This is a genomic window from uncultured Desulfovibrio sp. (assembly GCF_902477725.1).
Lineage (GTDB): Bacteria > Desulfobacterota > Desulfovibrionia > Desulfovibrionales > Desulfovibrionaceae > Desulfovibrio.
Genome location: NZ_CABSIF010000014.1, coordinates 1 through 91,490, shown reverse-complemented (window position 1 = coordinate 91,490; position 91,490 = coordinate 1). Strand labels below are relative to the sequence as shown.

The following is a 91,490-nucleotide window of genomic DNA, read 5'->3' as shown; positions in this document are numbered from 1 at the left end:
ACACTGCCCTCATACTGATTGCAAATGGCAAAAGGAGACGTAGATAATTTTATAACACTTTAAAATAATTATATATTTTAATCAGGAATAAGAATTATTTATCATTCTTCTCCACACGCACCCACCTGTTGCAAAATTGCAACAAATCAAAAAACAATATTTTATCATTAAAAATAAGTATGTTATATAAAAGCAGAGCAACCAACCTGTGCAAAAAAACACACACCCAATAGCTGGCTGTGCATTTTTACACAACCACCAATATTCATCCCCAAAAAAAGAACGCCAGGGCCTTGTGGTCCTGGCGCTTGATTCCATAAAAATACAACAAATTCAGCACTAAGAAGCAATTTTTCTCAAGTGCTCCATCTTTGCTTCATCAAGCTTTGCGCCTTCCAGTTCATACTGGCGGCCAAGGTAGCCATACTTGGGCTGCCCCATACGGTGGTAGCCTAACAGTTCGTACTGGATATTGGGACGCCGGGGAATTGATTCGCGGATAGCCAGGATATCGTCTTCAATGTCATTGAATCCGGGTATCACCGGGGTACGTGCAAGTATGGGCAACTGGGGAAAGTCCTCGCACACTCGTGCAAAATTGCGCAAAATCAGCATATTATCCACGCCCGTATGCTTTTTGTGCTGCACAGGGTCAAGGCTCTTTATGTCAAAAATCAGCTTGTTCAGGTGCTTGCAGGCCTCATGCAGATGCTCGTAGGGATAGCAGCCGCAGGTTTCGATGGTGGTATTGATGTGATGTTTGCGGGCCTCGCGCAGCAGAGCATTGGCAAATTCGTGCTGCATGAGGGCCTCGCCGCCGGAGAGTGTCATGCCGCCGCCGGAACGGTGATAAAAAACGCCGTCCTCTTCAACTTTATCAAGCACCTGCCGCACAGACATGGTTTCGCCATATACGCTCTGCGCGCCCGAGGGGCAGGCGCGCACACAGGCAAAGCATTCGCTGCACTTGCTGCGGTCATGCGCGATCAGGCCATCCACAAGGCTGAGCGCGCCCGAAGTACAGGCATTGAGGCAGCGCCCGCAAACCTGGGCAGTAAGGCAGCGCGAAGGATTGAAGGCATGCTCGGGATGGAGATTCTGCGATTCGGGGTTACTGCACCAGCGGCAACGCAGAGGACAGCCCTTAAGAAAAACCAGGGTACGGATACCTTCGCCATCGTGCACGCTGAACTTCTGTATATTAAAAACAACACCTTGTACTTGTGCGTCAGTCATGGGGTCATCCTTGGTGTGCGGCCAGCCCTGGCGCGCCGTTTGAGTAAATTCAAAAGGGGAAGGGATTGCTCCCCTCCCCCCGGAGCGTTGGCAAGGTCAACGCGGTCAGAAATCAGGAACAGATGGCGGGCTTGCACTCTGTTAAACGGCTGATGTCTGCGCTGAAAATTTGCGGGAGGGGACTTGCCCCCTCCCCTGACGGTCTGTTTGTTTGAGGGTTTTGGAGAGTATCGCTGCGAGGGGCCTTTGGTATCCGGCAAGAAACTTGACGCAGTCCGGCAAAAGCCCCTCGCGGCGATATATTTAGAACTGGGCGTGCTCGGTGCGGTCGATGATGTCGTTCTGCAGATCGCGGGAAAGATCGCAGAAATACGCGCTGTACCCTGCAATGCGCACCAGCAGGCTGCGGTAGTTGTCGGGTTCTTTCTGGGCGTTGAGCAGGGTCTGCCTGTTCACGATGTTGAACTGCAGGTGCCACAGCTTGAGGTCGCACCAGGTGCGGATAAGGTTCACGATCTTCTCGGTGCCTTCATCGCCGGAAACGCACTTGGGCGACAGCTTGATGTTCAGCAGGCGGGAAGCGCGGTTGGTCATGCCGTAGTTCTTGGAATGGTAGTTGGAAAGCAGAACCGCGGTGGGGCCGTTCTTGTCCGCGCCGTGCGAAGCGGAAGAACCGTCGGAAAGCGCAGTCCAGGCATGGCGACCGTTGGGCGTGGCGGAAACCACCTTGCCAAAGGGCACATGCGAGGTGATGGGCACGTAGCGTACGTCCACATGCACGCCGCGATCGCGGGAGCTCTTTTCGGCTTCCACCTGGGTCACGCGGTCAACGTCCTTGGCAATGCTGTCCACATAGGGATCGTTGTTGCCGTAGCAGGGGGCGTTGCGCAGCATTTCGCGCACGGGTTCGGCGCCCTTGAAGTCGGCCTTGCAGGCTTCCACCACTTCTTTCATGGTCAGGCGTTTTTCTTCAAACACCAGCTTTTTGATGGCGGCAAGGGAGTCCACCACGGTGCCGTAGCCCAGGAATTCAAAGTAGGAGTAATCCACGCCGCCGGGGATCTTTTCGCAGTGCAGATCCATGAGGTTTTCCATGCACAGGTTGTGCAACACGGAAGAAAGCGGCGCGGCAAAGTGCTGCGGGCGCAGCTTGTCCACCACATGCTGCTGCTGGAAGGCCTTGCGCAGCAGGTTGAGGTGCTGGGCCTTGTAGGCTTCGTAAAAGTCTTCCCAGCTCTTGAAGGTGGTCGCTTCGCCCGTTTCAAGGCCCACGACCTCATCGCCGTAGTGCTGCATGCGGCCATTGTACATGGTCATTTCAAGGGCGGTGGCAAAGTTCACGTACACGCAACCGGAGGTATAGGTATCGCGGTTGGGCATGCGGGTTTCGGTGCAGCCGGAAACGGCGTAGTCCAGAGCTTCGTTGACCGGGCAGCCCTTGATGGTGTTGAGGAACACCACTTCTTCATCGTTGATGAGCTTGGGGAAGCCGGAGCCGTCCTTGATGGTCAGGGCCACTTCGCGCAGGAAGCGTTCGGGCGAACGGGAGTGGATGCGCGCGGCAAGGTCGGGGTAGTTGAGCGGGAATTCGCGCTTGGATTCAAGGAACAGGTAGGTCAGATCGTTGGTGGCGTCTTCGCCATCGGGGGTCTGGCCGCCGATGGTCACGGCTTCCCAGTGAGCATAGCCTTCCTGAAATTCAACGCCCGTGGGGTTGATGTACAGGTCGATGAACTGGGCCATGTCCACCCACATGCATTCGAGCAGTTCCTTGGCTTCTTCGCGGCTGATGATGCCTTCTTCAATGTCCTTTTTGTACAGGGGGTACAGGTACTGGTCCATACGGCCATTGGAGATGATGGCGCTGGCCTTCTGCTCAATGCGCGAGAACATCTGCACAAACCACTGGCACTGCATGGCTTCGCGGAAGCTGCGGGCAGGGTGTGCGGGCACGTGATCGCAGGTTTCGGCGATCTGGAGCAGCTCGGCCTTGCGCTTGGGGTCACCTTCCTTGGCGGCAAGTTCGCGGGCCAGATCGGCGTGGCGCTTGGCCCAGATCATGATGGAGTCGCACACGATGATCATGGCTTCGAGGAAGGGCTTCTTGTCCCACAGATCAACGGAGTTGGTCAGATCAAGGGTGGCAAGCTTTTCGCGGGCTTCTTTCTGAATATCGAGGAAGCCGCGCTTGATGACCTTTTCGTAGTCCGGCACCCACTGAAGGGCCGAGCGGTAGGACGAGGTTTCGCTTACCACGAACTTGGACTTGAGGCCGCGTTCGTCCACATAGGTGACGTTGCGGATTTCGGCAGGCAGGGTCTTGTTGAGGTGTTCATGGTAGGTCTTGCCTTCCCAGTAGGGGGCGATCTCTTCCATAACAACCTTGATGTCTTCCTGCGAAATCTGGAAGGGGCTCTTGTCGCGGTGCTCAAGGTCGGCCAGCACTTCGCGGTAAAAGTCGCCGTCGATTTCAGGATACAGAATGCCGTAACGGCCAAACTTGCCCACGCGGCCAGCAATAAGCTGGTTGGGGGTAATGTATACGGTGATTTTTTCGGCCACGTTTTTCAGGGCCTTGGCCCAGCGCAGGGTCAGCAGTTCACCTTCGGTTTCGCGCATGGATTCGGTGAAATACTTGGCGCGCTCAACGTCCACATGGGGAAGGCTGAACTGGTTCTGTTCCAGAATGCCGTAAACGCGCTCGCGCCCTTTACGGTCAACGCTTTTATTGACAACGCGTTCTTCCTGGGGGGACATGCAGCAACCGCACTGACTCATGATGAAACTCCTGAATGGTGATTATGTTCAAGCGAGATGCTTGTGATATTCATCTCAATGACCACATAAGAGCATCATCCGTGCCATTATATTTAACTATATGTAATATTTATATTTTTTAAAAATATCTCCAAAATTCCAGAAACCATCATCAATTCTCATTGTTGCAAATTTACAACATATTTTTTATAACATACTTAATTTACAATATAATTTAAAAAAGTGTTTTTTTGCAACAGTGCAAAAAAACACTTTTTCACAATCTCACCTTTTTGCCATCGCTTGTACTGCGCATACCGCCCGTTCACCCACTACAGGCATATCCCTCCCAGACAAAAAATGTAACTGCGTGGTTACTTATGCGAGCTGACAATGACTTCAACCACACTTTCGATATTAATATTTGCAGATTAAATTAACTTATATTTACGCGACCAATTTGACTCATAAAATTTTTTACTTCAATATCCTGTTTATTATAAGATAATTATTTCAAAAAGTTGAGAAGCTTGATATCAAATATAGTTTATTGTAGCGTATAAATTGAGAAGCCATCATCGCATTCATTTCAAGGGAATCTGATATGCTCAAGAAGTACTATACAGAATCAACGGACAGAAACAAATTTGATAAAACCTTCTCACGCGCAGAGTTAAAATTACTCTCTCTCGTTGTTATTTCCATAATAATAACTGCGGCGTTGATAACTTCAATTTTCTATTATTACAGAAATCTTGATTTAAAACTCATAACAACCATGAGGTCAGACGCCATTTTTTCTCTCTTGCTTGACCGCATACCGCCAGAAAACTTCACTGCAATTTATGATGATAAAGATGAGGATTCGCACCTTTACAATGAGGTGCAGCAAGAGCTTGACGATGTTCGTAAAATAACCGCCGTCAGGTATCTCTACACGGCAAAGCGCAATTCTGAAGGCAATGCCATATATGTTGTTGATGGCCTGCCACGGGATTCAGAAGATTTTCGTGCCTGCGGTTCGCCCATAGAAGCCGAAATTCTCCCCGCTGTGAACAGATGTCTGGATGGTGATGTTTTTCATGGAACAGAAATCCTTAATACATCATGGGGCATGATTATTCCGTCTTGCGAACCGATCAAGAACAACGGAGTCACGGTTGGCGCTCTTGTTATCGAATTTGACGGAGAATATTTTGCTGAAAATACCGCAAGCTCCCAGCGGTATTACATCATTGCTTCCATTTGCGTTGCCATTGGCGTTGGCTTTGTGGCCATTGTGCTGATTCGCAGCTTTTCCATTCCGCTCTATCAATGGCTCGCATATACAGATTTGCTCACAGGCGCAATGAACCGCAACGCCTTTGAACTGGCTACCCACAAGCTGCACGGTACAGAGCAACAAAAAAACATAACCGTGGTGTCGTGCGACCTGAACAAACTTAAAGCCATCAACGACCAGTTTGGTCACTCGGCTGGCGATGAACACATCAGGGCCCTTGCCCAGCTTCTTATGAAAAATTTCAGGACTCAGGGCTCAACATACCGCATTGGCGGTGATGAATTTGTTACATTACTGTTCAACGCCAGCCTGGACGCAACAGAAAAAAAGGTTGCTGAAATTTGCGTGGAGGCACGACAAGTTACCATTGGAAACTTCTGCCTGTGCTTTTCGTACGGCATTGCGCAATTTGACCCGGAGCAGGATGACAGCATTGACGACACCATTTCGCGGGCAGACGTTAGGATGTACCATTACAAGTGCGCAAAAAGAGAAGCTGAGTCTGCCAAGACCATAATCTGAGACCCCAAGCGCATGCGCACCCGCAAAAGAAATCAGGCGGCCTACCCTGCCCCGTAATTACATTCGGGAGCAGCGCGGCCGCCTGACGCTGGCGAGAGTAGCCGCAGCTTCTACAGCATTTCAATAAACGCTTCTATGCGAACCTTGAGCTGTTCCGTATCCGTTTCAGAGTAGTCTGTTTCGATTTGCAGGAAGGGCAACTGCAAGGAATCCTGAACAAATTTCTTGAGAGAGGACGATTCCACCGCATAAGTCTGGCAGCCCTGCCATGTCAGATCAAGCACAGCATCCACCGCGAAATCTGCCGCCAGTTCACGGATGGCCTCGTAGCGGCGCGGATTGGGCGACATGACGGCACAGGGCACATCCAGATAACGGCGGGCCATCTCGGTCAGCGGGTCGCCCTGCTCATCCATCATCACGCGGGTTTTCTTGTAGCCGGAGCAGTTATCAAGGCAGACCACGCTGCCGCCACATTCTTCAATCAGGCGCACAACCTTGTGCGACCCCATGCCCACAGGAACGCCCGTCAGCAGTATGCGCGGCGCGCTCGCGGCAACGCCTGTCTGCCCCGCATCGGCCATTTTGCCCAGATCGTCCGCCAGTTCCAGCATCATGGAGATGCCTTTTTCCTTGTCGGGGAAGAAGGACGTTTTGAACCCGATTTCCAGCAGCTCCATGCCCGTAATGGGCGAGGGTTTGCGCTTTGCCAGATCCATAACTGCCTTGAGGGCCATGCGTTCGCGGTTCATGAGCTTGATGGCGTCGCGCAGTTTCTGCTCTGTGATGGATACGCCAAATTCTTTTTCCAGATAGGCGATGAGCAGCTCAAACTGATGCCGCCAGTATGCAAGGGCGTCATCATTCTGCACCTGGGGCAGTTGCAGCAGAAAAACGGGTTTGTAGGCTGCAAGCAGCTCGTACATTTTCTTTTTGCCGTCACAGGTGGTGTCGGCCACAACCACATCTGCCGCGCTCAGGTAGGGGCAACTGTCTTTAAGCGCAAAGCCGAAGCTGCTCTTGATGAGCGGACAAAGGGCGCGGGGCAGCATTTCTTCTGCCGCAGGGATGGAATCGTTGCGGGTGCCGCACAAGGAAACCGGAATGGCCCCTGCGGCCACCGCTATTTCAGAAGGGCTGTACAGGCAGTACTGGCCCACAACTTTTTTACCTTCCCTCTTGGCCTCCTGCACTGCCAGAGCGTTTTTTTCAAAAGCGGTAATAATGCGGTCAAAGCTGGCACACTTCATGATGCTTTCCTTCCTTGCGAGGTTATTGAGGTTATCGCTGTGTATTGAGAGCGCGGTCTTTTTTCGCGCACAAATCTGCGGCAATCAGGGCCGCCCCCAGCGCACCCACAGTCTGCGGGTCGTGCGGCACCTGAACGGGCAGGCCGAATTCGTCTGAAAGTATGGCGGCAAAGGCGGGGCTGGTTGCCAGACCGCCAGTAAATACGCATTCCCCCTGCATGGGGATGCGCCGGGCAAGGGCGCACATTCTGCGGGCAATGGCGCGGAACACCCCTGCTGCTATATCTTGCGGCGGCGTGCTGCGGGCCAGCAGGCCCACAATCTCTGTTTCTGCAAACACAGCGCACATGCTTGAGATGGCCACAGGCTTGCCAGTGGCGGCTGCCTTGCCCAGCTCGTCCAACGGCATGTTCAAAATACCCGAGAGCACCTGCAAAAAACGTCCGGTGCCTGCCGCGCACTTGTCGTTCATCAAAAAATCGCGCACTGCGCCCGGCTTGCTGGCGGATTTGAGCACGCCCAAACTGGCCGTGCCGCCAGCTGCATCCAGACTGCCCGCATCCAGATTGGCCGCTTCCGATTCACGCGGGATATCCAGGCTTATTACCTTGCTATCCTGCCCGCCGATATCGAGCACAAGCCCCACGCGGGGAAAAAGATGCGCAGCGCCCCGTGCGTGGCAACTGATCTCCGTAACCGTTTTGTCTGCAAAAGGCAGGGCAATGCGCCCGTAACCCGTGGCAGTGACATGCCTCAGGTCGTTGCGCGCCATTGCGGCAGCCTCGCAGGCATTGTTGAGCGCAAATTCGCCCGCCTCGGCGGTATTCCAGCCTGTGGGCAGCACTGCCCGCCCGGCAATCTGCGAGCCGCCGTTGGGCAGCAGCTCAAGCACAACGGCCTTTGCAGCCACAGAACCCACATCAATTCCAGCTACATACATAGCGCATACTCCTGATCGTACCCATTGCTGCGGTACAAAAACGCAAAACAAAACCCGCCGCACAGCGCAAGGCTGTGGAGCGGGCAATATGACAAAAGCGCCAGCAGCGCAGTGCTGCAAGACGGTCAATACAATGGAAAGCTTCGGCAACTAAACTGCTACATGGGGAAACGTGGGGAGATATGGAACAAGAGCAGGAGTACGGCAGGCAATAAAAAAGCCCCCGCTTCCTGCCTAGGCTATGGGAAGGGGAAACAGGCGGGCGCGGACACGCCACCTCGAATGAGGGCCTCCAACCTGAAGGCGCTGATGCTGTCATGACCCGCCGCCCTTAAAGACAGGCAGGACACGACAAGCGCTATAAAAAAACACAGGATACCTTGCTGTTGCAGATGCCGCCGACATGATTCGGCCTAAAGTTGTATATCAAGTTAGCGTAAGGGCATCAGCTTGTCGATAGGGATGCACACGGCATTGAGTAATTGCACCACTGTCTGCTTTAGAATGCTGCAATCAAGGTATTCAGTGGGGTCTCAGGCCGTAACGGTAGCACCGCGCTGATGAAAAATTCGATTCGTGCACAAGAAGAATTATCTGAAGTTTTTTACACCACACATGTGGGCAAAACGCATCAGCAGAGGGCAAGACAACTCCAGTATTATCTTTATATTTTGACATGTTAAACTATTGGCTCAAACTTTGCTTTAAGCTAACATGCTGCGAGATTTTTAGCTATTGATACCAGATCAACTCGCTCATGAACGTGTCTTTTTGCCGACCGGCGTCGGCTTGACGTACACGCGGGAATATCCCCGCACCAAGGAACAGGGCTTAATTTCACCTGAATTATCAAACAATTGAGTGCCGTTATGAAAGAACTTCTCCCCTTTGTGGCAATGGTAACGTGCTTTAACGAACAGGAAGAAATCGACTACGCGGCTGTACGCCGCCAGGTGCGCAGGCAGATTGACGCGGGCAACAACCTCCTCGTCAACGGCACCAACGGCGACTTCACCAGCCTGACCTTTCCTGAAAAAATCAAGCTGTGTGCGGAAGTTCTTGACGAAGTGCAGGGCAAGGTAAAGGTATTTGTCAACGCTGGCTGCCCTTCTACCTACGAAACCATCCTTCTGGGCAAGGAATTTGTCTCTCTGGGCGTGGACGCCCTGGCTATCATCACGCCCTACTTCATCGGCTGCACCCAGGATGGTCTTTTCGGCCATTTCTCGCGCGTTGCGGACGCCATGCAAAAGCCCACCTACCTTTACGACATCCCTGCGAGAACGCAGAACCATATTGAGCCGGAAACCGCCGCTAAGCTTGCGGATCACCCCAACATTCACGGCATCAAGGACAGCGGCGGCAGCCAGAAAACCCTTGATGAATACCTCGCCATCGCCCGTGGCCGCGATGATTTTGACGTGTTCACCGGGCCGGATTCCCTCATCCACTACGGCCTCACCCAAGGCGCCAAGGGCTGCATTTCCGGCCTCGGCAACGTGATGCCCCATGTGGTCAACGGCATTTGCAAAGAATACGAAAAGGGCGACATCGCCGCCTCCGTGGCACAGCAGGAAATCTTCACCGCTTTCCGCACCGATCTTTACGCTCTGGGTTACGCCCCGGCCATGGTCAAGCGCTCGCTCTACCTTATGGACAAGAGCGTTGGCGCAAGCCGCCAGCCCGCGCTCATTCCTACGCCTGAGCTGGACGCTAAAATCAAAGCCCTGCTTATCAAACACAATATCATCGGGTAAGGGCGCATATGAGCACTGTTATCGTCACGACTTCTCCCGGTTTTGCCACAGTGGGCAAGGTTCCTTCCTTTATTGAAGAAAAAGGCTGGAAGCTGCACCGCTGCGTGGACACGAGCCGCCCGCTCGGCGGGGTACTGGATTTTGCAGCAGACGCGGACTTTCTGGTGGTGGGCCTTATTCCCGCCACTGCCGAGCTCATGGACAAATTGCCCAAGCTCAAGGCCATTCTCAAGCACGGCGTCGGCGTGGACAATATCGACATCCCCGCCGCCACCACGCGCAAAATTCCCGTGCTGAACGCTCCCGGAGCCAATTCCAACGCTGTGGCAGAGCTTGCCATTGGCGGTATGCTCAGTTTTGCCCGCCGCATCCCCATGATGCACAGAACCATGGTTGAAGGCGGCTGGCAGCGCATTGTGGGCACAGAAATTGATGAAAAAACCCTTGGCGTGGTGGGGCTTGGCAACATTGGCAAGGTGCTGGCACGCAAGGCCAGAGCCCTGGGCATGCGAGTGCTGGCTTCCGACCTCTACCCCGACACGGCTTTTGCGCAGGAACACGGCATTGAACTTACCGATATGGACACCCTGCTGGCCGAGGCGGACTATATTTCCCTGCACGTGTTTGGCGGCAAGGACAACGCCCACCTCATCGGCGCGCAGCAGATAGCGATGATGAAACAAAGCGCCTGCGTCATGAACTATGCGCGCGGCGAGATTCTGGACATGGACGCGCTGGCCGCAGCCATTGAAAATGGAAAAATTGCCGGTGCGGTCATTGACGCCTACACCAGCGAGCCGCCGGACAGATCACACCCCATTTTCAAAAGCGACAGGGTTGTGTTCACCCCCCACTCCGGTGCGGACACCAAAGAATCCGTGGCCCGTGTGGGCATGATGAACGTTACGGACATTGCGTCCCTTCTGGCAGGGGAACACCCCTCCAGAGTGCTGAACCCGGAAGTATTTGCATAATCAGGAAAACCTATGCGCCCCAAGTATGCCAAGCTCGTTGAACATGTGGAAATCCCGCGCATGGCTCTTGCTCGTCAGACGTTCAGCGCTGTTGACGTGGACGATCCTGCCCATGCCGTGCACGAAGCGCTGGCTGCGTCGCCCCATCTTTCCGGCCTGAAAAAAGGCATGCGCGTGGCGCTCACGGTTGGCAGCCGTGGCATTGCCAGCCTGCCACAACTGGTGCGGGCCATTGTGGACGAATTGCACGAGAGGGGCGTTCAACCGTTTATTGTCCCCGCCATGGGAAGCCATGGCGGGGCCACGGCAGAAGGCCAGATTGCCGTGTTGCGCCACCTTGGCGTGACAGAAGAAACCGCAGGCTGCCCTATTTGCTCCAGCATGGAAACCGTGGAAGTGGGCGTGCTTGAAAACGGCATGTCCGTACGCATAGACAAACTGGCTTACGAAGCCGACGGCATAGTGCTGTTTAACCGCATCAAGCCGCACAGCGCCTTTCGCGCTCCCAACGAAAGCGGCCTGATAAAAATGCTCGCCATTGGCCTTGGCAAACAATCTGGCGCGGACAACTGCCACGCCTGGGGCTTCTGCTACATGGGCCGTTTTATTGTTGAAATGGCGCGCGTAAAGTTGGCTACCTGCAAGGTTCTGTTCGGTATTGGCGTTCTTGAAAACGCATATGACCGCCTTTCAAAGGTTGTGGTTCTGCCCTGCGAAGGCATGGTCGAAAAAGAACGCGAATACCTTGCCGAGGCCATGCGCAACATGCCCCGGCTTCCGCTCGGTCCTCAGGATGCGCCCCTTGCTTCCGGCCCTCTTGATGTGCTGATTGTGGACTACGTGGGCAAGGAATTTTCGGGCAGCGGCATGGATCCCAACATTACAGGCCGTCCGTCAACCAAGGCTATCAGCGGCGGCCCGGACGTTTCGCGCATTGTGGTTCTGGATGTGACGGACAAAAGCGAAGGCAACGCAACAGGCGTTGCGCGGGCGGATGTTATCACCGACCGCCTCTTCAACCGCTTCAGCCGTGAGGCCGTGTATACCAACTCCCTCACATCCGGGGTGCTTATTGCGGCATCCCTGCCCCTTGCCATGCCGGACGACAAAAGCGCCATTCAAGCTGCGGTGAAAACGTGCGAATCGCACCACCCGGATGCGCTCAAGATCATCCGCATCCCCAATACGCTGCATCTGGAATATCTCTATGTTTCAGAGGCCATGCTGCCCGAGCTGCAAAACAGGCCGGGTATAAACATTCTTACGGAACCGGCCCCCATGCGCTTTGACGCGCAGGGAACCTTGCTGGATCAGTGGCCCCAAAAGCCGCAATCAGGCCACGCGCAGTAGTTTGTTGAGGTTTTTTCTTCCCCCTTTGTCTTCATTCAGGAGAACGTATGCATAACTACATGAAAGTGTTAGGAATTAGCGTCATTTGTCTCCTCCTTGGATTTGGTCAGGCTTTCGCCAAGGGCGACACCCTCACCGTGGGCGTAACCCAGACCCCCAAGACCCTTGATCCGCAGGCCACATCAGACGCTGGCTCGCAAAACATCGACATGCAGATTTATGAAACGCTGGTCACCATGGACAAGGACAACAACCTTGTTCCCATGCTGGCTGAAAAATGGGAGGCCTTGCCGGACAAGGTTTCCTACAAGTTCCACTTAAAGAAAGGTGTTAAATTCCACAATGGTGAAACCATGACCGCAGACGACGTGGTGTTCACCTTTAAACGCGCTTTAAGCCCTGCTGGCGTGGCGGTCAAAGCTCTGTCCATGTATGTGGCCGACGTGGAAAAAGTGGACGACAACACAGTTATCATGAAGGCTTCCCAGCCCATGGGCGATACCTTTGTTGTGTCGCTCTGCCATCCCTGGGCTTCCATCATGAACAAAAAGGCTGTGGAAAGCGCAGGCAAGGACTACGGGCAAAACCCCGTGGGTACAGGCCGCTTTGCTTTCAAAAACTGGGTTATCGGCGACCGGGTTCAGCTTGAACGCTTTGACGCCTATCATGGTGAAAAAGCAAAGCTCAAGAACCTTGTGTACCGCACCATCGTTGAAGCTTCGAGCCGCACCATCGAGCTGGAAAGCGGCGCAGTGGATATGATCATGGACCCCGCGCCCAACGACATCAGCCGCATCAAGGACAACGCCAAGCTTGAGGTTGTTTCCGTTCCTTCCTGCCGCCTGTACTACATCGGCCTTGATGTCACCCATCCCCCTTACGACAACCTCAAGGTTCGTCAGGCCATGAATCTGGCCGTTGACCGCGCGGGCATCGTCAAGATCGTGTTCCGCGGCAATGCGGAACCTGCGCGCGGCCCCGTCACCAGCGCCATCAAGTACAACAAATACAACGAAACCGCCCCCATCAAAAAAGATCCCGCCAAGGCCAAGGAATTACTGAAGGAAGCCGGTTTCCCCAATGGCTTCAAGGGCAAACTGCTTATTTCCGACCGCACGGACTACACGAATATCGCCACCATTCTTCAGGCCAACTTCAAGGAAGTCGGCATTGATATGTCCATTGAAGTGTTTGAATGGGGCACCTTCCTCGATGTTATCCGCAAGCAGGGCCATGAGCCCTTCCTGAACAACTGGTGGGGCGGCGCGCCCGCCATGGATCCTTTTTTCCTCATGACGCCTCCGTTCCACTCCTCTGCCATCGGGCAGACCAACCGCCACTATTTCAAGGACGCCGTTGTTGACGCCTCCCTTGACGCGGGTGCTTCCCTGCCTGACGGCCCGGAACGCGCCGCCGTCTACCAGAAGGCCTGGGACCGCATCAACGAGGAACTGCCCTGGATTTCCATGGTGCAGCCGCTGAACCTTTACGCGCAGACCAAGGGACTTAAAGGTATTGACCATTCGCCGAGCATCCTGAACTACCTGGGCAAAGCCTATTTTGAATAATGCATTCCCCGTGTCCCCTCCGCCTCTTGCAGGCGGAGGGGAGGAGGATCGATCATGATAAGATATCTGTGCAAAAGACTGCTGGCCATCATTCCTGTGGGGCTGGGCGTTACGTTCATCATCTTTTCGCTGCTCTACATCACCCCAGGCGACCCGGCACGGCTGGCGCTGGGCGAAGACGCCACAGAAGAAGCCCTCATGGAATGGCGGCACGAATACGGTCTTGATCGCCCCTTCATCACCCGGTACGGCCTCTTTGTGTACAATGCCGTGGTTCATCAGGACATGGGCAGGTCATACATGACCCGCCGCCCTGTGACCGGCGAACTGAACAATGCCTTTCCCATCACCATCGACCTTTCCATCGGCGCCATCATCATCGCCACGGCCCTTGGCCTTGGCTTTGGCATCATCTGCGCCATAAAACAATATTCCATTTTTGATAACGTCTGCATGATTTTTGCCATGCTGGGCATTTCCGTACCGCTCTTCTACCTTGGCATTCTGCTCATACTCTGGTTTTCTGTACGGTTACGATGGCTGCCTTCATCCGGTTTCACCACGTTCAGTGAAAAAATACTCCCGTGGATTACGCTTGCGGCCAATTCCATGGCCATCATCACACGCATGACGCGTTCAAGCATGCTTGAGGTCATCCATTCGGATTACGTGCGCACAGCCCGCGCCAAGGGACAGAAAGAAAGCATTGTTATTCTGCGGCATGCGCTGAAAAACGCCCTTATCCCCATTATTACTATTGTGGGCATTCAGTTCGGCTTTTTGCTGGGCGGTTCCATCCTCACGGAATCGGTGTTTTCCATTCCGGGTGTGGGGCGTCTGGCGGTGGATGCCATCAAGGCGCGCGACTACCCCATTGTGCAGGGCGCTGTGGTCTACATTGCCATTTCATACGTATTCATCAACCTGCTGGTTGATATGCTTTACGCATGGGTTGATCCGCGCCTGCGCACGCGATACCGCTGACGCACGCCGGGCGGATGTTCATTTTCAACGACAGATCAATCACAAGGAACGCCCATGGCTCTGATCCGCAAAAACAGCAATCTGTACCTCACGCTTGTGCGGCTGTGCCGCAACCGGCTGGCCGTTTTCGGGCTTGTTATCATGCTGCTGCTTGTCATTGTGGCCGCATTCGCCCCCTGGATCGCCCCCTATGACTACGCGGCGCAAAACCTCTCTGATGCCTTTGAACCGCCCTGCGCCAAATACTGGCTGGGCACGGACGACTTTGGCCGCGACATACTCAGCCGCCTGATATACGGCGCGCGCATTTCCCTTCAGGTGGGTCTGTTTGCCGTGTGGCTCTCCATGTGCGTGGGCGGCGTGCTTGGGGCCATTGCAGGCTACTACGGCGGCAAGGTGGACGACATCATCATGCGCTTTATGGACATCCTGCTGTCCATTCCGCAGATTCTGCTGGCCGTGACCATTGCCGCGGCGCTTGGACCTGGCCTCCTGAACCTGACCATAGCCGTGGGCATTGCCAACATCCCCAGTTTTGCCCGTGTGGTGCGCGGGGCGGTACTTTCCATCGTGGGGCAGGAATTTATTGAGGCGGCACATTGCATGGGCGCTTCCGACGCATGGATCATCGCCCGGCATATCCTGCCCAATTGCAGCGCCCCCATTATCGTTCAGGCCACCCTGCGCGTTGCCGGGGCCATATTGGCCGCTGCCGCGCTGAGCTTTCTGGGCCTGGGCATTCAGCCGCCCACGCCCGAATGGGGCGGCATGCTCTCCGCCGCGCGTGGCTATGTGCGCGACTACGCCTACATGACCATTTCGCCCGGTCTGGCCATCATGATCACCATTCTGGCGCTCAACTTCCTTGGCGACGGCCTGCGCGACGCCATGGACCCGAAGATGAAGCGCTGACGGCTCACCCCTCGGCAATTGCGGCTGTCTGACACTGTAGGGTTTCACGCGGAAAAGGATTTTCATGAAAACACAGCACGAACCACTCTTGGATATCAGAAACCTGCGGGTTCGCTTCCATACAGATACAGGGCTGGTCAAGGCCGTGGAAGGCCTGAACCTTTCGCTGACAAAGGGCGAAGCCCTGGGCCTTGTGGGAGAAACCGGCGCGGGAAAAACCACCAGCGCGCTGGCCGTAATGCAGCTTATCGACATGCCGCCAGGCGAAATAACCGATGGTGAAATTCTTTTTGAAGGCAACAACATTCTTGCCATGTCGGAAGAAGAAAAAAGGCACGTCAGGGGCGGCAAAATTGCCATGATTTTTCAAGATCCCATGACTTCGCTCAATCCTGTCATGACCGTGCAGGATCAGATTGCCGAAATGGTGCTGCTGCACCAGGATGTTTCGGAAAAAGAGGCCATTGAGCGCGCCAGGGAAATGCTTGCGCTGGTGGGCATCCGCCCAGAACGCGGCCCGGATTATCCGCACCAGTTCAGCGGCGGCATGAAGCAGCGCGTGGTCATTGCCATTGCGCTGGCCTGCAACCCTGCCCTGCTCATTGCCGATGAACCCACAACAGCCCTTGACGTAACCATCCAGGCCCAGGTGCTGGAACTCATGCGCGACCTCAAGCAGAAGTTTGAATCCGCCATGATTCTTATCAGCCACGACATCGGCGTTGTAGCCGAAATCTGCGACAGCGTTGCCATCATGTACGCGGGGCGCATTGTGGAAAAGGCCGATGCGGCGGCACTGTACGACTGCCCGCTGCACCCGTATACGCAGGGCCTGTTCAGTTCCATTCCCGACCTGACCAAGGAAATGAAGCGCCTGCATACCATCCCCGGCCTGCCCCCGGATCCCACGAATCTTCCCGAGGGATGCTGCTTTGCCCCCAGATGCTGTCTTGCGGATGACGCCTGCCGTGCGCAAAGCCCAGAAATGCGCGAATTCACGCCAGGGCATTTTGTGGCCTGCTTCAAGGCTGGCAGCAAAATTATTCAGGACGATGCAGGGACAGAGGCGGTGCAGCCATGAGCCAGATGTTTTTGGAAACGCGAAACCTGAAAAAATACTTCAAGACGGCCAAGGGCTTTCTGCACGCCGTTGATGATGTAAACCTTACAATCGCCAAGGGCGAAACCCTCGGCCTTGTGGGCGAATCCGGTTGCGGCAAATCCACGCTCGGGCGTGTGATCATTCGCCTGCTTGAAGCCACGGAAGGCCAGGTGCTTTTCAACGGCGAAGACATCACGACCTTTGACAAAAAGGGCCTGCGCGGCTTTCGCCGCCGTGCCCAGATGGTGTTTCAGGATCCCTATTCTTCACTGAACCCTCGCCTTTCGATCGAGCAGCTTATTTCTGAACCCCTGCGGATTCACAAGGTGTATTCCAGCGAGCGTGAAACCGCGGCCCATGTAAAAAAACTCATGGATACGGTGGGCCTTGCCCAGCGCCTTGCCACATCATTTCCCCACGAGCTGGACGGCGGCCGCCGCCAGCGTATCGGCATGGCCCGCGCTCTTGCGCTTAATCCGGAATTTATCGTCATGGACGAGCCGGTTTCCGCGCTGGATGTCTGCATTCAGGCGCAGATTCTGAACTTGATGCAGGATCTCAAAGAAGAGTACCAGTACACCTACCTTTTCATCACCCACGACCTCAGCGTTGTGCGCCACATTTCAAACCGTATTGCCGTCATGTATCTTGGCAAGATCATTGAACTCGCAGACAGGATTGAAATGTTTTCCAACCCGCAGCACCCGTATACGCAGGCCTTGCTGTCGGCCATCCCCATTCCCAAGGTGAATATTTCGCGTAAGGGCCGCATCATTCTTGAAGGCGATGTACCTAGCCCCATCAATCCGCCCGCGGGCTGCCGCTTTTACGGACGCTGCCCTTCCCGGCAGGATCACTGCAAGACAGAAGAGCCGGAACTGAAAGAATACAGCCCCGGGCATTTTCTGGCATGCCATCATCCCGGCCCAATCAGCCGGTAAACGAACTCTGCGGTCCATTAACTCCGCCGGCAGAGACCATGGCCTGCCCGCATTGCCCGCGCAGCATCCAGCCTGTTGCGCGGGCAATGCCTTGTCTGTACAGTCCCATAATGAATACGCCATACGTGCAGGAGAATGCCCAGTGAGTACGCAAGGCCTCAGTTCCGTGCTGACGCAAAGGGATGCAACCGGCACATTGCGATGGGAGAGCGTTGTCCCCATGGCAACCAACCCCTTTCTGCTGACAGAACTCTTTCAGTTTGCCTGTTTTGGCGCATTTATTGCCATTTTCAGCCTGTGCTCCGGCGCGTGGCTCTCTGACGGCTTCATCACCATGCATGAGGTGGCCGCCGCCTTTAACATCGGCGGCATGCTGCTGGTTGGCATCATGCTTGGCTTTGTCCTGCTGTCCTTTGTATTCTTCGGCAACCGCTACTATGCTGTTTACCGCATGGATGCTGCTGGCATTTATCACGAAGGCAGCCGGGGGCATGACGAAGGCAAACGCGGCGTTTCGCTGCGCTGCAAGCCTTTTCCTGTTACTGGCGCGGTTACTCGCGTGCGCACCAAGAGCAAGCTGCTGCCCTGGCACAACGTTGACCGTTTTCAGGAAATTCCGTCCATGCGCGTGATTATTCTGCGGCGCTCATTCTGGCACATGCTGCGCCTGCACATGCCGGACGCCGAAACGTATGACGCCGTGGCAGCCTTTCTGGCCCAACGCCTCAAACAGGTTTAAGCCCATACCAATATCCCAAAAGCATATTTGAAACGCAGCAGGGGCCGCCTCTGAAAGAAGCAGCCCCTGCTATTGTTTGGCGTTCATGCAACGCCCATGCAATAAGATAAATTCAGACCAGATCAGGCCTTGGCAAGCCAGGCGGCAAGCTCAATGGAATCCAGCATGGAATCGGGGTTTGCCTTGCCCTGCCCCGCGATCTCAAAGGCGGTGCCGTGGTCGACGCTCACGCGCACAATGGGCAGGCCAAGGGTAATGTTTACCCCAGCCACTGCGCCCCACTGCCCGTTTTTTTCATCATACGTAAAGCCTTTCAGCTTGATGGGGATGTGCCCCTGATCGTGGTACATGACCACCACCAGATCAAACATGCCGCCCGCCATTTTTGAAAATACGGTATCTGGCGGCACAGGCCCGGTAACGTTCATGCCCTTTGCAACGGCATCGGCAATGGCAGGCTTGATTTCGCGCTCATCCTCAGTGCCAAAAAGCCCCCCTTCGCCGCAGTGGGGGTTAAGCCCCGCCACGCCAATACGCGGGCTGGCAATGCCCAGCTTGAGCAAGGCATCGTACGAAAGCTCGGTAACCCGCAGTACACGCTCGCGCTTTACCCTGTCGCAGGCTTCCCGCAAAGAAACATGCGTGGACACATGCGCAACGCGAAAATTCCCTTCAGCGAGCATCATGGCGTAGTCGCGCGTGCCTGTCATTTCCGCATAAATTTCCGTGTGCCCGGCATAGTGATAGCCCGCCTCATTGATGGCGGCCTTGTTGATTGGCCCGGTTACTGTGGCATCTATGTGACAGGTCATGGCAAGTTCAATGTTCTTTGCTATGTATTCAAAAGAAGCCTTGCCCTGCTGTGGGGTAACCACGCCGTAACGCACCTGATCAATGGGCATGTTGCCCATGTCCAGCACATCCACAACGCCGGGCTTGTAGATTCCCTGCTCTGGCGAAGCAACCGCGTTGACGGAAAGATTCAGGCCAGTAAAGCGCAGGGCGTCACGCACCACAGAAGCATCGCCAATGACCAGGGGGCGGCACTGCTCAAACACCTTGGGCGAGGCCAGGGCCTTCACCGTTACTTCCGGCCCGATGCCGCCGGGGTCGCCCACACTGATGCCCACGATGGGACGCGCGTTGTTCATGATGCATTCCTCTCTTAAGAACATGTCACTTTAAAATGCGGTGCGTTGCAGGCATGCAACAGCGCAATCCCACCCCTGAAAGAACATAGGTCGGCACTGTGCGGCTATCGGCAGTTTTTTGGCCGGAACAGGCGCAGAATATCCACAAGGGTCTGATCTTCACCAAAGCCTCCAGCCTTGGTAACCACCTGAAAACCATCGCAATACCCACCAACGATCGTTCCCAGAGCAACACCGGGCGATATCTCGCGTGAAAGGGCAAGCCCTGAACAAATTTTTTGCAGCACGGCAAAGGCCGTTTCCCCGCCGGTCATTACCAGCGCCGTTGTCTGCGGAGATTCCGCCAGTTTTTCAAGCACAGTCACAGCCGCCAGCCCCACGGCATTGCTCAGTTGGATGCCGCTTGCCGCAGTGGAATCTGCTCCCCCGGCTTTTTTTTCAGGTGTGCTGAGAACGGCATTGCCGCTTTCAAGGGCCAGAAGGGTATCCGCAACCGCGATTTCCACGGCTTCTGTTCCGGCATCGACAAGACGGATCAATTGCACGCCGTTGCCAACAAGATGCGTGATCTGTTTTCTGGTTGCCTCATGCGCGCTGCCGCAGATGAAAAACACGCGGTCAACCGGTTCCACAACCGGTGCGTGTGTATCTGCCGGGGACTGGCTGCTGGATGATGCGCCGGGCTCAATGCCCGTTTGGGCATCAGTAAGGGCGCTGGTCAGGGCGTTTGCCAGGGCGCTGGCCAGCCCGGCAGAGCCGATGTACAGCGGAGGAAACTCAAGCTTTTGCCCCGCCGCCACCAGGGCATCCAGGTGTGCGGCATTTACAGCGTCAAAAACGATGATTTCATGACCGGCATTCTGCAAATCAGCCACATAGGCGGTAATAAATCCCTCGCCGTGTTCCATGACAGAAAGTGGCACGCAGCCCACGCTTCGCCCGCAGGTTTCTCGCACAACTTCGGCTATGGAAGATTGCCGCACCGGAGTGATGGGGTCGTTGGCAAATGAGGTCTTGTGCACGGGCGCGCCGTCCACAAGCAGATGCCCGTCCACCACTGTGCGACCGCATTCAATGAATGCCGGGGACAAAAAGGCCGTTGCAAAACCATAGCCATCCATGAGTGCGTCTATTTCTGCCCCAAGGTTGCCGCGCAGTGTGCTGTCTATTTTTTTATACACCATCTCGGGGTGCGCGGTGCGGACATCCTTTGCCAGATGCGACGCAATCTTCGTCATCCGAGCCGCCGCATCAACTGCCGGGAGGTTCCTGGTGTTGGCGTTCAAGGCAAGCATAGCCGGGAGTTTGGGCCGGGCAAGCACGGCCTCAAGACCCGCATGCCCGGCATCCAGAACTATCCACGTATCCACGCCGCGCTTGGCAAACTGGATTCCGGCGTCATTGCCGCCGGTAAGGTCGTCCGCGACCAGTAGGAACATCAGCACTTCCTCGTCAGAATGCTTGTGTAAATGGTGCGGATGTCAGTTTTTCCCAACGGCTTGGGATTATTGTTCAAAAGGCGCTTTACTTCAAAGGCGGCATCCACAAGCCAATCCAGATCAGAGGCCGGAATGCCCAGTTCTTCAAGCGAGGCCGGAATTTTCAGGTTGCGGGTCAGCGCGGCCAGAAAGTCCACCAGATATTGCGCCCGCTGCTGTTCGCTCTTTCCCGCAAGGCTCTCGCCGCGCGAGGCGGCGGCAAGCTCTGCTACCTGAGCCAGCTTTGCCATGCAGGCGTCCATATTGTAGGCAAAGGCGGGGGCAAGCAGAATGGCGTTTGAAACACCGTGGGGAATACGGTAGCGCCCCCCAAGCGGATATGACAAGGCATGCACAGCATTTGTGCCAGAGGACGCTATGCACACCCCGCCGTAGAAGGCGGCCAGCAGCGTATCGCCGCGCGCCTCAATATCTTTGCCGTTTTCATAGGCCTTTTGCAGGCTTTTGAACGTCAGCCGCATGGATTCAAGAGCGAACATGTCGCTGATGGGATTGGCCTTGTTGGACACAAAGCACTCGAGCGCATGGCACAGGGCATCCAGCCCGGTGGCGGCGGTAATATGGGGCGGCAGGCCGCAGAGCAGTTCCGGGTCTAGCACCACATAGTCAGGCATGAAGTACGGACACACCACGCCAACCTTGAGGTTCAACGCGGGGCGTAAGGCGATGGAGTTGGGCGTGGCTTCGGAGCCGGTGCCCGCCGTGGTGGGGATCATGACCAGCTTCACCTGCTTGCCGGCAGGCAGCCGCCCTTCAAACATATCCACCATTGAAGGGCCGCCCTGAACCATGACCGAGACAAACTTGGCCATATCCATGACGCTACCGCCGCCCATAGCCACAATGACACTGAGGCCGGGTCTGTCCACAGCCGCTGCAACTACCTCTACCTGCTCCTCGGTCGGTTCCGGGGGCACATCCCAATATTCTGAAAATGAAGCAGCGCCCTCGCGGCAGGCAGCCAGCACGCTATCCGCAACTCCAGCCCCTTGCACGCCCTTGTCGCTGATAAAGAGGATATGTTCCCCGGCCAGAAGGGCACCCAGCTCATTGGCCTTGCCGGGGCCGTAAACAATGGTTGATGGCAGTAAACATTTGAAAGGAGTCATGTGCATCTCCTGTGAATGGCTTTGATGGTTTCAGCCGATGAACGTCGGCTGACAGCCCGATTGAGCAAGAACGGTGCCACCACAGGAAACACATCATAACATCATAATTTATTTAATATAATAATAAAAAATAACTATTCTGAAGTCAGCATCTCAAAATTGCAGGGATATATTTTGCACCATTATTCATGCAAATTATACCAGCGATTCAATGGAGCCAGATGCTGTTGGTGCGGCATTTAACCCTGCAAGGCGTCCCCGGCCTGCTCCACATCACCACAGACCATTGCGGTATTTCTGTAATGGGGAGGCGGCAAGAAGCGCGGCATATTCAATGGCCTTGCGCATGGCGGCGTGCAGCGCGTCAGCCTGATCCGCCGTGTCAAACACCGAAGGAAACTCCACGGAGGTGCGCACAAAGGGCAGGCCCAGGGTCACATTGATGCCCGGTGCACCGCACCATGAGCCGGAACGCGCGCAGGAGCAGTTTTTCATTTTGAGCGGTATCTGCCCCTGATCATGGTACATGGCCACCACCAGATCAAAAGCTCCGGAGCAGGCCTTGGCAAAAATAACATCCGGTGCAAACGGCCCCCTTGCGTCCAGCCCTTCAGCCACGGCCCGTGCAATAGCGGGGATTATGGCTGTTTTTTCTTCCTGCCCCAAAACGCCCCCCTCGCCCGCGTGAGGATTGAACCCGGCAACGCCGATGCGCGGGTGCACAATGCCAAACCTGCGGCAGGTTGCAGCCCCCATGCAGATGACGGACAAAACCCGATCTTCGGTGATCCGCGCCGCCGCCTCGCCAAGGGGAATGTGGGTGCTGACAAAAACAACCCGCAGGTCGCCGTCTGTGGACAGGGTACAGTGCTGGTGCTCGGCAAAGAACTCGGCCAGCATGCTCGTGTGAAACCGCTGCGGATATCCCGCCATACCCAGAGAAATACCATTGAGGGGGGCTGTAACCAGAGCGTCAAGATGTCCTGAAGCGGCAAGCTCAAAAGCTTTGCGCACAGCGTTAAAGGCAGCCCTGCCCCCCGCCGCCGAGGGCTGCCCTTGTTCCGTCATTTCCAGGCCGGGGGAATCCGTCTGCACCAGCAGAATACATCTATCTGTGGGCAGGCGACTTTGCCAAGGCAAGTCGCCGGGACTGATACACACCAGTTGCTCCTGGCCTATACCTGCCTGCCCTGCCGCCCGGCGCAAGGTGGCCTCATCACCAAAAACAACGGGCTGAACCACCTGAAACAGACCGGAATTGTTCAGGGATCTCATGACGAGCAACGGGCCAATACCCTGAGGCTCCCCCATGGTGAAGCCCATAACCACCCTGTATTGCATATGAGCCATCTGGCACCGCCTTGCGATTTGCCGCCGCTCATAAGTGCTGGGCCTGCGGCACGCAAATTGAATTTGCTCTGGGCAAGCAAGGATTGCGCCACGCCATAATACGCTTAACTTTAACGATTTTATCAAAATTGATTTTTTAATACGCCACCAACAGATGCATTTTGCCTTTGCGCGCTGGTGCAAAATGCGATAGGCAACAATAAACATTGGCCTCCGCATAGAATGGGCCCAGCCGTTCCCGCCATCGCACCGCACAGGCCCGCATGCCCTTCAACCATTCAGGCAGCAGCATGAACACCATCGCCTTTATTGCACCGAATAAAAAACTTTTTGATTCCGTATGCCGCGTGGTTGAGGAAGAAAAATATCCCATTACCGTGCTGCTTGGCGATATGGAAACAGGCGTGCAACAGACCCAGAAGGCTTTGCAGGAAGGTGCAAAAATAATTGTCAGCCGTGGCGGCACAGCCCTGCACATCGGCAACACGCTGAACATAGAGGTCATCAGCGTCAGACCGTCATCATACAGTGTTTTTGACTATATATATAACAATACTACAGAAAAAACACGCATTGCATTTGTGGGATTTTCGCCCTTCATCAAAATATGCAGACCAATATGCGACATCCTGCACAGGGAATATCAGGAATTTGAGATTTCCAACCCTGGCGTGGCTGGCTTGATCATGGATCAAGTGCTGGCCTGGAAACCGGATGTTGTGGTTGGCGACACTATCTCCGTTCGCTGGGCCAGCAGCAAGGATATCAAGATACATCTTGTTGAATCCAACCGCGATTCCATCGTTGACGCCTGCGAACAGGCCATTCTGGTGCGTAACAACCTTAACAAACATATTGCCGCAGCCAACAAGCTTACTGTCGTACTCAACTGCGCGCAGGAAGGCGCGCTGCTTGTCAACACGGAAGGTTTTATTGAAGAAGTGAACCAGCAGGGCTGTTTGCTGTTGCAAAAAGAGCGCGAGGAACTGCTGAATACCTCCGTGCACAGCATCTTCACTTCAGAAGAACTTTCCGCAGCCATACGTTCGGGCACAAAACTGACCACCAGCATTGTGTCGGTCAACGGCACTGACTTTGCCGTGGATACGGTGATAAGCCCGCCTTACCTGGAAGCTAATTCTATTGTTCTGCTTTTTCAGCGCGTTGAACACATTCTGCAAAAAGAAAACAGTGTGCGTCAGAAGCTGCGTGAAAGCGGATTTATTGCCAAGTATACCTTTTCAGACATTATTCACGCCAGTGCGGCCATGCAGCAAACCATTGCCAAGGCCCGGCAATACGCCGCTGCCACCTGTAGCATCATTATTCAGGGCGAAACCGGCACGGGCAAAGAACTTTTTGCGCAAAGCATCCACAATGCGAGCACCCTGGCCAAAGGGCCTTTTGTGGCTGTTAACTGCGGCGCCATCCCCAAAGATTTACTGGAAAGCGAGCTGTTCGGCTACGCGCCGGGCGCGTTTACCGGGGCCATGCGCACCGGCAAGCCGGGGCTGTTTGAATTATCACACGGGGGAACGCTCTTTCTTGATGAAATAACCGAGATGGATTTTTTTCTGCAAACGCGCCTGTTGCGCATTTTGCAGGCCAGAGAAGTGATGCGCATAGGCGACAACAAGGTCATCCCCATTAACGTGCGCGTGATTGCAGCGACCAACCGCAACCCAGCCGAAGAGGTGGCGGCGGGCAGGCTGCGCGCCGACTTGTACTACCGCCTGAACGTGCTTGACCTTAAAGTTCCGCCGCTACGCGACAGACAGGAAGACATCCCCCTGCTTTTCAACAACTTTGTGCGGCAATACGCCAAACAGTACGGAACAGCAGCTCCCAAAGCGGGCAAAGACCTCCTGCGCTGGCTTTCTGCATATTCATGGCCGGGCAATGTGCGCGAACTTGAAAATCTGGCGGAAAAATTCATCATCCTGCGGGGCGAAATTTCCTGCGAAGCTATTGCTGCGCAACCAGCGCGAAGCGGCGATGAAATCGCGTTGGCAGAAGGCGATGGCCGCCTGGATACGGTCATCGGCAATTACATCCATATGGTCATTGATCAGTGTGACGGAAAAATCGCGCGCGCGGCGCAGAAACTTGATGTGGACAGAAACACGGTCAAACGCTGGCTGGCGCGCTGCCCCGTGAGGAAGGACTAGGCAGCTTTATGGCGAACCACAACCAAGGCACGCGCTGAAGAGGTACGCTGAACAGATGCCGGGCACCATGCACGGGGCTGCATACAAGGCATGGCCATCTGCTTCCATTCGTCTTCCAGCATGGCCATTAAAATATCATCCTCATACTTGCCACCATACATAATCGCATCGCGCCGGATACCTTTTCTGAAAAGCATGCCCTTGAGAAATTAGTGTTCCTGACACACGAGCACAATAATGAAACGTAGCAACTTCACTGATGAGCAGCTTATTGGGATACTGCAGTAAGCTGAGGCTGGAGTTTCCGCTGCCGATATTGCAGTCAGAGTGGTATCTCTGGTGCGACCTTTTACAAATGGCGCAGCAAATTCGGTGGAATGAATATCTCTGATGCCAAGCCGTTACGCCCGTTGGGAGAAAAGAAGGCCTGACTGAAACGAATTGTTGGCGAGCAGGCTCTTAATATCGAGATCCTGAAGGAGGTGATCTCAAAAAACCATTGAAGCCCGCAGCCAACAGAGAAGCCAAGCATCACATTCAGACTGAACATGGCTACACAGAACGGTTGGCTTGCCGAGTGAGCCAGTTCAGGCGCTATGCAGCCAGACGACTACTATCTGAAGATCGTGATCTTCTTTTACGGACGCGGATGCTGGAACGGGCAAAAGATTGGTGGCACTTCGGTTCTCTGCGCCCGCATGAGTTATTGCGCCGGGGAAGGGCTGGTGCAGAACCACAAGCGGATAGAAAGGATGTACCAGGAAGAAAACCTTTCGTTGCGCACCCGCGCGTGAAGCGTCCAGCTAGGCCCGTATTGTCCAGGCTGGCCCTGATAGCCCAGATGAACAATGGCCGATGGATTTTGTAAGCGACTCTCTTGTGGGGGGCGACGCATCTGGATTTTGACAATTGCCGATCTATGGGGTCGCTCAAGTCCGGCGCTTGAAGTGGACATGCCGTTGCCTGAAGTTCGAGTTGTTGCGCGTCCTTGAGAAACTACGCCGTCAAGGAAGGTTACCGCAACGAATCGAGGTTGATAACGGGCCTAAATTCAGCGATAAAGCCCTGGGGGCATGGGCTTTTGAGCCCGGTGTGTAGATTGAGTTCTCTCGTCCAGGGAAACCCACGGATAATGAGCACATTGAAAGTGTTAACGGAAAATACCGGGATGAGTGTTTAAATCAGAACGTGTTTCTGTCCCTGCACGATGCCCGCAGAACGGTTGAAGCATGGCGACAGGATACACCAGCGATGACCGCACAGCTCATTGGGCTGGCTGACACAGGAAGAGTTCCGTGCAAAGAATATAACCCATTGGAAACCACTAACTTACAAGTGAGATGCACAGTGGGGTAAGGTCATCATCCCGGGATGATGACTATTGGACAGCTAAGGTGCGCTTGAGACACATGGACAGAATTCTAACCAGCATCTGCCAAAAACAGCTAATGGATTGCCCTGACTTCCGGGGAATTCAACGATAAGAATCCACCTTGCAACTCGTTATGAATTAGCAAGTTGCAAGTAGTACACACGGGGGGGCATAAGATCAATATGCCAATACGATTATATGCTCAGGATACCAATAGACTACGTGCTACATTCATCAGAAGCAACGTTGAGATACTTTTTGTAGCTTGGCAAAACTTCGGAAGGAGTTCCATACATTGCAATCTCGCCATTTTTAATCCACAAAATAGCGTCACACCACTCTACAGTAGACAACCTGTGTGCTATAATCGCCACAGTAACGGACTTTGGTAATTCTGCTATTGTTTTCATTATTGCAACTTCAACCCCCAAATCCAACGAGCTTGTAGCTTCATCAAGGATCAAAAGCTGCGGTGATGCATATAGGGCACGAGCGATGGAAAGGCGTTGTGCTTGACCTCCAGAAAGACCGGTTCCACCTTCCCCTATAGGTAGTTCAATGCCTCGGGGGTGCGTATCTACAATGTCCAGATGGGCAAGTCGACAAGCGTCCCGTACCTTTTCCGGATCATATGCTCGTCCCCATTGGCTGAATGCTACGTTTTGCGCAAGGGTTCCTGGCGCGAGGTATGGAGCCTGCGCCACATAACCCACCCCCAGCATATATGCAACTTGCTCCGATGCAGATAGTTCTTTGCCATCCACGAGCATCCGCCCCGCCGTGGGTTTAATAAGTCCACTAAGGATGTTGGCCAAGGAACTTTTACCTGCGCCAGACTGCCCGATGATCCCCAGGCTTTTTCCTTTAAAAATTTTGAAAGATACGCTTTGAAGGCTGGGTTGCTCTGACAACGGATAGCAAAAAGAAACATTGTCAAACGCAATTCCTTCGGAAAATTCAAGCCGTTTTGCAGCTTTTTCCGGCTCAGGCAACGGATTTTCATGAATTTTTTGAAGAAAATCCACGCACTGCAGGGCTGCATAACGTGCCCCTCTCAGTGCTACCATGTTAGTCATCGACCGATTGAGTAAGGGCAACACTCGCCAAGACGCCAGCATGATCATGGTCAAGACGCCTGTGATGCGAGACATGGATGCATCATAGAGCCCTACCATTATCCAGAGCGTTGCCGGGATCACAATAAAAGCAACACTTTCCAGAATCCAAGTTGGGATAGGTGGTGCAACTGTGATAAGAGCACGGCTTGGCATTGCTTTAGAACCAGCCGTATGAAAAGCATTAAAAAAATACTGTTGTTGACGATAAATATGGACTTCCATCATGCCACGTTTGGCATTATCAAGAGCAAGATACTCAACATTAGAGTATTCCGATGATTCTTTTCCTGCAATATCAACAGCCTTTTTTATAGTTTTATAAATAAAATAGCACAATATAGCAACAGCACCCAAAGTTATGAGTAAAACTTCCGGGGTAGCCGAAACAAGTATTAAAAACAGAGAAGCCGAAATAAAAATATAGGTATAGACTTGCATCAAATTAACGAGAAAGAATCCTAGCTGCCCGCGCCAGGAAATAACTTGGAAAATATGCTGCGTTTTTCCAGAAAGATAATCAAGATATGGGCTATTCAAATAATATTGAAATAGAGTATCCCCGGCATAAAGGGAAACGGTTTCTCCAAGGATGGCCGTACGCGCCCCAACAAGCCCAGACATGATATTCTTCGCGGCTGTCAGAACTGCGACTAGGACAGCCACCCAGAGTGCAAACATTCGGACATCCGCCTGCAGTTTTTGGAACACAGGGAAAGTAGCGAATATTTGGCTAACAAACGACAGCTCCATTACCTTATCGGGCGAAGTGATGCTCAATGCCAAAAATGACAAAGAAAGCACAGAGCATGCTTCAAAAATAGCAAGGAAAATCATAAGTAAAAACACAAATAGAACTTTTCGTTGTATATATGATGGAACTATTTTGTAAATTACTAAAAAGTCCTTAAACAACATATTCTTAAAATTAACAAAAAGAGACATGGTACATGTGCCCCATTTTTAATTATTAATCGCAGTAACAGTTGAGCGCACTAATGGACAGAAGTACTTTCTTCTTTCCTTGCCTTAATGCCCCTCAGGATAGTTTCAACAAATCTTTTCCAAGTGAATTTCGGTGCCCAGATTAAGCCTCGGTGCCTCAAATCTGCCCGCAATTCTGGATCGTCAAGGAGTCGCAACATGTTACGGCTAAGAGAGGCTACGTCGCCCGGTGGTACAAGAATCGCTGCATTGTCGGCAACTTCCAATAGTGAAGTGCTTGCAGCTGCTATGACCGGGGCTCCGCAAGACATGGCTTCCAATACGGGGAGCCCGAAGCCCTCATATTCAGACATGTATAAAAAACCATGACAACCGGTCAAAAGTGCAGCTACAGTTTGGTCTGATGCAAAACCAGTCAGATGAATGCGCCCGGTCTCTGCCCCTTCCCGCAAAATTTTGCCGCAATTCCACCCATTTTGCCCGATCAGGATCAAATGGATGTCCGTTCGTTTTTCAGCGAGGCGCTTAAAGGCTTTGATTACAATCGAGAGTCCTTTTCGGGGCTCAAGTGTGGCAAGGCACACGAAGTAAGGATCTTGCTCAGGTACGCCGTACATCGTAAGGCTGGCGGTAATTTGCTCTGGACACGATGGCCGAAAATGATCTCCGCCGCCGTGCAAGGCCACGTATACATTGTTCTTGTGCTCAGCGGAGAAATACTCAAGAAAATCAGATCTGGTAAACTGAGAATTAGCCCAGATAACATCTGCCTTTTGCAGGTGCTGGTTCATAAGATCCAGACATGGAGCTTGGAATGGGTGTTTGGATGTCAAGCGTAAGGGAATAATATCGTGTAACACTACATGTGTCTGCAGACCTGGGATGTGGGCAATACTCTCTGGTATTGGCTGAAAACAAGAGAACCAAACAGCTACGCCCTGTGCAGGTAAACGCGAAGACACAACTTTCCGTAGCGTTTTATCTGGCCGAGCGTAAGATGCAAACGGGCAAACTTTCGCCAGACGCTTGATCCCGCCCTGCAGCTTGCTCGGTAAAGGAGCGAGGAGCTTACGGCCCAGCTTCTTGGCCCACTCCTTTAGGTGTAAAAAACGCCCTCTCCTTGGAGGCTGCGCAATAGCGATGACATCTGCCTTGCATGCCCAATTATTTTTGGCCTGAAAACGCTGTACGAATTCTTCCATGCCGCACGGGCACACAAGTTCAACATGGACATCGTCACGAAGGAGCAACGCCCTAAGGGTTCGCGTGGCCATCCGCCCGATACCTACTTTATGGATATCTGCTTGCTCCCAAAGGGCCAAGGGTGTCGCGTCAAAAAAAATTAAGACAGGAGGAACCTTCATAAAATCTTCGTGCAAGTTATACCTGCCTCGGGTGCAACACTCTAATATATTCTTCCATATCACTGTACTTGCGAAATAACGCAATAGAAGTGTCACGTAAAGAAAGCAGCAAAGCAGGTTGCTGAATCAAAGAGATCACGCTGGCAACCATGGCTGGCCTATCAAGAAGGTTATGCCAAGAACATGTAGAATGAAGCCCTGCACTTCCGGCAAGGCTACAAAGTAAAGGACGCCCAAAGCTGAGTGCTTCCAGTGATTTAACTTTGATACCAGTTCCACTACAATCAGGATTAACGGCCATATCGAGATCGGCATAAAAAGACTCAAGCCTTTCCACACGCCCAAGGACATGCACGGAAGGTTCTTGGGAAGAAACAAAACAACCGACATCACCAGCAATACGCAACTCCGCTCCACAGCACAATACTGGCTCTCGCTCCCATAGTCGCACAAAATCGATTACCGCGTTCCGGTTATTTTCATTGGCGCTAGCAATTATGCCCACTGCAAGCTTGCCTCGCCGCCGTGGGAGCGAATATGCGGTGTTGTCGGCAAAAGGAATCTTTACCGTAACAACCTGCCGTTCAGCATTGGTCTGTTGCTCGAATATTGTCTTTTCCTCATCTTGAACTGCAAAAATAATATCCGCACGGAGCATGCATCGTGCCTGCTCCTTATCGCTGAGGTTCAACCAAGCAAGCCTCTTGGGCAACCCCTGCTTTTCGAACAGGGCAGCACGTCCGGCAAAGTTGTCATGCATAAAGAGATATTTTTTTATTCCCTCAGGAACAAGTTCCAAGACTTTGGAAAGCCACGGCTGATGAACGATGACCGCCGCATAATGACCATTTTTCAACATTTGGGCGCAAGCGTCCAGCAGTTCTCCCCCGCACCATTCGTCCAAATTTGTGGCAGTGACCCCATCGTCTAATCGACTCTGACAAGAAATTTTGGGGAAAATCACTGCTGCTCGGTCAAAGCGACGCAATAGCGCCTCGCGCGATGCCCTTGAAAACTCATCCTGCACATAGAAAAGAACATCCAGCACATAACCCATCTCAACAAGTAACGAACATTGGGCCAAAATACTCGCGCCAACTCCGCTTGGAAGAAAGGGGTTGCAGCTAAAGACAATTAGGCAGCGCGATACAGAGTCTGTTTGAGGCGGGTCTGGCAAAAGATCGCTGTACAGTGACTTTTCACCGGAGAAGAACGCCGAAGCAGTACCTACAGATCGAGCGAGATTAGACTTAAGGCGTCGATAAAACAAAGCACGATCGTTGCGCCAGAGGTCAAGGGCTTTAGAAAATGATGGCATACTTTTTATGATTGCGGAGGCAATAAACGGCTTTAGGCATTATTCGACTCTATGCGACGGGAAATGGTTTAGCATTGCCTTCTCAACAGTTCTTTTAGGCCCCTTTGTCAAGGGCGTTGAAAAAGTAGCTTGAGAATATCTATTTCCATAACATTAACATCATATTTCCATGACCATCCCCAGGGCACTCTTTCCGTCTCTGCTGCATGATAACTCCAGTGTTGCCGTCTCAAGGCAGGCAACAAACTAGACATCACATTTAGGTTTTATCACCTTACATATTTTTAAGTATATTTCTCTGGAGCGGATTTTAACCGCCAACATTCTGAGTCCTCATTAGACACAATCAAAAAATTATAAAGACACTAACCCAATTTCTTTATATTTAGGTATGTTATTTTTGTGAACATAGAATACATTGTAAAATTTGTTTTCACAATCAAAGCTTATACATCCATTTGAATAAAAACCTTTGTGATACCCGAGAGGCGTAAGGAAACTATTAATCTTCTGATCATCACCTTCGGACATTATTAGAGGGATGAACCTTTTTATAGTATTTACCGCACCACGTAATACATTATATTCCATACCCTCAACATCAATTTTCATAGCAGCTACAGGGAGCTGGAAATCATCAGGGTGTGCAAAAATGAATTTATCCAGAGTTGACAGAGTAATATCGAACTCAGCAATAGAAAGATAATTTTTACTATTTTTATAAAAATCTTTAATGTACTGATCAATCAAATTAGCAAGAGCTTGCGGGTCGTTAATATTACTTCTCGCAAGTGCAGAAATCCCTGTTTGATTAATGACTGGCATCATGAAGCGCACTTTACTTTCTTCGTCAGACAATCCAGTTATAGAAAAATTGTATTTGCAATTATTTAAAGGAGCAATTTTATTCTTAATATATTCAAGATTTTTTTGGTGAATATTAAATGCTTCAAATGAAAATATAGGGCAGGTAACCCCAGTTGAGTAAAATGATGTCACTGAGTATCCAGCATTTGCGCCAATATCTAATATCATATACTCATTGTCTTTAAAAAAAGAAAACACATTATAGCATTCATCGTGAACCTGCCGTTCAGAAAACCACACATCAGCATATTCTGGTTTTTGTTCTTCCTTTAATAACGAAAAATTCGTCATCTTAAAAGTAAACGTATCACAACTTGTATATGCCTCAATCATATCAGTGATTTGTTCTAAAGAATTTTGCGTTGATATGTACTTTGCGTGTCTAACGAAAAGGAGACGTTCGATATAATGCTTGATCTGTTGAATCATTTTTATTCTCCCAAATAGGCAAGTAGCTCTCAGCTAAGTTGTTTTTAATGTGATTAAACACCCTGACATATAACACATTATATAGCTTATGTAGGGTTTTGCAAAAACATCAGACAGCTCTAGAGATTCAATCCATCTCCGGTTGCTAAAAAAACAATATATGCAAAAAGTTTTTTTCGATTAATCCTCATACGCATGCATTATCAATGCCCTTCTCATCTAATATCTAATTCCACATTGTCCATCAGCAAGAGCTGAGTAAAGTGTCAAATTCTTCTAAACTAGTTTTATAAAATGTATCATATCGCTCTTTACTGCAGTCAGCCAAAGACTCTAGTCGCTGCGGCTCAGCATGCAACAGAAGTACGCAGTCAACAACACCACCCATAGATAATTGTGAATGCATGGGATTACCAGTTTCAATGCCCTTGCAGCCACACGCTGTAGTGACCAACGGCATACCGTATGCCATGGCTTGTACAGTTTTCACATTTATACCTGTGCCTAACAGTACGGGGGAAACAACAACATCGACTTCTGCATAAAACGTTTTGATATCATCCACGAACCCAAGTATGCAAACCCATGGCTCATTAAAAATCCATCGCTTATCCGCTGAGACGTCGTCAAGCATGGTGGAGACCTGACCTGCGATGCGCACAGAAAACGGCACATCGGCTACCTTCGATTTGAGCGCAAGCAAAAAATCAGTCACCAAATCAAGATTAATTCTATTGGCACTGGCCACAATTCCTACCGAAGCCAAACGATCATACTTGCGTTCAATAAAATGCGGGGGCTCAACATGTGGAATAACAATAGCGGTATCACGCCCTGAAACCTCATTGAAATAGTTAGCCTCCTCTGCTCGCCGGGCCACAACAATATCAGCTCTGCGCAGATAGCGCCCCTCATCTTCGGGTGTGCAAGAAAAAAACTCTGTCTTTAACCCTCGTGCCTTCTGCGCCTCGTAGCGGCCTCCCATTTTGTCGTGTGTATCAATGACCTTGAGAATATGGGGTGGCACAAACTCCAACATTTTTGACTGAAATACATAGGAGCAAAATAAGATATCAATCTTGAATTTTGCGCACAGATAGGCAATGTGCTCACCCAATCCTTTTTCATACCAACCGTCAAAGGGAATATCCTCTCCCAATGAGCTATCGTCTTGGAATGGGTATGGCAATATGGTAAAGGAATCCCAGGCGTCGCGCATGGCTTGTTGATCTTCTGGTGTATAGCGATCAAGCCCTAGCAAGGCGAAGTGAGTCTTGCATCCTTTCTCTCTGAATATCTTGCCGAAAAATTGGATTGTACTACGATTTCCGTGGCTGGCGGGATGCGATTGATACGGTGAATAGTAAAGAATGTTCAAAGAACGTTCACCGTTGGAAAGTTGCGATGCTGCCCGATAGCGATCCTGAGATGCAATTTGAATTGCGGAGGTATCGCAAATAGGGGGAAGCTGGCAATCTTTTGATTGCTCTCCGCCAAGTAGGTATGCCTCCATATTCGGGCACACTATAGTTAGGGGAAGTTCGCCTGAAAATCCAATATATCCGCCACTCTCGTTGAAAAACAACACATCATGCCTTTGAGAAGAAAACAGTCCATCCTTTTTCCGGAACAAAGCCAGATTGGTGGAAACTAAGGGCACTGAACGTGATACCATAAAAAATGGTGCATTCCACGCTTCTCCTTGCCCCAAGGGCTGGATACGCCCACCGTTCATCCTAGCACCAGCTTCACACAAGGAGCCTTGAAGACTAAGGAGGCGACCACCGCACACTGCAACTGAGGGGGAATTCTTCAAAATGGCAATCCCTTCAGCCAATCCACCCATCAGAAGCTCTTCTGCACCAGCCAGCAAGATATAATCACCTTGGCAAACCGATTCGAGAAATCTCAAACTTTTTAGAGACAGTCCATCAACTTCGCGGGCATGTTGCCAAGGAATATTCATCTCGGAAGCCCACGCTGGGACATCGCCTCCCCAAAATATGATTTCGCATGGGAGGCATGCCTTGTCGCTTGCATCAAGCAAAGCGCTTACGACTCCTTTAATATTGCCAGAATCCCTGGGCACTTTTACGACAAAAGATAAGGCCGGATCGCCTGGAATAGCTGCGGGGAATGGCTTCTGTGTAAAATATTGGGCCAATACTGATGGGGATAGCAGCTCACATTTTTGCAGGAAGGCTATGACATCATCCTGCTCAATGTGGCTGGAATTACCTGACAGATTGGGTGGGGTGATGATGGAAAGGCCTACTGGCTTGAAAGAAACTTGACCGGCAATAAGATAATCAATTTTTCCAAGGAGATCTGTGTCAAGAGGACGTACTTCTTCAGAGTCTTCGCACACACAGATAATTTTTGCTCTGGGTGAATTGTATCGAATGCAGTCAAGCACGACATGGTGCAGTCCTGCGGGTGGAAGAAGGTAGACCGAATAGCTATCACCAATATCATATAGATAGTCCAATATATTTGCACGGGCGCTACTGGCAACAACTCTTCGTACTCCAAGGTGCCGTAATCGGCAAAAATTCTTTACAAAAAAAGTGTTTTGTTCCGTAAATACTTCAATCTCATATTTGTTAATTTTCAGAATGTGCAAAAAAGAAAGCATGAGACGGCTTGGCTTCATATTTTTACAAAAAAACAGGAGGATTCTCTGGTGGGGATTTACGCCACTTACGCGCAAATTATGGATATTTGCCGCACTCGCGAATAGAATTCCCTTGATGCCAATGCTACGCAACTTTACTGCAGCGTTGACAATCCCGCCCCAGATACCCCCATGCTTGAAAATATAGGATGCTGTAAAAAATAAGAATAAAGTCGGCACTGCTTGATAACGCGGAAATTGTGAGCAAATTCGCCCTATTTTTTTTCGAGAGGTAATGACCTCTTGGAAAAAAGTGCGGCCACGCATTAACCCGGTTCGAAAACTAGTTAGCCCTCCTGAATAATAATACGCAGAAGGAACAAGCAGGAAACAAACGAACAGTGACGGAATCGGGGTATTCATAACAAACTTATTCATTATAATAAATTATTTGAGAGCCGCTATTCTCAAGTTCAAAAGGAACATAAAGTAATTTTCCGAGTGCTTCCTTAACGGCGGGCTGGTTTTCAGGGCGTACAAAAAGAAGAAAAAATCCGCCTCCCCCTGCCCCTAGGAGCTTTCCCCCTATTGCTCCAGCCTTGCGTGCTGTCTCATATATTTCATCAATCCGATCCGTTGTGATCCGATTTGAGAGTTTGCGTTTGAACATCCATGATTCATGCAACAGTTTTCCGAAGTCACAAATATCAGTTTCTGAAGTTAGTATACTCAGGGCATCGTCAACCATGGCGCGCATAGTGTGCAACTCTTCTGCTCGGTTGCCTATATTCTTTATCTGTGCATGTGCCACTTCAGAGGCAGAGCGGGAAAAACCAGTAAAAAAAAGCATGAGGTGTTCAGACAGCGCTATTTTACGTGTTTTTCGAATAACCACAGGCTGCACTGTAATGGTTTCATCTTTGCCAAATCGTATGATATTGAGCCCACCGCAGGCCGCAGCTACTTGATCTTGTGAACCAACATGCTCCGCGAGAACATCCTGCTCATAACGGATGGCCTCCTTAGCAAGCCACATGGGTGAAACCCTTTTACCGAGAAGGGCTTCCATAGCATGCAGCAGGCCGACCAAAAAGGCAGAGCTAGACCCAAGCCCTGAGCGGGCTGGCAAATCGGCATCAGAGTGCAGTTCAACTCCATTTTCACACTCATATGCTGATAACACCGCATTAATTGCAGGGTGAATTATTTCTTCCGGCGATCTGACATCTTCCACTTTTGAATACGCCACACGGTACTTGTGGGGAAAGAAGGGGGGAAGCCAACGGCATGTTATATATGTAAACTTGTTTATTGTAGTGGATAACACTGCACCACCATGTTCACGATACCAAGAGGGGTAATCTGTTCCACCTCCAAAAAAAGATACGCGAAAAGGGGTTCTTGAAATAATCAATTTATATCTCCCTTTTGTAATGATGAATTACACAAGGTGCGGCCAGGAAAAACAATTGTAAATATTTGTTGAAGTATGCGCGCCGCAGCATCAGTGTCAGCGTGCGCCCATTGGGCACCGCAAATTCCAAGCTGTTGCTCAACACTATGGGGAACGTCTTTCAGTACACATGGCACTGGGAATACTTTATCCCCTCGCATAAAATCCATGTTGCCTGACCATCCAGTAGCAACAACATAGAGGCCCTTACGAGTGGCCTCAAAGATAGTTGACCCAAACCCTTCAGAGCGATGGAGCGAAAGATAAACGTCATGTTTCCTGTATAGTGTATCGAGTTGTGAATCAGTAAGCCATTCCGAAATAACATGCAAGTGTGGAATTTTCTTTTCGCATTCGTATAATTTCTGCATTGCCGCAGGGGAAGCGTGCGGAGAAAGCACCTTTATCGTCAGCTCGCCTTCTATCGGGGTAAAGGCAGAACAAAATGCCTTGATTGCGCCTTCGGGATTCTTGCGTTCCATAGACGAAGCTAGATCGAAAATAAACAGACAACGCAGTTTTCCAGTAGTGCCAAAGGATTTTCGATCCGAGTTGAACGCTGCGAGTTGACCTACTGGCGGCACCACCCGTACTGGTTTAGCTGTGTATTTTGAAATAATGTCTTTGGTAAATGTGCTCGGCACTTCAATCTCATCCACCACGTCTAGGCAACATCGCCAAACCATTGGTAATTTTTGCAGTTCCCAAGCCCAGTAAGCAACAATGCGTTTATTGCTGAGAAATTTTTTACCCAGTCGTGCCAGAGCGAGCAGGAAATGGGGGGGATTCAAATGGATGACGATTGTCGCGGGTGCTGTGTACTCCCTCGCTTCTTGTAGCGTCAGAGTCGAAAAAGTACAGCCTTTACGATTTGGCTGGCATGTCGCATCCGTTGTATCCACCAGCACCGGGTTGCATTGCAGTATGGATTGTCTCTCGCAATATCTCTCAGCAGAACGACTGATCCCACCGCCGCCCCTAAAATTTCCAAACACCATTAGTTTACGGTCAGAAGGCTGCTCAATATCGTCAATATTACCAGGAGATTTCCGGCGCGACGGCACCGCGTAGCGAATAATAAGCCATATAGCCAATTCTTTCAAAATGTTAGGTGCTTTTCTCCAAATAAAACGTATCACATCATTCTCGTTTAATATTGTAAAATTTAATGTTGAAAAAATAAATTTTAAATTCACAATTAAACGCATTGCCCGGTGGATAGAAGCTAAACCGTGAATAACCGTGCCTCAAGAGCGGCACACAGTGTGTGATACACGATGATATGCCATTCCTGAATATGAGGAGTAACAATGGCAGGCACGTCAATAAGAATATCCGCCAAACTACACATCGCGTTTTTTGTATTACCAGTCAAGCCAATAATTTGAATATCCATACTTTTTGCAACATGCATGGCTGCAAGTACATTGGCTGAATTGCCCGAAGTGCTGATGGCGACAAGAGTGTCACCGGCCTTGCCCAGGTTAAATATCTGTTGGGCAAAGACGATATCACTGCAGATGTCATTTGCACAGGCAGTAGGCAGTGCAACGCCTGATACTAGTGAAATGGCTGGGATGCCTTGCTGGAGTCGTTCAACCAGATCTTTCGAGCAACCGCTGCGCGCAAGGCGTTCCCTTTGCGCTCTGCCAAGAGGACGACGGAGAAGAAAACCCTTCATTAACTCGCCAACAATATGCTCAGCATCAGCTGCGCTACCTCCATTGCCACAAGTCATGACTTTGCCACCCTTGGCATACGTTTGAGCCAGACTATTCACGGCATCATTACAAGCGGCACGCAACGGTAACAGCTCAGGATATCGTAAAATCATATTCTCAATGTAGTCCATTGCATACGTCCTTCAATATATGCTGTGTTGCCATCATGAAGTTATCGCAGACAGTCACCCCACTGAGGATGGGCCCGCTAAATTCTGTTGCATTGCCTGAAAGAACCAGTATTGGGCGACAACCAGCAGATAGCGCCGCTTTCATATCCGTGTATGCATCACCGATCAACCAAGAGCGCTGCAGATCAATATTCATTTCTGCCTCGGCACGCAACAGCATGCCTGGTTCAGGCTTACGGCAAGAGCATGGACCAGTAAAGTCCGGATGATGTGGACAGTAATAAAATGCATCTATGTGCACTCCTAAATGCCACAATTCTGCATTGACCCGTTCATGTAGCCTGTGAATATCTGCTTCGCCATAAAATCCGCGTGCCACTCCTGCCTGATTGCTGACAACAATCAGACGAAATCCAGCCTGTTGCAATTTACCCAAACCATCACACACACCTGGAAGCCACTCCCAATCATCCCATGAGTGCAGATACCGAGTGTCTCTGTTCAATGTCCCGTCTCTGTCAAGAAAAACAACCGGGGAGAGTTGGGGTTCAGTCAAGGTACTCACCCTCAAGATATTAGCTTTTCATATTCTCAAAAATAATTTGAGCGCGAGCATAGTCCTCTGGTACACCAATGTCGATAAACAGACCATCTGCGACAAATAAACCAAGGTGCGAGCGGGCAGCGATATGAGCGAAGTAATCCTGTTCTAGTGAAAAGGCATGCCCTTCGGGAAACGCCTCTAGTGCGCTTCTGGGGAGACAATAACACCCCGCACTGATCAAGGCTGGGCCAGGTTGGCCTTTTTCGACGAATCCAACGATCTTGCCATCTGCGACTCGTAGATGCCCATATCGTGAAGCATCGTCAAGCCATACTCCAACGAGTGCTGGCTGGGAAGTAAGGGCGCAATATGCCTGAAAAGCTGAGATATCAACGTCCGTAAAAGTGTCGCCGTTGACAACAATTGGCATCATTGTGTCACAAGCATTCAAGGCTAGCCGAAGACCTCCGCCAGTTCCCAAGGGCTCCTCTTCCAAAGCATAGCGGACAGGCACCCCTTCAAAATATTTCCCGTAGCGATTCATAATCATTTTGGCCAGGTACCCGACAGAGAGCACAAATCCAGCACAACCTTTACACACCAACGAGCTTAAAAGAATATCCAAAAAAGGCTTCCCGGCAACGGGCGCTAGTGGTTTTGGAATATCTGGAATAATCTGGCGCAGGCGTGTTCCCAATCCACCCGCTAGCACAATGCACTCAAAGGGGGCGGCATGGCGTAACCGTGAAGGAGCACTGGATGTATTCGCTTTCTGTTCTAAGTTCATCTTGATTTCTGGCCTGTCTGTGTGATGGTCTATAGCAAGGTTTTGGGAATTGCCATGAGGACTGTATCCCAGCAATTCGTGTAGTCTATATGGTGCCGTTCCACATGCAGTGTGTAGGCATCCGTCAAAGATTCAAGGTACGGCTTTGTTTCAAAAAATTCTTCTGGGGTGTGATAGAGAGAGAGAGAAAGCACTGGCAACTGACTTATAATGGTTTCCCGTGCCCCCTTGAGCGCAGCAAGGCCGAAACCTTCAAGGTCGAGTTTGATAAAACCCACGTGCAGACGCTGTGCTGCCACATAAGCGTCAATGCTACAAACGGTTATCTCTCTTTCTTCTCCTTCCCTTCGGGCGAGCAGTGATGTCCCTTCCCCTGAATTATCCACAAAAAGGCCTTTTCCTTTCCTTTCCCCAAGTCCTTCATTGACGATGACATAGCAGGAACTTTCCACACCATTGGCTCGCATGACATCGTCGTAACGCTTACATGTTGCGGGACTAATTTCAAAACTATGAATTTTTTTTGGTTCGTAGTATTTGCCAAGCACCAATGCGCTATCCCCAATCCAGGCGCCACCATCAATGAAGTCCTTGTGGCGAATGTAGTCGAGGACAGCCTTGCTTCTGCTGCGTAACCCATGATGAAAAAGGAAAACACTTGGCTCAAAGTATGCATTGAATTCGGCATAGTGAAAATTTTGACGATACGTCGGGAGTTCTGCTTCGTAGCGCTCTTCTGACTTTTTTTCCGTGGGGGATTGAAACATTTTTCGCAGGAGTGCAGAAAACGCAAAAAAACGTTTTCCAGCAACTTCCGCAGGATATTCTGGCAAACGGAGAGCCTTGAACATGAAATGGTCTACAACAGCAAGGGATTCTGCATCCAGTCCTTTTTTAAGAATACACAATATTTCTGGAATATTATGCTCAAGAAAATACTGTTTGAAGGAAGCGCCCTCAGATATATCCGTGATTCCATCAATCCTCTCAACAAAAGGGAAGGCCTCTTTCCAGTTAATATTTTCAAGTATCAGCGAGACAAACCTTGCTTCTTGCGCCTTTCTGCATGGCTCAGGCAACGCATAAAACTTTTTCAGCAAAATGCCCACTTGTTCTGAGTCAGAAGTCATACCGTCAGCACCAGAAAACGCCTGCTTCAACTCAAGAAGGGCCTCAAAAGTGTCAGAATTTTGCCTCTCTTCACATGGCGGTATCGGAGATGTAGGAGGCGTTAAGCAACACCTAAGCATGCGCAAACAGCGTGATAACATTAAAGAACTCCTTAGCATGGGGTTAGATACCGTAATGCAGATCTTTGGCAACATGAGGCAAATACGGACAACCAGCCATACACCCTGAGAAATCTGAATTCAATATTTTCCACCGCATCAATCTAAATTCTTCGCAGTTGAGAACTGCATTCCAATCGATCATTTCATTTTTTAAATAGTCTTTCAAATTTATTTGATAAGCATAATTCCAATTGCAAGACACTACCATACCGTTTTGCGAGAGAGTCAAAGAGTTCCACGGATCTGCGCATAGGCGTTGATGATTTTCACTTACAGCATTAATAAAATAATGACCGCAGCTACTGCCGACTTCTTGGCCTCGCTCAACATTCTTTTTGCCGTGGGATTTGCGGGCGGTCATGCGTTCCTGATGTTCTCTTTCCTCATTACGCCCGGCTGCAAGCTCAAGAAGGTCTGCATATTCTTCTTTCAATGACTCAAGAGGGATAGCATCTACATCCCGCTGCGCCGCAGCTGCGATTTTTTCCGGCAGAAAAAGCTTAACTTCCAGTCGCACCTTACCCGCAAGCACCCGCTCCATCTTGAGCATTTCACGCAAAGCCCAATCCAAAACAGGAGTGGGGAAACGTTCAAGGTGTAGATACTGCTGGTTCATGAGCAGATGAATGCGACGACACCCCCAAGACAATCCCATACGGACAAAGTCAATAATTTCATGGGCCGTTTCTGGTGAAACAACCATGGTTATTACAGGTGCAAATGCTTGCAGATCTGCTTCACGCAATTTTTGCACATAGGCGTTGATGTTCTCATGTACTCGCTTCCAGGCCTTTTCGCCTCCCTCGGGCCAGATGGCACGAGCGAATGTCGCCGGGCTCGCCGCATTTACTGAAAAAGACATATACATAAGATTAGTAACGGCAAAATCCTGCCATTTTTCAGTAAAAGCTAGTCCATTAGATTCCATATGAATTGTCACTGCAGGATAGTTTTGGGCAAGAAAGGAAACAACCTTGAACCCTTCGGAAATCGCTGTAATTTCACCGCCGAAAACATTAATTTCCTGAATGCGTTCATAAAGTGGACGGCAATATTCATATATCCATTTGGGATCCATGTCAGGACACATTTGTCGATCCAGATCCCAGTCTTTTTGATAGCAAAAAGAACAGCGCATATTGCAACGTGCAGTAATCTGCAGATGCAAATGCCCTCCTTCCAAAGTTGAATAAAGATTTTTATCGTTTAAATTATGAATATCTTTACAAGATAATTTTTTATATCCACCACTGAAATTTTCTCTCGATGTGGAATTATCAATCTTGAGTAAATGCGTTATTTCCCCGTTATCATGCTTTATTTCACTATGGACAAAAAATGGAAATGTTTCCTTCCAGTTGACGCGTGGCAAAATTTCCCGTTCAAATCTGCCAAGAGCTTCATTGTCATCCGCCTTCTGCAAGCGGCTATAAAATTCGGAAAGAGCAGCTACAACGGCACGATCTGCTGTTAAACCATCGCTGCCCGCATGTTTTTGCACCAAGATTGCCGCACCTTCAACCGTATCTGGGATGAATGGCGAGAATGCCGCGGAAATATCAAGGAATTTTTTATTTAGCAGTGAATGCAGCTTTGGGAACATATTTTCAACCTCGTAGTTCGATTATTTGGATATCACGGCCCTAATAGCTTACTCAATTTTGCCCCGTCATTTCACTCCACTCGGTAGATTTTGCCACAACACCACAAGCTAGAGAAAAGTAGTAAAACACACTCCACGAGATCGAGAGTGCATGGACGCCTATGTTGGCTCCCTTAAGTATCTTACCAAAGAAAATCAATAGCCAGCGTCACTATTCGGCAACTCACCATTTGCCCCATGGAAATCTCATTAGTTTTTTGGAGTGGGTCTACCTCAACAAGCCTAAAATATTACAGAACTAGTTGATGGCGCATACCAATAAAACGGCGGGGCCTTACCGATTTTGACAATTTTGTGGCAATTCAACATATTTAAGTTAGCATGAATATATTAAGTAAGGACGCAACACAGTCAAAATACATTAATTAATTTTCAGATTCTGTAGTGTATTCCCCGGATGTAATGGCCGCGTTTATATTTCTGTTCACCCATGCTCCGCAAATTGGGCAGAAGTAAACTACAATCGCCAATCGTGTTCCTGCCAAATATGACGTCATTACAAATAAACTTCATTCACGGAATTCAAAAGGCTTAGACTTATTGTGCCCAAGTACCTTTAAATCCTTCTGGACACCCTAGCTCCGTAGATGGGTAAAAGCAACAAAAAGGAAGCTTACGTTACAAAGCAATCCCCATTACACCTGCGGAAATCAGTAAGAGGTTTTGCCTGCAAAGTGCTGAACGGAGCCTTTAGAAGTGTCGCATGCGCCTCGTGGCAAGAACATTGAGCGACCATTGTAATGCCCCCCCACAAACCAAGCGGCCTTTAAGGGAGAATCCTTCCAGTTTTTTACCAGTCTGCTGATGCACGTAGTGTGCTTCCGGCCATAAAGCGCGTTGTTCGGATGTTCCAGGCTGCTCCATTCGCACAGCCAAAAGAGTTCTTCCTTAATTGTGCGCATTGTCCGTTCGGCATCTGCATTTCCATTGGGATAGTTATAATTGGTGAATGCCTGTGTGATGCCGAGTGTTGCGCATCCGCGCATAAAAGCCATCCCTGTCGGTTGGCAGCCGTTATCTTCATCAGGCTTAGACCCTACCTTCGAAGGCCTTCGAGAAAGTGCGCATGGATGGTCATATTCAGGGCTTGCAGCCACTCATGACTTCGGCTCTGGTAGCAGCATGATGGCAGGAGTAGCCCCCATTTCGACCGGACACCCCTCTAACTAAGGAGGAGGTGACCCTCCCCCCGAGAAGTATGCCATTGAAAAGTTAGTGTTCCTGACATAGGAGCACAAGAATGAAACGTAGCAGATTCATCGAAGAGCAAATTATTGGGATTTTGCGGCAGGCTGAGGCTGGAGTTCGTGTCGTTGATCTGTGCCGTCAGCATGGCATCTCGGATGCGACCTTTTACAAATGGCGCAGCAAGTTCGGTGGAATGAACATCTCTGACGCAAAGCGGTTACGCCAGTTATAGGAAGAAAGCGCACGGCTGAAAAGACTTGTAGGCGAGCAGGCACTTGATATTGTCGTCCTGAAGGACGTGATCTCAAAAAACTTTTGAAGCCCACAGCTAATAGGGCAGCCATGCGGAACATCGTAGGCGACCAAAAATGAAGTTCTCATCTGTAGAAGAAGAACTCGCCTATGTAAAAGCAGAGCTAGACTATTTAAAAAAGTTGAATCGCTCCCGATTCGGGCACGAATGGGGAGCGCACCAAAAAGAGTTCTTTTCAAAATAATTGATGAGATGCGCAATTATTCATCTTTGAAAACACTACTTCACTTTTCTGCCTGTCCAGATCAGGTTATTATAAATGGATGGTGGCAAGCCAAAGAGCTGATAGTGAAGCCGAAGTTACAGCCCATATTAAAGCTATCCATTCCCTGCGGCCATTTTATGGATATCGCCGCATGACGGTGGACTTACGGCGTGAAGGCTTTATTGTGAACCACAAACGTGTTTATAGGCTTATGCATAAGCTCGGCATCCAGTCTGTCATTCGCAAAAAAAACGTCGGTACTTTGGTAAATCTGGCAGCATAGTATTTCCGAATTTGCTTGGGCGTAACTTCAAAGTTCAACTCCCCAACAAGAAACTGGCGACAGATATAACCTATTTGCCTACAACTAGTGGCTTTATTTATCTGTCTGTGGTGCAAGACTTGTGCAACAACGAAGTCGTGGCTCACGCCATCTCATCCAGAAATGACCTTGCTCTTGTACTCGCCACATTAGATAAACTTACGGCAATGCCAGGTGCGGTTGTGCATTCAGATCAAGGATTTCAATACACGCACAAGTTGTATCATAACCAGCTTGAAAAATTACAACTTCATGGAAGTCATTCGCGCAAAGGCAATTGCTTGGACAATGCATGCGTTAAGTCATTCTTTTCACATTTGAAGGCTGAAGTATTTCTCGGGAAGTCAGTGCAGAGCAAAGAAGAAGCCAGCACTCAGGTTGAAGAATATATACGTTTCTACAACACCGAACGATTTCAAAAAAGGCTCGGCCAGCTTTCCACAGTAGAATACCGGGAAAAAACTGGCCGCTTAATCAGGCTCTACCTCAAAGACGGGGCATTATTAACTGTCTACTTGACGGGGTACAGACCACCTAGCGGGGGGGGGGGCTACATACAAAAAGGGCTTGCATTGCTGCAAGCCCTTACTTTTTTGGTACCGGGAGCGAGACTTGAACTCGCAAGAGGTTGCCCTCGGCGGATTTTGAGTCCGCTGCGTCTACCAATTCCACCATCCCGGCAGACTGATCAAGGCACATGGGCAATGCCGCATATGCATGACGTGAGTGGCTTTGTAGCCCAAGGTGCGCCGATTCGTCAAGCCCTCAGCGCGGTTGTCTCTCTGATTGGCCAAAAGCAGCTCGGCAATGCAGCCAGACAGCGCTCACGCATGGCTTGCCCCATCTTTGATTTAGAGCCAATTTAACAGATTGCGTTTCGGCAAAACAAAATCACGGTCTTTTAATGCCCGATCCTGTCAGGCACTCCTATAAGGCTGTCTAATTTTACTGAGTTGATTCACGAGGAAGCAGCCCGGGGCTAGATTGCCATGCCTTGCAGGCAAAAAACTTTTTCTTTTCGTTCAAGCTTTAAAATTTCCCCGCCTAGAGCGGGAATTTACTGATTCTACCGCATCGAGATTTGCAGGTAATGGTCTGACGCGCAAAATAATTTTACAAAAAAAATCGTATCCGCTTGACACTTGTCCCCCATTTGCGTAAACACCTCTTCACGCAATGCGGGTCATTAGCTCAATTGGTAGAGCAGCTGACTCTTAATCAGTTGGTTCGGGGTTCGAGTCCCTGATGGCCCACCAGAAAATCCAGGTTCGCGGTTACACCGCGAACCTTTTTTCTTTTGTTATATCGACAGTTACAAAAAAAACCGGCCAGTGGCCGGTTTTTTTGATCTTCAATGTTCCGATTTCTTATGCTCTACTTCCGCTGTCACGCAGCCGAAACCGCGCACAGGCCCAGAGCCTACAGAATATACTGGCTCAAATCCTGATCATCGCGCACATCCTGCAAATGCTCTTCCACATAGGCCTTGTTGACCACCACCTGCGCGCCGGGCATTTCGGGCGCGTCAAAGGATATGTCAGCCAGGATTTTTTCCATGATGGTATAGAGCCGCCGCGCGCCGATGTTTTCCGTGCGGGTATTGGTGTCCTCGGCAAAAGCCGCAATTTCTTCCAGCCCGTCATCCGTAAAACTCAGGCGAATCTGCTCCGTACCCAGCAATGCCTCGTACTGCTTGGTCAGGGCATTGTCCGGCTCCTTGAGGATGCGCAAAAATTCTTCCTTGCCCAGGGGCTGTAATTCAACCCGCAAGGGAAAGCGCCCCTGCAATTCGGGTATCATGTCCGATGGCTTGCTAAAATGGAAAGCGCCCGCCGCGATAAACAGGATGTGATCCGTGCGGATCATGCCATACTTGGTATTGACCGCGCTGCCTTCCACAATGGGCAGCAGGTCGCGCTGCACTCCCTCGCGTGAAATGTCTGACGTGCGGTTTTGCGAGGAGCTGGCAATCTTGTCGATCTCGTCAATAAAGATGATGCCAGTCTGCTCTACCCTTTCGCGGGCCTTGTCCACCAGGGCTTCCTGATCCACAAGCCTGCCTGATTCTTCCTGTACCAGCACGGAAAAAGCGTTGCGCACCTTCATTTTGCGGCGGCTGTGCTTGGGCGGAAAGGCCTTGCTGAACATGTCCTTAACCTGCCCGCCCATCTGCTCCATGCCGGGGATGGCAAACAGATCAACACTGCCGCCGCCCTGCTCGGTAACTTCCACTTCCACTTCGCGGTCATCCAGAAAACCAAGACGGAACTGCTGCAAAAGCTTTTCGCGCGTGGAGGCGCGCTCTTCAGACCCGAAGGAGCTGGGCAACAGCAAATCCATAAGACGCGATTCCGCAGCTGCCTCGGCAGCTTTGCGCACACGGGCATTTTCTTCATCGCGCACAAGGTTGATGCCGATTTCCATGAGGTCGCGCACCATGGATTCCACATCGCGCCCCACATAGCCCACTTCGGTAAACTTGGTGGCTTCAACCTTTACAAAAGGCGCGCCAGAAAGCTTGGCCAGGCGGCGGGCAATTTCCGTTTTGCCCACGCCCGTGGGGCCCATCATGATGATATTCTTGGGCGAAACTTCATCGCGCAACTCCGGCGCAAGGTGCTGCCGCCGCCAGCGGTTGCGCACCGCCACGGCAACCATACGCTTGGCCTGTTCCTGACCCACCACAAATTTATCAAGTTCGGCAACAATGCCGCGAGGTGTCAAAGTACTCATCAAATTCTCCTGATGTAGGCACATTCTTATGTATATATAGGCATTGCCACGCGCATGGCAATGGAGAGACAAAAGGTTTTCTCCACCGCCGCAGCGTACCGCTACGCGCTGCCCTTGCGAACAGTTTCCCCCAACGATACAATGAAAAGGTAGGAGCGAGAAATCGGGCTTTTTCTTACTCGCTAATAATAATTATTGACAATAAAGCCTTGATGGCACAGAATCCAAGAACCCTGAAACAATAAGGAGTTTCCTATGGATACAGTTACGTTCAAAGGCAATGTCATGCATCTTGAAGGCACCCAGCCCGCCATTGGCGGCAAGGTCCCCGACTTCACGCTGACCGCCAATGATATGAGCCCCCGCAGCCTGAAAGACTACGCTGGCAAGGTGCTTGTGCTTGTATGCGTTCCTTCGCTGGATACTCCCGTATGCGATATGGAAGTTCGCCGCTTCAATACCGAAGCCGCCGCTTTGTCCGACAAGGTGCGTATTGTGGCAGTAAGCCGCGACCTGCCCTTTGCGCAGGCCCGCTGGTGCGGCGCTGCTGGCGTAACCGCTGTTGAAGCCCTATCCGACTACCGTGCAGGTGCCTTTGGCAAGGCCTACGGCATTCTGATCAAGGAGCTGGATCTGCTGGCTCGCTCGGTCTTTGTGGTCGCCCCGGATGGCACTCTGGCATACAGTCAGCTGGTGGGTGAAGTTGCCCACGAACCTGACTACACAGCCGCTCTGGAAGCAGTCAAGAAGCTGGCCTAGCTCATAACAGCTACCCCAAAAGCCAAAACGCCTTCCCCAACTGAAAGGGGAAGGCGTTTTTTGTGGTATTACAACAAAGAGTACCAGAGCAGACGTAAAGATGCGCTGCGGCGCTGCCGTCAGGAACGTCTGCGGCCCGTGGCCCCTGCAGCAAACAGGCTTACAGCAAACCAGCAGCAGGCCACAAGAATAATGGTGGCTCCGCTGGCCGTAGCCAGCCATTCCTGAGCCGAAAGCGCCAGCCCTGCAAATGCGGATGTTGTGCCCACAAGAAGCGCCCACCAGAACATACCCCCCGCGGAACGGGCAAAATTGCGGGCCGTGGCGGCGGGCACAATGAGCATGGCCGTCACCAGCAGCACCCCCACCGCCCACACGGAAAACATCACCACCAGCGCCAGCAGCCCGGCAAAAGCATATTGCCACAGCGCCACGCGCACACCGTGAACCCGCGCCATAACGGGGTTCAGGGCAATGCACATCAGCCTGTTGTAGCCTACGGCCTGAAAGGCCAGCAGGGCAACAAACAGCAAGGCCAGAAAGCCGATTTCGCCATCGGTGATGGTAAGGATATCGCCGTAAAGAAAGCGCTGCATGTCCCTGCCCACGCCTTCTGCCCGGCTCACCACGGCAAGGCCAAAAGCCACCACGGCAGAAAAAACAATGCCGATGACGGTGTCGGACGAAAGGTCGCTCTTGCGACGCACAGCCATGATGCCAAGCCCCACCAGAATACCAAACAGGGGCATGGCAAGACGCGGCGGCACAGCCAGTATCAACCCCAGCGCAACCCCGGCAAAGGCCGAGTGCCCGATGGCGTCTGAAAAAAAGGCCATGCGAAAATTGATAACTTCCACCCCAAGCACTGAGGCCATGGGGGCCAGCAGCAGCACTCCGAGCAAGGCCTGCTGCATAAAGCGCATTTGCAGGCAATCAAGCGGAATCATGGAAATAAGCGCGTATATTGGGCTGAGATCAGGCACGGGAACCTCCCTGATCCGGCGTTTTTTCGCCGCAGGGTTCACTCTGTGAGGCGCTCATGCGGGCAGCGAGGCGTGCAGTCAGGCGGGCGGCCTCACGCCGCTCTATGGCCGCATAGTTGGGCAGCAAGCCCTCGGCTTCGCTCACCACGCCGCACTGCGGGCAGCCAGGGTCTTCAGGGTCGCACTGGTCCGGGTACAGGTGGATAGGCACGCCAAAAAGCTCCATGAGGGTGGAGGATGTCAGCGTGGCGCGCGGCGCGCCTGTGGCGCATACGGTCTTGTTGAGGCAGATCACGTGGGTTGCGTAGTGCGCCACCAGAGGCAGATTGTGGCTGACCATGATCTGCGTAAAGCCGCGCTCGCGCCGGGCGGTGTCCAGCAGTTCCCAAAAGAGCCTCTCGCCGCGCACGTCTACGCCTGCCGCAGGCTCGTCCAGCACCAGCAGTTCCGGATTGCGGCCAAGGGCCGCAGCCAGCAGCACACGGCGCAGTTCGCCGCCAGAAAGGTCGCCCATACGGCTCTGCTCCAGATGCTCGGCCTTGACCATCTGCAAAAGCTGCCGTCCCTCGCTGCGCGCCCAAGGGCGCAGTCCCAGCCACAAGGGCTGGCGCTGACGGCTCAGGGCCAGAAATTCGCACACGCGCAGGGGCAGGCTGCGATCCATAATCAGATGCTGCGGCACATAGGCCATGCGGGGCTGGCGCTCAAGGCCGGCAAACTGGATGCATCCCGTATAGGCCATTTCACCAATAAGGCAGAGCAGCAGCGTGGTCTTGCCCGCTCCGTTAGGGCCTACAAGAACCGTGCTGCCACCAGCTGGCGCGGTGACGCAGATATTGTTCAGAATACGATTGCCCCCCCGGCTGAGGCATACATTCTCAAAGCAGACCGAGGGGGCAAGCAAGCTCTTATTTGCCAAAATATTTCTCTAGCGTGGCAATGTTTTTGGACATGACAGTTTCATAATAATCAAGGGACGCGTCAGACGCCCCCGAGGCCAGCGGGTCAAGCTGCACTGCCGGAACACCCGTTTCTGCCGCAAGCGCGAGCACGGGCTTATCCGAATACTGCGGCTCGCCAATGAGCACAACAGGCTTGGATTCTCTTATTTTTTTTACGAGATCAAGCAGGCGCGCCGCAGAAGGCTGGGCCTCTTCATCTTCCTGAATCACATCTACAAGGTTCAGACCGGCATCGCGCACAAGGTAGGCCATACCATCGTGCAGGGCCACCACATTTTTGTTGGCGGCATTGGCCCCCACGGCGGCAAGGCGCTGGCCCAGAGTCTCAAGCCTGGCGGCATAGGCTTCCGCAGCCTGCGGGCAGTTTTTTGCGGCAACGGGCGCAGCCGCAGCAAGGCCACGGCCAATGTTACGCGCCATCACTGCAGCTTGCAGCGGGCTGGAAAAAGCGTGCGGATTCAGGCCGCCGTGGTCGTGCCCATGGTCATGGCCGTGACCGTGTTCATGAGCATGATCATGCCCTTTTGCCGCTGCCGCAGGGTTGTGGTCATCCTTATGGGCGGCGTCCGCCTTGTCGTGGTCGGCATCGTGATCTTCGTCATGCTCTTCAGCAATGGCGTTTACGCCCTTGCTGCTGTCGATGATGCTGATCTTCTTGCCTGCGGCGGCAAGCGGCTTTTCCAGAAAGGACTCCATGCCCAGGCCGTTGATGATCACAACATTGGCCTTGGAGAGTTTTTGCATGTCCTTGGGGGTCAGCGCGTAGTCGTGCGGGCAGCCGGTCTGGGCGGGAATGAGCAGGTCAACCTGCACATCCGGGCTTGTCTGGACAACGGCGCGGGTCAGCAGATACACGGGATAGGTGGTGGCAAGAACGCGCACCTTGGGCTCGGCTGCAAAAGCGCCAGTAACCGCAAAAGCGGATACAAGCAGCGTGCATAAAAGTGCCAGGCCGTGATGTTTGCCCTTACGAAACAAGACAGAAATACAATTGTGCATGGTACTTGCTCCTGTTTGCAAAGCAAATTGGTCAGATAAGACCCCGCAGCAGCCGTGTCAAGCCGGATATTTTCAATCCGCCAGCGGCTAATTCTGCGCAGATGGAAGCCAGTGCTTGATGAATCTGCCTTCTTCAATTTCAAAATACGCCTGCATCAGCTCTTCATCTGTATTCATGACAATGGGGCCGCCCCAGGCAACCGGCTCCCGCAGGGGTGCACCGGAAACCAGTACAAAGCGGCATTCTTCTTCGCCGCCTTCAAAGGCCACGGTGTCCCCCTCGCCCAGCAGGTAGGCGTGGCGGGCCAGCATTGGCTCCCTGCCATCCATCAAGAAGCAGTCACCAGCATACAAATAGGCAAAAACCGTGTGCGCGGGGTTTGTTTCCACCTGCCAGCGCGCGCCGGGCTTGAGGCGCACGTCCAGAAAACGCACGTCCACATAGTCGCCGCGCGCAGCACCTTCAACCCCCTTGTATTCACCCGCGACCACGGCCACGGAAGCGGCCTCTTCCTCAACACGTGGCACCATATCGAGGGTGATGTCGCGGTACTTGGGATCGGTCATCTTGTGGGCGGCCGGCAGATTGATCCAGAGTTGCAGGCCGAGCATGCGCGGCGAGGCAAGGGGCATCTCCTGATGCAGGATGCCGCTCCCGGCGGTCATCCACTGGCAGCCGCCATCACGGATAACGCCAGCATTGCCCAGGCTGTCCTTGTGCTCGATGACGCCATTCACAAGATAGGTGAACGTTTCAATGCCCCGGTGAGGATGCATGGGAAAACCCTTTACGTAATCCTCCGGATTTACGGAATCAAAGGCATCAAGCATAAGAAAGGGATCAAATGTTTTGACTGTGGGCGAACCAAGCACGCGCACAAGGCGCACACCTGCGCCATCAATGGTGGGACGCCCTGTGACGTCTCCGGTGATGGATCGTAACTGCATGTGCTGCCTCCTTGTGCCGGGCTTTTCGCCATACTAGCAGTAAGCCTGGCTTGCTTTTTTTACAGTGGGCCGTATGCTGCCGACCTGTTCGCGCTCAAAACGCGCAGCCAGCAGCCTGGGAGAAAACGTGTCGAAATTTCTGAGCAGACTCGCGCCTGCCGCCCTCTGCATAGCCCTTGGCTGCCCGCCTGCCGTGGGCGCACCGGTTGCGCCTGCTGCCGACAGCGAGAAACTTGTTGCGGAACCCAGCACGGATCAGCAATCCAGCGCTGAACCAGAAGCCGGGCAAACCGAAGCGCAGAGCACTTCTGCCAGCAGCCAGCGTGCAGAGCCTGAATCTTCGCCAGCAATACCGGAATCAGCCCATCCCAAGACAGCCGCCAATGCCGAGGTCTGCCGTTCCTTGCCGCCTCTGCGAGAGCTGATTACATCCCCCTTTGGCAACCGCCGCATGCCCGGCTGGCTCAGCAGGCGCGGCATGGTCATGCGCGATCATGGGGGCATAGACATTCGCGCGCACATGGGCTGGCCTGTCACGGCCTTCAAGCCCGGCACAGTCATCCGCGCTGGCGAAAACGGTCCTCTGGGCATCTCCGTTGACATCCGACAGGAAGACGGCATGACGGCGCGCTACGGGCACATGTCAAAGACTCTGGTAAAAACCGGGCAACGCGTTGCCACAGGCGAACCTGTGGGGCTTGTGGGCTGTACCGGCAGAACCACCGGGGCCCACCTGCACTTTGGCCTGCTGGACGCCTCGGGCAAGGCCGTTGACCCCCTGCCCTATCTGCATTCAGCGGATGAAGTGCTGCGCCCCGACCCGGCGAGCATTCCGCCCGTCATTGAAGCGCAGTCTTGCGGGCCTGTGCTGCGCGGCCCCAACGGACGTCCTACCCGCATGGGCACGACGCTAAAAGATCTCGATAACTACACCCCGCCGCCCATCCCCACCTGGGATCAGCGCCGATAGCACGAACAGCCTGCCTGCGCATTGCACAAAATTCCGGGCTGAGTTCCGGGCAGATTCCCGCCCCCGATCAGGGTGGAACGCTGCGCAAAGCAATGCCCTGATTCTAGGCCGAATTTCGTTTTCTCGGGCCTGCCGCCGTGCGGGACTTTTTGCGCGCCTTGGGCCACAGGGCGGCCACAAGCACAAGCTGCCCAACCACCAGCACCGGGTCGCGGTCAAACAGGCCCGCGCCGAGCACAAGGCCCGCTCCAAGCAGGGCTGCGCCACGGCTGGCGTAAAACCTGCCCGCAAACTGCAAGACCACACCAAGCCCGACCAATATGGCAAAGAGCAGTGCCGGGGCGGTTTCCGGCGCAAGAACAATAGGCAAACCGGGCAACGCAGACGAAATATCCGCCTGCGCCGCCGCAGTCGCCAGAGCAAATACCGTCAATGCTAATCCCAGACCAGCGCGCACCACTCGCCGTCAATAACGCGGCGGGGCTTGGGCAGGCATTGGGCCATGTAGGCTTCTTCCACGCTGTCGGCCTGAATTTCAAGCAGGCCGGAGAGCACCAGGCATGCGCCGGGCTTGCAGGCCCACACAATGCGCTGGGCAAGATCAATCAGCGGGCGGGCCAGAATATTTGCCAGCACCAGATCATAGGTACGGCCTTCAAGGGCGTCTATGCTGCCAAGGCCCACTTCAAAGCCTTCGATTCCGTTGATCTGCCTGTTTTCAATGGCATTTTCCACGGCCAGCATGTCGATGTCGTAGCCTTCACCGGTCAGGCCGCTCTTGCAGCAGGCAATGCCAAGCACGCCCGAGCCGGTGCCGAGATCCAGAAAATGCTGGCCCGGCTTGACGCGCCCGGCTTCCACAAGCCCGCTCAGCACGGTGAGGCACAGGGCCGTGGTGGCATGATGGCCCGTGCCAAACGCGCTCTTGGGCTCGATAACAATCTTTTCCCGACCAGGGAAATCATTGCTGTCGGCAAGCCAGGGGGGCAGCACCACAAAACGGTTGCCGCAGGGCACAGGCGTAAAAAACTGCCGCCATGCTGCCAGCCAGTCCTGATCCTCAAGCGTGGTCAGGGTGTATTCCGCAGCGGGAATGCGGGCCTGAAGGTCGCTTTGCAGGTTGTTGATGAATTCGGGGTTTTCGCAATGCACGCGAAAGCGGGTTTCACCCGTGGGCAGGGTTTCTTCTTCCCAGCCAAAGGGCACACCCAAGGTCAGCAAGCCGGTGGCGCGGTCTGCATCTTCTTCGGCCACAACCATTTCCAAACGAAAAATCTGCTTCATAATCCTCTCGCTCAGTGTTTGCGGCGGGGCCACTGGCACACCAGCCGACCAGCCAACAATGCCAGACTTCCCCTGCCGGGTCGAGTCCCTTTGGCGGGCCGAACCTCTTTTGCGTGGCGCTGGCCCACCGCAATACCTACTTAATCAATAAGGATTGCCATGCGCCTCAAATGCGGGTATAGTAACTAACTTATCGAAGCCTTTGTATTCCCCTTTGCAAGGAACATCCATGTCTGACTCCCTGTGTCCGCCTCTGTCACCCGAGGAAACATCGACCAGTCTTTCCCCGGCCCATGCCGCCGAACTTGAGACCCTGCTGGAACGCATCCGCACCGATTTTGATGTGGAATTCGAGCCGCTGCATGTGGACGAAAATCCCCTTCAGGTGCTCTCCATACAGAACATGAGCGCGCATCTGGACAAGCTGCTGCAACGCAAGGCCATCCATGATCCGCTCAAGGATCTGCCCCTGTGGGCAAAGCTTTGGCCCGGTTCGTTTGTGTTGGGCCGTTTGCTGCGCAAGTATGAACCGCAGGGCAAAAGCCTGCTGGAGCTTGGCGCTGGCTGCGGCGCGCTGAGCCTAGTGGCTGCCCGCTACGGATTTGCGCGTGTGGTGCTGAGCGATGTGGTGGAGCAGGCCCTGCGTTTTGCCAGGGCCAACGTGCTGCGCAACGGTCTGGGCGACCAAATCGAGGTCACCCACGTGGACGTGACCGCGCCGGGCCGCGACCCGCGCTTTGCCAGCGGCTTTGACATTATCGCCGCCTCGGAAATCCTCTATCTGGACGACCTGCACAGGCCGTTGGTCAAATTTGTGGATCGCCACCTAGCACCCGGCGGCAAGGCCTTTTTCTGCACCGACGTGGCCCGTGGCAAACCCCATTTTGGCAAAATCGCGGCCAAGACCTTCAAAATTACCGAAGGCCGCATCGGCGTTAAATCCCACGATGAAAACGGCGAAGAACAGCGCCGTCTGTACAGTATTCTGATTCTGGAGCGGCCATGAACGAGCAGTTGCCCATCATAACCCTGGCCCCCTGCCCCAAGGGCTACACGCGCGACCTGGACAAAACCATGAGCCCCGCGCAGACCATTGCCCGTGTGCGCGAGCGGCTGGATTCCTCCCGCCTCGATATCCTGTCAAAAACGCGCCGCGTGGACGTGGGCAGGCTTGGCATTCCCGTGTTTCTGAGCGTGTGCGGTGCCGATGCCCGCCGTATCATGCCCACCCGCAAGCAGATGGGCAAAGGCTCCTCCGCCGAACAGGCCGAGGCTTCGGCCCTCATGGAACTGATGGAGCGTTTTGCCTTTTTCAGCTTTTGGGAAGAACGCCCCCACATGGTCAGCGCCACCTGGAGCGAGGCCGAGGCCCGTTTTGGCAGTGATCTGCTGCCCATTGAGGCCATGCTGCGCTCGGTGGACGACACCCTTTCGCCTCAGGATGCCCGCCGTGTGCTTGATCTCACGCGCTGGCAGTTCTACCCCGCTACCCGCCTGCTGGACGGCAAAACCGTGTGGCTCCCGCTGGACTGGTTCAAACTGCTTGGCGAATTCAACGGCACCTCGGCTGGCAACAGCCGCGAAGAATCGCTGTTGCAAGGCCTGAGCGAATTGATCGAGCGCCACGTGTGCTGCCGCGTTGACCGCAACCTGCCCACCACGCCCACCATCGACCCGGCATCCTGCGCCTTTGACCCGGTGCTGGCCGAACTGCTGGCGGCCTTTGAGCGCGAGGGCGTGCATATTGTGCTGAAAGATTTTTCGCAGGGCATGCCCCTGCCCACGGTTGCCGCCGTGGCCTGGGATCCCAAAACCTTTCCCGACAGTTCTGAAATCGTCTACACCGCCGGCACTGCGGCTTCTCCTGCCAAGGCGGCCATCCGCGCGGTTACGGAAGTTGCCCAGCTTGCAGGCGATTTTTGCACCCGCGCCTGCTACGAAGCTTCGGGCCTTTCCAAGTACACGACCCTTGAACAGGTCAACTGGCTTATCGAAGGCCCAACCGTCTCCCTCGCCAGCCTGCCCACCGTGGAGAATGCCGATATCCGTGAAGAACTGCTCACAGCCCTGCGCGGCCTTGCCCCGCTGGAACTCTACGCGGTAGAAACCACGCACCCGCGCCTCGGCATCCCCACCCATTACAGCATTGTACCGGGCCTGCATTTTCGCGAACGCGACCGCAACCAGAGCCTTGGACTCTTTGTGGGCCGCAAACTCGTGGAAGAAGCCGATGCGGAGACAGTGCTGCACGGCCTGAAAGTGCTGGAATCATGCTATCCCGGCGCGCATTTTCTGCCATTCTTTGAAGGCATGCTGGCCCTGCGCGCGGAAGATTTCAACACGGCCCGCAGCGCCTTTGCCGCAGCCGTGCCTCTGCAACCCGACGCAGATTCCCAGGCTCTGGCCTCCTTTTACCTTGGCTATGCAGATACCCTCGAATGCCGCTGGCAGGAGGCCCTGCCTGCGCTGGCAGCCGCTGCCAAGCTCTGCCCGGACATGAAGGAATACGGCAATCTGCTTGGCGTGGCCCACTTCAAGACCGGCGACTACGCCAAGGCGGCAGAGGCCTTTAAGGCTGTACTGCGGGTGGACAAAGGTTCTGCAATGGACCTCGCCAACCTCGGCCTGTGCGAAAAATTCATGGGCAATGCCGAGCAGGCCCGCGAATATCTGAGCGCCGCGCTGGAGCTTGACGCCAGCCTGGATTTTGCCCGCAACCATCTGGCGGAACTGGAAGGACAGGCGAACTGATCAGACTCCATAACGGGCTCCATCCCCCAACCGGGAATTGGCTTACCTGTCAGGCCTAATGGCGCAAATACGATTTTGCCGAGCTGAATGCGTCAGCGCCGGGGTTTTGATGCTACCGTACAGGAGTACGGGCGCGCAAAATCCCGGCGTTTGCTTTTCAAAAGCAACAAATCATTTGCCTGAGCGCTGCCAGCACTTCACTGATATTCTTGATAAAATACAAATTTTGCCTCAGCATGGCTCTGAGGGTATAAGAATACGCGCTTCACGCAGAAGAAGCGGCTGCCTGCCTGTTGCTTAAAAGCCAGTGCACGGCAACCGTGCGGTGAAACTGGAGAAATATAGTGAGCTTTGCAGTCAAGGAAATTTTTTATACGTTGCAAGGGGAAGGGTTCCACGCGGGCCGCCCCGCAGTTTTCTGCCGTTTTTCCGGCTGCAACCTGTGGTCAGGGCGAGAAGAAGATCGCAAATTTGCCAAATGCCCATTTTGCGATACAGACTTTATTGGGGCAGAGAAATCGGGCGGAGAATTCAAAAACGCCGCAACGCTGGCCCAGGCGATCTGCTCTTTTTTCCCCATCTATACGCATCCGGGCTATCGGCCTTACGTGGTCTTCACAGGTGGGGAGCCTGCCCTGCAACTTACCCAAGAATTGTTGCAGGAGTTGGGCCGCCGCGGTGTGGAAACGGGAATAGAAACCAACGGGACGCTTGCCCTGCCTGAGGGCTTGGACTGGATTACGGTCAGCCCCAAGGCGGGAACGAAACTGGTTGTTACATCCGGGAGCGAGCTAAAGCTCGTCTGGCCTCAAGAGGGCATCTCCGTACAGGATTTTGAGCAACTGGATTTCAAACATTTTTTTCTGCAACCCCGCGACTATGCTGGTCAGTCACAGGCAACGGAAGACGCGGTCAGAATCTGCCAGGATCGCCCGCTGTGGAAGCTCAGCCTTCAGACACACAAGTTTATCGGGATTTCGTAGGAGAGCATATGGATATTTACGTTACTATGACGTTTGACGCAGCGCACCGGCTGCCCGCTGTACCGGCGGGGCACAAGTGCGGCAATCTGCATGGGCATACTTTTGTTGTTGAAGTTTATGTACAGGGCGAAGTGTCTGAAACCAATGGCTGGGTTGTTGATTTTGGCGACATTAAATCGATTGCGAAGTCGTTTGTTGACCAGCTCGATCACACGTATCTGAATGATATTGAAGGGCTTGAAAATCCCACCAGCGAAAATATCGCCATCTGGCTCTGGGGCAAGCTGGATTCCCAGATCCGGGGGCTTTCAAAAATCGTGGTTAAGGAGAGCCCCACCTCTGGCGCCGTGTACACGGGGAAGTAAGAAGCAGGGAAAAGATAGCCACGGACAGATATGAAGGGTTGTGGGAGAGCCTGTCTGGCTGATTTACGCATACCCGACTTTTCACCCTGAACGCTTCAGCCCGCAAAAAGCGTATCTTGCAAATTCGCCTAACACCAGCCATCGCCTCCGCTACGCTCCGGCGAGTATAAGGTGATTGGCATAGCCATAGTTAGTTTACTAATTTTATTTGTTTTTCCTGTTCTTTGACTTACCCAATTGATGCTGGCTGCATGTCCATGGGGTGTTGAAACGAGAACGAAGCATATCCTGTGGTTAGCCAAAGTGCTGAGGGTCGTTGGCTGAAACGGAATACACTCAAAGCGAAAACGTACTCTGGCATTTGCGCGGCGCGGAGGGAGATCACCTGAGCGAGCAAAGCGAGGGAGGGAAGCTCCCGCAGCTATAGCCGCGCTGCCCTCGCTTTTTTGGGGGATTTGAAAACCTCAAGGGGGTGCTCCGGGGGAGTGCAGAGGGGGCCGAGGAGGGGCGCAGCCCCTAACAGGCCCCCTTTGCCCCACGCCGGGAAGGCGAAATCGCACGCCGCGCAGGCGTCCCAAATTTCGCCGGAGGGCGGAATCCTGTGCCCGCAGGGCATAAAATTTCAGTTAGCCGCCCGTCGCGCAAGCCCCCAAACGTCCACTAATTCCAGAAAACCCTCGTCATAACCTCGCACTTCCCCAGCATGCCGGGTTCAAACTGCTTTCCCTCGCCATCGCTGATGGTTATGCGCACAGGCACGTAAACTTCCGGGCGGGCCGCAGTTTCCCTGGCATCCTTGTTGTCCGCAATGGCATTGGACGGCAGGGGCTGGGGGTCGAGCCTGTCGTAGACGCGCCCTTCAAGCTTGGTGTCGTTTTTCAGGGTTATGGCGCACTTCTGGCCCGGTTTGAGGGCATTGGCGGCATCCTGCGTAAAGAAGGCCAACAGCCAGAAGGACTTTTGCGCTTCCTTGCCCTCGGGCAGCAGCAAGACCACTGGCTCTCCGCGCTGCACAGACTGCCCTGGCATGGCGATGCCACGCAGAATGCGCCCATCTTGCGGCGCGTATAGATTGCCGTCCACTGCATTTTGCGGCACGGCATTCATGGCAGCGCCCAAGGCCCCTGCCACATATTTTGGCGCATAGCGGTTGCTTGAGGCCAACTGTTTGTAACGTAGTGCTTCCGCGCGCACTCGGGCAAGTTCCTGATCTATGGCTGCGCGCACAAGGCTGACCTGCTCAAATTCCACAATGGCCCGCTCCTTGGCAAGGCGGGTCTGAGCTTCTGCCTGTTTGGCGGCTGCGTAACGCGCGCTGCCCACAGCGCGCTCACCGCCCTGGCTATCAAGTGTGCGCAAGGCCAGCTGGGCGCGCACATGCTCCGCCACGCGTTCTTCGCGCGCCTTCTGCTTGAGGTCTTCATCATGCCGCGCCAGTGCGATGCGGCGCACCATCTCCTGTTCTGAATCCTGCGCCTGCTTGAGGCGGGCTGCGGTTTCTTCAATGCTGGGCGGGCCAGCCATGGCGCGCAGAGCGGCTGCCTCGCGCCCGGCCTCGCCCACACGGCCAGCGTATGCTTTGGCGTCCAGCCGGGCCAAGACCTGCCCTTTTTTGACATGATCACCCTCGCGGACAGACACGGATTCGACCTTGGCGGGAAATTCGGACGAAACAGCGTACACCATGCCGTCGAGCATGGCCCAGGTGCTTGTCACACGGCCAGATTCGATCCACCACCACCCGGCGGCAACCAGACAGGCTATCACCCACAGGGGCAGAAGGCGCAAAAACATGCGGCCATGCTTTTTCAACCGGGCTTCGGGCATCTGCAAGTATATTGGTTCAGACATGTCGTGTCCTGTGGGGTTGGAGCATTTTCATGACATTATCATAAAAACATGCAGATACCGTACCAGACTGCCTGCAATGCTCTTTACAAGCCGCTCGCAGACGCTTACAAATGCTGCATTCACGGAGAAGCGGCTTTTTGCCGTCAAATCTCCGCCAGGGGAGTCGACACACATCATGGTCTTATCGCGAATCTGCGCCCTGCTTTGCCTGGGCTGTCTGCTTGCTGGCTGCGGTACCACCCGCCCTGTGGTTGTGGTGGAAAAAGACGAATTCATGAAAATGGCGCATAACATGCCCAAGGAACTCCAGGCCCGTGACCTGCTGGACAAGGACGGCTCCTACACTGCCCCCATGTCGTTCAAGGGTTTGAAAGACTACGGCGACATACTTTTCACCCGCCTTTCGCCCTCATTTATGCTGCAAAACGATACGGCGCACGATGTGTATCTTGGCGAAACATTTTCCGCCACCATCCTGCCCGACAGCCGCGTGCAGCGTTTCCCCAACGGTTTCAGCATCAATCATGCCACGCAGAAGCTTAAAGTCAATATGGTCGGCATTGCGGACTGGAACGGGGACGGGCAGGATGAATGGATTGTCTCCTGCTTTGTGGAACCCAAGAGGGGTGGGCGCACCCGCATTTATTATGTGCTTGTTCCGCCGCCGCTCAATGATCAGGAAAAACTCAAGGGCACCGTGGCCGCGGTGTATGAATGCTTTGGCCTTTCCTGCACGCTGTATGTGCGCGACAGCAAGGTCATACAGCGCGATGCCGCCGATCCGCTCTTGCCGCCCACAGAAGTGCATGACGTGGTGCCCGGCTTGCAGCCTGTCACTACCCCGCCCAACAAGGCCAAACAAAAGAGCGGCGAAGGTCTGGAAGAGCGCAGCCTGTAGGCCGCACACTCGCCAACCACCGCAGTAAAAGAGTCAAAGGCTGTCGGTTCGCATAGAACTGGCAGCCTTTTTTGCGTCCGAGCATCAGCGGAGCCAGCCCTCAACCGAATTACGCGGCGACATGCGTGCGCTGGGGTCAAGTAGCCCGCACAGGGCTGATTGTTTACTCCGCTTTTGCCGCAAGTTGCGCCCCCTTATCAGCCAGAGCGCGGGCAAAGTGCCGCTAAGGGATAACGGAACAGTGCGGCATTGTTCAGCCGTATCGCCACAGCCCGCTACCGCACAAATCGCCCGCCGGTGCGGCACTATTATGACGCGGCCTCACCCTGCGCAAAAGGCAGCACTTGGCGCTCAAAAGAGCGCCAAGTGCTGCCATGCAAAAAAGAACCCCGCCAAGGCAGGGGTTCGGTTCGCAAGAACCTGCTTCCCTGCCCCGGCGGGGCAAAATCATTTCAAGCTAAGCTAAAGCTTACTTGAAAGCCTTTTCAAAGTTGGGCACGACCTGCTTTTTGCGGCTCATCACGCCGGGCAGCCACACGGATTTGCCTTCGGCCTTCACGCCAAAAGCCTTTTCCACCACGGAAGGATCGTCAGAAACGATCAGCATTTCAGAGCCTTCCTTCATGATGTCGGTGAGCAGCAGGAACACGCTGTGACGGCCTTCGCCCTTCACGCGGGCGATTTCGGCCTGGAGGCCAGCCTTGACGGGTTCCAGAATGGAAAGGTCGACCACTTCGAGCTGGCCGATGCCAACTTTCTTGCCGCCCATGTCGAAGTCCTTGTAGTCACGGAAGACCAGGTCCTTCATGGAGGTGCCTTCAACGGCGCTCTTGACCTTGAACATTTCCATGCCCAGAGACATCACGTCGCTCACGCCCGCGATCTTGGCCAGTTCTTCAACGGCCTTCTTGTCGGCGGGGGTGCAGGTGGGGGACTTGAAGATAACGGTATCGGAGAGGATCGCGCACAGCATGCCGCCAGCGATGCTCTTGGAAATTTCCACGCCGTAGAAGTCAAACATGTTCTTCAGCACGGTGCAGGTGCAGCCCACGGGCCAGATCCAGGCTTCCAGGGGCGCAGAGGTGGTCACATCACCAAGCTTGTGGTGATCAGCGATACCGAGCACACAGGCGGAATCCATTCCCTTGGGGGCCTGAGCCAGATCGGAATAGTCCACCAGATACAGATTCTTGCCAGCCACATCGGCAACAACCTGGGGAGCGGTGAGACCGAACTTCTTGAGCACGAATTCGGTTTCAGGAGTGGGCGCGCCCTGGGCGGCAGGGGTAACGTCCAGACCGCGCTTGCTGTACAGGTCGGCGGCGGCAATGGCAGAAATGATGCTGTCGGTATCAGGATTCATGTGACCAATAACTAATGCGGACATGACAGTCTCTCCTTCCGGTATTGTTCGGGTATGCGGTTCAGTGCGACCGCTTTGTTCTCTTTAGCACAAAGTCCTGTTCATGCCAAGGTCTTCGCACAAAAAAACCCGAAACAGATTAGTGGACACTCTACCCTATAAAACATATCTACTTGAAAATAAACAATATTTTTAACTTAGTGATTTTTTTATTTTTTCGTCGCCTTGGGATGAGCCTTGTCGTAGGCTTCCATCAAATGCTCAAGGCTTACCTGCGTATAGCGTTGGGTGGTGGTCAATCTGCGGTGTCCCAGCAGCTCCTGCACACTGCGCAGGTCGGCCCCAGCCGAAAGCAGGTGCGTTGCAAACGAATGGCGCAGGCTGTGCGGCGACACTGTAAAATCCAGCCCGGCCCGGCGGCACAAGCGCTCCACAATGCGCGCAGCCTCCCTGCGGTTCAGGCGCGAACCGCGAGAACCCACAAACAGAGCCTGTTCTTCCGGCAGGGCCAGGAGCGGACGCTCGTCAAGCCATGCCTTGAGGCTCTCGCACGATGTGTCGGAAAGCGGCGCAAGCCGCTCGCGCGAGCCTTTGCCCATAACGCGCAACACGCGCGATGAAAGCTGCACATCATCAATATCGAGGCCAAGCGCCTCAGAAATACGCAGGCCAGAACCGTAGAGAAGTTCCGCCAAGGCTAGGTCGCGACACAGCAGGCGCGCAGATTCGGCGCTCTCTGTCCCTGCCTGGCCATGCTCCGCATCCAGCAAGGCAAAGGTTTCGTCCACATTCAGGGCGCGGGGGTGGCGCTTTTCCTGCCGGGGATTGCGCACCTGCGCGGCCACATTTTCTGTTACCACACCATTGCGCTGTTGAAAACGGAAGAATGAACGCACAGCCGCCAGTTTTCTGGCCATGGAGCTTTTTGCCTCGCCCTGACGGAACAGCCAGGCCAGATAGGCCTGCACGTGCCGCCGGGTGACGGATTCTGGCCTTCCGAGGTCAGCATCCTGCCCGCGCAGAAATTCGATGAGTTGCGCAAGGTCGCTGCCATAGGCCTTGAGCGTGGCGGGCGAAGCGCCCTTCTGCACTTCCATCCAGGCCAGAAAGGCATCAACAAAGAGCTTTGCCCGGTCGGGGCCGGCTTTGCGTTGCCCGACAGCTGCCTGCTCCTGCGTGTTTGGCGTGGCTGCCTCGGTCAACGAACCTTGAATCGGCTTGCCAGCAGTTTTTTTGCGCCCTGCCGTTTTGGCCGCAGCAGCACCGCTCCCGGCCTTTGGGCTGGCGGTCGCGCTGTCCGGGTCTTTTTGCCCGCCCTGAGCCTTGCTCATGCCGTTACCTCATAACGCGCGCCGGGCAGACGCCGCACCTTGCCCAGCATCTCAAGCCCCACAAGAGCGGCATTGGCCGCCGCAGCGCTCAGCCCTGCGGCATCAGCCAGAACATCGGCATGGGTGGGGCCATGCTGACGCAGATACTCAAGCAGACCAGCGTTGCCATCGGCGGCAGCGGCGTTTTCCGCAGCGGCTCGCTCGCCCTCGTTGAGGGGCTGCACTGTGACCGCCTTGCTGCTGGCATCATCTATAATGGATGCGTTTTCGCTGACATGCTCCCCGGTTGGAGCATCCTGCCCATTGGCCTTGGCCCTGCCGGGTTTCCCCGCCGTCGCGGCCCGGCCTGCGGCACTGGATTCTGATGTCTTTAGCGCGCCTGCCGCCTTGGGTGATTCCGTCGCAGGCACATCCTCCAGCAGCCCTTCCTCTTCAACAGGCACACCGACCTCGCTGATGCCAAAAGGCCGCAACTGCTCCGCCAGATCGCGCAACACGTCCTCGGCGCTGAATACTGCATGCGCGCCCTGACGCACCAAATCCTGACAGCCAAGGCAATGGGCATCCAGCGCAGGCCCTGGCACGGCGTACACTTCACGGTTTTGCTCCAGCGCCAGCCGCGCCGTGATAAGGCTGCCCGAACGCTGGGCGGCCTCCACCACCAGCACACCCAGCGAAAGCCCGCTGATGATGCGGTTGCGGATGGGGAAATTGCCCGCATGCGGCAGCGTACCGGGCGCGAATTCAGAGATCAGCAGGCCCCGGAGCTCCATTTCATCAAAAACAGTCATGTTGCCAATGGGATAGAGCATATCAATGCCCGTTCCCAACACGCCGATGCTGCGGCCAACGCGCTCAAGCGCGGCCTCATGGGCAACCCTGTCTATGCCCAGCGCCATGCCGGAAACAATGGCAATGCCGCAGGCCGAAAGGCAGCGCGCCATGTATTCGGCCACAGACCTGCCATGTTTGGTGGCCTTGCGCGAGCCAACCACCGCAAAACCCGGCGATTGCAGCAGGGAAAGATCGCCCCGGCAATAGAGCAGCAGGGGCGCGTCAATAACCGGGCGCAGCAGCACGGGATATTCAGGGTCTGTCCACAGAACTATGGATGCGGCAAGATCGCGGGCGCGATCCCATTCTTCCCTGGCAGTGACACGCCACGAACCCGTAGCAAGTTCGGCGGCCTGCCCCTTGTTGACGCCCGCCTCATGCCAGAGTTCACGCGCCTGCACGGCGGCGTAGGCCGAGCCAAAGTGCCGCGCAAGGCGTGCGGCAGAACGCGCACCCAGCCCTCGGCAGTGCCGCAGGGCAAGGCTGGCCCAGTATTCCTTGCGGGCGGCCTCGTCCATTGCAGCCAGAGTTTTACACGGCTGGCTCATGCCGCCACCGCTGTATGGCCCAGCGCCGCTGCAAAGCCCATTTTACCGGGCCAGACCACGCGACCGGGCAAGCCCCGCCGCTTCTGAGTTGGGAAACTGCGACAGCAGCTTTTTGTAGGCCTGCGCGGCACCTTCCTTGTCGCCCATGCGGCTCAGGGTCATGCCAGTTTTCAGCAGGGCATCGGCGTTTTTATGATGACGCGGCCACTGGCTGTTGACCTTTTCAAACTGCGCCAGCGCATCCTTGTACTTGCCCTGGGCGTAATACCCCTCGCCAATCCAGTATTCCGCATTGGCGGCAAAGCGGCCCTGAGGATATTCCTGCAAAAAGGTCTGAAAACGGCCAATGCTGTCTGCGGCCCGGCCAGACATGGCAGGCTGCAAGGCTGCCTTGTATGCGGCCTCCTCGCCCTTGCCGCTCTTGGGCAAGGCTGCGGACGGTTGCGCAGGAGCTTGCGGCTGGGCTTGCGCCGAAACAGCAGGCGTGGCGGCAGCGCTTGCCGCCGAAGCAGGAGCCGAAGCAGGAGCCGAAGCAGGAGCCGATCCGGCAGCGGCTTTGGCAGCCTTGCCCTTTGCGCCGTTTTTGGCGGCGGCATCCCCAGGCAGGGGCGGCAGGCCCAGCCCCGGATGCTCGGGCGGCAGGGCAAGATCAGAGACCGGCACAGAAGGCACGGGAACATCAGGATTGCCCCCGGCTGCGGCAACGGGCGGCAGCATGGGCTGAACCGCCCCCTTCCCGGCAGCGGAAGCCGCAGGAGGAGACGCGGCCTCAGGCGGCAGGGCGAAAGATGCGGCGGATGAGGCAGACGCCGAACCCGGCGCGCCCTTGGCGGCGGCTTGCGGCTTTTCTGCTGGGCTTTGCTGGGCAGCAGTCTTTGCCGCAGGAGTTTTGGGCATTACCTCGGCTTCGGCTTTGGCAGCCTCACGCGGGGCGGCAGCGGGAATCGGCCTGATTGTGGCGGCAGGATCAAGAGCGCGGGCGTTGGGCGTTGCAGAATTTGCCGATGCCGTATTTGCGGGATTCACTGGGGGCTGGCTTGCGGGATTGACCGCGGGACGCTCGGGGCTGCTGGTCGCAACCGGGCCGTGCGCGGTTAGCTGGGCGCTTTCCGGCTGGGCAGGCGCAACCACAGCACTTTTGTGGGGCTGCGGCGGAATAATGGGCACCACAGTCATGCCGGTTTTTTGTCCGCCACGGGTGCGCACTTCGTAAACCCTGTTATTGAGCTGGGCAACCTGGGTATCAAGCGTGTTTACGCTTTGCTCCAGCGTGCGCAACCGCTGGTCGGTCTCGCGCAGCACCTTCTGGTTGGTTTCGCTGGTCGATTCCACCTGACGCATTTTGTCAGAAGAAGCGCACCCGGCAACCAGCGCAACGCAGGCCAACGGCACAACAATCAGTGTTTTCATCCCGGTCTCCAGCACAAGAGCATTCTTGCGTTGAAATATCGCTCAATGCATCAAAAGCCCGCAACAGACGCCCATCAAAAAAAATTCGGCCCGGCCTTGCCGCTTGCCCGGCTGCTATAGCTGCCAGAACTGCAAACGCACAAGCCCATCAACCTGCCAACCTTTCTTGTGCCTCAACCCCGGCCATATTTCAAGAACTCTTGCAGCGGCAGCGTTTTTCAGGCAAGAACAGGCTTGCTCACGCTCGTACAGCATAAGAGATACGGACAACCGGAGCGTCGCAACATCACAAAGGGCTGTTTCACGGCCTGCTGATGTGCCTTGCCCCCGGTTGCAAAACGGGATTTTGCCTTCATCCGCACGTGCACAGGGGCTTACCCGAGACACGGCAGGCGAAGGGCGGCAATAATCCGCATGAACAGTTCCTATCCGGCATCAAGCCAGACCGGAGGCGAAGCCAGATGAATTTTTTCCAGGAAATGGCAGCGGCCCTGACAACTTGGATGGACGCGTTGCGGCATCTTGGACAGTCCTTTCCCTTGGCGCGCATGGGCCTTGACGCCCTGAGCATTGCCCTGCCGCTCGCGGCCCTGCTGGCCTTTGCGGGCCTGGGTTTCATGTCTGCCGCCGCACGGGCGCTGGCGGTTACGCGCAAGCGCGCCTCCTATGAAAAATGCGCCCGCCAGCTGGCCTTGCTCTCATTGTTGCTTGGCTGGGCGCTGCTCATCTGCGGCAGGGTCTGGCTCTTCTTTACGCAAAGCTCCTATACGCCCGACTCCATCTCCGACTTCATGGTTGAAATGAGCTGGATCATGCTCGGCCTGGCCGTGCTTATCAACAGCATGTATTTCGCCTTATGGAAATTTTTGCTCAAGCTGCCCATGCTGCATGTGGGCATGGGCGTGGTCAGCGGCATTCAGGGCATCATCGCCACCGTGGCGTCCCTGGCTGCCGCGCGCCTGCTCACGGCCTTGGCCCGCCCCGATGCAGACTTGCTGACCCTTGGGCACATTTATGTTCCCGGTTTTGGAACCCCCTTCTGGTGCGCCCTTTTCTGGTCGTTGCCCCTGATGCTGGCCGTGGCAGGCGGCATGGGCGCTTTCTGGCTTGTGCTGCGCCGCAAATACGACGATTTTGGCCGCGACCACTACAATACCATGCTCCCTTGGTGCGCCACATGGGCGCGCAATGCCTGGGCTGTTTTCTGGGTTATTTTGCTGGCATCCTCGGTGTTTGACGTGCAGAACGCATGGCAAAACGACACCTTTACCGTCACTGACGCCATCATGGAAAGCGCAGAGCTGCTGCTCTGGCTTGCTCCGGCCCTGCTCTGGACATTCGTGGCCCGCAGCGCCACCCCCATGCGCCACAAGATCACCCTGCTGGCCGCGCTGGCGCTGGCGGTTGCCATCATGTTGCCTTTCTACCTCAACATGACGGAAATAACCCTGCCTCCGTCCATGACCGATATTGTACAGTAACGACAACTTGTCGCATTGATATGACGTAAAAACCCCGCCTCACGGCGGGGTTTTTCATATCTGCGCACTGCTGGCAAAAGCGGGCGTGGTGTGCAAAGGATTTTTGCAATATCGGAAGATTATTTTTTGCCGTACTGCCTGCGCCATTCATCCAGAAACAGCAGGGCAGCCTCTGTTTCCGTCAGCACGCCGCTACGGGCACGCAAGGCATTGATGACATCGTCAAATCCGGCATTGGGGCCAAGGCCAAGCCCCTGCACCACCGCCGCCATGTCCCTGCGAATCTCCGGAGTGAGCGCGGCCTCCACATCAGGCGGCATGCCGCCGGAAGACTCCAGCTCAAGCGGCCAGGGGCCGAGGCGCTGCTCCACAAAACCAAGCAGGGCGGCCATGCGCTGCTCATACGTATGATCGCGCAACACCCGCTCCCTTGCGCGGGCGGCAAAGGCATGGCGCTCGTCCGGATGGGCCAGAAAATACTCGATGCCCGCGTAAAATTCTTCCAGCGTGCCAAAGGTTGCCAGTTCATCCTGCGCAAACAGCTCGGGCATGAGCGCTCGCCTGTCCACAAGCTGAAAGGCCCCCATGCACGCCAGTTCAAAAGTGCGCGGATTGACAAAATCACCCTTGCTCACAAGCTCCGCAGTGCCGAGGCTCGAGTGCAGATTCAGGTTGACGCGCGTGGCATTGTAGATTTTGACGCTCTCATCCGCATCAATGCGCGCGCCGCCGCGCTGCACGTGGGGCGCAAGCAGGCTCTCGCCGTCCCAGTCCGACCCCCAGATTTTAAAATCACGCCCTACCAGCTGACGAAAAGCCAGCCGCCGGTTGGGGTAACCCGCGCCAAGAAAGCCAATATCGGCCCCGTATTCGCGCTTTTCCTGCTCGGTCAGTTCCAGCGGCTTGTGAAAATCCGGCTGGGCCGCCAGCGGCAGATACAGGGAGCTGCCCTGCCCGATGCCCGAGAGCATGGATAAAAAAGGCTCTTTCTGGATAACGGCAAAAACATCGTACAGCGGTGCGTAGGCCTTCCAGTAATCAAAAACCTCGTGGTCTTCCACAAACCACATGGCCGTGCGCACGCCCGACCGGCGCAAACGCTGCAACAGGCTGCGCCCTATGGGAGCCTGCGCCAGAGCCAACACTAGATGCGGCTCCTGCGCCTGCACCTGCGCCCACACGGCCTGCGAAACCACCTGCAAAAAAGAATTTTCCAGTTGGGCTGTCTGCGCAGGGGCCAGCCCAAGGCCGCGCAGTCCGGTAAAAGCCGGGTGCAGCAAGGGCGCCTCAAACACGCGCACACTGTGCCCTAGCCCGCTGAGAGCGCTGGCGCAGTAACGGCCGATGGGCAGCGAGCCGCCGTACATGGGCAGCACCACAAGAATTCGCAGAGGAGCGGCGGGCATCAGCAGTATCTCCCTGGCGGCAACATCCAGTCCGCATCGTTATAAAGCCATTCGTCAAGATTCGGAGCTTGCGGGGCAAGGGCGGCGCTTTCGTCCAACATGGGCAGATGCAGGCGCGCAGCCAGAAAATCGCGCACATACCTGCGCTCCCGCACATGCGGGTCACAGCCCGCGAGCAGGTGAGGCAGCGTGCCCAAGGCGTCCATGCCCGTGCGCCACAACTGCAAATCCGCTGGCAGGGACGGCCACGATTCCGCCTGCGCGGCGGCAGAGGGCGCGCCCGATTTTAGGCGGGCAAGTACTGCGGCAATGGAGCGCAAGAGCTCCACTTGCGCCAAAGGCTGACCACAGGCCACATCGTAGGGGCAAGGGGCGGTTTCCAGGCACGGTCCGCAGGTGCGCGCCGTCTGCCATACATAATGGCCCACGCCGTATGGCCCGGTTTCGTGCAGCCAGGCCGAAGAAAGGAAAAAACCAAGCACAGGCACGCCAAGGTGTGCGCCAAGGTGCATGATGCCTGTATCGGGCGTGATCAGCGCATCCAGCCCGTCTACAACGTCCACAAGGCCGGGCCAGTCTGTTTTACCGCTGTAATCTTCCACCCTGTCGAGCAGCTTACCGGGCAAATGCCGCATGAGCTGACGGGCTGCGGGCTGCTCCGCCTTTGAACCCAGCAGACGCACTCGCGGCCCCCCCATTGCCCCAAAGGCCGTGCGCACCACCTCGGCCAGCACGGGCACGGGTAACGAGCGGCGCGATTCCCTCCCTGCCAGCACCACGCCAAGCCCTCGCCCGCCGGGGGCTGCCACAGGATTGACCCTGTGGGACTCAACCGGCTCTGGTGCAAAATGCGCCCAAAAATCCACAAGATTCAGCGTTGCCAGCGCGCGACGTTCACTGAGGCGGAAGCCAAGCCGCGCCCAGGGAGAACGCGAAATCCCCCCTGCCTCTGGCCGATACCCCTGAACCTGCTCTGCCTCAAAAACTCGGCACAGTGCCGCGGTAGTGCCGGAAAAATTGCAGTTGTACACGGCTTCAAAGTGCAAGCCCTGCCAACGGTCCAGCACAGCGGTGTTGCGCGCAAGCGCCTCTGCCTGAGGCCTGCCGTGCACCGATAGGGCGTGCAATTCGGCAAAGGGATAGAGCACTCTGGCCAGCGGAACCAAACTGGCATCCAGGGCAAGGTGCACCTCGCCGCGCAAAGCCAGACTAAGCAACAGGCGCTTGGTCTGCACCAGATCGCCAAAGCGCGCCGCCTGTATGACCAGAAATTTGGGCATGTCGTTCCGTATGGTTGTTGATGGCAATAGTCAGTTAATGGCCGAAACATGCGTAAAACTGCCAATTGCCCACAATCTAAGGCAATCTGTCCACCTAGGCAAGCAATGCGGGGCGCAACTGCGCTGCACAACAATTGAAGCTGCGCAAATACGATGGCACGCTGGCCCTTTGCAAAATATTTCGCGCTGCTATATGCTCATCTTCAAGCTTCTTTCACCATCTGGATCACATATGCGCGCACAACAGCCCTCCGCCCCGCTCTACCCCATATTCATCTCGCTTTCAGGCATCCGCTGTCTGGTGGTCGGCCTTGGTCAGGTGGGGCAACGCAAACTTTCCGGCCTGCTGGCCTGCAATCCGGCATCCGTGCTGGTGCTCGACCTTGCCGGGCCTGCGCCGGAATCAGCGCCGGAAGCGGCGAAACTGCTGCGCGACCCAAGGGTACGCTTTGAACGCCGCGCCTGCGAGGCTGCCGACCTCAATGGCTGCGGGCTGGTGTTTGCCGCCACCGGCAGCGCTGCGGAAAACAGCCGCATTGCCGCCCTGTGCGCCGCAACGGGTGTTTTGTGTAACAGCGCGAGCAATCCGGAGGAAGGCTGTTTTCAGGTGCCAGCCGTGGCCCGCAGCACCCCGCTTGCGGCGGCGCTTTCCACTGGCGGGGCAAGCCCCGCGCTGGCCCGCCGCTGGAAGGGCGAACTTGAGCGCTGGCTTGAACCGCGTTCACGCATGGCAACCCTGATGGGTCGGCTGCGGCCTCTGGTTCTTGCCTTGGGGCACGATACAGGGCAGAATACGGGATTGTTCCGCAAACTGGCAGAATCACCTCTGCAACAGTGGCTGGAAGAACACGACCATGAAAACTGTACGCGTTATTTGCAGGCGGCGCTTCCGCCCGCACTGCACGCCAATATAGCGGAGTTGCTCCATGATCTCCCCTGAATTTTCCACCGCCGTAACCCTGCTGCTCTATGGCTCGGCCAGTGTTGCAGGGCTTGCGGGCGTTGCCGCGCGCAGCGCCCTGTGGCGCAAGATAGGCTGTAGCGTGGCGCTGGCGGGCTTTGCCTGTCAGACGCTCATGCTCTTTCTGGGCTTTCACAAGGCCCTGCCCGGCGGCCTGAGCGCTGGCGCGTACTTTCAGCTCATGGCCTGGTTTGTGGTGCTCTGCGGCATTGCCGCCTGGGCCAAGCTGCGGCAGGAGATTCCGCTGGTATTCGCCACACCGCTAGGGCTTATGCTCTTTGCCATGTCGGCCCCGTATCTGGCCTCAGTGGTGCAGGTTCCGCCCTCGCTCAACACCTCCTTTTACGCCCTGCACATCGGCTCGCTTTTTTTGAGCCTTGCCCTGCTGGCGCTGGCCTTTGCCGCCGGAGCGCTCTTTCTGTTCATGGAGGGGCGCATCAAGAGCAAGCTGACCATGAAGGGCTTTTGGCTCGACATGCCCGCCCTCTCCATGCTTGATAAAATCAATGCCATCACGACCATGATCGGCTTTCCCATGTACACTCTGGGCATCGTTTCCGGGCTTATCTGGGCCAAGCCGGTATTTGGCGGCACGGTGACGGGCGACCCCAAGGAAGTTATCAGCATTGTGATCTGGCTGTTCTACTCCGTGCTTTTCCACAACCGCCTCACCAAGGGCTGGAAGGGCCGCAAGCCTGCACAACTGGCTGTTTTTGTATTTATTCTCTGCCTCTTTTCAATCATTGTGGTGAATACCTTCATGGAAACACACCACGCATTCATCCGGCGCTGACCGGGCTATCATCATGGACTGTGATATCTTTCTTGTCGGCCTGAATCATCGCACTGCCAGCGTGGACGTGCGCGAGCGCTTTGCCCTGGTCAACCACTGCGATGAAGAGCATTGGGCCGTGCCGTGTGTTGGCGCGGTGAGCGAAAGCGTGATCCTTTCCACCTGCAACCGCGTGGAGCTGCTGGCCGCTGGCAACGGCGATGTGGCCGGACAGGTGCTTGAAAACTGGGCCATTGCGCGCGGCGCAAAACCCGAAGAACTCAAGCCCTACGTCTATGTGCACAAGAATCTGGAGGCGGTGCGCCATCTGTTTTCTGTGGCGTCCAGCCTTGATTCCATGGTGCTGGGCGAACCACAGATTCTGGGCCAGCTCAAAACCGCCTACCGCAAGGCGGTCAAGTGCCACGCCACAGGCGTCATACTTAACCGGTTGGTGCACAAGGCTTTTTCTGTAGCCAAAAGGGTGCGCACAGAAACTGCGGTGGCCTCCAGCGCGGTTTCCATCAGCTATGCCGCAGTGGAGCTTGCCAAACGCATTTTTGGCGACATGAAGACTCACAAGGCCATGTTGGTGGGCGCGGGCGAAATGGCCGAACTTGCCGCCATGCATCTTTTGCAGTCGGGCATTGATGAAATTCTGGTTGCCAACCGCACTCTTGAACGCGGGCAGGAGCTGGCAAAGCAGTTCAAGGGACGGGCCATCCCCTTTGAAGACATGGCCGAGCACCTGACAGAGGTGGACATCATCATCACCTCCACCGGCTCGCAGGAACCCATCATCCGCGCGCGCGACATCCGCGCCGTGCTCAAAGCCCGCAAAAACAGGCCCATGTTCTTTATCGACATTGCCGTGCCGCGCGACATTGACCCGGATGTCAACGGCCTCGACAACGTCTATCTGTACGACATTGACGACCTCAAGGAAGTGGTGGAAGAAAACCTCGCCACCCGCCGAGACGAAGCCGCCAAGGCCGCGGATATCGTCAACGAGGAAGTACTGCTGTTCTCCCGCTGGCTTTCAAGCCTCGATGTCCAGCCCACTATTGTTGACCTCATCCAGCGCGGCGAACGCATGGGACAGGAAGAACTTGCCAAGACCCTCAAAAGGCTTGGCCCGGTGAACGATGAAACCCGCGATGCCCTTGAGGCTCTGGTGGGCGCTCTGGTGCGCAAGCTCAACCATGACCCCATCATGTTTCTCAAGCGCGGCAGCATGTCCCAGGAGGGCAACGGCCCGCGCATCAGCATTGCGCGCCGTATTTTCAATCTGGATAAAACTGGCTGCCCTTATTCGGAGGAACACTGATGCGCTGGTACGGAATTGACGACATTACAGAAGAAGATACCGCAAAACTGAGTGCCACCCTCACCGAGATGGAGCTTACCTCGGGCATGGACGGCCTCTTCTGGCTGCCCGTTCCCGCCGCCATGCTCTCGCCTGTGCAGCAGGAGCATGAGGAAAGCTGCGGCCCCCACGTCATGGGGCTTGAAATTGAAGAAAATTTTGTGCGCCTTGAACTGCTGGTGCGCGCGCGTGGCCGCATGCGCTGCGAGTGTGTGCACTATGCCTCGCCCGAACTGCGCGACCGCATGATCGTATGGCTTGAGAACCTGCTGGCCGAGCTGGGCATCAGTCCAGCTTAGGGTCAGTCTCTAACTCATTCTTTTGTCCAACTGGCTGCGTCAAAAGGGTATTTTTTACTCCAGTCATGTACCGTAAGAGTACACTCCTTTTGTAAAAAAAGCCTTTTTCCTTGCCCTTGGCGCAAAATCATTGAGTTATAGACAGCCCCCCCAGGCTCGGTTTTTGATACGGATTTTGGGCGGCACATGCCCCCCAAAAACCTTCCTGCATCGGTCATTCCCGGTTTCACAAATTCCAATCTCTCCGGGCGATCTTTTGCCCCCCACTTTCGCTGCCGCAGGCATGCCATGATCAAATCCGCACCTATGCTGCAAAACATCCCGCCCGCCGCGGCCCGTCTTTGCCTTGAGGTGGAGCGCTTCTGCCTGACGCAGCTTGGCCTTGCGAAGGGTTCGCGGCTGTTGCTGGCCCTTTCCGGCGGGGCAGATTCCACGGCCTTGGCCCTCGTGCTGCGCCTGCTGGCCCCACGGTTGGGGCTGAGCCTCCACGCCCTGAGCGTTGACCACGGCTTGCGGGAAGAATCTTCGCAAGACGCCGTATTCACACTCCAGCTATGCAACATCCTGAACATACCCTGCACCGTGCGACAAGCCGATGTCCGTGGTCTGGCCGAAAACAGCGGCATTGGCATTGAAGATGCCGCCCGGCGGTTGCGCTATGCCCTGCTTGAGCAGGAGCGCGTCGCCGTGGGGGCCGACTTTATCGCCCTGGGGCATCACGCTGGCGATGTGAGCGAGGACGTATTGCTGCGCCTCACGAGGGGCACAGGATGGCCTGCCCTTGGCGGCATGGCCGCCCGCGATGACGAGCGCCATCTGCTGCGCCCGCTGCTAGCAACGGCCACGCAAACGCTGAGAACATTGTTGGTCGAATGTGGCATTGACTGGCGCGAGGATGCCAGCAACCAGAGCCGTCACTACAAGCGCAACAGGCTGCGGCTGGATGTGCTGCCCCTGCTGCGCGAAGAAAATCCCTCCTTAGATCGCACCCTGCACGATCTCTGGCAAATGGCCCGCATGGATGAGGATTACTGGAACACGGCGCTGGATGCGGCTCTGGCTGAGCATCCGTGGATTGTGGGGAAGAATGACACGGAGCTGCGGAAGAATGAAGACGCCGCCGAAGGCCCCAGCCTGACCTTGCCCGCGAAGTTGCTGGCAGGGCTGCACCCGGCTGCCCGATTGCGCCTGTATGTGCGGGCTGTGCGGTTTTTGTGCCGCCCTGCGGCGGGGAATGCTGACGAGGATTCTGACAGTACGGGACAGATTCACGGTCAGGCACGGGCACGCACATTGCTGGCCTTGGATGATGCCCTTGCCAAGGGGCGAGGGAATACGCGGTTTCAGTTGCCCGGCGGGCTGGAAGCGTATCTTAAGGGTGGGAGTGTTGTTTTTCGTCGCTGCGCGGCTGGCAGATAACGGATTTTTGCTGCCCTTCGGGCACGGGGTTCCGCTCTCTGGCCACAATGATTTGGTTTGCTGCCCTGCGGGCACTTGGTTTCGCCTTTCGGCGAAGGTTATGCGCCTCCCCGGCGCGGGGCAGAGGGGGCCTGTTAGGGGCTGCGCCCCTCCTTGGCCCCCTCTGCACTCCCCCCGGAACACCCCCTAAGAGGCGTTTTCAATTCCCATCAGGCAACGAGGGCAACGCGGCTATCGCTGCGGGAGCTTCCTTCCCTCGCTTTGCTCGCTCAGGCGATCTCCCTCCGCGCCGCGTAAATGCCAGAGTGCGCTTCCGCTTTGGATAATTTCCGTTACAGCCAAATACCACTGATAAATTAAATAGTTGCAAGAGAGGCTCTGGACTGATTTCTGCCGTGAAACGTATACTTGCACTCTTTCAGAAGCAGTAAAAAAACAAAATTCGTGCCGACCCTGCCTCATCAAGCTACCACCAAATCGGAAACTGAAACTTCGCATATCGGCCTCACAGCCTCAGCCCGCGTTACAACCTATCCGCTGCTCTCCTTCCCATTGCCTTTCTGCACTTCTTGCCTTCACTGCCTTTCACCCAACTCGCCATCAGGAGCTGGTCGTGGAGTCGCCTTCCTTAAACTCGCCGGAGCGAATGCGAAGGCGATGGTTGGTGTTGGGCGAATTTGCAAAATACGCGTTTTGCGGCCTGAAAAGGAAGCGCCGGGATTTTGAGCGCAGCGTACTCAAGTACGTGAGCATCAAAATCCCGGCGCTGACGCATTCAGGCCGCAAAAGTCGGGTTTGCGTAAATCAGCCTGACAGGCTCTCCCCAAACTGCAAAGCAACCCAGCATGGCGGGGATTTTTGCTTTCTGGCAAGGAAAAACGATTTTTTTATGCAGGGAGTGTACACTTATGGTACTCGACCGGAATAAAAAACCGTTTTGACGCAGCCAGAAACAAAAAGCCCCTCCATGCCGCGCTTTCCCGGCGCAAGATGGATTTTGTTCTCAGGCAAGGAAGACAAGGCGGCTTTGAGGGAGTGTGCTCTTTGGCACTCGACCGAAAAAGCCGCCGCAGTCTGACGCAGCCTGAGAACAAAAGACGCTTGCCCCCTAGTGCTAGTGGGCGGAGCCCCAATCACGCCCCAGCCCCCAATCAACGACAAGAGGCACAGACAAAGCCACGCCGCCCGGCATGACCCCGCCCATAAGCGCCGCCACCCGCTCACCCGCGGCAGCCGCAGCCTCCGTGGGCACTTCCAGCAAAAGTTCGTCATGCACCTGCAAGAGCAACCGGGCATCCAGCCGCTTCAACTCCGCATCATGGGCCACACCCAGCATGGCGAGCTTGATGATATCCGCCGCTGACCCCTGGATCACGGTATTGATAGCCTGCCGCCGCGCCAGCGCGTAGTTCTGCCCGTTGGCGGAATGAATATCGGGCAGCAAGCGCCGCCGCCCCCCAAGGGTGGTCACATAGCCCTGCCGCTTGGCAGCGGCCTCCACCTCTTCATAGAATTGCTTAAGGCCTGTGAGCCGCTCAAAATAGCGCGCAATGAATTCCTTGGCCTCATTGGTCGTAATTTTCAGTTCCTGAGCCAGTTTTTGCGCGCCCATGCCGTAGATAAGACCAAAATTGATGGTCTTGGCATTGCGCCGCTGGTCGGGGCTGACCTCGTTGGACGGCAGGTCGTACACCAGAGCCGCCGTGCGGGCGTGAATGTCCTCGCCGTTGCGGAAGGCTTCAAGCAGGGCCGTATCCTGCGACATGTGGGCCAGCACGCGCAGTTCAACCTGCGAATAGTCGGCGGAAACAAGGGCGTGATCCGGCCCGGCGATAAAGCACGAGCGCATGCGCTTGCCTAGCGGCCCGCGAACGGGGATGTTCTGAAGATTGGGATTGCTGGACGAAAGCCGCCCCGTGGCCGTGGCCTTCTGGTTAAAGGTCGTATGGATGCGCCCGCGCGGATCCACAAGACGCGGCAGGGGATCCAGATAGGTGGAGCGCATTTTTTCCAGTTTGCGGAACTGAAGGATGCTCTCTACCACGGGATGCTGCCCGGCCAGTTTTTCCAGTGTTTCCTGATTGGTGGATGCCTGTCCGCCACGAGTTTTGCGCGGCGAGGGCAGCTTGAGCGTGTTGAACAGCACCTCGCCGAGCTGCTGGGCCGAGCGGATGTTGAACGTGGTTCCCGCTGCGGCAAAAACCTCCTGCGTGAGCCTGTCGATCTCGCCCTGCACGTCTGAAAGAAAGGACTGAAAGGCCGCTGCGTCAATGGCGACACCGCGCGCCTCCATCTGGGCCAGCACAGGCGTGAGCGGCAGTTCAAGTGTGCGGTACAGCTCGAGCAGGCCGTCAGCCTCAAGCCGCTGCTCCATGGAAGCGGCCATGCGCAGGGCCATGCTGGCCGGGCCGTTGCCGCCCTGTCCTTCGCGCAGGGGTATGCCCCAGCGCACAGCCAGACGGGGCCAGCCGTAGTCGCTTTCCTCGGGGTTAATGAGGTAGGCGGCAAGGCCAAGATCAAAGAAAAACGGAGGATTGGCCTCGGAAGGCAGCTGGCGCCAGCAGGCGGCGGCAATCAACTGGGCCTTGAGGTCAGACGTCACAAGCCTTTGCGCCCCGGCAAGCCACGTGCAGAGGTCTTCCACACTGCCGCCCCAACGAAAATCATCGCCGCCAGCCACCGCCACGTGGGGCGGTTTGCCCGGCCCGCCGGGCCAGATGATTGCGGCCTCCAGCCCTGCGCAGGGAGGCAACTGCCCTGCTTCGCTCAGCAGCGGAGCCTCGGGCTCGTCGGCCACATCCAGCAGGCTCATCTGTGGGCCTGCCCCAGCTGCGGGGCGCGTCCTTGAAGGAGATTTTTCGGCGACAGCCATCAGCGAACTCTGGGCAAGAGAACCCTGAGCAGACGGGCGAGACGCGCCAGCATCCGCACCAGTATTTGAGCCAGCATTCGGTGCAGACCCCTCAGCTGCAAGGCCCGTCTGGGCCGTTGCCGAACCGGCGGGGGCGCTGCGCTGCAAACGGGCGAGCGTTGCCATGTCGCGGCGCAGGGCATGCAGTTCAAATTCTTCCGCCATGCTGGCGCACAGGGCTTCATCCAGCGGATTGACGGCCATATCGTCAAGGGTCAGCCCGGTGCACACATCCAGCGAAAGGGCCGTGAGCTGCCGCCACAAAAACATGTTTTCAAGGTGGTCGCGCAGTTTGTCCTGAATCTTGGGCCCAAGCAGGGCAAAATGGTCGCGTATGTCTTCAAGCGTGGGGCATATTTCAAAAATTTTCTGCGCCGTCTTGGGGCCGATGCCCGGTACGCCGGGGATATTATCGCTCGTGTCGCCCACAAGAGCCTGCACATCGGCCCACTGGTCTGGCCTGAGGCCGCTTTCCGCCGTAAAATCCGCGGCCGAGAGCAGTTTTTCTTCCTTGGATGCAGGGTCCCACATGTACACGTTGGGGCCGAGGCACTGCTTGAGGTCTTTATCTCCGCTCACAATAACCACGGGCCGCTGGGCGGAAAAACGCGCTGCCAGCGAGGCTATGCAGTCGTCAGCCTCGCAGCCGTCGGAAATTTCAACCGGAATGCCAAGAGCCTTGACCATGCGCACAATGGGATCCATCTGCCGCACCAGATCTTCAGGTGTGGCATCACGGTTGGCCTTGTACAGCGGGTACAGATCATGACGAAAGTTCTTGCCCTTGCCGTCCTTGACGAAGAGAAAATGGGAGGGCCGCTCATCGCGCAGAATGCGCAGCAGCACACGCGTTACCACCACCAGCGCATTGGTGGGAAAGCCGTCGGAACGCTGCATGTTCTTGTTGGCAAAAAAACCGCGATATATAAAGGCAGAGCCGTCCATAAGAAAGACAGGCTCGGCAGAAAGATTGAGGCGTTGTTTCAGCGACATGACAGCCCGGTGGTTTGGAGTTTCAAAAAGGTTTCAAAATGGTTCGCAGGCAAGGATGCTTGCGAAGATGTTATGCTACGCGTATAGTATAGTGATGGAAACAAGTCCGCAAGTGACCGTATCTGTTCAAGGGCCGCTGCTGCGCGTAAGCGTTGGCGGGCGCTGGAATCTGGACGAGCCCTGGCCACAGGAGGCCATGGCCGCCCTGAGCCAGACAGCCGACCAGCGCATCCGCGAAGTGCGTCTTGAAAGCGCCGCCCTTGGACAGTGGGACAGCACCCTGCTGGTTTTTCTGGTGCAGATGGTCAAGGCGGCGCGCGCCCGTGATCTGCCGGTGCACACGGAACTGCCCGAAGGCCTCGAGCGCCTTATCAAACTGGCCTTTGCGGTTCCTGCCAAGGCAGGCTCTGAACGCAGCAAAACCGATGTGGGCTTTGTGACCCGCGTGGGCGAAAGCGTGCTGGCTCTGCGGCCCAAGATCGAGGACTTTCTTAATTTTCTTGGCGAGATTGTGCTTTCCATCTGGCGGCTGTTTCTTGGCAAGGCCAAGATGCGCCCCATGGATCTGTTTGCAGCCATGCACGAATGCGGCGTGGCCGCCCTGCCCATCATTTCGCTCACCAGCCTGCTGTTTGGCCTGATTCTGGCCTTTGTGGGCGCGGTGCAGCTCACCCAGTTTGGCGCGCAGATTTACGTTGCGGGCCTTGTGGGCATCGGCATGCTGCGTGTCATGGGGGCCATCATGGTGGGCGTGGTCATGGCGGGCCGGGTGGGCGCGGCCTACGCCGCCCTTATCGGCACCATGCAGGTCAACGAAGAGGTGGACGCCCTCTCCACACTCGGCATTTCTCCCCACGACTTTCTTGTGCTGCCGCGTGTGCTGGCTCTCATGGCCATGATACCCCTGCTGACCCTGTATGCCGACCTCATGGGCATTATCGGCGGTTTTCTTGTGGGCACCACCATGTTGCGACTGAACCCCATGGAATACATTAACGCCACCATCCAGATGGTGCCCTTCAAGCATATGATTATCGGCCTTGTGTACGGCACGGTTTTCGGAGCCATTGTGGCCGTGGCCGGTTGCTATCAGGGCATACGCTGCGGGCGCAGCGCACAGGCTGTGGGCCAGGCCACCACCACGGCGGTGGTGCAGGCCATTGTGGGCATTATTGTGGCTACCGCCATCATCACCGTTATCTGCAACGTGCTGGATGTGTAACATGCCTGACGCCGCCCAGCCCTCCATTATCCTGCCCAATACGGACGCACCCGGCTCTGTCCCGTCCAGCCCGGCCCCAACCGTATCGGATGAAGACGTGCGCATCAGGGTACGCGACCTTACGGTGGCCTTCGGCTCCTTTGTGCTCATGCGCAACGTGTCGTTTGACGTGCGCGTGGGTGACATTTTCATGGTCATGGGCGGCTCCGGTTGCGGCAAAAGCACCCTGTTGCGTGTGCTCATGGGCCTCAAGGAGCCGCAGGAAGGGCAGATTTGCTATAATGGCGAGGATTTCTGGGCTGGCACGGAAGAAAGCCGCAGCCGCATCATGCGCAGCACGGGCGTGCTCTTTCAGGGCGGTGCGTTGTGGAGCTCCATGACGCTGGCGGAAAATGTAGGTCTGCCCCTGCAGCAGTACACTGATCTTACCGATGATGAAATCCGGGAGCAGGCCTCGCTCAAACTGGCTCTTGCGGGTCTGGCCGGATTTGAAGATTATTATCCCTCGGAGATCAGCGGCGGCATGCGCAAACGCGCGGGGCTTGCCCGGGCGCTGGCGCTTGATCCGCAGATTCTCTTTCTGGACGAGCCTTCTGCAGGGCTTGACCCTGTCAGCTCCCGGCTGCTTGACGACCTGATACTGGAACTCCGCGACAGTCTGGGCACCACGTTTGTTATTGTTTCTCACGAATTGCCGAGCATTTTTACCATAGCCAGAAACAGCATCTTTCTGGATGCGCAGAGCAGAACGGTCACTGCCAGCGGTAATCCCAGCGAGTTGGTGAAAGATCCCAATACAGAACAAAGCGCAAAGCTCTTTCTGACCAGAGGCGGCATGCGCGACCGGAATGAAGACGCAGGCGAAAACGCCCCGGCGGCAACTTCGCACGCTGCAACTTCGCACAAGGAACAATCCTGATGAACTCGCAGTCATACAAAACAACTGTCGGCGCTTTTGTGCTGGGGGGCCTGGCCCTGCTGGTGCTGGGCATCATGCTGCTCGGCGGTGGCCGCCTTTTCAGCAATGACCTTGAATATGTGATGTACTTTGATGGCTCGGTCAGCGGACTTTCCACGGGCGCGCCGGTTGTGTTCAGGGGCGTGCCCATGGGCAGCGTCACGCGCATCAATCTGGTTGCCAACGCGCGGGATTCAAACGTGACCATCCCCGTCTATATCCGCATTGACGAACGCAGCTTTGTACGCGCCAGCGGCAATGCCGCGCCCTCAGAGTCGTTTCAGCAGGAAATCATACGCCGCATGGTGCAGCGCGGCCTGCGTGGACGGCTGCAACTACAAAGCCTCATCACCGGCCAATACCGCGTGGAGCTTGATTTTTATCCTTCCACGGCGGCCAACTTCCGCTCCGCTACGCCGGATATGGAAATCCCCACCATTCCTTCGCCCATTGATACGCTGCAAAGCACGCTCTCGCAGATGCCGCTGGAGCAGATGGTAAATTCTTTCAGCGCCGTGCTGCAAAACCTTGCGCTCGGCCTCAGTGACGACAAGCTGGGCAAGGCGCTTACGGCATTCACCAACACCTTTCAGGAAGCCCACGGCATTCTGCACGAAGGCTCCATGCGCACCAATACGGAACAGGTTCTCAAAAGCCTGAGCACGGCCAGCGCCTCTGTTGAAAAAGAGCTGCCCGCCACGCTGGTTTCCTTCCGCGAAGCCATGCAGAGCATGGCAGTTGCGGCAGATCAGTTGCGCGTGGTCACAGCATCGGCCCAGGGTATTCTGGGGCGCGATTCGCCCACCATGAACGACCTGCGCCGCCTTCTCAAAGAGAGCACCGATACCATGCGCTCTATGCGCGCCCTGGCCGAAATGCTTGAACGTAATCCCGAAGCTCTGCTGCGGGGCAAGCAAGGAACACGCTGATGCAACGCAAAATCCTTCTTCTTTCGCTGGTGCTGTTCACACTTTTGAGCGGCTGCGCGCGCAGCACACCCACGCGCTACTATCTGCTTGAAAGCGCCATTGACCCGGTCAAGGCCGACACGCTGCCCACAAAAAACCTGCGCGTGGCGCAGGTCTCTGTGCCGGATTATCTTGACCGCAACAGTATTGTCAGCCGTGTGAATGGTGAGACAGAGCTTGTTGTTTCGCAATTTCACGCCTGGGCGGAGCCCGTGGGGCATGGTGTGCGCCGCGTGGTGCAGGAAGTGCTGACCCCGCCGTTGTTGGCCGTGGGGCTGAATGTGCTTGCGCCGGGCGACGACACCCGCGCCGACTATGTGCTGCTTGTGGATTTGCAGAGACTGGACGGCAATTTCGATTCCAAGGCCGTGCTTGAGGCGCGCTGGACACTGAAAAACCGCCACGATGATGTCATTGCCCGAGGTATTTATGCCGATGCAGAACCGGTGGCGGGCAAAACCTATGACGTGCTCACAGCGGCAGAAAGCCGCATGGTGCGCCGCCTGGGCGAACATCTAGCCACCCGCCTGCCCGTGCTCACACGGGGCAAGTCATGAACTGGGCAGAAGAAACCGCCGATCCATCCCAGGTACACAGGCGCAACATCATCCTGCTTGTGGATGACGCGCCTGAAAACCTGCGCATTCTCAGTGAATGCCTGCGCGACAAATACACAATCATGTTTGCCAAAAACGGCACAGACGCCTTGCGTCTGGCCCTGCGGCAGCCCCCGCCAGACCTGATCCTGCTTGACGTCATCATGCCCGGCATGGACGGGTATGAAGTGTGCAAGCGCCTGCGCAGCGATGCGCAGACCCGTGACATCCCGGTTATGTTCATTACGGCGCAGAATGAAGAAACCGACGAAGCCAAGGGCCTCTCGCTGGGCGCGCAGGATTACATAACCAAGCCTTTCCGCTCCTCGCTGGTGCGCAACCGCGTAGCCAACCAGCTCAAGTTCAAACTCTACCGCGACCACCTGAACGACCTGGTGCTTGCCCGCACACGCCAGCTTGCCCTCACGCAGGAAGCCACTATTCACGCCATGGCAAGCCTTGCTGAATGGCGCGATACGGAAACCGGTGCGCACATCAAACGCACGCAGAACTATGTGAAGGCGCTGGCCGTCTATATTTCCCAACTGCCTGAGTACAGGGACGAGCTGGATGCCGATGCCATTTCGTGGCTCTACCTTTCAGCGCCGCTGCACGATGTTGGCAAGGTCGCCATTGCAGACACAGTACTGCACAAGCCCGGCCCCCTCACCGATGAGGAATACGAGGCCATGAAGGAACACACCACGCTGGGGCGAGCGGTGCTGGCCTCGGCTGACAAATTTTTGGGGGAAAATTCCTTTCTGCGCATCGCCAGCGACATTGCCTACTGCCACCACGAGCGTTGGGACGGCAAGGGCTATCCGCGTGGGATAGCTGGCAAGGACATTCCGCTTTCCGCCCGCCTTATGAGCGTGGCCGACGTGTACGACGCCCTGCGCAGCAAGCGTGTCTACAAACCCGCCATGCCGCACGAAACAGCCATGCGCATTATTTTGGAAGGGCGCGGAACCCAGTTTGATCCCGAAGTGGTGGACGCCTTTTTGGCCATGCAGGAGCAGTTCCGCAGCATCGCCGAGAAATATTCAGATATGTAAGGTAGATAGCGACAAAACTTACATGCACATTGTACAGGCCTGCTTTGCCTGACTCCGCCATTGCCCAGCCCCTGCCCGAAAGGCAGGCATCGCCACACCATCCCTGCCAAGCGCGGCACCCAAGCGCAAAAAACAGAAAAGCCCGGCAGCATAAACCACCGGGCCGAAAAACCGCGTAAAAAAAATTACTGTTTTATCATCACCTTGGCGGGACGGAGCAAACGCTCTCCCAGCTTGAAACCCCGTTGCAGCACACGCGCCACAGAGTTGGGAGCAAAATCGGGGCGGTCTTCAAACCCCACGGCTTCATGCACGTTGGGATCAAATTCTTCGCCTTCCTCGCCCAGGGGCTTGAGGCCGTGCTTTTCCACCGCATCAAGCAGGAGCTTGTGGGTCATGGCCACGCCCTGCAACATGTCTTTGCAGGCTTCGCTCTTGCTGCCGTAACGCAGGGCCAGATCAAGGTTATCGAGCGTGGGCAGCAGGTCGCCCAAGACCTTTTCAGCCGCGTAGCGCATCTGCTCTTCATGCTCGCGCGTGAGGCGCTTCTTGAAATTGTCCATTTCTGCGGCATTGCGCAGGCGCATTTCTGTCAGCTCCGCCTTGCAACGCTCTTCAAGGCCTTCGGCTGAAGCCGCCTTGTCTGCCGGGGCAGTATCAGACTCCTGCACGGAATCGGCAGCGGGGTTTTTGCCCGCATTTTGACCGAACAGAATACCGTCCTCTTCAAGAAAACCATCTTCCGGCCTTTCGGGCTGGCATTCTGCCCGGTTATCCGCCTGGCCGCCCTGCTGGCTGCCTTGCTGTCCGAATGAGTGGTTCATTTTATGACGCTGCATGCTTCCTCCTGAGTCGACCCCGGCGGGGTCACGATGCTTTCCGTTAAGTAAGTATGCTTGTCCACCCTGTCAAGGCGCTGCCGTAACTGCAAAAAGTTTTGTTCCGGCTCCACGGCTCCAGCACTTGCGCCAGCTGACAGACATCTGCGCCTCGACATTCTGCGGCGGCTTCTGTATATTGCGCGAACCAGAAGAGGAACAGCACTATGACATGCCGAATTTTGACGCTCCAACATGAACAGGAATGGCCCGCGCTGGCCCAGTGGCTGCAAGGGCGGCACAATCCCGGCAACGGGGTGGAAAGCGCCGTAACCGACATTATCAACGCTGTGCGGCAAAAGGGCGACGAGGCCCTTGTGGAGTACACGCGCAATTTTGACTGCCCTGATTTTGCTCCGCCCCTGCGCGTGAGCGAACAGGAAATAGCCAAGGCGGCAGCCTCAGTCACCATTGAAAGCCGCGAAATCATCGGCGAGGCTGCGTCCAATATACGTTCTTTCCACGAAGCGCAGGTTGAGAAATCGTGGTTTCTCACCCGCCCGGACGGCAGCATTCTCGGCCAGCAGGTCACATCTGTTGACGCGGGCGGCCTGTATGTTCCCGGCGGTCAGGGCGGCAATACGCCCCTCGTTTCCAGCCTGCTCATGAGCGCCATACCCGCCCAGGTGGCTGGCGTGCCGCGTCTGGCCGTATTTACGCCGCCCCGCAAGGACGGCACGGTAAATCCGCACATCCTTGCCGCCGCACATCTACTTGATATTGATGAAGTTTACCGCGTTGGCGGGGCATGGTCCATTGCGGCCATGGCTTACGGCACGCAGACCATTCAGCCTGTGGATGTTATTGCCGGGCCGGGCAATATTTTTGTCACCACTGCCAAGCGCTTTGTGCAGGGCACTGTGGGCATTGATATGATCGCCGGGCCGAGCGAAGTGCTCGTGCTGGCCGATTCTTCCGCCAACCCTGCATGGCTTGCTGCGGATATGCTTTCGCAGGCGGAGCACGATGCCCTGGCCTCGGCTATCTGCATCACTGACGATGCCCGTCTGGCCGATGCCCTCCAGCAGGAGCTGAAAAAGCAGTGCGCCGCCCTGCCCAGAGCCACCACCGCAGCCCGCGCGCTGGAAGACTGGAGCGCCATTGTGGTCACGCCCAATCTTTCCGTAGCAGTGGCGGTTGCCAATATGGTGGCCCCGGAGCATCTTGAATTGTGCACCCGCGACCCCTGGGCCGTATTGCCCTTTATTCGCCATGCCGGGGCCGTATTCATGGGCCAGCACAGCCCAGAACCTGTGGGCGACTATTTTGCCGGCCCCAACCATGTGCTGCCCACACTGGGAACGGCGCGTTTTTCATCGGCTCTTTCGGTGCAGACGTTCTGCAAAAAGACCAGCATCGTGGCCGCTTCTTCAACCTTTTTACAGCAGAACATGCAGTCCATAGCCGCCCTTGCCCGGCTGGAAGGCCTGGAAGCCCACGCCCGCTCCGTTGAAGCGCGCGGGAAGAAATAGCAAGAGCCAGAGGAATCAGGAGCCATCATGAAAGTCGTGGTAAAAACCGAGATCAGCGCCTATCCCCTTCTTTCTCGCGGGAAAGTGCGCGACATCTATGATGTGGACGAAAAAACACTGCTCATTGTCACCACTGACCGCATGTCGGCCTTTGATGTGATCATGAACGAACCCATCCCCTACAAGGGCGTGATTCTTAACCAGATCACCCTGTTCTGGATGGAAAAGTTCAAGGATATCATTCCCAATCACTTGATTGAAAGCGATGTGAACCGCTTCCCCGCCGCTCTGGCCCCCTGGAAGGACGAGCTTGAAGGCCGCGCCGTCATCGTGCGCAAAGCCAAGCCCCTGCCCGTGGAGTGCATTGTGCGCGGCTACATCACCGGCTCCGGCTGGAAGGATTACAAGGCCACCGGCACCCTGTGCGGCTACAAGCTGCCCGCCAACCTGCGCGAATCCGACAAGCTGGAACCTGCGCTGTTTACGCCCTCCACCAAGGCCGAACTGGGCCAGCACGATGAAAACATCAGCGTGGCCCAGGCTGCGGAACTGCTCGGCGCGGAAACCGCCGCCCAGGTTGAACGCACCACGCTTGCCATTTACGAGGCCGGGCGCACCTACGCCGCCGGGCGCGGCATCATCGTGGCGGACACCAAGTTTGAATTCGGCTTTATTGACGGCAAACTGCACCTCATTGATGAAGTGCTCACGCCCGATTCTTCCCGCTTCTGGCCCGCTGACCAGTATCAGCCAGGTCAGGGCCAGCCCAGCTTTGACAAGCAGTACCTGCGCGACTGGCTGGAAAAACAGCCCTGGAACAAGCAGCCCCCGCCGCCCGCCCTGCCGGAAGAAATCATCAAGGCCACGGCGAACCGCTACCAGGAAGCTTACGACATCCTTACAAAGTAAAAAATTTGAGCGCGTCCGGTACAACAGTGCCGGGCGCGCCTTTGGCGTGGGAGCCTAGGCACTTTTTTCACAAAAGCGCCGGGCTGTACCATCGACCTGCCGTCCACTGTCCGACAGCGCCGAGTATATTGTGCGTTTTTTTCGCCCAGGCGCGCGCTGCCGCTGTTTTGATACACTTTAGTGCCGACTCGTTCGGTTTGTGTTGCTTTTTCAGGAGGATCCATGCTGCTGCAAGGAAAGAAAGCTCTTATACTGGGTTTGGCCAATAATAGAAGTATCGCGTACGGCATTGCCAATGCCCTTAGGGAACAGGGCGCCCGACTGGCGTTCAACTATGTGGGCGATGCCATCAAAAAACGCGTTGACCCCCTGAGCGAAGAGCTTGGCGGTGAATTCACCTTCCAGTGCGATGTGTGCGATGACGCGCAGATTCAGGCCGCCGCAGATCTGGTCAAAGAGAAGTGGGGCGATCTGGATATTCTTGTGCATTCCGTGGCCTTTGCCAATCGCGAAGACCTGGGTGGCCGCTTTGTGGACACCTCCCGCGAGGGCTTCCGCCTTGCCCTGGATGTTTCGGCATACTCGCTCACCGGCGTCTGTCGCGCATTTGAACCCCTGCTGCACGAGGGTTCTTCCATCATGACCATGACCTATCACGGTTCCACCAAGGTCATTCCCGGCTACAACGTCATGGGCGTTGCCAAGGCCGCTCTTGAGGCCTCCGTGCGCTACCTTGCCTGCGACTTTGGCACCAAGGGCATCCGCATCAACGCCATCAGCGCTGGCCCCATCAAGACCCTTGCCGCTTCTGCTGTTTCCAGCATGAAGGATCTGTGCAACATTGTTGACCGCAACGCCCCGCTGCACCGCAACGTCACCACCGGCGACGTGGGCGGCACGGCCCTGTACCTCGCCTCTGACCTTGCCCACGCTGTGACGGGCCAGGTAATCTATGTGGACAGCGGCTTCAGCACCATAGGCGTGATGGGCTAACCCCCTGCGGACAAGAACAAGAACGCGCGCTTGCGCAATGGCGCGGCCTCAGCAGCCTGATGCCGTCAGAAGGATCATATAATGGACATCCTGACACTCAACGCTGTGGGCATTACCGTTATGGCGATCTTTGGCCTGTGGGCTTTTTATCGCGCCGCGCAGACCACCAAGAAAAAGCGCAAAGACGACGAGACAAAAAACAAGGACCGCAAAGACGATTAGCCAAGGCCGATCGGCAAGCAGCCCTGTTGATATATCATGCAAGGCCCGTCCGGGATTCCGGGTGGGCCTTTGTTCTTAGGGGGCGCTGTGGGACTTTGGTCTGTGGCCTTTGCTCTGGACGCTTTGCTGTGCTGTGGGGCTTCGCCAGGGCCGATGCCTGTGCGGCGAACAGGAAAGGGCGCACCGCATTGGGCCGATTGCTGCCCTCACGACAACTTTTTTTGCAACAAACTGCCCTGATTCAATTTTTTCTCTTGCAATTCCCAAATGCCTGCTATATAGGTATTCGGCTTTGAGCGGTGCACAACACCGAATGGAGAGGTGTCCGAGCTGGTCTAAGGAGCACGATTGGAAATCGTGTGTACGTTAATAGCGTACCGGGAGTTCGAATCTCCCCCTCTCCGCCAGATTTCAAGGAGTTACTGGAAACAGTAACTCCTTTTTCTTTTGGCGAACCCTTTACTATCCGTGACCTTATTCGTGATAACTTCGAAAATTGCTATCCGCCCTTCCCCAGAAGCTCCCGCTATCTGCTCTCTTTCAGCGACTAATGAACTGCCCCTCGCGCCTCGGGTAAGCGGCCCCAACGACAAGTACTTGCTAAAGCCCGCGACCAGCTTCAACGAGCAGCCAGCGACAGGCGCGCTCGCATCCGGAATGCCATCCATGTGTCCCCCACAAAAAAGGCCGCCCACACAGGACGGCCCCAGGAAGGGAGGTGGTCATGAAACAATGTGCTTAAAACGTATACCGCAGGCCAAGGCTGAATTCGTTGGCATAGGGTGCCATGCCAAGCTTCTGCTTTTCGCCCAAAATGGTCTTTTCGGTTTCCGAGTAGCCAAGACCCACAAAGCGATAGGCAAGATCAGCGGAAATGTTGTCGGTAAAAGCGTAGGAAACGCCAGCGCCTGCATTCCACGCAAAAACCGTGTTCAGATTGGTGGTGCTTTCGCTTCCCGCGCCGGGGATTTCAATTTCGTACTTGCTCTTGAGAAAGCCCATGCCAAGGCCCGCGCCAACATAGGGCGTGAAGGCCGTGCTGTTGTGAAAATCCCAATACGCGTTGAGGAACAGGGTCTGAAGGCCCCAGGTGCCTTTGAGCTCAGCAGCTTTGCCACCATTTTTGAGTTCCCAGCTGGTGGTCGAATTGGTGCGGATGTCGTATTCAATTTCCGCGCGCAAGGGAACCTGGTTCAAGGAATAAAAGTCATAGCCAGCATATATGCCGCCGCCCACCGTGTTTTGCGAGTAGTTCTTGACATCAAAGGCGTTAACAACTGCACCGCTTCTGGACATGGAACCCGTGCTCTGGATGGAGTCAAGGAACTTCAAGCCCACATAAAATCCGGAATTTTCAGCCATTGCAGGAACTGAAAGGCTCAAAGTCAGAGCTACAGCAAGAGCAATCCGTTTAAACATATTTCCTCCAAAAAATTTATTTCTCATATCCTCCCCTTGCTCACAACATTAAGCTATATGTATTATTATATCAATTAGTCTTTTGCCTATATCAATAAAATTCCCAAAGGGTTTCCCCCAAGGCACCATGTGCGGCACCCCCTGTGACAAGCGCTGTCCGTGCCAAATTCCAGCGCATAGACGCAAAAACTGGCTCTGCCCTAATAGGCAAAGCCAGTTTTTAAACACAAAAGAAGCGTAATAAAAAATTAAATTACACTATCTGCAACTTGCGCCATTTTCAGCCGCATATCACCTACGACGCTGGCCGCAGCCCTCATACAGGGAAAGAATCTTGAATATATCGTCATGATTCTCTGAGGACTCGCCAGACTCACTTTGTGCCCGCTGCTTGAGTATTTTTTCCGCCCTTTTCAAAAAGGCATCTGCACCTTTAGTTTTGTACGTCTCATCTTCCCCCAGGGTGATATTTACTGTTTTACCATCGCCCACGGGTTCGATGGACATTCTTAGCCCATCATGAAAGGTAAAAACCTTTTCTTCCTTACTTGTAAGAACATTTGCGACAAGCCGTAATTTATAATTCATACATGCTCCAATTTTTTCAATATCAATCAACCATCATATCAACATAAAATCATGGTGTCTAAATGAATAATAAAAAATAATTTAGGGTAAAATCTAATTAAATAAAAAAGAAGGAG

At 54.7% G+C, this 91,490-nt stretch carries 74 protein-coding genes, 3 tRNA genes and 3 pseudogenes; 41 read left to right on the top strand and 39 right to left on the bottom strand.

What is annotated here, in order from left to right:
• Positions 1-339: 339 nt before the first annotated feature.
• Positions 340-1,236 (bottom strand): glycyl-radical enzyme activating protein, encoded by an 897-nt coding sequence (locus RDK48_RS12695; protein WP_298995399.1) that lies wholly within the window; start codon positions 1,234-1,236, stop codon positions 340-342.
• A 303-nt stretch (positions 1,237-1,539) separates the two neighbouring features.
• A complete protein-coding gene (locus tag RDK48_RS12690; protein ID WP_298995396.1) occupies positions 1,540-4,014 on the bottom strand; it encodes a glycyl radical protein in 2,475 nt (824 codons plus the stop codon).
• 583 nt (positions 4,015-4,597) lie between these two features.
• Between RDK48_RS12690 and RDK48_RS12685 the strand changes: the two genes are divergently transcribed.
• Positions 4,598-5,797, top strand: coding sequence for a GGDEF domain-containing protein (locus RDK48_RS12685; RefSeq protein ID WP_298995392.1), 1,200 nt, complete (start codon positions 4,598-4,600; stop codon positions 5,795-5,797).
• 110 nt (positions 5,798-5,907) lie between these two features.
• On the opposite strand, the gene RDK48_RS12680 is transcribed toward RDK48_RS12685, so the two are convergent.
• Together RDK48_RS12680 and RDK48_RS12675 are read right to left on the bottom strand one after the other, a co-directional pair.
• The gene (locus RDK48_RS12680) at positions 5,908-7,047 is read right to left on the bottom strand and encodes a double-cubane-cluster-containing anaerobic reductase (RefSeq protein WP_298995389.1); all 1,140 of its coding nucleotides are present in this window, start codon (positions 7,045-7,047) and stop codon (positions 5,908-5,910) included.
• A 31-nt stretch (positions 7,048-7,078) separates the two neighbouring features.
• Positions 7,079-7,987, bottom strand: a complete 909-nt coding sequence (locus RDK48_RS12675) for an acyl-CoA dehydratase activase (RefSeq protein ID WP_298995384.1) — start codon at positions 7,985-7,987, stop codon at positions 7,079-7,081.
• 869 nt (positions 7,988-8,856) lie between these two features.
• On the opposite strand from RDK48_RS12675, the gene RDK48_RS12670 reads away from it, so the two are divergent.
• From RDK48_RS12670 to RDK48_RS12630, 9 genes are all read left to right on the top strand, one after another.
• Positions 8,857-9,744, top strand: coding sequence for a dihydrodipicolinate synthase family protein (locus RDK48_RS12670; protein WP_298995381.1), 888 nt, complete (start codon positions 8,857-8,859; stop codon positions 9,742-9,744).
• Between the two features lie 8 nt (positions 9,745-9,752).
• A complete protein-coding gene (locus RDK48_RS12665; RefSeq protein WP_298995378.1) occupies positions 9,753-10,718 on the top strand; it encodes a phosphoglycerate dehydrogenase in 966 nt (321 codons plus the stop codon).
• A gap of 12 nt (positions 10,719-10,730) precedes the next feature.
• The gene (locus RDK48_RS12660; RefSeq protein ID WP_298995375.1) at positions 10,731-12,068 is read left to right on the top strand and encodes a lactate racemase domain-containing protein; all 1,338 of its coding nucleotides are present in this window, start codon (positions 10,731-10,733) and stop codon (positions 12,066-12,068) included.
• Between the two features lie 47 nt (positions 12,069-12,115).
• The gene (locus RDK48_RS12655; protein ID WP_298995372.1) at positions 12,116-13,636 is read left to right on the top strand and encodes an ABC transporter substrate-binding protein; all 1,521 of its coding nucleotides are present in this window, start codon (positions 12,116-12,118) and stop codon (positions 13,634-13,636) included.
• A 54-nt stretch (positions 13,637-13,690) separates the two neighbouring features.
• Positions 13,691-14,620, top strand: coding sequence for an ABC transporter permease (locus tag RDK48_RS12650; RefSeq protein WP_298995370.1), 930 nt, complete (start codon positions 13,691-13,693; stop codon positions 14,618-14,620).
• A gap of 54 nt (positions 14,621-14,674) precedes the next feature.
• On the top strand, positions 14,675-15,532 hold the full coding sequence (locus RDK48_RS12645; RefSeq protein ID WP_298995368.1) for an ABC transporter permease: 858 nt from the start codon (positions 14,675-14,677) through the stop codon (positions 15,530-15,532).
• 64 nt (positions 15,533-15,596) lie between these two features.
• Positions 15,597-16,613, top strand: a complete 1,017-nt coding sequence (locus tag RDK48_RS12640; protein ID WP_298995364.1) for an ABC transporter ATP-binding protein — start codon at positions 15,597-15,599, stop codon at positions 16,611-16,613.
• Entirely contained in the window at positions 16,610-17,575 is a 966-nt protein-coding gene (locus RDK48_RS12635; RefSeq protein WP_298995361.1) for an ABC transporter ATP-binding protein, read from the top strand. Before RDK48_RS12640 ends, RDK48_RS12635 begins: the two co-directional genes overlap by 4 nt.
• A 142-nt stretch (positions 17,576-17,717) precedes the next feature.
• Positions 17,718-18,314 (top strand): hypothetical protein, encoded by a 597-nt coding sequence (locus RDK48_RS12630; RefSeq protein WP_298995358.1) that lies wholly within the window; start codon positions 17,718-17,720, stop codon positions 18,312-18,314.
• Between the two features lie 122 nt (positions 18,315-18,436).
• Here RDK48_RS12630 and pdxA read toward each other — a convergent pair whose 3' ends face one another.
• From pdxA to RDK48_RS12610, 4 genes are all read right to left on the bottom strand, one after another.
• The gene (gene pdxA, locus RDK48_RS12625; RefSeq protein WP_298995355.1) at positions 18,437-19,465 is read right to left on the bottom strand and encodes a 4-hydroxythreonine-4-phosphate dehydrogenase PdxA; all 1,029 of its coding nucleotides are present in this window, start codon (positions 19,463-19,465) and stop codon (positions 18,437-18,439) included.
• A 104-nt stretch (positions 19,466-19,569) separates the two neighbouring features.
• Positions 19,570-20,904, bottom strand: coding sequence for a four-carbon acid sugar kinase family protein (locus RDK48_RS12620; RefSeq protein WP_298995352.1), 1,335 nt, complete (start codon positions 20,902-20,904; stop codon positions 19,570-19,572).
• The gene (locus RDK48_RS12615) at positions 20,904-22,073 is read right to left on the bottom strand and encodes an iron-containing alcohol dehydrogenase (protein ID WP_298995349.1); all 1,170 of its coding nucleotides are present in this window, start codon (positions 22,071-22,073) and stop codon (positions 20,904-20,906) included. Before RDK48_RS12615 ends, RDK48_RS12620 begins: the two co-directional genes overlap by 1 nt.
• A 273-nt stretch (positions 22,074-22,346) precedes the next feature.
• On the bottom strand, positions 22,347-23,423 hold the full coding sequence (locus RDK48_RS12610; RefSeq protein ID WP_298995344.1) for a PdxA family protein: 1,077 nt from the start codon (positions 23,421-23,423) through the stop codon (positions 22,347-22,349).
• A gap of 290 nt (positions 23,424-23,713) precedes the next feature.
• Here RDK48_RS12610 and RDK48_RS12605 point away from each other — a divergent pair, with 290 nt between their 5' ends.
• From RDK48_RS12605 to RDK48_RS14995, 4 genes and pseudogenes are all read left to right on the top strand, one after another.
• Positions 23,714-25,591, top strand: a complete 1,878-nt coding sequence (locus tag RDK48_RS12605; protein WP_298995341.1) for a sigma 54-interacting transcriptional regulator — start codon at positions 23,714-23,716, stop codon at positions 25,589-25,591.
• A 326-nt stretch (positions 25,592-25,917) separates the two neighbouring features.
• A pseudogene (locus tag RDK48_RS15000) lies at positions 25,918-26,022 on the top strand (hypothetical protein); the annotation flags it as partial.
• 165 nt (positions 26,023-26,187) lie between these two features.
• Entirely contained in the window at positions 26,188-26,385 is a 198-nt protein-coding gene (locus RDK48_RS12600) for a hypothetical protein (RefSeq protein WP_298995338.1), read from the top strand.
• 304 nt (positions 26,386-26,689) lie between these two features.
• Entirely contained in the window at positions 26,690-26,947 is a 258-nt protein-coding gene (locus tag RDK48_RS14995) for a transposase (protein WP_366125080.1), read from the top strand.
• 234 nt (positions 26,948-27,181) lie between these two features.
• Here the strand turns inward: RDK48_RS14995 and RDK48_RS12595 are convergent, their stop codons facing one another.
• The 12 genes from RDK48_RS12595 to RDK48_RS12540 form a co-directional block, all read right to left on the bottom strand.
• A complete protein-coding gene (locus RDK48_RS12595) occupies positions 27,182-29,023 on the bottom strand; it encodes an ABC transporter ATP-binding protein (protein WP_298995335.1) in 1,842 nt (613 codons plus the stop codon).
• Between the two features lie 50 nt (positions 29,024-29,073).
• Positions 29,074-30,387, bottom strand: a complete 1,314-nt coding sequence (locus RDK48_RS12590; RefSeq protein ID WP_298995332.1) for a glycosyltransferase family 1 protein — start codon at positions 30,385-30,387, stop codon at positions 29,074-29,076.
• Between the two features lie 16 nt (positions 30,388-30,403).
• On the bottom strand, positions 30,404-31,705 hold the full coding sequence (locus RDK48_RS12585) for a glycosyltransferase (protein WP_298995329.1): 1,302 nt from the start codon (positions 31,703-31,705) through the stop codon (positions 30,404-30,406).
• Positions 31,706-32,059: 354 nt separating this feature from the next.
• Positions 32,060-33,001 (bottom strand): FkbM family methyltransferase, encoded by a 942-nt coding sequence (locus RDK48_RS12580; RefSeq protein ID WP_298995326.1) that lies wholly within the window; start codon positions 32,999-33,001, stop codon positions 32,060-32,062.
• Between the two features lie 244 nt (positions 33,002-33,245).
• Complete coding sequence (locus RDK48_RS12575; protein ID WP_298995324.1) at positions 33,246-36,053, bottom strand: glycosyltransferase; 2,808 nt, start codon at positions 36,051-36,053, stop codon at positions 33,246-33,248.
• Positions 36,046-36,849 carry a kinase gene (locus RDK48_RS12570; protein WP_298995321.1) on the bottom strand — a complete coding sequence of 268 codons (804 nt, stop codon included), beginning with the start codon at positions 36,847-36,849 and terminating at the stop codon, positions 36,046-36,048. The genes RDK48_RS12575 and RDK48_RS12570 overlap by 8 nt, the downstream gene beginning before the upstream one ends.
• Before the next feature lie 176 nt (positions 36,850-37,025).
• Positions 37,026-38,264, bottom strand: coding sequence for a glycosyltransferase (locus tag RDK48_RS12565; protein ID WP_298995318.1), 1,239 nt, complete (start codon positions 38,262-38,264; stop codon positions 37,026-37,028).
• A gap of 29 nt (positions 38,265-38,293) precedes the next feature.
• On the bottom strand, positions 38,294-38,920 hold the full coding sequence (locus tag RDK48_RS12560) for an SIS domain-containing protein (protein WP_298995315.1): 627 nt from the start codon (positions 38,918-38,920) through the stop codon (positions 38,294-38,296).
• Complete coding sequence (gene gmhB / locus RDK48_RS12555) at positions 38,907-39,476, bottom strand: D-glycero-beta-D-manno-heptose 1,7-bisphosphate 7-phosphatase (RefSeq protein WP_298995312.1); 570 nt, start codon at positions 39,474-39,476, stop codon at positions 38,907-38,909. The genes RDK48_RS12560 and gmhB overlap by 14 nt, the downstream gene beginning before the upstream one ends.
• 19 nt (positions 39,477-39,495) lie before the next feature.
• The gene (locus tag RDK48_RS12550; RefSeq protein ID WP_298995309.1) at positions 39,496-40,251 is read right to left on the bottom strand and encodes a nucleotidyltransferase family protein; all 756 of its coding nucleotides are present in this window, start codon (positions 40,249-40,251) and stop codon (positions 39,496-39,498) included.
• 29 nt (positions 40,252-40,280) lie between these two features.
• The gene (locus tag RDK48_RS12545) at positions 40,281-41,522 is read right to left on the bottom strand and encodes an FkbM family methyltransferase (RefSeq protein ID WP_298995306.1); all 1,242 of its coding nucleotides are present in this window, start codon (positions 41,520-41,522) and stop codon (positions 40,281-40,283) included.
• 22 nt (positions 41,523-41,544) lie between these two features.
• The gene (locus RDK48_RS12540; RefSeq protein ID WP_298995300.1) at positions 41,545-43,146 is read right to left on the bottom strand and encodes a radical SAM/SPASM domain-containing protein; all 1,602 of its coding nucleotides are present in this window, start codon (positions 43,144-43,146) and stop codon (positions 41,545-41,547) included.
• Positions 43,147-44,446: 1,300 nt separating this feature from the next.
• Here RDK48_RS12540 and RDK48_RS12535 point away from each other — a divergent pair.
• The 3 genes and pseudogenes from RDK48_RS12535 to RDK48_RS14985 all read left to right on the top strand — a co-directional run.
• Positions 44,447-44,704 (top strand): annotated as a pseudogene (locus RDK48_RS12535) (transposase); the annotation flags it as partial.
• A gap of 266 nt (positions 44,705-44,970) precedes the next feature.
• Positions 44,971-45,195, top strand: a complete 225-nt coding sequence (locus tag RDK48_RS14990) for an IS3 family transposase (RefSeq protein ID WP_366125095.1) — start codon at positions 44,971-44,973, stop codon at positions 45,193-45,195.
• A pseudogene (locus RDK48_RS14985) lies at positions 45,168-45,686 on the top strand (IS3 family transposase); the annotation flags it as partial. The gene RDK48_RS14990 and the pseudogene RDK48_RS14985, both read left to right, overlap by 28 nt.
• Before the next feature lie 142 nt (positions 45,687-45,828).
• On the opposite strand, the gene RDK48_RS12530 reads toward RDK48_RS14985, so the two are convergent.
• Positions 45,829-45,915 (bottom strand) — tRNA-Leu (locus tag RDK48_RS12530).
• 499 nt (positions 45,916-46,414) lie between these two features.
• On the opposite strand from RDK48_RS12530, the gene RDK48_RS12525 reads away from it, so the two are divergent.
• Positions 46,415-46,490: transfer RNA gene (locus RDK48_RS12525), tRNA-Lys, on the top strand.
• Positions 46,491-46,653: 163 nt separating this feature from the next.
• On the opposite strand, the gene hslU is transcribed toward RDK48_RS12525, so the two are convergent.
• Positions 46,654-47,967 (bottom strand): ATP-dependent protease ATPase subunit HslU, encoded by a 1,314-nt coding sequence (gene hslU, locus RDK48_RS12520; RefSeq protein WP_298998675.1) that lies wholly within the window; start codon positions 47,965-47,967, stop codon positions 46,654-46,656.
• A gap of 255 nt (positions 47,968-48,222) precedes the next feature.
• On the opposite strand from hslU, the gene tpx reads away from it, so the two are divergent.
• Positions 48,223-48,726 (top strand): thiol peroxidase, encoded by a 504-nt coding sequence (gene tpx / locus RDK48_RS12515; RefSeq protein WP_298998677.1) that lies wholly within the window; start codon positions 48,223-48,225, stop codon positions 48,724-48,726.
• A gap of 119 nt (positions 48,727-48,845) precedes the next feature.
• Here tpx and RDK48_RS12510 read toward each other — a convergent pair whose 3' ends face one another.
• From RDK48_RS12510 to RDK48_RS12495, 4 genes are all read right to left on the bottom strand, one after another.
• A complete protein-coding gene (locus RDK48_RS12510; protein WP_298998680.1) occupies positions 48,846-49,709 on the bottom strand; it encodes a metal ABC transporter permease in 864 nt (287 codons plus the stop codon).
• A complete protein-coding gene (locus tag RDK48_RS12505) occupies positions 49,702-50,628 on the bottom strand; it encodes a metal ABC transporter ATP-binding protein (protein WP_298998682.1) in 927 nt (308 codons plus the stop codon). The genes RDK48_RS12510 and RDK48_RS12505 overlap by 8 nt, the downstream gene beginning before the upstream one ends.
• Positions 50,618-51,670 carry a metal ABC transporter solute-binding protein, Zn/Mn family gene (locus RDK48_RS12500; protein ID WP_298998684.1) on the bottom strand — a complete coding sequence of 351 codons (1,053 nt, stop codon included), beginning with the start codon at positions 51,668-51,670 and terminating at the stop codon, positions 50,618-50,620. The genes RDK48_RS12505 and RDK48_RS12500 overlap by 11 nt, the downstream gene beginning before the upstream one ends.
• An 87-nt stretch (positions 51,671-51,757) precedes the next feature.
• Positions 51,758-52,618 carry a pirin family protein gene (locus RDK48_RS12495; protein ID WP_298998688.1) on the bottom strand — a complete coding sequence of 287 codons (861 nt, stop codon included), beginning with the start codon at positions 52,616-52,618 and terminating at the stop codon, positions 51,758-51,760.
• 127 nt (positions 52,619-52,745) lie between these two features.
• Here RDK48_RS12495 and RDK48_RS12490 point away from each other — a divergent pair, with 127 nt between their 5' ends.
• Positions 52,746-53,588: a M23 family metallopeptidase gene (locus tag RDK48_RS12490; protein WP_298998691.1), complete on the top strand. Its 843-nt coding sequence runs from the start codon at positions 52,746-52,748 to the stop codon at positions 53,586-53,588.
• 103 nt (positions 53,589-53,691) lie between these two features.
• On the opposite strand, the gene RDK48_RS12485 is transcribed toward RDK48_RS12490, so the two are convergent.
• A complete protein-coding gene (locus RDK48_RS12485; protein WP_298998693.1) occupies positions 53,692-54,021 on the bottom strand; it encodes a hypothetical protein in 330 nt (109 codons plus the stop codon).
• A gap of 2 nt (positions 54,022-54,023) precedes the next feature.
• Positions 54,024-54,872, bottom strand: a complete 849-nt coding sequence (locus RDK48_RS12480) for a 50S ribosomal protein L11 methyltransferase (RefSeq protein ID WP_298998695.1) — start codon at positions 54,870-54,872, stop codon at positions 54,024-54,026.
• A gap of 229 nt (positions 54,873-55,101) precedes the next feature.
• On the opposite strand from RDK48_RS12480, the gene RDK48_RS12475 reads away from it, so the two are divergent.
• From RDK48_RS12475 to queD, 4 genes are all read left to right on the top strand, one after another.
• Positions 55,102-55,878: a methyltransferase gene (locus RDK48_RS12475; RefSeq protein WP_298998697.1), complete on the top strand. Its 777-nt coding sequence runs from the start codon at positions 55,102-55,104 to the stop codon at positions 55,876-55,878.
• The gene (locus RDK48_RS12470; protein WP_298998698.1) at positions 55,875-57,623 is read left to right on the top strand and encodes a YcaO-like family protein; all 1,749 of its coding nucleotides are present in this window, start codon (positions 55,875-55,877) and stop codon (positions 57,621-57,623) included. The genes RDK48_RS12475 and RDK48_RS12470 overlap by 4 nt, the downstream gene beginning before the upstream one ends.
• 344 nt (positions 57,624-57,967) lie before the next feature.
• Entirely contained in the window at positions 57,968-58,606 is a 639-nt protein-coding gene (gene queE, locus RDK48_RS12465; RefSeq protein ID WP_298998700.1) for a 7-carboxy-7-deazaguanine synthase, read from the top strand.
• Between the two features lie 8 nt (positions 58,607-58,614).
• Positions 58,615-58,971, top strand: a complete 357-nt coding sequence (queD, locus tag RDK48_RS12460; protein ID WP_298998702.1) for a 6-carboxytetrahydropterin synthase QueD — start codon at positions 58,615-58,617, stop codon at positions 58,969-58,971.
• Between the two features lie 660 nt (positions 58,972-59,631).
• Here the strand turns inward: queD and RDK48_RS12455 are convergent.
• A complete protein-coding gene (locus tag RDK48_RS12455; protein ID WP_298998704.1) occupies positions 59,632-60,822 on the bottom strand; it encodes an HlyD family secretion protein in 1,191 nt (396 codons plus the stop codon).
• A 175-nt stretch (positions 60,823-60,997) separates the two neighbouring features.
• Between RDK48_RS12455 and RDK48_RS12450 the strand changes: the two genes are divergently transcribed.
• Positions 60,998-61,720, top strand: coding sequence for a hypothetical protein (locus RDK48_RS12450; RefSeq protein ID WP_192111493.1), 723 nt, complete (start codon positions 60,998-61,000; stop codon positions 61,718-61,720).
• 469 nt (positions 61,721-62,189) lie between these two features.
• Here the strand turns inward: RDK48_RS12450 and RDK48_RS12445 are convergent, their stop codons facing one another.
• The 4 genes from RDK48_RS12445 to ybgF form a co-directional block, all read right to left on the bottom strand.
• Entirely contained in the window at positions 62,190-63,107 is a 918-nt protein-coding gene (locus RDK48_RS12445; protein WP_298998706.1) for a manganese-dependent inorganic pyrophosphatase, read from the bottom strand.
• A 185-nt stretch (positions 63,108-63,292) separates the two neighbouring features.
• A complete protein-coding gene (locus RDK48_RS12440; RefSeq protein ID WP_298998708.1) occupies positions 63,293-64,414 on the bottom strand; it encodes a tyrosine recombinase XerC in 1,122 nt (373 codons plus the stop codon).
• Positions 64,411-65,796 (bottom strand): DNA-processing protein DprA, encoded by a 1,386-nt coding sequence (gene dprA, locus RDK48_RS12435; RefSeq protein WP_298998710.1) that lies wholly within the window; start codon positions 65,794-65,796, stop codon positions 64,411-64,413. Before dprA ends, RDK48_RS12440 begins: the two co-directional genes overlap by 4 nt.
• Before the next feature lie 42 nt (positions 65,797-65,838).
• Entirely contained in the window at positions 65,839-67,206 is a 1,368-nt protein-coding gene (gene ybgF / locus RDK48_RS12430; protein WP_298998714.1) for a tol-pal system protein YbgF, read from the bottom strand.
• Positions 67,207-67,667: 461 nt separating this feature from the next.
• Between ybgF and RDK48_RS12425 the strand changes: the two genes are divergently transcribed.
• On the top strand, positions 67,668-68,687 hold the full coding sequence (locus RDK48_RS12425) for a hypothetical protein (protein WP_298998716.1): 1,020 nt from the start codon (positions 67,668-67,670) through the stop codon (positions 68,685-68,687).
• Positions 68,688-68,806: 119 nt separating this feature from the next.
• Here RDK48_RS12425 and RDK48_RS12420 read toward each other — a convergent pair whose 3' ends face one another.
• Positions 68,807-70,093, bottom strand: coding sequence for a glycosyltransferase (locus RDK48_RS12420; RefSeq protein ID WP_298998718.1), 1,287 nt, complete (start codon positions 70,091-70,093; stop codon positions 68,807-68,809).
• Entirely contained in the window at positions 70,093-71,373 is a 1,281-nt protein-coding gene (locus RDK48_RS12415) for a glycosyltransferase family 9 protein (RefSeq protein WP_298998720.1), read from the bottom strand. Before RDK48_RS12415 ends, RDK48_RS12420 begins: the two co-directional genes overlap by 1 nt.
• A gap of 232 nt (positions 71,374-71,605) precedes the next feature.
• On the opposite strand from RDK48_RS12415, the gene RDK48_RS12410 reads away from it, so the two are divergent.
• The 5 genes from RDK48_RS12410 (at position 71,606) to tilS (ending at position 76,190) form a co-directional block, all read left to right on the top strand.
• A complete protein-coding gene (locus tag RDK48_RS12410; protein WP_298998722.1) occupies positions 71,606-72,313 on the top strand; it encodes a bifunctional precorrin-2 dehydrogenase/sirohydrochlorin ferrochelatase in 708 nt (235 codons plus the stop codon).
• On the top strand, positions 72,300-73,127 hold the full coding sequence (gene ccsA / locus RDK48_RS12405; protein WP_192111486.1) for a cytochrome c biogenesis protein CcsA: 828 nt from the start codon (positions 72,300-72,302) through the stop codon (positions 73,125-73,127). Before RDK48_RS12410 ends, ccsA begins: the two co-directional genes overlap by 14 nt.
• 13 nt (positions 73,128-73,140) lie before the next feature.
• On the top strand, positions 73,141-74,433 hold the full coding sequence (hemA, locus tag RDK48_RS12400) for a glutamyl-tRNA reductase (RefSeq protein ID WP_298998726.1): 1,293 nt from the start codon (positions 73,141-73,143) through the stop codon (positions 74,431-74,433).
• Entirely contained in the window at positions 74,433-74,771 is a 339-nt protein-coding gene (locus RDK48_RS12395) for a hypothetical protein (protein ID WP_298998727.1), read from the top strand. The genes hemA and RDK48_RS12395 overlap by 1 nt, the downstream gene beginning before the upstream one ends.
• 288 nt (positions 74,772-75,059) lie before the next feature.
• Entirely contained in the window at positions 75,060-76,190 is a 1,131-nt protein-coding gene (tilS, locus tag RDK48_RS12390) for a tRNA lysidine(34) synthetase TilS (protein ID WP_298998729.1), read from the top strand.
• A 1,114-nt stretch (positions 76,191-77,304) separates the two neighbouring features.
• Here the strand turns inward: tilS and polA are convergent.
• Positions 77,305-80,094 (bottom strand): DNA polymerase I, encoded by a 2,790-nt coding sequence (gene polA / locus RDK48_RS12385; protein WP_298998732.1) that lies wholly within the window; start codon positions 80,092-80,094, stop codon positions 77,305-77,307.
• Positions 80,095-80,206: 112 nt separating this feature from the next.
• Here polA and RDK48_RS12380 point away from each other — a divergent pair, with 112 nt between their 5' ends.
• The 5 genes from RDK48_RS12380 to RDK48_RS12360 all read left to right on the top strand — a co-directional run bounded on the left by RDK48_RS12380 (position 80,207) and on the right by RDK48_RS12360 (position 84,893).
• Positions 80,207-81,316, top strand: a complete 1,110-nt coding sequence (locus RDK48_RS12380; protein ID WP_374042280.1) for an MlaE family ABC transporter permease — start codon at positions 80,207-80,209, stop codon at positions 81,314-81,316.
• 148 nt (positions 81,317-81,464) lie between these two features.
• Complete coding sequence (locus tag RDK48_RS12375; RefSeq protein WP_298998754.1) at positions 81,465-82,235, top strand: ABC transporter ATP-binding protein; 771 nt, start codon at positions 81,465-81,467, stop codon at positions 82,233-82,235.
• On the top strand, positions 82,235-83,203 hold the full coding sequence (locus RDK48_RS12370) for an MlaD family protein (protein WP_298998734.1): 969 nt from the start codon (positions 82,235-82,237) through the stop codon (positions 83,201-83,203). Before RDK48_RS12375 ends, RDK48_RS12370 begins: the two co-directional genes overlap by 1 nt.
• Positions 83,203-83,799: a membrane integrity-associated transporter subunit PqiC gene (locus RDK48_RS12365; RefSeq protein WP_298998736.1), complete on the top strand. Its 597-nt coding sequence runs from the start codon at positions 83,203-83,205 to the stop codon at positions 83,797-83,799. The genes RDK48_RS12370 and RDK48_RS12365 overlap by 1 nt, the downstream gene beginning before the upstream one ends.
• Positions 83,796-84,893, top strand: a complete 1,098-nt coding sequence (locus RDK48_RS12360; RefSeq protein WP_298998738.1) for an HD-GYP domain-containing protein — start codon at positions 83,796-83,798, stop codon at positions 84,891-84,893. Before RDK48_RS12365 ends, RDK48_RS12360 begins: the two co-directional genes overlap by 4 nt.
• Positions 84,894-85,078: 185 nt before the next feature.
• Here RDK48_RS12360 and grpE read toward each other — a convergent pair whose 3' ends face one another.
• Entirely contained in the window at positions 85,079-85,564 is a 486-nt protein-coding gene (gene grpE, locus RDK48_RS12355) for a nucleotide exchange factor GrpE (protein ID WP_374042281.1), read from the bottom strand.
• A gap of 374 nt (positions 85,565-85,938) precedes the next feature.
• Here grpE and hisD point away from each other — a divergent pair, with 374 nt between their 5' ends.
• The 5 genes from hisD to RDK48_RS12330 all read left to right on the top strand — a co-directional run bounded on the left by hisD (position 85,939) and on the right by RDK48_RS12330 (position 89,774).
• Entirely contained in the window at positions 85,939-87,243 is a 1,305-nt protein-coding gene (gene hisD, locus RDK48_RS12350) for a histidinol dehydrogenase (protein WP_298998742.1), read from the top strand.
• Positions 87,244-87,270: 27 nt separating this feature from the next.
• The gene (locus RDK48_RS12345) at positions 87,271-88,152 is read left to right on the top strand and encodes a phosphoribosylaminoimidazolesuccinocarboxamide synthase (protein ID WP_192111476.1); all 882 of its coding nucleotides are present in this window, start codon (positions 87,271-87,273) and stop codon (positions 88,150-88,152) included.
• Positions 88,153-88,374: 222 nt separating this feature from the next.
• Positions 88,375-89,145: an enoyl-ACP reductase gene (locus RDK48_RS12340; RefSeq protein WP_298998745.1), complete on the top strand. Its 771-nt coding sequence runs from the start codon at positions 88,375-88,377 to the stop codon at positions 89,143-89,145.
• An 81-nt stretch (positions 89,146-89,226) separates the two neighbouring features.
• Complete coding sequence (locus RDK48_RS12335; protein WP_298998747.1) at positions 89,227-89,367, top strand: hypothetical protein; 141 nt, start codon at positions 89,227-89,229, stop codon at positions 89,365-89,367.
• A 315-nt stretch (positions 89,368-89,682) separates the two neighbouring features.
• Positions 89,683-89,774 (top strand) — tRNA-Ser (locus RDK48_RS12330).
• A gap of 331 nt (positions 89,775-90,105) precedes the next feature.
• On the opposite strand, the gene RDK48_RS12325 is transcribed toward RDK48_RS12330, so the two are convergent.
• Positions 90,106-90,786 carry an outer membrane protein gene (locus RDK48_RS12325; protein ID WP_298998748.1) on the bottom strand — a complete coding sequence of 227 codons (681 nt, stop codon included), beginning with the start codon at positions 90,784-90,786 and terminating at the stop codon, positions 90,106-90,108.
• Positions 90,787-91,077: 291 nt separating this feature from the next.
• Positions 91,078-91,374, bottom strand: coding sequence for a hypothetical protein (locus RDK48_RS12320; protein WP_298998750.1), 297 nt, complete (start codon positions 91,372-91,374; stop codon positions 91,078-91,080).
• Positions 91,375-91,490 lie beyond the last annotated feature (116 nt).

What these genes read in the sequence shown, in the direction of transcription:
- RDK48_RS12695 (WP_298995399.1), bottom strand. Translation starts at nt 1,236, where the DNA reads ATGACTGACGCACAAGTACAAGGTGTTGTTTTTAATATACAGAAGTTC.
- RDK48_RS12690 (WP_298995396.1), bottom strand. Translation starts at nt 4,014, where the DNA reads ATGAGTCAGTGCGGTTGCTGCATGTCCCCCCAGGAAGAACGCGTTGTC.
- RDK48_RS12685 (WP_298995392.1), top strand. Translation starts at nt 4,598, where the DNA reads ATGCTCAAGAAGTACTATACAGAATCAACGGACAGAAACAAATTTGAT.
- RDK48_RS12680 (WP_298995389.1), bottom strand. Translation starts at nt 7,047, where the DNA reads ATGAAGTGTGCCAGCTTTGACCGCATTATTACCGCTTTTGAAAAAAAC.
- RDK48_RS12675 (WP_298995384.1), bottom strand. Translation starts at nt 7,987, where the DNA reads ATGTATGTAGCTGGAATTGATGTGGGTTCTGTGGCTGCAAAGGCCGTT.
- RDK48_RS12670 (WP_298995381.1), top strand. Translation starts at nt 8,857, where the DNA reads ATGAAAGAACTTCTCCCCTTTGTGGCAATGGTAACGTGCTTTAACGAA.
- RDK48_RS12665 (WP_298995378.1), top strand. Translation starts at nt 9,753, where the DNA reads ATGAGCACTGTTATCGTCACGACTTCTCCCGGTTTTGCCACAGTGGGC.
- RDK48_RS12660 (WP_298995375.1), top strand. Translation starts at nt 10,731, where the DNA reads ATGCGCCCCAAGTATGCCAAGCTCGTTGAACATGTGGAAATCCCGCGC.
- RDK48_RS12655 (WP_298995372.1), top strand. Translation starts at nt 12,116, where the DNA reads ATGCATAACTACATGAAAGTGTTAGGAATTAGCGTCATTTGTCTCCTC.
- RDK48_RS12650 (WP_298995370.1), top strand. Translation starts at nt 13,691, where the DNA reads ATGATAAGATATCTGTGCAAAAGACTGCTGGCCATCATTCCTGTGGGG.
- RDK48_RS12645 (WP_298995368.1), top strand. Translation starts at nt 14,675, where the DNA reads ATGGCTCTGATCCGCAAAAACAGCAATCTGTACCTCACGCTTGTGCGG.
- RDK48_RS12640 (WP_298995364.1), top strand. Translation starts at nt 15,597, where the DNA reads ATGAAAACACAGCACGAACCACTCTTGGATATCAGAAACCTGCGGGTT.
- RDK48_RS12635 (WP_298995361.1), top strand. Translation starts at nt 16,610, where the DNA reads ATGAGCCAGATGTTTTTGGAAACGCGAAACCTGAAAAAATACTTCAAG.
- pdxA (WP_298995355.1), bottom strand. Translation starts at nt 19,465, where the DNA reads ATGAACAACGCGCGTCCCATCGTGGGCATCAGTGTGGGCGACCCCGGC.
- RDK48_RS12620 (WP_298995352.1), bottom strand. Translation starts at nt 20,904, where the DNA reads ATGTTCCTACTGGTCGCGGACGACCTTACCGGCGGCAATGACGCCGGA.
- RDK48_RS12615 (WP_298995349.1), bottom strand. Translation starts at nt 22,073, where the DNA reads ATGACTCCTTTCAAATGTTTACTGCCATCAACCATTGTTTACGGCCCC.
- RDK48_RS12610 (WP_298995344.1), bottom strand. Translation starts at nt 23,423, where the DNA reads ATGGCTCATATGCAATACAGGGTGGTTATGGGCTTCACCATGGGGGAG.
- RDK48_RS12605 (WP_298995341.1), top strand. Translation starts at nt 23,714, where the DNA reads ATGAACACCATCGCCTTTATTGCACCGAATAAAAAACTTTTTGATTCC.
- RDK48_RS12600 (WP_298995338.1), top strand. Translation starts at nt 26,188, where the DNA reads ATGCAGCCAGACGACTACTATCTGAAGATCGTGATCTTCTTTTACGGA.
- RDK48_RS12595 (WP_298995335.1), bottom strand. Translation starts at nt 29,023, where the DNA reads ATGTCTCTTTTTGTTAATTTTAAGAATATGTTGTTTAAGGACTTTTTA.
- RDK48_RS12590 (WP_298995332.1), bottom strand. Translation starts at nt 30,387, where the DNA reads ATGAAGGTTCCTCCTGTCTTAATTTTTTTTGACGCGACACCCTTGGCC.
- RDK48_RS12585 (WP_298995329.1), bottom strand. Translation starts at nt 31,705, where the DNA reads ATGCCATCATTTTCTAAAGCCCTTGACCTCTGGCGCAACGATCGTGCT.
- RDK48_RS12580 (WP_298995326.1), bottom strand. Translation starts at nt 33,001, where the DNA reads ATGATTCAACAGATCAAGCATTATATCGAACGTCTCCTTTTCGTTAGA.
- RDK48_RS12575 (WP_298995324.1), bottom strand. Translation starts at nt 36,053, where the DNA reads ATGAATAAGTTTGTTATGAATACCCCGATTCCGTCACTGTTCGTTTGT.
- RDK48_RS12560 (WP_298995315.1), bottom strand. Translation starts at nt 38,920, where the DNA reads ATGGACTACATTGAGAATATGATTTTACGATATCCTGAGCTGTTACCG.
- RDK48_RS12550 (WP_298995309.1), bottom strand. Translation starts at nt 40,251, where the DNA reads ATGAACTTAGAACAGAAAGCGAATACATCCAGTGCTCCTTCACGGTTA.
- RDK48_RS12545 (WP_298995306.1), bottom strand. Translation starts at nt 41,522, where the DNA reads ATGTTATCACGCTGTTTGCGCATGCTTAGGTGTTGCTTAACGCCTCCT.
- RDK48_RS12540 (WP_298995300.1), bottom strand. Translation starts at nt 43,146, where the DNA reads ATGTTCCCAAAGCTGCATTCACTGCTAAATAAAAAATTCCTTGATATT.
- RDK48_RS14990 (WP_366125095.1), top strand. Translation starts at nt 44,971, where the DNA reads ATGGTGGCAAGCCAAAGAGCTGATAGTGAAGCCGAAGTTACAGCCCAT.
- hslU (WP_298998675.1), bottom strand. Translation starts at nt 47,967, where the DNA reads ATGAGTACTTTGACACCTCGCGGCATTGTTGCCGAACTTGATAAATTT.
- tpx (WP_298998677.1), top strand. Translation starts at nt 48,223, where the DNA reads ATGGATACAGTTACGTTCAAAGGCAATGTCATGCATCTTGAAGGCACC.
- RDK48_RS12500 (WP_298998684.1), bottom strand. Translation starts at nt 51,670, where the DNA reads ATGCACAATTGTATTTCTGTCTTGTTTCGTAAGGGCAAACATCACGGC.
- RDK48_RS12495 (WP_298998688.1), bottom strand. Translation starts at nt 52,618, where the DNA reads ATGCAGTTACGATCCATCACCGGAGACGTCACAGGGCGTCCCACCATT.
- RDK48_RS12480 (WP_298998695.1), bottom strand. Translation starts at nt 54,872, where the DNA reads ATGAAGCAGATTTTTCGTTTGGAAATGGTTGTGGCCGAAGAAGATGCA.
- RDK48_RS12475 (WP_298998697.1), top strand. Translation starts at nt 55,102, where the DNA reads ATGTCTGACTCCCTGTGTCCGCCTCTGTCACCCGAGGAAACATCGACC.
- RDK48_RS12470 (WP_298998698.1), top strand. Translation starts at nt 55,875, where the DNA reads ATGAACGAGCAGTTGCCCATCATAACCCTGGCCCCCTGCCCCAAGGGC.
- queD (WP_298998702.1), top strand. Translation starts at nt 58,615, where the DNA reads ATGGATATTTACGTTACTATGACGTTTGACGCAGCGCACCGGCTGCCC.
- RDK48_RS12455 (WP_298998704.1), bottom strand. Translation starts at nt 60,822, where the DNA reads ATGTCTGAACCAATATACTTGCAGATGCCCGAAGCCCGGTTGAAAAAG.
- RDK48_RS12450 (WP_192111493.1), top strand. Translation starts at nt 60,998, where the DNA reads ATGGTCTTATCGCGAATCTGCGCCCTGCTTTGCCTGGGCTGTCTGCTT.
- RDK48_RS12445 (WP_298998706.1), bottom strand. Translation starts at nt 63,107, where the DNA reads ATGTCCGCATTAGTTATTGGTCACATGAATCCTGATACCGACAGCATC.
- RDK48_RS12440 (WP_298998708.1), bottom strand. Translation starts at nt 64,414, where the DNA reads ATGAGCAAGGCTCAGGGCGGGCAAAAAGACCCGGACAGCGCGACCGCC.
- dprA (WP_298998710.1), bottom strand. Translation starts at nt 65,796, where the DNA reads ATGAGCCAGCCGTGTAAAACTCTGGCTGCAATGGACGAGGCCGCCCGC.
- ybgF (WP_298998714.1), bottom strand. Translation starts at nt 67,206, where the DNA reads ATGAAAACACTGATTGTTGTGCCGTTGGCCTGCGTTGCGCTGGTTGCC.
- RDK48_RS12425 (WP_298998716.1), top strand. Translation starts at nt 67,668, where the DNA reads ATGAATTTTTTCCAGGAAATGGCAGCGGCCCTGACAACTTGGATGGAC.
- RDK48_RS12420 (WP_298998718.1), bottom strand. Translation starts at nt 70,093, where the DNA reads ATGCCCGCCGCTCCTCTGCGAATTCTTGTGGTGCTGCCCATGTACGGC.
- RDK48_RS12415 (WP_298998720.1), bottom strand. Translation starts at nt 71,373, where the DNA reads ATGCCCAAATTTCTGGTCATACAGGCGGCGCGCTTTGGCGATCTGGTG.
- RDK48_RS12410 (WP_298998722.1), top strand. Translation starts at nt 71,606, where the DNA reads ATGCGCGCACAACAGCCCTCCGCCCCGCTCTACCCCATATTCATCTCG.
- ccsA (WP_192111486.1), top strand. Translation starts at nt 72,300, where the DNA reads ATGATCTCCCCTGAATTTTCCACCGCCGTAACCCTGCTGCTCTATGGC.
- hemA (WP_298998726.1), top strand. Translation starts at nt 73,141, where the DNA reads ATGGACTGTGATATCTTTCTTGTCGGCCTGAATCATCGCACTGCCAGC.
- RDK48_RS12395 (WP_298998727.1), top strand. Translation starts at nt 74,433, where the DNA reads ATGCGCTGGTACGGAATTGACGACATTACAGAAGAAGATACCGCAAAA.
- tilS (WP_298998729.1), top strand. Translation starts at nt 75,060, where the DNA reads ATGATCAAATCCGCACCTATGCTGCAAAACATCCCGCCCGCCGCGGCC.
- polA (WP_298998732.1), bottom strand. Translation starts at nt 80,094, where the DNA reads ATGTCGCTGAAACAACGCCTCAATCTTTCTGCCGAGCCTGTCTTTCTT.
- RDK48_RS12375 (WP_298998754.1), top strand. Translation starts at nt 81,465, where the DNA reads ATGCGCAACGTGTCGTTTGACGTGCGCGTGGGTGACATTTTCATGGTC.
- RDK48_RS12370 (WP_298998734.1), top strand. Translation starts at nt 82,235, where the DNA reads ATGAACTCGCAGTCATACAAAACAACTGTCGGCGCTTTTGTGCTGGGG.
- RDK48_RS12365 (WP_298998736.1), top strand. Translation starts at nt 83,203, where the DNA reads ATGCAACGCAAAATCCTTCTTCTTTCGCTGGTGCTGTTCACACTTTTG.
- RDK48_RS12360 (WP_298998738.1), top strand. Translation starts at nt 83,796, where the DNA reads ATGAACTGGGCAGAAGAAACCGCCGATCCATCCCAGGTACACAGGCGC.
- hisD (WP_298998742.1), top strand. Translation starts at nt 85,939, where the DNA reads ATGACATGCCGAATTTTGACGCTCCAACATGAACAGGAATGGCCCGCG.
- RDK48_RS12345 (WP_192111476.1), top strand. Translation starts at nt 87,271, where the DNA reads ATGAAAGTCGTGGTAAAAACCGAGATCAGCGCCTATCCCCTTCTTTCT.
- RDK48_RS12340 (WP_298998745.1), top strand. Translation starts at nt 88,375, where the DNA reads ATGCTGCTGCAAGGAAAGAAAGCTCTTATACTGGGTTTGGCCAATAAT.
- RDK48_RS12335 (WP_298998747.1), top strand. Translation starts at nt 89,227, where the DNA reads ATGGACATCCTGACACTCAACGCTGTGGGCATTACCGTTATGGCGATC.
- RDK48_RS12325 (WP_298998748.1), bottom strand. Translation starts at nt 90,786, where the DNA reads ATGTTTAAACGGATTGCTCTTGCTGTAGCTCTGACTTTGAGCCTTTCA.
- RDK48_RS12320 (WP_298998750.1), bottom strand. Translation starts at nt 91,374, where the DNA reads ATGAATTATAAATTACGGCTTGTCGCAAATGTTCTTACAAGTAAGGAA.